The sequence below is a fragment of the Chryseobacterium sp. 'Rf worker isolate 10' genome, assembly GCF_050753305.1.
Taxonomy (GTDB): Bacteria; Bacteroidota; Bacteroidia; order Flavobacteriales; family Weeksellaceae; genus Chryseobacterium.
In genome coordinates this window covers 2,065,366-2,180,708 of record NZ_JBOZOF010000001.1, presented here as the reverse complement: position 1 = coordinate 2,180,708, position 115,343 = coordinate 2,065,366, and the positions used below count along the sequence as shown (strand labels likewise).

The window sequence follows — 115,343 nt, the reverse complement described above, 5'->3', positions numbered from 1 at the left end:
CCTCCGTAGCAGCATCAGCTAGATACACAAGAATATTAGCGTTTTCTACCTTTTCTTTAGCTTTTTTTACCCCGATTGCTTCAATTTCATCCACCGTTTCACGAAGTCCTGCAGTGTCAATCAATCGGAAGGCGTGACCTTTAATATGAAGAACTTCCTCAATCGTATCTCTCGTTGTTCCTGCAATATTACTTACAATCGCTCTTTCCTCTTTTAGAAGAGAGTTTAGTAGTGTAGATTTTCCTGCATTCGGTTTTCCGATGATAGCAACAGCGGTTCCGTTTTTAATGGCATTTCCGTATTGGAAACTTTCAATCAGAGAATTTAATTTTAATTCAATTTTATCTAATAATCCGCTCAGCGCAGTTCTGTCTGCAAACTCTACATCCTCTTCGGCAAAATCAAGTTCCAGCTCAATAAGGGAAACGAAATTCAGAAGATCAGTTCTTAATAAGGAAATTTCATTGGTAATTCCCCCTTTTAACTGATTGATGGCAACCTTTCTTGAAGCTTCATTTTCAGAAGCAATCACGTCAGCAATTGCCTCTGCCTGAGAAAGATCGATTCTTCCATTGATAAAAGCACGGAGGGTGAATTCTCCTGCTTTGGCCATTCTTGCCCCATTTTTGATCAGGGTTTCAAGAATACGTTTTCCGATATGCGGAGAGCCGTGAAAAGCAATTTCCACAGAATTTTCAGTGGTGAAGCTTTTCGGAGCCAGGAAAATTGAAAGCATTACTTCATCAATAGCTTCCTCCTCATCCATAAAATAACCGTAATGAATGGTGTGGGATTTCTGTTTTTCCAGCTTTTTTGCCGGAAAACTTTTCTGAACTACAGATAAAGCCTCATTTCCTGAAACTCGGATGATGCCTAAAGCACCTATTCCATTGGCGGTAGCCAGCGCACAGATCGTATCGTTATTCATGCTGCAAATTTACGTTTTTTAATGCAAATTTTCGATGAGGTCTGCTATTCAGATTATCTATCATTTTATTCAGATAGAAAATCTGAAAAAAGCAGATTGTGATAAAATTTGTCGTTGTTTTGGTCATTCTGGATTTTAAATAAGAAAGAAATACATAAGAACATGGCATTTTTTTCTATTAAACTGAGATCACATGATGCAGGAAAAATATTATTTAACCTATGCATATTTTCATCAATGCATAGTGTTTTTTAAAAGGTCTAATGCTTTGTAATATAGTATTTTTTAGTTGTTTTTAATAGAGTTGTAAAAATTACATTCTGATGAAGTGTTTGATAATGATAGAAAAATTAAACACGTGTTTGGTATGTTAATTGTTTAATAGTCCGTCGATGATGTTGAAAATTTAAATATTTTTCATTAAAACGATGATAATCTGTTAAAATATTATAAATATACATGAATAACTTATTTTTTTTAAGTATTGATAAAAAAATAACATTTTTATTAATGCTTGTTTTCAGTGCTTTAGCATACGCTCAATGCATTCCCTATACCGGGCAGACAATGATAAGTGGAAATACTTATTGCCTTAACGGAACCCTTAATATAAGTACAAATATCAGTATTCCGAACGGAGCTGCACTTATCATTCAATCCGGACAGCTGCAGTCTAATAGCATTCAGGTTGACGGAGTTCTGGAGATTGGGGACGGAGCAAGTGTGCAATCTACAGGAACAGTGAAAGTGGGAACTTTCGGATCACAGAAAAATTCAAAAATTACATTAGGAACCAAATCCTTTTTATCTCTTGTAGGATCAGTGATTCAGGAAGATCCTACCTTTGGAGGCTTTTATCCCGGAACAACTTCTGTTATTGAGTTGGGAACCAATAGTGTTGTAGAAATATGTGGAACATTTACCCAGCAGTCTACCACTTATCCATCAGTTGAATATATCGGAATTCCTACCGGAAAAGCATATTGTATTGCAAAAGCAGACGTAAGTGGAGGTGGAGGAGCTTCTATCATCAGTGACGACAGTCAGATTGTAGCCATTGCTATGGGATCTGTAACAGGATTAGGAATGGGAAATTCCAGTTTCTGTGGTCCGAATGCAACAAAAACGATGTGTCCAACCTTATGGCCTGAAGGATTATCCGAAGATAAAACAAGTTGTGGAAATGCTCCTGTGATTATTGATGATATCGATGGGTTCTGTACAAAACCGGGACTTTCCGGAACACCCGATGGATTTACCAAATTTGGAATTACCATTCAGCAGAAAAGCAATTCTTGGCCGGAAAATATCCCTAACGGATTTTTAGCTATGGAATCGAAAAATAAAGGTTTTGTCATTACCAGAGTTCAGCATGTAAGTCAGACACCGCAATCCGGAGATGCCATCGCAGAGCCAAAAGAAGGAATGCTTCTTTACGATATTCAGGATAAGTGTGTGAAACTTTATAACGGAACCGAATGGAAATGTGTGCAAAGAAGCTGTAATGATTAATCTAGCTGTAAATAGTATGAAAAATATAAGAAACATAAGTATAATAGCTGCTCTGATAGTTTTTAACTCATCCTTCGCTCAAATAGCCATTGGCAAGCAAATTATAGATGGAGGGAGTACGGTATTGGATTTTGATAATGTATCCGGAAACACAAAAGGCTTAATTCTTCCTGCTACATCCGGATTTTCCACGGGATCTTTAGCGAATGGAACATTTATTTTTGATGTTACAGATAACAAAGTAAAAGTGTACGAAAATGATGTTTGGAAATCTTTATCGGATGCCGGAAATTCAAGTGCAGTTGTTGTTAATAATTCTGCAGAGACAGGTAAAGGAGTTATTATGGGAGATAGTACAAGCCCTGCTGATGGTGTGTTGGTTCTGGAATCTCAGAATAAAGCAATGATTCTTCCTAAAATAGCAGCACCTCATCTTAATGTAAAAAATCCTTATCCGGGCATGATCTGCTATGATACCACCAGCAAAACACTGGCGGTATTTGACGGTTCAGTCTGGAATTACTGGAAATAAGTAATGACAAAATAATTCAGAAAATTCTGGTTTAAGCTAAAAAGCAGCTGTGTATTTTACATAGCTGCTTTTTTAGTTTAAACAATCTGTGCACTTTCCTTAATGCTGTTCATCACAAAAATACTCTTCGTCTGTCCAATCCCCTGAATTTCTGATAATTTATTCACAAAAAACTCATGGAATTCATCCATATTGGGAGCGAGAATCTTCAGCATAAAATCAAAATCTCCGCTGATATTGTAAAACTCAACTACTTCCTTCAGTTTGCTGACTTCCTCAATGAATTTTCCTGCTGTTTTTTTATTGTGAACATTTAAAGCGATCATACAGATCACCATCATTCCTTTATTGACTTTTTTACGGTCTACCACAGCAGTATACTCTTTAATAATTCCCTGCTTTTCCATACGTTTGATACGTTCGTGAGTAGGAGTGGGACTTAAGTTGATTCTTGCCGAAATATCACGGACACTCATCTTCGCATCTTTCTGAAGCAAACGGAGGATGGATAAGTCTTTTTCATCAGGAATATAATTTTCAGTTGCCATTTTGTTCTGTTTTTATAGGTTTTTTTTAATGTATCAGGTGTTTTGTTCTTTTAAATATTTATTATTTTTAATATCGTTCCAAATTTAAGGTTAAATTTTTATATATGTTCTGTTAATTTTAATTTTGCAGGAAATTTGAATATATGGATACAAGGAAGAATTTGATATTAATTTTAGCATCGATAGGAACATTTGTGGAGGCTTTGGATATTGCCATTATTAATTTAACAATTCCTTCTATTCAGCAGCAGTTTCAAATCGGAGCGGAAACTGTTCAGTGGTTACAGACACTTTATGTACTGTTCTTTGGTGGATTTCTGATCATTGGAGGAAAACTTTCAGATCAGATCGGGAGAAAGAAAATGTTTTTATGGGGAGCGCTGATTTTTATGCTCACTTCATTAGGAGCAGGATTATCCCAAAACTTTGAGGTGCTGGCAATATTCCGTGCTTTACAGGGGTTAGGAGCTGCATTAGTAATGCCGTCAGCTTTATCCATTGTGACCAATACCTTCAGAGAAGAGCAGGAGCGAAACCGTGCTATCGGAATTTTCAGTTCATTTGCTGCCATTGGTTCCGGAAGTGGTCTTTCCGTAGGAGGAATTATCAGTACTTACCTGAGCTGGCATTGGGTTTTCCTGATCAATGTTCCTATTCTTTTAATAACACTTGTACTGTCTTATTATTATCTGCCCACAGATGAGAAAAATGAAGCCGCTCAGAAAACAGATCTGGTTTCAGGAATATTGATGGTGCTTGGATTATTAAGCCTCACGTACGGAACCCATGAATTGGTTCATATTAAAGAACAGCCTTTCCTGGTAACAGGTTCTTTGGTTTTAGCATTAGTCCTTCTTGTTATGGTCTATTACCGACTAAAATCTGTTGCTGAACCATTAGTAGATTTGAAATTATTTAAGCACAAATCTTTGGTGGTTTCCAATGCGGTATTCTTTACTTTGGGCGCATTTTTTATAGGATTTTTATTCCTGATTTCATTGATGCTTCAGAAAGATATGGGTTACAGCGCCGCTTCAGCAGGATTAATGCTTGTTCCGTTCAGTATCATATCGGCTTTAACGGCTAAATTTATTCTGCCCCATGTATCAAAACGTCTGAGCTCTTCTCAAATGGGTGTTTTAGGATGGTCTTTTATGTTGGCTGGAGGATTGTTGCTGTTGATTTCAGTTTATGCCGGGCATCCGTTGACAATGGTTTTACTGGGAGCTGCATGCATATCCGGCGTAGGAATGACATTTTGTTTTACCGCACTTTCGGTAATGGGAATTCAGGATGTTGAACCTTCAAACTATGGATTGGCATCAAGTTTGAGCTCTACAAGTTACTTTCTGGGAGCTGGGATCGGGCTGTCATTCATGACGTTAATGAGCCAGATCTTTCCATCAGAATTATCAGTGGGAAGCCTGAATCTGATTATTTTAATCGGTTACGCTCTATTAGCCCTCGGAATGTTATTCTATTTTATAGTAAAAAGCTTAAAAGTAAAGGAGGCGGAAGTTGCTGTTTCATGACAAGTGGTCTAAAAATATACAAACTATATGACGAAAGAATCGGTGCTTGGGTGCCGGTTCTTTTTTGTCTTCTTGTCATTCTATTTTCCCTTTATTACCTTTGTATTTTTACGATACATCATGAAAATACAGGTTATCAGCGATATTCATCGGGAATTTGGAAGTACGGAATTATGTTTTGATCACGCGGATATTGTAGTATTGGCAGGTGATGTCAACGTGGGAACCAAAGGAATTGAATGGATTAAAGAAGCAATACCCAATAAACCTGTAATCTATATTTTGGGAAATCATGAATACTACAAAGGTTCATATCCGAAAACACTCAATAAAATTAAGGAAGCATCGCTGGATACCAACGTTCATGTACTGGAAAATGCATTTATAGATATTGATGGAATTCGTTTTCATGGGGCTACCTTATGGACAGATTTTTCAATCTTTGGAAATCCTGTTCAATACGGAATGCTTTGTCAGCCTAAAATGAATGACTATAAAATGATCCGTCGGGATCCTTCCTATTCAAAAATGAGAACTTTGGATACCTTCAAAATCCATCAGCTTTCAAAACAATGGCTGTTAGAAAGCCTTGAAGATTCCAAAGGGCTTAAAAATATAGTCGTTACCCATCATGCACCCAGTATACAATCTGTTCCCGATCATTACAAAGAAGATCCTTTAACGGCTGCTTATGCTTCTGATCTGGAAGATGTAATCAAAGAATACCAGCCATTGTATTGGATTCATGGGCATATCCATACGCCGTGCAGGTATAAGATTGAAAAAACAGAAATCATCTGTAATCCTCATGGCTATATTGATGAAAAATATAATGGCTACGATAAAGAATTGATGATCGTTGTTTAATAAACAATAAAAAGTAAAATGAGATTATTTACCTTCTCGGCTCTCTTTACTTCTTGGCTCTTTTTTCTTTTTCCACTACCTTCGTATTTAATTTTTTTCCAATGCCTAAAAAATCCCAGCCAAAACCTGATTTTGTTTCGCAGCTAGCTTTTGATGAAGTGCTTCAGCAAGTGGAGTTCGATCTAAGAATCAAGGAATTTGTTGTGATGGAAATTGATAAGGTTAATTATATCATACAGCCGAACATTCCTTACCGTTCAGATTATTTCTGCATTTTTATGGTACAGAAAGGAGCAGTCACATTCAGATTGGATGACAAGAGTTATGAAGTTTCCAGGGGCGATATTGTTTTTTGTCCGATGTTAGAAACTTTTTGGGTGGATGAAATTTCTGAAGATTACAATGCTAAATATATTTTCTTTTCATTGAATTTTATTTCTGATGCAGGATTTAATTATAAATCAAACAATGTTCTGAAAAGCCTTTCGTCAGATCCTACCCACATCATAAGAAATGAACCGGATGTATACAGAAAAATAAATTTCCATCTCGATGAGCTTAAGGTTTTGAACGATAAGGAAAAAGATAACTATTATTTCAATGAAATGATCTGGCATCACTTTTCGCTGGTGATCTACGAAATTGATAATTATTTTAAGAAAATAGAAAAACCTCATGTTGTAACCAACAGAGAAGATGAGCTGACGACCAGTTTCTTTAAGCTGGTTCAGGATCATTTTAAAGAAGAACATAATGTTCAGTTCTATGCAGATAAACTTTTTATCAGCCGCAAATACCTTACGAAAGTAATCAATAAAACAGTCTTTAAATCTCCGAGAGATATTATACATCAGGTTTTAGCTGTAGAAGCCAGATTACTGCTAAGAAATCCCAACCTGAATATTGGTGAAGTGGCATCACAATTGAAGTTTTCAGATCAGGCGTCTTTCAGTAAGTTTTTTAAAAAACACGTAGGGAGATCTCCCCTGGAATATAGAAAAGATGATTTGTATTGATAATCAGTGATTTATAAATTTAAGACGTCTTTTTACCAAATTTCAACTATTATTTTGATTTAAAATACTGAATGTTATCATTTATGTTGTCTATAAGTGATATTTATCATGATTTTGAAAATAAGGTGTCTTTTTGACAAAACAAGGAGTTTTTCGAATAATCCTATTGAATTTTTTTCGTTCGAATTTTGTGCGGAAATTTAAAAGGACTATTGTTATGCAAAGATTTTTTATTCAAAAATCAACTCTACTTTTCCTCTCGCTGATCGTGTTGGCGGGGTGCAGGAAAAATAATCAAAACCAAGGCTATCAGCAGCAGGCTCCGGAATTACCAGTGGCAAAAGTGACACAGGGAGACGCTTCTGTTTCCAGAGAATATGCAGCATCTATCGAGGGCGTTTCCAATGTAGAAATCAGACCTCAGGTAACAGGATATTTAAGCAAAATTTTTGTAGATGAAGGTGATTTTGTGAGAGCAGGCCAGCCTTTATTCAAAATTGAAGATCAGGTTTTTCGTGAACAGCTGAAAAGTGCTCAGGCAGCTCTGATTACCGCTCAGGCCAACCTTTCAACCTCTAAAATTGATCTGGACAGAAAAAAAGAACTATTCAGAAACAAAATGGTTTCCGAAATTCAGGTAAAAGAAGCTGAAGCATCTTATAATGCGGCACGTGGGGCAGTAAGCCAATCTACTTCTACTATTGAATCTGCAAAAATCAATTTAAACTTTTCTACTATTAAAGCTCCGGTGAGCGGATTTATTGGGAGATTCAATTATCGTCTGGGAAGTTTGATGACGCCGGGTAATCAGGATCCGATTACGCTGTTATCAGACATTCATCAGGTGTATACCTATTTCAGTTTGAGCGAAAATGATTTTAATAACTTTCAGAAACAATACACGGGTAGCAATATTGATGAGGTGATCAAAAATACACCGGCAGTATCATTATTGCTTTCAGGAGGTGAAAAATATGCTGAGACAGGAAAGATTGATGCGGTGGAAGGTCAGTTTAATAAAACAACCGGATCAATCACGCTAAGAGCGAAATTCAACAATCCCAACAATCTTTTGAGAAGTGGAAACACTGGTAAAATTGTACTGGATCAGTTCTACAGCAATGTTGTTTTACTCCCGATTGCTTCTACCAGAACTATTCAGGATAAAGTCTTTGTGTTCACGATTCAGGGGGGAAAAGCGGCAATGCTTCCGGTTGAAGTAAACGGAAAGGCCGGGGATAATTTCATTGTAGCCAAAGGACTTAAGGCAGGAGATGAGTATATCACCAGCGGTTTTGACCGTCTACAGCCGGGAACTCCTGTAGTGGCACAAAAGAAAAATGCTCAACAGAAAAAATCCTAAGAAGAAATCATGTTAAAGAAAATTATAAAAAGACCCGTACTGGCAACGGTTATCTCCGTATTGCTTGTTATTTTGGGTATAGTCGGGATGGTAAGCCTTCCGATTACCAAATTTCCGGACATTGCACCTCCTACCGTCATGGTGACAGCTGCTTATCCGGGAGCCAACGCTGAGACGATTGCAAGATCCGTAGCGCCACCATTGGAAAACGCCATCAATGGAGTGGAAAATATGGACTATATTACTTCTACAGCCAGTAATGACGGTACATTGAGTATCACTGTTATTTTCAAATTAGGAACAGATCCTGATCAGGCTGCCATTAACGTTCAGAACAGAGTAGCGCAGGTTACCAATCAGCTTCCTGCAGAGGTAATTCAGGCAGGAATTACGACAGTGAAAAGACAGAACAGTATGATTGCGATGGTCTCTCTGACCAGTAAAGACGGTACAATGAGTGATCTTTTCCTTGAAAATTATGCGAAAATCAATATCGTTCCGGAACTGAAAAGGGTAAAAGGAGTAGGAGATGCTATGGTATACGGAAATAAAGATTATTCTATGCGTATCTGGCTGGATCCGAATAAACTGACTTCTTACAATCTTACTCCATCCGATGTTTCCCGTGCTATTCAGACCCAAAACCTTGAAGCAGCACCCGGAAGATTAGGAGAAAGAAGTAAAGAGGTCATGGAATATGTTCTTCGCTACAAAGGAAAATTTACAGAGCCTGAACAATATGAAAACATTACGATTAAAGCATTGAACGATGGTTCTGTTTTAAAGTTAAAAGATATTGCTAAAGTGGAATTCGGAGCGTACAGTTATACGGTTTCTTCCAATTACAATAAAAAAGCATCTGTAACGATGGCGATCTTCCAGATGGCAGGATCCAATGCCAATGAAGTACAGATTGCCCTTCAGGAAAGAATGAAAGAACTGGAAAAATCCTTTCCTGCAGGAATGGATTATGAAATTCCTTATGCTACAAAAGACGCGCTGGATCAATCCATAGAACAGGTTATTCATACCCTGATAGAAGCATTTATTCTGGTTTTTATTGTGGTGTATATCTTCCTTCAGGATTTCCGTTCTACTTTAATTCCGGCGATTGCAGTTCCGGTATCTATTGTGGGAACATTCTTCTTTATGAAGGTTTTCGGATTCTCTATTAATATTCTGACATTGTTTGCTCTGGTGCTGGCGATTGGTATCGTGGTTGATGATGCGATCGTTGTCGTAGAGGCTGTTCACGCTAAAATGGAACATAAAAAACTGAATCCTAGAGCAGCAACCATGTCGGCCATGAGTGAGATCACAGGAGCTATTGTTTCGATTACATTGATCATGTCAGCGGTATTCGTTCCGGTGGCTTTTATGAGTGGTTCCACAGGATTATTCTATCAGCAGTTTGCATTGACGCTGGCGATTGCTATTGTTATTTCAGCAGTAAATGCATTGACATTAAGTCCGGCTTTATGTGCTTTATTCTTAAAACAACACCATCCGGGAACTCATGAAAAAATGAATTTCAAAGACCGGTTCTTTGCAGGATTCAATGCGAGCTTCAATAAACTGACTTTCCGCTATGGAAAAGCTGTGCTGTTCCTTTTAAAAAGAAAATGGGTGGCTTTGATTATTATTGTGGCTTTCGGAGGATTGTTCGCATGGATGTCTATGACAACACCTAAAGGATTTATTCCGGATGAAGATCAAAGTTTTATTATCGTAACTGCTAATCTTGCTCCCGGAGCATCAAAGGACAGAACATCAAAAGTAGTTTCCGATACGGAAGATCTTTTAATGAAAAATCCGGCAGTGGACAAAGTAATTTCAGTAGACGGGTTGAACCTATTCAGTGGTTCTATGTCATCTTCTGCAGCTTCTATTTTCGTTAAATTAAAAAAAGGAGGTGAGAGAGGGCCTGTTAATAATATCAATGACATTATAGGACAAACTCAGGGAATGCTTTCTCAGGATAAAAGAGCTAATTTCCTTGTGATCAACACCCCAACGGTAGATGGTTTCGGTAATACCAGCGGGATGGAACTGGTGCTTCAAGACCGTACTAACGGAGAACTTCAGAATTTAGGAAATATCTCCTACGGAATGATGGGAGCTTTGATGCAGAGACCGGAAGTTGCAGTAGCATTTACTACGTTTGATGTTACCTATCCACAATTTGAGGTGCTTGTAGATGAAGTAAAATCTGCTCAGTTGGGAGTAAATGTTTCTGATGTGTTAGGAGTGATGCAGGGGTATTATGGAAGTATTCAGGCTTCTGATTTTAACCGATTCGGGAAATATTACAGAGTACTGGTACAGTCTACGCCGGAAACAAGACAGGATAAAGAATCTCTGAACGGAATTTTCGTTAAAAATAATCTTGGGCAAATGGTTCCTGTCAATACTTTGGTAAGCCTGAAACAAGTCACAGGTGCTGAAGTAGTGGATCGTTTCAATCTTTTTAACTCATCTAATTTAACGGTAATGGCGGCTCCGGGATACAGTACCGGACAGGCTATGGCGGCCATTGATGAGGTGAGCAAGCAGGTACTTCCTCCGGGATATACTTACGATTATAAAGGAATGAGCCGTGAAGAAGCAGGTTCAAGCTCGCAATCTGTCATGATTTTCGGATTATGTATCGTGTTTGTGTTCTTCCTTTTATCAGCGCAGTATGAAAGTTATATTCTTCCATTAGCAGTATTGATTGCTATTCCGGTAGGGCTTTCAGGCGTATTTGTAGGAATTACATTTGCGGAGCTTTCCAATAATATTTATGTACAGATTGCTTTGGTAATGCTGATCGGATTATTGGCTAAAAATGGTATCCTGATCGTAGAATTTGCCATTCAGAGACGTAGAGCAGGAAAAAGTCTTATTGCTTCTGCTGTGGAAGGTGCCAAAGCCCGTCTGCGTCCTATTCTGATGACTTCCCTTGCATTTATAACAGGATTACTTCCATTGTTATTTGTGATAGGTCCTTCAGCGATGGGGAATCATTCTATCGGATATGCAGCCATTTCAGGGATGCTTTTCGGAACCATTTTAGGGATTTTTGTAGTTCCTGTTCTTTTTGTGGTATTCCAGGCATTGCATGAAAGAATCAATGGTAGGGTAGTAACCGATGCGGATTGGGAATATTAATTCAAATGATTTTAAAAATGAAAATTAAAAATATAGCATATATCGCATTCATTTCGGGAACAGCAATCTCCTGTAAAGTTCAGAAATACGAACAGCCTGAAATCAAAATGCCCGAAACTTTCAGAAGTGACAGTATTGTGACAGATTCTCAAGAAAATATTGCTAAAATCAGCTACAAAGATTTTTTTAAAGATCCCGTTCTGGTAGGACTGATTGATAAAGCGGTGGTGCAGAATAATGATCTTCAGGTGGCTTTAAAACAGATAGAGTTTGCTTCGTTGGCCTATAATCAAAGTAAATGGGGAAATATTCCTACAGTAAGTGCTTCTGCCAATGCCAATATCAACCGTCCTTCAGATAACAGTATGAACGGAATGATGGCCGGACAGTTCATGGGAAAAAGATATATGGAAGATTATACAACGTCTCTTAGCTTTTCATGGGAAGCGGATATTTGGGGGAAGATCAAAGGCAGAAAAGAACAGGCTTTAGCGGAATATCTTAAAACACAGGAAGCGGCAAAAGCGGTAAAAACTCAGGTTGTATCTGCGGTTGTACAGGGATATTACAACTTGTTAATGCTGGATACTCAGCTGGAAATTACAAAATCCAATCTGGCGTATGCGGATAATACCCTGAAGTTTCTGACCAAGCAGCAGGAGCTTGGTTTGACAACAGCTTTGGCAGTACAGCAGCAGGAAATTGTGAAGGATCAGATTCTGAAATCAATTCCCGATATTGAAAGCTCTGTGACCACTCAGGAAAATGCTTTGAGTTTGTTGACAGGTTCTATGCCGGGAAAAATTGAAAGAAGTGCAAGCCTGAATAATGTGCAGTCTCCGGATCATCTTGCAGCAGGAGTTCCTTCAGAATTATTAAGCTACAGACCTGATATTAAAACAGCAGAACTTGAGGTCAGAAAAAGTGCCGCTGCGATTCATGTGGCAAAAATGAGTATGTATCCTTCTTTGAATATTACAGCGCAGGGAGGAGTAAATGCCTTCCAGATCAGCAAATGGTTCAGTGTTCCGGGATCACTTTTCGGAATGGTGGCGGGAGCTGTCGCGCAACCTATTTTGAATGGAAAACAGCTGAAAACACAATATGAGCAGTCTAAAGTACTGGCTGATCAGGCAGAAATCAACTTTAAGCAGTCTGTTTTAAAAGCGGTAGGAGAAGTTTCTGATGCATTGGTACAAATTCAAAAGCTGGAAGAACAACAGAAAATTGCGGAAGGACTGGCAGTAAAATCCGGTGAGGCAGTGAAGAAGGCTGATTTGTTATTTAAATATAATTCAGCGACTTATGTAGAGGTGATCATCGCACAGACGAATAAACTTCAGGCAGAACTGGAACTTGCTTCTCTGAAAACCCAGAGACTGAATGCCATTACAGCGCTTTACCGTTCTGTAGGTGGCGGATGGCAATAAAGTAAAATTGAATCTGCTTCGTCTCTAATGATGAAGCAGGTTTTTAATCCATAATCATTATGAAGACAAATATACAAGAGGGGATCATTCTTATTCCGGATTTCAGCGGATTTACCGAATTTGTGTTCAATACAAAATTGTATACAGGCGAGTATATTGTGAGACAATTATTGTCTACATTGATTGATGTAAACGATCAGTATTTTGAAATTTCTGAGATTGAGGGGGATGCCATTTTATTTTACCGTTATGATGAAAATCCGTCTTACCAGAGTATTTCAACAATGCTTTGGAAGATGAGAAGTGCCTTCAACAGGAAGATAGATGAATTGAGTAAAAGTTTAAGCACGAAAATAGATTTGGCTCTCAAATTTATTGTTCATTATGGGTCTTTTTCACAATATAATATTGGAAACTTCAGAAAACTCTATGGAAAAACAATTGTGGAAGCCCATCAGCTTTTGAAAAACGGATTGGCAGAGCAGCCTTCATATGCACTTTTCAGCAATTCTTTTCTGGAAAGCAGTAAAAATAAAGAATCTGATTTTAATAAAGATCCGCTTCGTCTGCCTGAAGTAGGTGTTATCCATTATTTTGAAAATTTAAACTAGCATATATTTTTTAATATTAATCCTTGTAAATTTGCTATTGCTAGCGGCCCGGGTGAGATCCGGGCTTTTTTTATTCATGTCTCTTTTGAAATCTGATGATGATCTCCTTGTTTTTATGTACTGATCATAAAAGATTCATCTATTAATGATAAATTTTAAAACTTTTTTCAATAAAATTTAAATTACAGATAAAAAGTCCTTTTAAGAATAATTATTATGGAAGTGATTTATATTGACCTTCTTTATTGAAAAATTTGTACTATTTTTCAATTTATGTTTAAATTAATTATTGATATCTTATTGGAAATTAGATAATTATTTTATTTTTTTTAATTTTTGATGTAACAAACCTGTGAATATAATGGTCTTATAGAAAAACTATAATTTCACATGAAAGTAATTATATTTCCAATAGCGATATTAGCAGGTTCATTAGCAGTGGCTCAGCAAGCTCCGGCTCCGGCTGCAAAGGATACTGTAAAAGGAAATGCAAAAGAAATAGAAGCGGTTACTCTGGTTGCCAGAAAACCGACCGTAGAATCGAAAATAGACAGAACTGTATTCAATGTAGCGAACAGTGCAATTCTGGCCGGAAATACAACATGGGATGTCCTGAGAATGACTCCTTTGGTAAGTATTGATAACAATGATGATGTAAAAGCCGAAGGACAAATGGTTACGGTATACATCAACGACAGAAAATCTGTTTTTACAGGGAAAGAATTGAAGGAATATCTTAAAACGATTCCGGCTGACAACCTGATGAAAATTGAAGTGATTACCAGCCCTTCCTCCCGTTATGAAACTTCAGGATCTGTAATCAATATTGTTCTGAAAAAAAGAGATGACGAAGGAATAAAAGGAAGCATCTCTCTCAACAACAGACAAAGCACGAAAAACTCTCAATACACAAATTTCAACCTGAACTACCATAAGAAAAAGTTTACCCAAACTTTTATAGGAGGTTACAATAGCGGAAATTATGTACAAAAGACTCAAACTTGGGATAACCGTTATGCTACTAATAAACTGACTCAGTTCAATTTGGAGAACGTGATGAGAAACGAGAGTCCGTCACTTTCTTCCACTTCAGAATTTGAACTGAATGATAAAAATAATATCGGATTTGTAGCAGAATATTCACAGAGTAGAAATCTGTCTCTGGCAGAATCTAATGGGATGATCTTCAATAATGGAGAGCCTGGTGACTCTTTTCTTCAGACTCAGAATACATGGGGATTCAACCGTAATCTGGGAACCAATGCTTTCTACAAATATTATGATAAAGAAAAGAACAGAATTTTAGATATCAATTTAGGAACCAATTACTCCAGCAATGACAATGATAATTTAATTGATAAACAAATTAATAATCAGACAGGGAGCAAAGCTCAGCAGCTAGGAGTTATCAGTTCAAATCAGATGCGTAATTATTATCTGAAAGTAGATTATACACAGCCTTTAGGTAAATCCGGCGGTACGATAGAAGTAGGAGGGAAAACGGAAATTAACAATCATATTATTCCAAACAGTTTGTATGGTTTCAGTATGACTGACGTTAACTCAGAATATTATAATCTTGCCAGAAATGATACCTTCCATTATGAGGACAATTTAAGCTCTTTGTATGCTAACTACAGCAAAACATTCTTCAAAAAATTAGAAACAAGAATCGGAGTTCGTTATGAATATATTGATTATAAGGTAAGACAGGATGTTGCCGGTACGGAGAGAAAAGATTCATACGGAACTTTTCTTCCCAATCTATTGCTGAAGTATAGTTTTTCAGAGAAGTTTGACTTAAGTCTTACCTATAACCGAACCATCTGGAGACCCTGGTATTCGGAATTCAATCCTTTTCTGGTGCCTGAAATTAACGGAACCTATTCAAGAGGGAACCTTTATCTGAATCCCAACCCGAATGACCGGCTTTATTTGAAATTAGGAATTCTGAAAAAGTACTTTATTTCAGCAAGATATATGCACACGAATCAGGATTACTGGACGACTTACGTGACGGAAAATGGAAGAACGGTTTCATTGCCTGGGAACTTCGATGGAAAAGTTGAGAAATATTATCTCTTTGCCAACACGAATCAGAACTTCCTGAAAAATAAACTGAATGTAAATGCCGGATTTGGATGGTATTACATTAATAATAAGGACTTTAATGAGAAGAATAAGTTGGGAGGCAAAGATTATATCAGTTATTGGGGAGCTTCCGCGAATGTATCTTACACGAATCTTTTCAATAAAAATATAAACTTAAGTGCATGGGTAGAATTGGCCAACCAGAATAACGGGAACTCTTATGCGAATAATACCAACGTATTCCATAATATTTCAGTGACCAAAATATTCCCGAAAACACAGATGGAGCTGAGTATGCAGTTAATGAATATTTTTAAAAGACCTTATGGTGATAACACCACTTATAGCCCGGACGGAACTTTCAGAGAGTATTCAAAATGGGACTGGTATGGTGTTTCCCTTACTTTTGTAAAACGTTTCGGAAATCAGAAGGTAAAAGAAAATACAAAAACCGACGTAGAGAAAAACGGCGGCGGTGGAAAATAACTCAAGATTTGTTAGATAAAATGAAAGCAGGTTTCAAATTGAAATCTGCTTTTTATTTTGGGCTGGAATCCGGAAGTGAAAAGATCCCTCTTTAATATTTGTCTTAAAAAATCTGTGAAATCTCTATGATCTGAGGGAAAAATAAAAACAGACCCCAAATCCGGGATCTGTTTAATTCAACCAAATAAATTATTAAAATGTGAGATATTCTTTTTTTGAGTGGATACTCTCAAATTGAATTTCCCATTTATTTAAGGGTAAACTTCACTTTTGTTTTAATAGCATAGGAAGAATTTCCAATCAACGCTTCAAAGTCTCCCGGTTCAGCAACCCAGTCGTGTTTTCCGGCATCAAAATAACTTAAAGCCGTTTTATCAATGGTGAAACTTACCTCCTTCTGTTCTCCCGGATTCAGATACACTTTTTCAAAACCTTTCAACTCTTTTGTTGGACGCGGAACAGATGATTTTAAATCACTGATGTAAAGCTGGGCAACTTCAGCACCTACTTTTTTACCTGTATTTTTAACTGTTACGGTAAATGTAATTTTACCATCCTGTGAAATCGTGGTCTGGTCTGCTTTCGCTTTTCCGAATTCAAAAGTGGTATAGCTCAACCCATGTCCGAAACTGAACAGAGGTTTTATATTTTTAGTATCATGCCAACGGTAACCTACAAAAATGCCTTCGTTGTACGTAATATTGATAGGGTTTTTCTGGTCTTTACCTTTTCCTGCTGCCAACTCGTCTTTCTGCCCGGGATATTCTCCAAGCTGGTGCGCTGAATTGTCGTCAAGTTTTACAGGGAATGTAAAAGGTAGCTTTCCTGATGGATTGGCGTCTCCTGCTAAAATGGCAGCAATAGAATTTCCGGCTTCAGAACCAAGGTACCAAGCTTGTACAACAGTTGGAACGTCTTTGATCCATGGCATTGCCACAGCATTTCCGGAAACTAAAACTACGGCAAGATTTTTATTGGCTTTTGCAAGAGCGGATATCACGTGATCCTGACTGTAAGGCAACCCGTAGCTCTTTCTGTCGTTTCCTTCACTGTCCTGGAAGTCTGCTTTATTCAGTCCGCCTACAAAAATTACATAATCTGATTTTTTAGCCAATTCTACAGCTTCATTCAATAATTCAGCTTCAGAGCGGGTATCTTTTAAATCCTGTCCGGATTTTACTCCGTTGTATTCACCTCCGATATCACCTACATAACCTCTCGCATACTGTACGTCTGCCTGTTTTCCAAATCTGGATTTGATTCCATCTAAAGGAAGGGTTTCATATTTTACTTTTAATGATGAAGAACCTCCGCCTACAGTCATTATTTTAATAGCATTTTCTCCGATAACGGCTATTTTTTTAGCCTTATTAATATCAATTGGAAGAACATTTCCCTGATTTTTTAATAAAACGATCCCTTCTTCTCCAATTTCTTTGGCTATAGCTTTATGCTCTTCAGAAGCAATATTTCCAAAAGGCTTGTTACGGTTCATCGTAGTTTTATAAGCAAGACGAAGCAACCTTGTTACTTTGTCATCCAATTCTTTGGTACCTACTTTTCCTGCTTTAATCAAATCAAGGTAAGGCTTTGCTAAGTAATAATTATCATAGGCATTTTTAGTTCCTGCAGAAAGTCCGTTGGTCCATGATCCGAATTCAAGGTCAAGTCCATTGTGGATGGCCTGTTCAGTATTGTTGACAGCACCCCAGTCGGATACTACCACGCCTTTATAGTTCCATTCTTTCTTTAAAATATCATTTAACAGATACTGATTCTGGCTGGCATACTGACCTTTGTACATGTCATAAGCTCCCATGATGGTCCATGAATCTCCCTCTGTTACCGCTGCTTTGAAAGGTGGAAGATAAATTTCATAAAGAGCTCTGTCATCTACATTCACATTACTCGTATGACGGAACATTTCCTGATTGTTCAGAGCATAATGTTTCACAGAAGTTGCCACGCCATTAGACTGCACTCCTTTAATATAAGGAACCACCATTTTTGAGGTCAGATAAGGGTCTTCACCCATGTATTCAAAGTTTCTTCCATTCAGCGGTGTTCTGTAAATATTGACTCCAGGTCCCAGAAGGATATCTTTTTTTCTGTAACGGGCTTCTTCCCCCAACGCTTTCCCATAGTTCCATGACATTTTTTTGTTCCATGTTGCGGATAAAGCAGTCAGAGCAGGGTAGGCGATAATAGAGTCGTTCGTCCATCCGGCCTGATCCCATTCGTCCCACATTACTTCAGGGCGTACCCCGTGCGGGCCATCTGTGGTCCAGAATTCAGGAATTCCCAATCTTGGAACACCCGGTGAACTGAATTTCGACTGTGCATGAAGCATTGCTACTTTTTCTTCCAGTGTCATTCTTGATAATGCATCCTGAATACGCTGTTCTACAGGTTTGGATTCATCTAAATAAACGGGTATGGTAGTATTGGTCTGAGCCATATAAGAAGCAGAAATAAAGGTGAATAAACTGATAATGACGGTTTTCTTTAACATAATGCCTTTCATTTTGATTGAAAACAAAAATAAAGAAAATTTCTTTATTATCTCAAATTGAGAAAATAAAATTTTAGCGAATAAAAAACTGCCTGCTTATTTACAGACAGCCTATTATTAAATATTGTATTTGTAATGGCGAAAAAAATGAAGTGAAACTATTAGGCGAAATATCAAAAGTCCCGAACCCGAAACTCAAATTCTTTCACTCTAAAACTTTCCACCCTTCAACTTATCAATCCCATCCTTTCACAGCACCTCCTTTGAAGATTTCCTTGGCTTTCTTTTCAACTTCCGGAGACTCATATGCTTTTACAAAGTTTTTTACTTTTTGGCTGTTTTTATTGTCTTGTCTTGCAACGATTACATTGACATAAGGTGAGTCTTTATCTTCAACAAGAATGCCTTGTTTTTCCTGATCCAAACCTGCCTGAGCTGCAAAGTTGTTATTGATGATGCCTACAACAACATCTCTATCTTCCAAAACCCTTGGAATCTGAGCGCCTTCAATTTCCATAATTTTCAGCTGTTTCGGATTTTCTGTAATATCCGTTACTTTGGGTAGAAGTCCGACACCGTCTTTCAATTTTAAAAGACCACTTTTCTGCAGAAGCAGTAGAGACCGCCCACCGTTGGTAGGGTCATTGGGAATAACAATCGTATTGCCTTCTTTTAATTCACTGATATTTTTAATCTTTTTTGAATAGGCTACGATTGGGTAAACAAATGTATTTCCTACCGGTACAAGATTGTAGCCTCTTTGCTTGGACTGCTCCGTTAAATAAGGAATATGTTGAAAAGCATTGGCATCAATATCGCCGTTAGTCAATGCTTCATTGGGAACTACATAATCATTGAAAGGGATCAATTCCACTTCCAGATTGTATTTTTCCTTCGCTACTTTTTTTGCTACTTCGGCAATTTCCTGTTCCGGACCGTAAGTAATTCCTACACGGATAAAATTCGGATCATCTTTTCTTCCTGAACAGGCACTGAAAAGCAATATTCCTGCAGCCAATAAACCAAAAATCTTTATTTTTTTCATTCTATTTTTTATTTTAAATGGTATTAAGGTAAAAGATAAATGAACTCTCATACGCTCAAACCCTCAAACTCTTCAACTCAACTACCTGTGATCAAATCTTTTTGACAACCTGTCGCCCATAAACTGGATAATGAAAACCAAAAGAACAAGTAAAATTAAAACGGTATTCATAATGACAATATCATATCCGATATATCCGTATTGGTAACCTACCTGTCCAAGTCCTCCTGCTCCTACAGCACCACCCATTGCAGAGTAGCCTACAAGTGTAATCAAAGTGATAGTAGCGTTGTTAATTAATGAAGGAAGTGCTTCAGGCAGCAATACTTTTCTGATAATCTGCAATGGAGAGGCTCCCAGCGCTCTTGCCGTTTCTATAAGACCATGAGGAACCTCAATAAGACTGTTCTCCACAAGTCTTGCAATAAACGGAGCAGCTCCCACACTTAGCGGGACTAAAGCAGCATTCACTCCAATAGAAGTTCCTGCTAAAACTCTTGTGAAAGGAATCATCCATACAATCAGAATAATAAAAGGAATTGCACGGAAAATATTAACCAAAATAGAAAGTCCTCTATGATAGAAAGCATTTTCCAACAGCTGGTCTTTTCTGGTTAAAAACAGCATAATCCCAACCGGAAGTCCCAATACAAATCCAAAAAATCCGGATAAAAATGTCATGTAAACCGTTTCCCAGGTTCCTTTTGCCAAAAGGGCAATTACCGTATCACTAAGCATATCCTTTTACTGTATTTTGAATTTTATTTTGATTGAAATAATAGATCGCCTGTTGGTTTTCCTCGGCTTCACCCTGAAGCTGCAGCAGAAGTTTACCGAAATTGGAATCTCCAAAATACTCTACGTCTGCCTTTAACAATTTATAAGGGATTTTATATTGGTTGTAAAGTGCTGAAAGAATTTGTTCAACACTTATGTTTTCGTTAAGTTCTATTTCGACAAGCGGAAATAAACCGTCTTTGGGTTCTTTCTGCAGTCTGCTAATGAATTCCTGTGGCAGGGTCATGATGTCTGAATTTATAAATTGGCGGATGATCGGGTTTTCTTTGTCCGAAATAATCTCGCTTACAGTTCCTTTTGTTAATAATTTTCCTTTGTCGATCACAGCAACATGGTTGCAGACCGCTTTAATGACTTCCATTTCGTGGGTAATTAAAAGGATAGTAATTCCCAGTCTCTGATTGATATCTCTTAAAAGCTGTAGAATAGACTGCGTGGTAGCCGGATCCAGTGCGCTGGTGGCTTCATCACAAAGCAGAAGGTGAGGATCATTGGCCAGAGCCCTTGCAATAGCTACTCTTTGTTTCTGTCCTCCTGAAAGGCTTTTAGGATAATCGTTGGCTTTGTCTTCAAGGCCTACGATCTTTAGTAATTCGTTTACTTTTCTGTTGATTTCATCTTTACTGGTACTGTCCAGTTCCAGAGGAAGCGCTACATTATCAAAAACAGTTCTTGAAGAAAGAAGATTGAAATGCTGGAAGATCATTCCTATTTTTTTACGCTCGTCAGCCAGTTGTTTGGAGCTAAGCTTAGTAAAATCTTTTCCATTAATAATAATCTGTCCTTCATCCGGTCTTTCCAATAGATTTACTGTACGAATCAGGGTACTTTTTCCTGCACCCGAAAATCCTATAATTCCTACGATATCTCCTTTATCTATGGTAAGGCTCACCTTATCCAGTGCTTTGAAGGACTGTTTTTTCTGGTGAAACGTTTTTGATATGTTTCTGATTTCTATCATTGTGATATTATATATACTTTTTTTAAATAGGCTGATATCGTCTGCCTGCTCTGTTAAAAAATCTTCTTACTCTTCTGATTTTGACCTTGGACCGTTTTGAAAGTCTGAAATACTTGGTGACATTTGTTAGAAGTACTCCCAGCAATATGATGAATAAACCATATAGCTGACCTCCATTGATGCTTTGGTTGGCAATAATCCAGCCTGCAATCACTGTTACAATAGGATTGATGTAGGTATGGGTGCTTACCAAGGCAGCGGGTTTTACGGACAGAAGCCAAATGTACGACAAATAAGCGACTATCGATCCAAAGAAGATCAAAAATAGAACCCCAAACCATGCCGATAACGGAACAGCAGAAACTGAGAAATCAGTCCATTCTTTTCTGAAAAAAGCAATGATAAAAGAGGTTAATCCCGCTACTATAAGCTGCTGCGCAATATTCATAAACGTAGATTGGGAAGCCGGATTTTTCTTTGAATATAGAGAACCGAGTACCCATGCAATAGAACTTAATCCCAAAACTATAAATGCTGTAATACGTAGGTTTCCGTCTGCCAATGCATGAGCATTCGAATGTACACTTCCTTTTAGAAACATCACCAATCCTACAAAACCAATAACCAATCCTATCGGAATGAATTTATCCGAAAAATAATATTTCCAGTTCTTTTTGTCAATAGCAATGAACCAGAACGGTCCGGTTGCAATCGAAATGGCTGCCTCAGAAGCCGTTACATATTGTTCTCCCCAGGCTACAAGCCCGGTTCCTCCGGTAAGAATCAGAATACCGGTAATGGCATTTTTCTTCCAGTTGATCAGAGAATTTGCTTTTTCTCCTTTAGACAGAAGATACCCGATCATCAGAATTCCGGCAACCAGAAATCTTAACCCCGAAAGAATGAATGGCGGAAAACCTTTTAAGCCAAATGAAATAGCTAAAAACGTAATTCCCCATATCACATAGATGTTTGTAAACGCCAATGGAATCAACCATTTGTTTTTAGAATTGCTCATTTTTATTTTTTTAATGTTGTTGTGTTCAATGAAAAAAGGCTCTACCACGTGGTAAAGCCTTTGAAAATATATCTAAATAAAAGTAAGGTCAACCACAGTATTCTTGATGTATAGGCATACAGATATCCTTCATCATATTTTTGATGGTGTGTTTCTTTATTGAATTATTTATTAATTCTGCCTTCATTTTGTCTTATTTCCTGAATACGTTTGCAAATATATAATATAATTTTTATTAGTCCACTAAAAAAGTAGACTTTTTAAATATTAAATTATTGTTAATGGGTTAATTGGTTTTATTCCAGTGTTTTATCTATTTTTATTTTTGCCTGTTTAAAACTGTTTATCAATATTTTATACTTTTAAATTCAAATATTATAGAAATTGACTGGTAATTGGGGTTATGGAAAACATAAAATAAATTGAATTTTTTGAGAATTGTGTAAAGGTTGGTTGTGGTCTGTTTAAAAAAGATTTAAAATGTGTTTCCGGAAAGGGAGTTTTGCATTTATTAAACTAGTTAAATGCACAGGATTTCTGTTCACTGTAATTTAGCATCAAAATTAAAAGACATGGACAATAGAATTTTAGGTCTGCATCATATCACTGCTATTGCAGACAACGCGAAAAGAAATTTAGATTTTTATACCAAAGTTTTAGGAGTAAGACTGGTAAAGAAAACTGTAAATTTTGATGATCCGGGAACGTATCACTTCTATTTTGGAAATGAAAATGGAACTCCGGGAACCATTCTTACGTTCTTTCCATGGGAAGGAATAGGAAAAGGTACCAATGGAAGCGGAATGGCTACTCACATAGGGTATTCTGTTCCCAAAGGAAGCTTTGAGTTCTGGAAAAATCATTTGCAGAGTTTGAATGTTGCTACAGAAGAAGGTGAGATATTTGGAGAAAAAATGATTTCTTTTAAAGATCCGGACGGGCTTCAGTTACAGTTAATAGAACCATCCACTCAAGACAACAGAAAAGTATGGACAACAGATGATATCAAGAATGAGAATGCGTTGAAAGGTTTCCATAATGTCACTTTAACCTTAAAAAAAGCAGATCCCACCATCAAAGTTTTAACCGATATTTTAGGATATAATTTGCAGAAACAGGATGGAGAAAGATACAGATTGGCAACAAATGCGATTGATACGGCTAATCTTGTTGATATTATTGAAAACAATGCAGTTCCTGCCGGAAGAAATGCAGCGGGAACCAATCACCACATTGCATTCAGAGTGAAAGATGACAATGTTTTGATGGAATATCGTGAGAAAGCTTTATCCGCAGGGCTGAGCATTACTCCGAAAATCAACAGAGATTATTTCTACTCACTGTATTTCCGTGAACCGGGAGGAGTTTTGTTTGAAATTGCAACCGATAATCCGGGATTCACTGTGGATGAACCTTTAAATGAATTGGGAACCCACCTGAAACTTCCCGTTCAATACGAAGGAATGCGTGAGAAAATAGAAGGTGTACTTCCGAACTTATCATAGATCATCGGCGATATCTTATAAAGATGCTAATTTTGAATAAAGATTTAAAAATAAGAAAAATGGAAAGAACAGAAATAGTTTTAGAAGGAAGAAAAGGAGAGATACAGCTTTTCTCAGACGATCATAAAGCAGGTAAAATGGATATTTCAGTGATTGGACAAAAGCTGACCGTTTACCATACCGAAGTGAATACAGAATATGAAGGAAAAGGTTTTGCCAAAATTTTACTGGAAAGACTGGTTTCCTACGCAAGAGAAAATGATTTGAAAATTGTTCCGTTGTGTCCGTATGTTCACGCACAGTTCAAACGTCACCCGGAAGAATATAATGATGTATGGTTAAAGGAGGTGCTGTAGGGAGTTTGAGAGCCTCGAACGTATCAACTCGTCTCCCGAATCTCGAAATCTCGCACGCTATCATAATAACCAATTAACAATTTCAACACAATGAAACTTATCACAGGATTGCATCATGTTACGGCAATTACCGGCAATGCACAGGAAAATATAGACTTTTATACCGGTGTTTTAGGACTTCGGTTAGTCAAAAAAACGGTCAATTTTGATTACTCAGATGTTTATCATTTTTATTTCGGTGACGAATACGGGACACCGGGGACAATTATGACTACTTTTCCCTATGGTAAAGATTTGATCAATGGCAGACATGGTAAAGGAATGCTCAATACCACTGCTTTTTCAGTTTCTTTAGATGCCCTGGATTATTGGATGAACCGTCTGGAACAGTTTAATATTCCTTTTAAGCAGCCACAGCAAAGACTTTCTGATGAAGTTTTCATTTATCTTGAAGATTTTGATGGTTTGGGACTGGAATTGGTTTTTAATGATAAAGACGAAAGAAAAGGATATTATAACGGTTTTATTCCTGAAGATTATGCCATTAAAGGAATCCATCACGTTGAAATCTGGCAGGATGCTTATGAAAGAACAGCCGCACTTCTGACCACTCAGATGGATCATAAAGTCATCAAAGAAAGTCCGGACAGACTGAGATTGGGAACAGAAAATATGCCCGGGAAATATGTAGATCTGCTATCTACCCCAAATGCTTTGAAAGGATTAGCCGGAAGAGGAACCGTTCATCATGTAGCTTTTGCTACTCCCGATGCAGAAACCCAGCTCGAAATGGTAAAGAGATTAAATGCATACGGACTGGAACATACAGAAGTGAAAGACAGAAAATATTTTACTTCCGTATATTTTAAGGAGCCTGGAGGTGTTTTGTTTGAAATTGCAACTTCCGGTCCCGGGTTCGATGTAGACGAAGAAGCCGCATTTTTAGGAGAAGATCTGCAATTGCCCCAACAGTTTGAAAAAAGAAGAGAACGGTTGAAAGAAGTTCTTCCCAAAATCGATTATCCAACAGAAAAATTCAGATAAAAATAATGAGTCATATTTTAAATATAAAAACAGCAGGAATACTATTGAATCAGGCAGAGAAAGCTTTGATCATGATTCATGGACGTGGAGGAAGTGCTCAGGATATTTTAAGTTTATCCCAGCATCTGAATGTAAAAGATTATGCACTGCTAGCCCCGCAAGCTTTGAATCACACATGGTATCCTTTTTCATTTATAGCTCCGGTAGAACAAAACGAACCATGGTTATCATCAGCCCTTGAAATGGTTGAAGAAACAGTGAAAGCTGCTGTAAAAGCCGGAATTAAACCTGAAAATATATACTTTTTCGGATTTTCTCAGGGTGCTTGTCTTACCCTTGAATTTTTAGCACGAAATGCTCAGAAGTTTGGTGGAGCAGCGGCCATTATTGGCGGAGTGATAGGAGATAAGATCAACCGTGAAAATTATAAAGGTGATTTTGCCGGAACCCCGGTTTTTCTGGGAACCAGTAACCCCGATTTTCATGTTCCTATAGAAAGAGTATATGCTACAGCTAATATTTTAAGAGAAATGAATGCAGATGTAACAGAAAAAGTATATGCCAATTTCGGACATTCTATTAACGAGGACGAAATTGGAATAGCTAATTCATTGATATTTAAATAAGTATTTTTTAAGATTGAATATATTTATAATTTTAATGACCATTTAAGTGTTTAAGTAAAATGGAGACTCCTACGGAGTGACAAAGTATGAGCATTATCTATCCGTTCACATTGTCACTCCGTAGGAAGTCTAACCCAATCATAAATTAGCATTCAATAACGGTGGGCTTTAGCCCGCCAAACAAAAAAACAAAAAATCACTGGCTTTAGCCGAAACCTAAATAACCAGAATATGAAAACTAACTTCTAACCTCTAATTTCTAACTACTAAAAACGAATGCACGAACAACTCCTTTTAATCCTGGGACTTTTATTACTCGTTATGCTGCTGGTCATGCTGGCACAGCGGATCAAAATTGCTTATCCTATTTTTCTGGTTCTTGCCGGATTGGGAATCAGCTTTATTCCCGGAGTCCCCGTTCTAAAGCTGGATCCGGAGATTATATTTCTGATTTTCTTACCCCCTCTTTTATACGAAGCGGCCTGGTATACCTCATGGAATGATTTCTGGAAATGGAAACGTCCCATCAGTCTCTTGGCTTTTGGATTGGTATTTCTGACTTCTCTGGTAGTGGCTTATACTTCACAAATGTTGATTCCGGGGTTTACCTTGGCACTGGGATTTTTATTGGGAGGAATTGTTTCGCCTCCGGATGCAGTGGCAGCCACAACGGTTTTAAAAGGATTAAAAGTTCCCAAACGTACGATTGCCATTCTGGAAGGAGAAAGTTTGATTAATGATGCCTCTTCACTGATTGTTTTCAGATTTGCTCTGGCAGCTGTAATGACAGGAGCTTTCTCAATGCATGAAGCGACAGGACAGTTTTTTCTGGTAGCAGGAATGGGCGTTGTTGTAGGAATTGCAGGAGCTCATGTTTTTTATGCGATTCACCGTTTTTTACCTACTACACCCGCTATTGATGCAGCACTCACCGTAATGACACCTTATATTTTGTTTCTTTCCGCGGAGCATTTTCATTTTTCAGGAGTGATGGCTGTAGTAAGCGGAGGATTGTTTATGTCTTTCCGTGCTCATGAAATTTTTAAAACAGGAACCACAAGAATCAATATGACGGGAGTCTGGAATACGCTGATTTTTGTGATGAATGCTTTGGTTTTTGTATTAATAGGTCTTGAACTTCCTGATATAATCAATGGACTAGGTGAAATTTCTGTAATGGAAGGAATCAAATATGGTTTAATTATAAGCCTGATCGTCATTGTAGTGCGTCTTTTATGGATTTATCCTGTGGCCCATCTTCCAAGATGGTTCAGTGAAAAAGCACGTCGTGATCCAAGTCCGGGATGGAAAAATCCCCTGATTATCGGTTGGGCAGGAATGAGAGGAGTGGTTTCCCTGGCAACAGCCTTGTCTATTCCGGTTATGATGAATTCACAAGCAGAATTTCCAATGAGAAACCTGATCATTTTTATCACATTCGTCGTCATTTTTGTAACATTGGTTTTTCAGGGGCTGACCTTACCTTTAATTATTAAATTAACCAAAATAGGTGAAATTGATGCTATTCTTCCTTCCCATGAACAACAGGCAGGAATTCAGATGAGACTGGATAGACTTGCTGTTCATAAACTCGATAACGAATACAATGAAGCCGTAAACAGTAATGGCTTGCTTGAAAATCTTAAAAAAGCTCTGGAAAGTGATATTAAACTTCATCAAAATCATTTAAGCTCTATTGAAATGTGTACCAACAGGCAAAATGATATGGCGGAATATCATAAAGTGATGCTGGATATATTTGCTTTACAGCGAAAAGAACTATTTAAAATGAAACGTGAAAAACTCTTCAGTGATGATGAGATCCGAAAAGCAGAATCACAACTGGACTTAAACGAATTGAAAATTACGGGGAATAAACATTTGTAGAAGGTTTCGGGATGCGGGTTTCGAGTTTGTTTGAGAGTCTGAGGGCTTGAGAGTATTAGAGTTGTTAGTGTGGAGGCAGGCTTCGAGACTCGGGTTATTGAGTGGGAGCATTTGGGAGTAAAAGTGTTCAGATTTCTACGGAATGGACAAATTATATGTTTTTATTTATGCACCCACATTGTCATTCCGCAGGAATCTAAATCATCATTTTACCCTTTACATAAAAATATAAACATTAAACTCTGAACCTTGAATTTTGAATTTTAAACATTGAACAACATGAAAACATTACATTTTTTAGTGATTGGAAAAAACCAGGAAATTCTGGATACTTTAAAAAGAATTATAGAAAATAATGAAGGCTGGACGGCAGAAATACAAAGTGATGAAGATTTCTGCTATGAATATATTAGAGAAAATAAGGTGGATATTGTCCTTTTAAGTTCCGGTCTTGAAGATGATTTTGAAAAAGAGATCAAAGAATTTTATGCAGAATTAGATAAAGAGGTTAAAGTGATTGATCATTATGGAGGAGGAAGTGGCCTTTTAAAGAATGAAGTTTACAGTCTTTTTCCTAATTTGCAGGGATAAACCTGACATTATGTTCGAAAATATCATCAAAAACATTACACGATTTATCTCAATCACTCCTGATGAAGAAAAATTTTTCACAGACCTGCTTGCCTGCCAGTCGTTTCCAAAGAAAACGGTTTTGCTCAGAGAAGGAGAGATCTGCCAGTTTGAAGGGTATATTCACAAAGGATGTGTGAGAATGTATTGTTTGGATGATAACGGTTCTGAAGTAACGCTGCTGTTTGCCATAGAAGACTGGTGGATCAGTGATATTGCATCATTTCAGGAACAGAAACCTTCTAAAGTGTATATTGAAACCCTGGAAGATTCGGAAATCTATATGCTGAATCCTTCAACGAAAGAAAAATTACTGCAGGAGATTCCTAAATTCGAAAGAGTTTTCAGAATGCTGGTTCAGAGGAATCTGGCAACTTTGCAGAGCCGACTGGTAAACACCATTTCCAAAACCGCCTCAGACAGATACCTTGAATTTATTAAAGTATATCCCTCAATACCACAAAGAGTAGCACAGTACTACATCGCTTCTTACCTTGGTGTTTCAAAAGAATTTGTAAGTACCATCAGAAAGCGACTTGCTTCAAAAGAAAAATAAATCTTAATTTTTTATACCCGCAGATTGCAGAGATCTGCATCAATGACTAGGCAAATTTTTTGCTCTTGATGACTTTGCGTGTAAGACCACCCCGTCAAAAATTCTTTGAATTTTCGCCACCCCTCCGGAAGAAGGGAATTTTTGTTGATACTTTTCTTATTTGAATAATATGTGCTAGATTATTACGGAATAACACAATTGCAATAATGGCCTTACCCACGCAGTTTGTCATTCTGTAGGAATCTAAATAAAGTTATTCTTTACAATATTAATAGAATTAAGTAGGTTTTAATAGTAAAAAAGACTCTTGTGTTTTCCGAAAAACAACAACCCAATATACTCATACTGCCGGATACTTTTGTATCCGGCATTTTTTTTTGCTTCGAAGTCATTTATTAAACTAGTTAAATGTGCAGGGTTTCCGGTCTCTCTAAATTTGTCCTATCAAACAAGAACAAATAACAATCTGATATGGACAGAAAAGATTTTTTAAAGAAAGGATTATTGGGAACAGGAATGTTTGTAGCATCTGCTTCTTTAGCAAGTGCTATGAAAAATGACATTGATGAGATCGAACCATTAGAACCGATCGGATACAATCATCTACCCAATACAGAATCAAAAATAGAAGAAAACTCTGTTATTCACAGAGCAGGCTCAAGAGGGAAAGCAGATCACGGATGGCTGTTGAGTCAGCACACTTTCAGTTTTGCCAATTATTATAATCCTGAAAGAATGCACTTCGGAGTATTAAGAGTCCTGAATGATGATAAAGTGGAAGCAGGAAGGGGTTTCGGAACACACCCTCACGACAATATGGAAATTATCAGTATTCCTTTGGAAGGTGACCTCGAACACAAAGACAGCATGGGACATACAGCAGTGATCAGAAGCGGAGATATTCAGGTGATGAGCGCAGGAACTGGAATCATGCACAGCGAATTCAATAAAAACAGTGATAAGCTTGTGAAATTCCTTCAAATCTGGATTTATCCGAAAAAAAGAAATGTTACTCCGAGATATGATCAGATTACTTTAGACAAAACAAAAAGTTACAATCAATTTCAACAGATTCTTTCTCCTAATGCAGATGACGAAGGTGTATGGATCCATCAGGACGCATGGTTTCATCTGGGAACTTTTGATCAGAATAAAGAAACTCATTACCAGATCAGAAAAAAAGGAAACGGAATCTATGCTTTTATTCTTAAAGGAAGTGCGCAAATAGGTAATGAAACGATAGAAGAACGTGATGGATTCGGAATCTGGGATATTCAGGAAATTACCATCAAAGCCCTTAAAGAAGGTACAGAAATCCTTTTGATGGAAGTACCCATGACATTATAAATAAAAAATTCAACATAAATAACAACCCTTAAATTTTAAATTATTATGAAAAAATTAATCCTATCCTTTGCAGCTGGTTTATTATCATTAACAGCATCAGCTCAAAACCCTGGGAAATCATTATTAAATCCTACCAATCATGCAGTAGTACTCATAGACCATGAAGGTCAGATGGCTTTTGCAACAAAAAGCATCAGCATGGAAGAATTAAGAAATAATGTGGCACTGATAGCAGGTGGATCAAAAATATTTAATGTTTCTACAGTGGTAACGACGGTGGCAGAAAAATCATTCAGCGGACCTGTTTTCCCGGAAATTTCAGAAGTATATCCAGAAGCAACAAGCGGATATGTAGACAGAACTACCATGAATACATGGGAAGACGTCAACGCTCACAAAGCTATTACAGGAAAGAATAAGAAGAAACTGGTTTTTGCCGGATTATGGACAAGCGTATGTATTGTAGGACCTGTGTTATCAGCGATTGACGAAGGTTATGATGTATATGTAGTAACAGATGCTTCAGGTGATATTTCTAAAGAAGCTCACGACCAGTCAATCACGCGTATGGTTCAGGCAGGGGCACATCCCATCACTTCTGTTCAGTATGTATTGGAATTGCAGAGAGACTGGGCAAGAAAAGAAACATACAAACCAGTTAATGATTTGATGAAAAAGCATGGCGGAGCTTACGGGATTGGAATTCAGTATGCTCAGGAAATGTTGAAACATTAATGGGACTGTTTCGGCAGGCTGAAAGCCTGCCGAAACCTTCAATCTTAAATATTGAAATTATGAAACTACTGAATATACTTACACTTTCCGCTGTTTTGGCTGCAGGAATCCTGAACGCTCAGAAAGCAGACATGATCATCACCAACGGAAAGATCACCACAATGGATGATAAAAATCCCGAAGCACAGGCTGTTGCTATCAAGGATCATAAAATCTTACAGGTGGGAACCAACGCCCAGATTTTAAAATTAAAAAACGGCAATACAAAAGTCATTGATGCCAGAGGAAACAGAGTGATTCCCGGCTTGTTTGACAGCCATTTGCATGTAATCCGAGGAGGAAGATTTTACAATACCGAACTACGCTGGGATGGAGTGAAATCTTTGAAAAGAGCGCTGGAAATGTTGAAAGAACAGGCTCAGAGAACTCCCAAAGGACAATGGGTAAGAGTGATCGGAGGCTGGAATGAATATCAGTTTGAAGAGAAACGACTTCCCACACTGGCTGAAATTAATGAAGCTACAGGAAATGTTCCCACTTTCATCATGTATCTCTACGGAAAAGCCTGGTTAAACAAAGCCGGATTAAAAGAACTGAACATCAACGGAGATTCTCCCAATCCTGCACAGGGACTGATCGAAAAAGACAATAATGGAGATCCTACAGGATTATTGGTGGCAGAACCCAATGCTTTTATCCTTTATTCAACATTGGCAAAACTGCCGGAGCTGAAAGAAGAAGAAAAAGTAAACTCTACCCTCCAGTATATGACCGAACTGAACAGATTAGGCGTGACTGCGGTAATGGATGCAGGAGGTGGATTCCAGAATTTTCCGGATGACTATGGAACAACAGATCAGCTGAATAAACAGGGGAAAATTACCGTTCGACTTCCTTATTATTTATTTGCCCAGAAAAAAGGTTCTGAACTTGCCGATTATACTAAATGGATCGGAATGGTAGAAATTGATGACCATGGTCACAATGATTTTAATGAAATCGATTATCATGTCAACGGTGGCGGTGAAAACCTGGTATCAGACGGAGCCGATTTTGAAAACTTTCTTTTCCCAAGACCGGAACTTCCAGCTACCATGGAAAAGAATATGAAAGAGGTAGTTCGTCTTCTGGTAAAAAATAAATGGCCTTTCAGAATTCACGCGACGTATAATGAAAGTATCACCAGATTTTTAAATGTTATTGAAGAAGTCAACAAAGAAACTCCTTTGAATGGATTAGTATGGTTTATTGATCATGCAGAAACCGTGACCGAAGATAATATGAAAAGAATTAAAGCTTTGGGCGGAGGAATTGCAGTACAGCACAGAATGGCGTATCAGGGAGAAAGTTTCATCCACAGATATGGCAAAAAGCCGGCTTTAGCTTCTCCTCCAGTGAAAAAAATGCTTGAAATGGGAATTCCCGTAGGATTGGGAACAGACGGAACAAGAGTGGCAAGTTATAATCCATGGATTGCTTTATACTGGATCACCACAGGGAAAACAATAGGAGGAACTCAGGTGATGGGCAAAGAAAATACATTGGATAGAAAAACAGCTTTATCACTTTCTACCTACGGAGGATACAAACTGATCAAAGACTACCAGAAAGGAAAAATACAAAAAGGATATTTTGCAGATCTTACTATTTTGGATAAAGATTACTTTACAGTCAATGATGAAGAAATCAAAAATATCACTTCAAAACTGACTATCGTGGATGGAAAAGTAGTGTATGGCGATGAAACTTACAAAACAGCTGCACCTGCACCACTTCCAGTTATTCCAGACTGGTCACCCGTAAAATATTACGGTGGCTATCAGACAAAATAATTTTTTAAACCACAAAAGGTACAAACATTTCAACTGAAGGTGTAAAAATTCCCCTCCTCTTGAGGGGTGGCGAAAATTCAAAGAATTTTTGACGGGGTGGTCTTACACGCAAAGCCATCAAAAGGATTAAATACCGCCAATGATCCGTGGCAATCCCTGCAATCTGCGGTTAAAAAAACAAAAATCATCATTAAAAATTGATTCCAATCATGAAAAAAATAATCCATATCATCACCAATACCAATCCGGAAAGGAAATTAACTGATGTAGCACTTTTAATTTTCAGAATCTTACTTTCCGTAGAATTAATCGTAGCCCACGGACTAAAAAAAATAGGAGTAGGGGTTTCAGAAGCCGAGCAGGTTCCGAACCCGCTGCACCTTCCGGAAGCATTCAACAGTCTTTTTGCTGATGCTGCCAATCTGGTATTTCCGGTATTTGTGATCTTTGGATTTTTTACAAGAATTGCTGTGTTACCAATCTTAGCAGTGACCCTTACAGGATATTTTATTCTTCATTGGAATGATGCATTGCTGGTAAAAGATACTCCTTTTATGTACAGTTTATGTTATCTGTTTTTACTGTTTATGGGTGCAGGGAAATATTCTGTGGATCATTATTTAACAAAGAAATCATTATGAAAAAACTGATTGCCATTGTACTGTTTCTGCAGATTTTTATTCCGGCTCAGCTTTCTGCTCAGTTCAAACTGATGAGGTTTGATGAAGATTATGCTTCCTATAAAGACTCTGCAAAAACTTTTTACAACTCCATCAAATACATACCGATTTCAGAAAACAACAACAATTATTTGTCATTGGGAGGAGAAGCAAGACTGGAATTTGTAGACTTTAATAATGAAGATTGGGGAAGAATTGACATTGGAAGCAATCCTTTTCTAATTCAACGATACAATGTGCATGCAGATCTGCATCTGGGCTCACGGGTAAGAATTTTCGGACAGGTGAGAAGTGCGTGGGAAAATGGAAGAAAAAACGGACCAAGACCTATTGACGAAGACCATTTGAATATTCAGAATCTCTTCATTGATGTTGATATTTTGAAAAATGACAAAGAAAAACTTACGGTGCGTGCAGGAAGACAGGAACTTGATTATGGAAGCGGAAGACTGATCTCGGTAAGAGAAGGTCCGAATTTAAGACTCTATTTTGATGGATTAAAATTCATGTACAAAAGAGGAAATTTCAAATCTGATGCCTTTATGATGGCGGCCACTGAAATAAGTCCGGGAGCATTCGATAACAAATCTTCAAAATCAATCAACCTTTGGGGAAGCTACAATACATGGATTATTCCCAGAAGCGGAAACCTGGAATTCTATTATTTAGGAATTCACAGAAAAGATGTACGCTTTGAGGACGGACTTTCCGATGAGAACAGGCATACTTTCGGCGGAAGATTCTGGAAATATGGAGGAGGGCTTATTTATAATTTTGAAGCAGCCTATCAATTTGGTAACTTTAATAAAGGAAATATCAGCGCATGGACGGCTTCTGCAGATGTTGGATATATGTTTGAAAATGTAAAGGGAAAACCGACCATCAACCTTAGAAATGATTACATCTCAGGGGACCGCAATAAAGGAGACGGAACATTAGGAACATTTAATCCCCTATATCCGAAAGGAGGGTATTTTGGATTTAATCCTCAGATCGGCCCCGTGAATTTAATTGATATTCATCCTTATGCAACCATTGATTTGGGTGAAAAAATAACAGTGCAGGCAGACGTAGTTTTCAACTGGAGATATTCTACTCAGGATGGAATTTACAGACCCAGCGGAACATTGAATTTACCATCTTCAAACTCAAAAAAGAGATACATTGGAACAGCTTTCTTAGGAAGTTTTAATTATAAGATCAATCCATTTTTAACCTTTAATACCGGAATACAATATTTCAACACCGGAGCCTTCATCAATGAGGTAATCGACAACCACAAAGACGGACTGTTCATCAACTCCAGACTCGTATTTAAGTTTTAAAAAACACACATGGAATCTGAAAATGAGATAATTTGAAAATAAATTGAACAATTATCCCACATCAATGTCCATCTTCACTACAGAAACTACCTTTGAAAAAGAAATAAAAATAGCTGGAGCGAAGCGACTTGCGCCTTAAAAACATAACCTTTAAAAAAGCTTAGCGCCCTTGCGTTACCCAATAACAATCAACAAAAATAACCAGCAACCATCAACAATAAACAACAAAAAATAAATCACATGAAAAATACACTAAAACAATCACTGGTAATTGCAACTTTAGCATTATCTACATTAAACTTTGCACAAACCACAACTACAACTCCTGCAAAAACAACAGCCATCGGAACTTCCAAAAACTGGGGAACCGTAGACGGAATCTCCATGGTAGGATTGGTTCAGGGACCTTCTTCAGCTGACGCCCAGCTTCAGGTAGCCTGTGTTTTCGAATATACAGAAGGAGACATCTTCAGTGCTCAGGCATTACCGGCAAAATTGAACGGATTGGTTCATCTTGATGAAGCTTTAAAAGGAGAACTGACCAATCTTAGAAAAACAGGACAATTTCAGGGACATTCTTTGGAAACCATTTTAATTACGCCTCCTGCAGGATCGATGTCTGCAAAGAAATTATTATTGATCGGTTTGGGTGACCGTAACAAATTCACACCCGGCTTAATGACTTCCGTAGGAGAAGTGGCCGCTCGTGAAGCTATGAGGTTAGGCGTTACCAATTTTGCCTTTGCCAGCGATTTGAAAGATGCCGGAATAGATTCTCCAACTGCTTTGGTAGCAGGAAATGTAGTAAGAGGAATTGTACATGCCAACCGTTCTGAAAATTACCTGAAAGAACACAAACTTTCCACCACAAAAAAAATAGAAAAAGTATACCTTCTGGCTGGTCCTGCCTTCTTTGAAACTGCAGGTGGAGGAATTGCCGATGCCATTTCAGAAGTAAAAAAGAAATAATGAACCTAGTTTCATTACATTGTTGATCCGGCCTCCTTTTTATAAGGGGGCTTTTTGCTATTTATTCTTCAAATAATTTAGTTCCATCTTTTATTTCTACAACTTTAGATATTTTGTCTATATTAAAATGACGTATATGCCCATTTCGGAGGGTACAATTTGCAATAATGAAAATAAAATCTTGTCCATCAGAATCCGTATAATGATCTATACCGATTACTTTTATAACTCTTTTTGTGACTTTATCTACCTTGTCAGTATAATTTATTAAGAAATATTCATTAGGGGTAAAAATTTTTTCATCAATTCCAGTGAAAACTTTTTTATAACTAGGATAACTTTTACCAAAGATTTTCTCAATATTGAAACAAAATTCTGAATTATCAACGTCTTGCATTATAGAATTAATTTCGTAAATAGGTTTTACTATTCTTTTTTGAGATAAAAGATCAAAATATTCAAAATTATAATAATAATGGTTAAATACAATTTCATTAACCGTCAATAAAGATTTTTTTAGTTTTGAAGAAGAATCTTCAAACTCAATTTCTTCATCTTTATTTAATGAGTATTGATAGTATATGTCTTTGACTTTTAGATCTTTTAATTTGGCTAGTGAATTTATGTCAATAGTTACTAAACCTAAGATTTTTGAAGGTAAAAATTCTTCTGAATAAGTGATCGTTTGAGGATTATACCATCTACATTTAAATAAGTATTTAGAGCAATCTTTTTCAAGTAATTCTGGATCTTTTGTTGAAAATTTTTTTTCTTCTTTGTTTTTAACAATGTCAATAATTGTCATTACTGGAGGTAAAAAATCTAGATGATTTTGTTCTTTATTAGCTCTTAATCCATTAGAGTTTTCTATAAATACTTTTTTTTTGTTAAGTTCAAAATCAACATTTTTTAGGCAAACAAGATTATTTAAATAAGTTTTCTTTAAATAATCTATTTCGTAATCTTCAATTGAAACTAACTTTTCTAAATTTAAGTATGTACTTATTGAGTCTAGTTTTTTTATCTGATCCTCCTTAAACCAAGTATTATGAAATTTCCCCTCTTTGTGGGAGTAATAATAGCATTTGAATTGTTTTTCAATCGCTTTGCCGGTTAAGCTATTGTATTCATTTTTGTTTAATATTTCTCCAATGACCATGATTGGAGGAGTCATATTAGCATTAGATGCTATCTTAATGAAGTTATTATCTTCAAAGTATGGATGATTTTTAAGACATATAAAATCTCCAATGGAAAGATTTTCCATGTTTATTGATATTTTCAAAGTTATTGAGCAAATATACTAATAAATGACTATTTTTGAGTTGCTTGTAAAAAGAAGTTTAATTACAACTAGAATTAAGATAAAAGATCTTTTAGAGTTAAAAGATTTACTTATAATAATTGGATTATAAGGATTAATAATTTCATCAGTGCTGATATCCCCATACATGGGAGGCCTGACAGTATTAGTAGCAATATACAAATTATATATGAAACTACCAAAAGGATAAATTTATATCTTATCTTTGCTTTCATGTTGTATTATAATGTTAGTTATTAGCTCTAAACACACAGTTTGGACTATGCCTAATAGTGCTTCTATTAATAATTACGAAATTTTCAATGACTCAGTAATTGGGTACTTATCTGGGCGTAAGCTGTATGTAATTATAAAATGTTATTGTCTTTTTGCAAGCATTTTTTTATAATGGAAAAACCTGATTGGATAAAAGAAAAAGGCTATTTGCATTTATCTCCTTCCCTTAAAATAGGTGAGGACTGGGTAAAATATTATCAAAACATTACGAATAAGGAGTACACAGAAAGATATGCATTTTATCCACTTATACATACGATCTTAAAAGATAGAAAATATAAGAAAGGGGACTCTGAAAAGCATAAACATAATGATAATCGTAGACATTGTCATTTTCATAAAGAAACCAACAAACCTGAAAAAACACATAAGCTTCGTCCTTTGCATTATGCCAGTCACATGGATGCACTCATATATGGATACTACAAAGATCTTCTTAATGAGCTTTACGAAAAAAAATTAAAGGAAAATCCTGTATTAGATGCTTCTGTAAATGCATATCGTAAAATTCCAATTTCTAAAGAAAATGAAAAGGGTAAAAGTACAATTCACTTTGCAAAAGAAGCTTTTGACGAAATAAAAAAAAGAGGAGAAAATAAAGATGTCTGTGTAATGACATTTGATTTAAAAAGCTTCTTCTCTAGTTTGGATCATCAATTTTTAAAACAAAAGTGGAAATGGCTTTTAGAAGTTGATGAATTGCCAAAAGATCATTACAATGTTTTTAAGGCTTGTACAAGATTTAGATACGTACTTCTTGATGATTTAAGAATACAAAAGAGAAATAGAAAAGGACGAAGGCTAGGGTTTGATGAGTCAAAGCTTGCTAAAATTAGAAAAGAAAAAGGTTTCAAATGTTTCTTTGAAAGTAATGAAGAATTTAGGAAAACGATTAAAGAGGGAAAACTTAGAATTTATAATAATCCGTTTTTTTCTAAAGAAAAGATAAATATCGGAATCCCACAAGGGCTCCCTATTAGTGCGCTTCTTGCAAATCTATATTTATACGATTTTGATTTAAAAATTGTCAATGATATAGTTACAGAAAGAAAGGCTTACTATCGAAGATATTCTGATGATATTATTGTAGTTTGTACACCTGATCAATCAGAATTTATTGAAAAATATATTTATGATCTTGTAGAAGAAAGTAAAGTTCAAATCAGTAAAAATAAAACTGAAAAATTTATTTTCAGAAATATTAATTATTCTCCGAAACATAATCAGAAAAGATTGACTTGTTTTAAAGTCAATAAAACAACACAGGAAGAAAAAGAAACTCCATTATTATATCTAGGATTTGAATTTAGAGGATATAAGACAGTGATAAAATCGGCTAACCTATCTTCCTATTATAGGAAAATCATTTCAATAACAAAGAGAAGATGTAAAAGAGCACGGACTTTAGTGGATAAGAATCCAGAAGCAAAGAAGGCGATCTATATTAATCAAATAAAAAAGTTATATAATAGACCTTTAAAGGTTAAAGATTCTGAGAGTACTGAACTTAAAATACTGGATAGAAAACGTTATTCCTTAGTTAAGAATGATAGAGGATTTTATGAATTTTCACACTATTCTTCTAATGGTAAAAAAGAATCTAATTATTATTCTTATGTAAAACGTTGCTGTTCAATATTTGAAGAGGATCATTTTATGAATCAAATTAGAAAAAGAAAGCATGTAGTATTTACTGCTATTAATAGACATTTACACAAAAAATGAAGTGAATATTAATATATCTCTACATAAACGATCTCTTATATTAAAGTTGATATATATCCCAATTTGCAATGTCAAAAAAAATCCCGATTTTTGCACTCCTTCAATAAACCCGAGTTCATGAAATTATGTATTGCCGAGAAACCCAGTGTTGCCAGAGATATCGCCAAAGTATTGGGCGCTACCACGCCTAAACAAGGCTATATGGAAGGAAACGGCTATTGCGTAACATGGACGTTCGGACACCTTTGTACCCTTAAAGAACCTCACGATTACGGTCCACAGTTCAAATCCTGGAATCTTTTTTCACTACCCATTATTCCCAGCAGTTTTGGAATCAAGCTGATCCCGAATAAAGGTGTTGAAAATCAGTTTAAAGTCATTGAAAGATTGGTGGAAGAATGTGATGAGGTCATTAACTGCGGGGATGCCGGGCAGGAGGGAGAACTCATTCAGCGTTGGGTGTTGCAGAAAGCAAAATGCAACAAACCGATTCAGCGTTTATGGATTTCTTCATTGACGGAAGATGCCATTAAAGAAGGTTTTGCAAGCTTAAAACCTGCAGAAGATTACAAGAATCTTTATCTGGCCGGAAATGCGAGAGCCATAGGAGATTGGTTATTGGGAATCAATGCTACGAGGCTTTTTACCAAGAAATTTGGAGGAAATAAAGCAGTTCTTTCCATTGGAAGAGTGCAAACTCCTACATTGGCGATGCTGGTGCAGCGTCAGAAAGAAATAGATGCCTTTACCACAGAAGAATATTGGGAACTGAAAACCAAATATCGTGATGTGATTTTCAATGCGGCGATCGATCGTTTAAAAACGTTAGAACGTGCAGAAAAAGGACTGGAATACCTTAAAGTCAATCCATTTGAGATCGTTTCTTTCGAAATTAAAGAAGGAAAAGAAAAAAATCCACGACTTTTCGATTTGACCGGACTTCAGGTAGAAGCCAATAAAAAATACGGATATTCAGCAGAAAATACACTGAATTATATCCAAAGTCTTTACGAAAAGAAACACGTGACTTACCCTCGTGTTGATACCACTTATCTATCCGAGAGTTTATATCCGAAAATAACGGGTATTCTTCAGAAAATGTACCCTTATCAGGATTTGATTGCTCCATTACTGGAAGCTCCGATTCCAAAATCAAAAGCTGTTTTCGACGATGCAAAAGTAACGGATCACCATGCCATCATTCCTACAGAAATTCCACCTTCTCAGAATTTGAGCAGGGAAGAAAAACTGATTTATGACCTGATTGCAAAACGTTTTATTGCCGTATTCTATCCGGAATGTAAAATTTCCAATACTTTGGTAGAAGGAAAAGTAGGAACCATTCCTTTCAAAACCAGTGGAAGACAGGTTCTTGAAGCAGGATGGAGAGCCGTTTATGCCAAAGAACCCAAAGAAGAAACCACCGATAAGGAAAAAGAAAAGGAGGAAGAACAAACCATCCCTGAATTTGTTGTAGGAGAAACCGGACCACACGATCCGATGATCCACCAGGGAAAAACAACACCTCCAAAACCATATACCGAAGCAACATTGCTGAGAGCCATGGAAACGGCCGGAAAACAGGTAGAAGATGAAGAACTGCGTGAAATGTTGAAGAACAACGGCATCGGAAGACCATCTACCCGTGCGAACATCATCGAAACCCTTTTCAAAAGAAAATACATCGAGAAGAAAAGAAAAAACCTGATTGCTACCCAAACCGGAATCCAGCTGATTGATACCATCGAAGACGAGCTGTTAAAAAGCCCGGAGCTTACCGGAGAATGGGAATCCAAGCTTCGTAAAATTGAAAAAGGGGAGTATGAAGCCAATCTTTTCAAAGAAGAACTGATTCAGATGGTGACAGAACTCACTGAAAAAGTGGTGTACGGAAAAGGAAAAGTCATTACCCTTCAGGACGAAGAAAAAGAAGAAGTAAAGGAGAAGAAAAAAAGAGAACCTGCACAGAAAAAAGAACTTCAGTCCTGGGAAGAAACGAAATGCCCTAAATGTAAAGAACACAATCTGATCAAAGGGAAAACGGCAGTAGGTTGCTCCGATTTCAAAAATTGCGGTTTTAAAATTACCTTTGAAATTTTCGGTAAAAAATTATCAGATAAACAGCTTTTAGACCTTATGTTAAAAGGAAAAACATCAAAGTTGAAGGGTTTCACCACACACCCGAAAGCCATTGCAGAAGGTGTTTTGACTTTGAGCGATGACTTTCAGATCCAGCTAAGCTAAACCAATTTTGACATTACCTATTTTATCGGAGATAAAATCTTTGCGCCTTAAAAACATACAGCTTAGGAAACAATTTGCGTCTTTGCGTTTTCCAACCCATCTATCCTTACCCTATTTACCAATACCACAACTGAAGACGTAAAAATTCCCCTCCTCCGGAGGGGTGGCAAAAATTCTTTGAATTTTTGACGGGGTGGTTTTACAATTTTTTGAACGCCTTATTATCGTGAAATTTCAACATTCTCTCTTTTCTGCTTCATAAACTGAAAAACAGATCCAATAATAAAAAGAAGGAAAATAATCAGAAGGGTCTGGCCAATAATCGGATCTTTGATATCTTTAGCCAAAGGATGCCCTATTGGAACCCTTGTGAAAGTCTCATTAACAGTCGGAACAAGCGACAGAAAAAAGCTGAATGACAGCAGGAAGTTCTCAAAATACCGGGCTTTTCTGACTTCCTTTTTTTTAGCAAAAAGAAAATAGGAAATGGAGATTAGCACTATGATAAATAATGAAAACACATGTCCTGCATTAAAACCTCCATGTTTTGAGATGCCCAATGCGGTAAGCGACGTAACAGCTGTTGCATAAAAATATACTTTTCCTGACGGCTGAGCCAGATTGATTTTACCATATTTGATAAATCCTATAATGGCACCCACAAGTGCTGTGATACCAATAATAGTATGAAAAATTCCTAAACTTGATAGATTCATATTGATATTATTTTAAATGTATACTTATTCAGTTAGGCGGGCAGGTATATTTTTGTTCCCTGAAACTGATGGTACAAATTTGCAATAGAAATACAGAAATGACTTTGTGATTTAGTTCAAGAATTTGAGATTTTGGTCCAAAAAAAGCATCCCTTATTGAAATAAGAAATGCCTGTATCATTACATAAAAAGCGTTTTAGTTATCTTTCCTTCTGCTGCTGGCGATAACTGGAAGGTGTGACAAGATATTTATCACTGAAGTTTTTTGTAAAAGTAGCCAGATCATTGAAACCGCAGTCCAATGCGATATCCGTAATGCGTTCGTCTGAAATCGACAGCAATTCGGCCGCTTTTTCCAGCTTTTTGTTTCTTATATAGTTGGCAGGCGTGTCATTATATAGTTTTGCAAATTCCCTTTTGAAGGATGATATACTTAAATTACTTTGCTCTGCAAGCTGTTCAATGGTTAACTGTGAAAATAAATTAGCTTCAATGATCTGCTTGAAAGAATAGGTAGTGGGAGAGAAAAGCTGTGACAGAATCAACTGAACGGCTTTAGCATTCTGTGACTGAGCCAGCAATAAAATAATTTCCTTTAATTTAAGAACTAATATATCTTCATTAACGAGAGATGGATTTTCAAAATAAAAAAGCAACCCTTCTACATACTTTTGAATGAGAAAATCATTATTTATTTTTTCATTGGATTTGTTTGAAACCATATTTGCAGGCTTCTGCAGCAATGAAGGCAGTTCTCTGTCATAGATTTTTTTCAGGATCTCAGGATAGAAAGTAACAATGACAATTTCACAATGATCCTCAGATTCAGAATTTTGAATATGCTTTCCCGAGCTGATACAATTGAGAAAAAGAGAATAATTTGTGGGAATATTAAACTCCTGTTCATCCGTTTTATATTGAAATTCACCTTTAAGAACATACAAAAAACAGGCTTGCTCCGAAACTGGGAAATCGTATCTGAATGGACCTTTCAGATCAATTTTCTGTATCAGAGTTTTTCCGAACAATTCATGTTTTTTGTAATCATTCAACATAATGGAGGAGTTTCGTTTTTGAATTCAATAATAGGAAAAGTTAAATAAATTTTCACTGTAAATACAAAGTAATAATCCATTGTATCGGAGACGAAATCTTTGCGCCTTACAACCAATTAATCTTTATACTTTTCCATATACCCACAACAGTTGCCCTATTCACAAATACCACAACTGAAGATTTTTTGACAGGATGGTTTACCGAAATAACCGCTCATACCAACCCCCAACATCACTTTTAATTTCTTCATGATGTTTACATAAAATCAAAGCCAGCTCCAGCTCAGACCTGTCAGATTTATAAGGGTTCAATGTAAGAAATCCAAAGAAATTTCCATCCTGATCCAGGATCGCCGGAGGATAAGAAGTATAAGAATTCCATGGTGAATAGGGACCGTATGTACTTCCATAATTTCCATAGGCATTCCAGATGGATTTTGAACTGAAGACATTTCCGTAATCACTGAACTTATTCCATATTGAATTCTTATCAAAATTGTCACAGTTTAAGCATCCCAGGTATTCTTTTTGATCCACACCGCCATACAAATGAAGAGTCTGTGCATGAAAAATACAGCATAAGAAAAGACTTAAAACAATGAATATCTTTTTATAATACATAAGACGATTAACTTTATTTAATAATGATAATTATCGGAAATAAAAAGAATGGTACTAACCTCCTTCCATCTTCCAGCCCTTATCAATCTATTTTAAACTTCTTCGGAGACTTTCCGGTGATCTGGGTGAATTTTCTATAAAAATATTCCAGCGTATTAAAACCGGATTCGAAACATATATTTTTAATTCCAATTTCAGGATTACTGATCAAAAGCTGTTTTGCATGTTCTATTCTCAGCTGGATAATATATTCTACCGGAGTGCAGTTGTACGAATGCTTGAACTTTTTAAACAGATTGGCTTCACTCATTCCTGCAATTACAGCCAGTTTCTTAATGGTAATCGGTTCTCTGTAATTGTTTTTGATAAAATGAACGACTTCCTGCAGCCCATTCTGCGCATTTCCTGTCTTGTCAGAATACAAAAGGATATGTTTTGCATTGGTTTTCATCAGCTCATAAATCAGTTCCTTCAGGCTTAAGCTTAAAAGAAAATCTGAGGTTCCATGAAGATTTCCATCAATTCTTCTGTTGTAAAGATTAGTAAGGCTTCTCCACAAAGATTCATCCGAACTTACAAACTTTTTCACCGCATTTTCTTTCATCATAATTCCCGTTCTGTCCCAATCCGGATGCCAGTTTTCAATTACTTCAGCGAATACACTGTCAATATATTCCTGCTCAATATTTAATACAAGACACTTGGTAGGTTCTTTGAAAACAGGGTGAATATCTATGCTCAATTCCTTGTTACAGGGCGGAATAAATACACTTCTTTCATTAAACTCAAAAGTCTCATCCTCGCTGCGAATGATCTTATTGCCACTCAGCATAAGCGTGATGACAGGCTTTTCAAAAAAGAAAGGAAAATCATGACAAACTACATTCGTTTCAAATACATTCAATTCACCAAAAGGAATGCTGAAAACAGTTCTTTCTTCGATCTTTTCCATGATAGGTAGAGTTTAGGTTAAAAAAAATAGAGAATAGGTAAATGATTTATATCATGTTATTGCCATTTTCGAACTACGTAAAATACAAAATAATTTAAAACAATGGAAAATACATCAATAGCCAAAGAAACGCATGCTCCAGATACCCGGTTTTTATCCTTAAATCCTTCTACCTTAGAGGTTATAGGTGAAGTTGCCAATACTTCCAGAGAAGAAATTGATGCTAAAATTGAGAAAGCAAAAAAAGCCCAAAAATTATGGTCAGTGAGGCCAGACGCAGAAAGAAAAGAGATTTTAGTAAAAGTTGCGGAAGCTTTGCAGCAAAATTCAAAATACCTGGCAGAGTGGATTACCCGCGAGCAGGGAAAACCGCTTAATGGTCCTGGAGCCAATTTTGAAATGCAGGCATGTGTAGGCTGGACGCAGGTTCCTGCATCACTGGATTTACCCGAAGAAATTGTTTTTGAAGACGAAACCAGAAAAGATGTTTTATACAGAAACCCGATTGGAATAGTGGCTGCTATTGCTCCCTGGAACTGGCCGTTGATGATTGCCATCTGGCAGATTATTCCTTCACTCAGAATGGGAAATGCGGTGATCATCAAGCCTTCGGAATATACTACCTATTGTAGTTTAGAATTGATAAAAGTGATCAATAGTGTGCTTCCTGAGGATATTTTACAGGTAATTACCGGCAGAGGAGAAGTAGGAGGTTATCTTACATCACATCCCGAAATTGGAAAAATTATGTTTACCGGATCCATTGCCACAGGGAAAAAGGTCATTGAAGCTTCTGTTAAAAATATGGCTCGATTAACTCTTGAATGCGGAGGGAATGATGCCGGAATTATCTTACCGGGGCTTGATGTCTCCAAACATATTGATAGTATTTTCTGGGGTGCTTTCCTGAATATGGGCCAAACCTGTGCCTGTTTAAAGAGGTTATACGTTCATGAAAACGATTATGAAAAAGTCGTAAATGCTTTGGCAGACTATTCTTCCAATATTCCGATGGGGAACGGAGCTGATGAAACCAGCGTTCTTGGACCTATTCAGAATAAAATGCAGTACGATAAAATTCAGGATCTGATCCGTGATTCTGAAAGTATTGGGGCAGACTTTATATTCACAGGGCAAAAACCTGATCTGGAAGGGTATTTCATTCCGGTAACCCTTGTAGGAAATGTAGATAACGGAGACAGAATTGTAGACGAAGAACAGTTCGGTCCGGTGTTACCAATTATTAAATACAAAACATTGGAAGAAGCCATCAGCAAGGCCAATGATTCAGAAAACGGACTCGGAGCTTCAGTTTGGAGTGATAATATTGGCGAGGCTCAGAAAGTGGCAGCACAACTGGAAGCAGGAACAGTCTGGATCAATCAGCACGGGGCTATTCATCCATTCGTTCCATTTGGAGGCGCGAAACAATCCGGTTATGGAGTAGAATTCGGAATTGAAGGATTGAAAGCAGTCACAGTTCCCAAAGTAATCAGCATCAAAAAATAAAACAAATAAAAAACACATGAAATACGATTTTATAATTGTCGGATCCGGTTCGGCAGGAGCTGTAATAGCGAACAGATTAAGTGAAAACGAAAATATTAATGTACTCCTTTTGGAAGCTGGTCCTGATGATAAAGTTGCTGAAGTACAGGAGCAGGCAGGATGGCCCGCTGTATGGAATACAGAAAGAGATTGGGCGTATCATACCGTAGCACAGGAACATGCAGGAGGAAATGCAAAATACTGGCCTCGCGGTAAAACGTTGGGCGGCTCAAGTTCTATTAATGGATTGATTTATATCAGAGGACATCAGCAGGATTATGATCACTGGGCTTATAACGGATGTGTGGGCTGGGACTGGAATAGTGTTTTGCCTTACTTCAAAAAATCAGAAACCCATGAAGAAGGGGAGGATGAAGTTCACGGAGGTGAAGGACCACTTTTTGTAAGCCGTATCAAACGTCCGAATGCCATTTCTATAAGTGCTATTGAAGCCTGTAAAGAATTGGGCTATCCTTTAACAGATGATTTTAATAAAGAAATCTGGGGAGCAGGTCTTAATCACTTGACTGCAGGAGAGGACGGGAAGCGATGCTCAACAGCAAAAGCATTCTTAGATCCTGTGAAATCACGTACTAACCTGCATATTCATATCAATGCTCTGGCACAAAAATTAATTTTTGAAGGAAATGAATGTATAGGAGTCCAGTATTTGAAAGACGGTGAATTAGTTGAAGTGGAAGCAGAAAAAGAAGTTATTGTATCCTGTGGTACCATAGAATCTGCCAAACTTCTGATGCTTTCCGGAATTGGGGATAAAGAAGAATTGGAATCATTAGGAATTTCAGTGGTAAAAGACCTGAAAGGAGTTGGGAAAAACCTTCAGGATCACCTCTTGACCAGTGTTATTTTTAAAGCTAAAAAAGAGATCCCTGCTCCGGAAGCCAATCTGCTGGAAGCTCAGCTATTCTGGAAAAGTAAAGAAGAAATGGTGTTCCCGGATCTACAGCCTTTGTTCATGGGACTTCCTTACTACAGCCCGGGATTCACGGGGCCGGAAAATGCTTTCACATTCTGTGCAGGATTTATCAGACCTGCGAGTAAAGGTTATATTAAACTGACTTCCTCTGATCCTTCCGTATCACCGGAAATCAATCCGATGTATCTTTCTGAAGAATCTGATCTGGAAGCCCTTTATACATGCGTTGAAATATGCCGTGAAATGGGAAGAACAGAAGCCATGAAAGAATGGAATGACGGTGAAATCTATCCCGGAGAAGGAAAAACGAAAGAAGAAGTAATTGATTACATCAAAAAATCATGCTCCACCTACCATCATATGACAGGAACCTGCAAAATGGGAACCGACAGCCATTCTGTAGTAGATCCGAGACTGAAAGTATATGGAATAAAAGGATTAAGAGTTGCAGATGCATCCATTATGCCGGATGTGGTTTCCGGAAATACCAATGCACCTACCATCATGATTGGTGAAAAAGCAGCCGATATGATCAAGGAAGATCATCATCTGAAAGCATCAGACTCATCAGAAAAGTTATCGTTTGTTGTGTAAGAGGGTTTAGAATCCTGAAAGAAACCGTTTCACTAGTGGTGAGACGGTTTTTTAATGAAAATTTCAAGATCATTGAAATAAAAAACCTCGTAGCACTTACCTTTGTGTAAAATGAAATTCATGACACCAGAAAAAAAGAAACTCATTACAGACAGCTTCGGCCGTTCGGAAACCCTACAGTTTTATAAAGCGGAACTGCTGGAAGTAGAAACCGATTTTATATCCATGAAGATCCCTAAAATGGAAATGATGACCAGAAAAGCAGGAATGTTCAACGGAGCAATGATAGCTTCTTTGGTGGATGTTTCTTCGGGATATGCTGCCGTGAGCCATTATCCGGAAGACTGTTATGTTGTAACAGTTGAATTGAAGGTGAATTATCTGCGTCCTGCGATGGGAGATGCTTTGGTTTCAAAATCATATGTCATTAAAGGCGGAGGAAAGATCATCGTGGTAAGAACAGAAATCTATGTTCAGACTGAAGGCTCTGACTCAGAAAGTCATGTAGCTACTTCATTAGTAACCATGATGAAAATAAAATAAGTAATTAAGGGAAATAATTGACAAAATATTCCTAGAATAAAGGGTTTCAAAGAATTCTTTTTTTTAAAATGGAATGGCTTTTGCTCCTTATACACCATAAACATTAAAAAATAACTCAATGAACTTAATTATCCGATTATTGATAACAGCAATTGTTGCTTATCTTTTAACTAAAATTTTACCGGGAGTACGTTTTGAAGAATTTTCTTCAGCTATTATTTTTGCTATTGTACTTGGGGTTCTTAACATATTTGTAAAACCTGTTTTAAGTCTGTTTGGTCTTCCGTTGACCATTCTTACCTTAGGATTCTTTGCTTTGGTAATCAACGCGGGAATTATCCTGATTGCAGACTATTTCATAGATAGTATGGTTGTAGACGGTTTCTGGTGGGCATTTATCTTCAGTATATTATTGTCAATCGTAACCTCCCTTGCGAACTCGATGTTCTCAGATGGAGATTAATTAAAATCATACAGGATCAAAATAAAAAATCCGCTCAACGAGCGGATTTTTTATTTTTTAATGAACTTCAGTAAAACCAGATCTCCTTGTTTATCTTTCAGTTTTAGAAAATAATTTCCTGAAATAAGTTGATTAATGATAATTTCTTTCACAAATTGATCTTTTAAGACAACCCTTCCATTCACATCCAGGATCTCATATTCCTGAAAATTCCTGTCAGTATTTACCTTTAAAATATCCGAAACAGGATTAGGGTAAACCTTGATTAAAACAGCATTATTTTTGGGCTGGGATTCATTAGTCGCTAAAAATAAACATGAAGGCGGAGTTGTTATTACTCCGTCTGTAAAATCATAATACAAAGTACTTCCCATCGGGATCAAACTTGTACTGATGGTTGCAGGAATATTTTCAAAAGGAGTACAGTTATTAAAACGTACATTGGCATTTTCAAAATTTCTGGTGATCTTATACCACGATTCACATCCTGCAGGCTGCATTACAACTCCCGGCCAGAATGTATCCATTGCAAACCCATCAATTGAATTGGGATTTACCATATCAATCATTACACAGCTTCCATTAGTCCAGGCAGAAGGAATTTTAAAATAAACAGTAGCAGTAGGAATACTCCCGGTATAATACTTTTTACTGATTACAGCTGATGAACTTCCTTGTCCGCTCACAAGAAATGCCTTGATTTCTTTATTCTGATCAATCGTAATCTGAACGTTATTGACTGCTGAGGGCGAGCTTAGTGTAGGTGTACTTCCATCAGTCGTATAATAAATAGTGCCATTTCCATTAATAGTGGCCTGATATGTATTATAATAATGATTAGCGAAAGGATTAATTGTTAGCTGGGAAAAAAAGAATGAGGATATAAAAAGTGAGGAAAAAAGTAGTAATTTTTTCATATAAAATGGGTATTAGTTTATTTTTTATAAAATTAATAAAATTCATCTATAAATAAATTATTTATTTTTCAATTTTAGGAAACTTAAATGTTAATTCTTTCGTCCGTTTTTATTTTAAATATTAACTTTGGCAATCTTTGAATTTAATAAAAGGATCGTATGAAATCACCAGGATTCCGTACATCCGTTAAAAAATGAATATCAACATATGAAACTTAAGTACAGTCTGCTGGCTTTGGCAGCTCCGCTTTTAATGAATGCACAACAAGTAATGACGCCTGAAATTCTTTGGACTTTGAAAAAGGTAGGAGTTCAGGCAGTTTCACCAGATCAGGGTTCCCTTATCTATAAAGTAGGACAGGTAGATCTGAAAACAGAGAAAACAAAAAATGAGAACTATTTTCTGAATGTTCTTAATAATCAGTCTTTCAAAATCGATTTCGGTAAAAAAGCACTTATTCAATGGGATAAAAACGGAATTTATGCTCAGGAAGGAGACAAAATCTACCTTTCTAAAGATGCCGGAAAAACCTGGACAGAATTTTATACCATCGGTGAAGCTGATAATATTGTAATTTCTCCGGACGGGAAGAAAATTGCTTTCAGTAAGCAGGTGCTGGTAGAGAAAGTAATGGGGAAAGATAAATTCAGTGATACTCCTAAAACTACTGCTCAGGTATACACAGACTTGAACCACAGACACTGGGATTACTTCAATGAAGGAAAATACAACCATGTATTTGTAGTGAATACTTCTGATAAAGCAGAAGGAGCCAAAGATCTTCTGGAAGGTAAAACATGGGATTCTCCTCAAAGACCTTTCGGGGGTGCTGAAGACTTTATCTGGAGCCCGGATTCTGCACAGCTTTTATATGTTACAAAACCCAAAAGCGGTAAAGAGTACGCTACAAGTACCAATACAGATATCTTTGCTTACGATCTGGCATCAGGTACAACCAAAAACCTTACAGAATCCAACAAAGGATATGATGTAAACCCAAAATTCAGCCCGGACGGAAAATCTTTAATCTGGCAGAGTATGGCCAGAGATGGGTATGAAGCAGATAAAAATGACGTGAAAATCCTGGACTGGAAGTCAGGGAAGACCACAAATCTTACATCAGGATGGGACGAAAGTGTTTCGGGAGATGTACTTTGGGGAGCAGATTCAAAAACAATTTACTTCACAGCAGCATTCAGAGGTACAAAACAACTTTTTGCCTTGGATTCAAAATCAGCAAAAGTACAGCAGATTACCAAAGGAGATTTTGACGTTAACGAAATCTTTACAGACAATAAATCTTCACTTTTAGTAGGAAGAACAGACGTAAACCATGCAACAGAATTATTCTCTGTAAACGTTAAAAACGGAGAAATGAAGCAGGTGACTGAAGCGAACAAAGAAGCTTATGCTAAGTTAGCTCAGGGGAAATCTGAACTTAAAATGGTAAAAACTTCTGATGGTAAAGAAATGGGAGTTTGGTTCCACTATCCACCAAACTTTGACCCGAATAAAAAATATCCTACTTTGGTATACTGTCAGGGAGGACCACAATCTGCTCTTACTCAGTTTTTCAGCGTAAGATGGAATTTTGCCCTAATGACAGCCAATGATTATATTGTGGTAGCACCCAACAGAAGAGGTATGCCGGGCTGGGGAACAAAATGGAATGAAGAAATTTCAAGAGACTGGGGCGGACAGCCAATGAGAGATTATCTGGCTGCAACAGACTTTGCAAAGACTTTACCATACGTAGATGGTGACAGAGTAGCAGCTGTAGGAGCTAGTTATGGAGGATACAGCGTATTTATGCTGGCAGGAATTCATGAGAACAGATTCAAGACTTTCATCGCGCATGATGGATTATTTGATATGAAATCCTGGTATCTGACGACTGAAGAACTTTGGTTTGCCAACTGGGATCTTGGCTCTCCATGGGAGAAACCACAGCCAAAAGCGTACACAGAATTCAACCCAAGCAACTTTGTAGATAAATGGAACAAGCCAATCATGATTGTTCAGGGGGGAATTGATTTCCGTGTTCCTTACGAGCAAGGGCAGGAAGCTTTTCAGGCTGCAAAATTAAGAGGATTAAAATCTAAACTGGTTTACTTCCCGAACGAAAACCACTGGGTACTTCATCCACAAAACGGATTGGTATGGCAGAGAGAATTCTTCGATTGGCTGAAGGAAACTTTATAAGATAAACAATATAAAATATTAATAGAAGCGGACTTTAGTCCGCTTTTTTTATAATAAATAACCTGACTAACTTCCAGCCTCCCTCTTCCAGCTTCCTAATCTGCAAGTAATAAAATCTCTATATTTGAATATGCAAAACCGTATTTCTTCATTTTTACCCATTATTGATGCTCAATCTGAAATTTTAATTTTAGGATCAATTCCCGGAGTAAAATCATTGGAAAAACAACAGTATTATGGGCATCCGCAAAACAAATTCTGGAAAATCATTTTTGAATTGCTGAACGAAGAATTTACAGATGATTATACTCAAAGAATTGCAACCATAACCAAACATCATATCGCCCTTTGGGATGTCATCGATTCCTGTGAGAGAAAAGGCAGCCTGGATTCTGAAATCAGAAATGAAGAAGCCAATCAGATTGCTGAACTGTTGGAAGAATATCCGAATGTAAAAGCTATTTTTTGTAATGGCGGAAAATCTTACAAAAACCTACAAAAACTACTAGGAAAAAATTATAAGCTACCCATTTTTCTATTGCCATCTACAAGTCCGCTTCATACCGTTTCTTTTGAAAAAAAGCTGGAAGAATGGAAGAGAATTCTTGAATTTTTGGTTTGAGAGTGAGAGGATAAAGCTAGATTCCTACAGAATGACAAACAAAGCGCTTTATTTATCCGTACACTTTGTCATTCCGTAGGAATCTAAATATCGTATGTAATCTTGGTACAAATGATAAGAGTTTAAAAATCATTCACTTCCCAGGTATTCTCTTAGTCCTTTCAACAGCTCCAGCTGGTTTTTTGTCCTATCCAGATTGTGCTCAGGATGTGTAATAGAATAATAAGTACTTCCGTTCAGATAATCCGTTAAAAAGCGAAGTTCCTGAATATAAATAGCGACTTGTGCTGCATAATCAAGATTCTCAGATTCTGTCGGAGTCAGTTTTTCCTTTAGATAAAATAAAAATCCTTCTTTTACAACTTTATACATTTCAGGATTGAAATTGTTTTGAGCACTTCCGTCATCTTCCTGTGTTGTATTGGTATAAGACTGAATCATCGTTCCAAAATCATATAAAATAGTAGAAATCATCATGGTATCCAGATCAATCACAGCTAATGGGTTATGATTTTGATCAAAGAGAATATTGCTGATTTTTACATCGGCATGAATAATTCTTTTAGGAATCTGATTGGTTTTTTCCATTTCGATCCATTGATCAGGCAAGGATAGAAGCTGGTTGGTGATTTCTATTTCAGTCTTTGCATTTTCTTTTAAATGAGGAGCAGCATCTTTTAATGCGTTTTTATAATCTGCAACCCTTTTCTCAAAATTAAGGAAATTAGGAAGAGAATCTTCTATGTCAGGCAGTTTTTCAGTATTGATGGTGGTAAGGAAATAACTGAAGGTTTTAGCCGCCTCAAAAGCCACCTGTAAAGATGGAGCGGAAAGAAAGGTCATACTGTTTTCTACGAAACTCAGCATGCGCCACGGCTGTCCATTTGCATCTTCTACCAAAAGCCTATTGTTTAGAGAAAGGATAGGCTCAATAATTTGGAACTGGTAATCATTTGCCTTGAGAATTTCATTAATCATCAAATGATTATTGACAATCACTTCCGGCTGTGTGAAAACATGATTATTAATTTTCTGCAGAATGAACTTTTTTCTCTGATCTTTATCTTCCAAAAGATAGGTTGTATTGATCAATCCGTCAGTAATAGAAGTAAGTTCATAATTATCTGTACCGATAAACTCATTAATAATGTCGTTTAATTCCATAAATCTTCCGGGTATCTGTTGTTTTTAATCTCTAAAGTCAGAAAATCTATAATTTCCTTTTTATCATCGGCATAAGTAACTCCCATCCATTGGGAAGGAGAGGTCTTTACCTTTACTTTTACTTTGTTTTCGTCCATCATTTTTTGTACTGCAGTAGGAATGTAAAATTCCTGATTGGGCAGCGGGTCAGATTCGATGAAATCATAAAAATAGGCTTCCAGATAACAGAAAATATGAGGATGGAAAATAAAAAAGTTCATAGATACCGGTGTTTCGGGATCCAGTTTTATATTTTCCCCATTTTCAATATAAATGATGGAGTTATTTATTCTTTGAATAGACGTTTGCTCTTCTACCTTGATCAGATAATTTTCAGCATCCAGCGTACATATTCCTCTTGCTACGGCTCCGTTACCACTCAATGTTGTCCCTACAGGATAGGCAACCATTCCTAATTGGGTATCTGAAATATAATGGTGGTCAATCTCATGCGCAGCCAGCTGATAGGCTTCTTTTCCATAAAAATCATCTGCATTGATCATAATAAATGGCTCCTGTATCGAGTATTTGGCACAAAGAACAGCATGAGCAGTTCCCCATGGCTTTTCACGATCAGGATAATCAAAACCCTCCAATGAAATAGGAATACTGTCGATTTCCTGATATACCCAATGAAGTTCAAAGTTTTTAGCCTTTGAAATGGTATTGAGTCTCTCAATATAATTTTCAGGGATCAGTTTGTTGACAATAATAACTACTTTTTGAAAACCTGCTTCCAGAGCGTCAAAGATAGAATACTCCAGAATCGGCGAACCGTTATTGAGTATTCCGTCTATTTGTTTTAGTCCTTTGTATCGGCTGCCTAATCCGCCTGCTAATATGAGTAATGTCTTCTTAGAACTCATCAGTCATTCCAAATACGGGTTTACGGGTTTTCCATTTTCCATTGGTGAAATCAGGAATATCAACTGCCTGACCGCCTTTGGCAATAGATTCTTCACTCAATGGCGTAATCGAATACCATAATGCAAGATCATACACATCCATTGGGAATTCTATATTTCTTTTAATACATTCAATAAAGGTATTCATTACAAAGAAATCCATTCCACCATGTCCAGCTCCTGCAGCAGTGTTTTCAAACTTCTTCCACATCGGATGGTCGTGTTCCTGCATCCATTTTTCAGTATTATCCCAACGGTGGGTATGGTTCATTGTTTTTTCAAAATAGATATGACCCTGATTGAAATCTCCCCATCCGAAATCCTGCCACAATCCTTCAGTCCCCTGAACTCTGAAGCCCAGATCATAAGGTCTCTGTAAACTTGTATCATGAGTCAGAAGAATAGTTTCCCCGTTAGCACAAGCAATTTGCGTGGTTACCACATCTCCCTGATTGAATTTTACTTTGGCACTTGGATGGTTTTCTCCACCTTTTGGATGTTCAACAATATATTTATGAAGCCCTACAGATTTTGATGAGAATGAAGACAGTCTCGTTAATCGGTTTCCTCTGTTGATATCCATCATCATCGCAACAGGGCCTAATCCATGAGTCGGATAAAGCTCTCCGTTACGTTTTACATAATGTTCTGTTCTCCATTTTGCCTCACTGAATCCTTTTTCTCCGAATTCAGCACCGGAATTGTAAGGAGTAACCCCGTCATTGAAAAGGACACCTCTCAGATCATGCTGATAGCCGCCTCTTCCGTGTACCAATTCTCCAAACATTCCTTTACGAACCATATTCAGAATAGCCATGATATCTCTGCGGTAGCAAACATTTTCCATCATAAAGATAGGAACTTTGGTTTCCTCATATACCTTTACAAATTCCCAACAGTCCTGAAGTTTTATGGCTCCGGCAACTTCCATGCCCACAATTTTTTTAGCGCGCATAGCTTCTACCCCTTGTGTAAGGTGCCATTCCCATGGAGTAGCGATGACAACAGCATCTATTGTTTTTAATTTTAAAAGATTTCGATAGTCATATTCCCCGTTGGAAAATTCCTGGGCAGCCGGTTTATTATTGTCTTTTAAGATTTTTTGAGACGCGGCAAGCATTCTTTTCTCCGGATCTGCAAACGCAACAATCTCTACATCATTACGTTTTGCCAGTAATTTCACATGCTCCTGACCACGAAGACCTACACCGATAAAACCGACGCGGACTTTTTTATCTGTTTTAAAATCATTGGAATAAGCAAATAAAGAATTGGGTAAAACCAATGCCCCAAAGCTTGCTAAAGCTGCTGTCTTAAGAAAGTTTCTGCGGGAGTTACTATTGTCCATCTATTTTTTTTATTAAATATATAAAAACTTTTGTAAATCCCGACAAAGTGATGGATAATCGGATAATGAAGTGAGGGTGCCCGTTTGTAAGAATTTGAGGGTTGTTGGATTTTAAAGTTGATTGGTTTTGGAGTTATTGAATTATAGATTACTAATTTTCACTTTTTTCCTGTTTTTCTCAATTTATTTTTTTTATAATCTGTTTGTTATCTGCATAAAAAATTATTGATTGATCCATGCTTTTCTTAAAGCTATTTGTTTTGAATTGAGATTGGATAGGGAAGTTACTTTTCCAGTCGCTTCATCATAGTTGAAACCTGCTTTTTCCAGATATTCTTTCAAAGGAATAGGCTGAGTGCCTTCTATAAAATTGCTGAAAAATGTACGTATTTCAGGATAAGTCATTTTGGTAATTTCATCAAACAGATCATCATCATTGAAATATTTGCCTTCTCCGTATTTTTTCATAAGCTGGAGCATGAGATCCTGAGTCCCCATTTTCCCGTTAGAAAGTTCTCTTAATCTTATATCCAGGCATAATCCGAGTAATGCTCCTTTCATATAAAAATTCATATACTGATCCTGTCTTTCCATTGCATTTTTACTTATTTCTGTAAAAGACAGTTTATTATCAAACTCTTTCATGCCATTTATTTTTTCTTCCAGACTTTTTTCAAAATCTTCCAGACTGATCATTTTTTGTTTGATAGGCATATGAATGGTAGCATACTCTGTCATACCTTCATACAGCCATAGATGTTTAGACATGACAGGGTTCAGAAAATCATAATGCTGAATTTCTCCTGAATGAATGTTGAGAGGAGTAACGATATGAAAAAATTCATGAGAAGCCACTCTGTTTAAAGCATGTGGAAGAAATTTCATATTTCCGGAACGGTACAGGCAGACTGTAGAGTGGGAGTGTTCCAGGCCATCTCCGAGATATCCATTTTCATTGGAAGATTCATAATAAATCAGAAAAGCATATTTGTTGACGGGTAATGTTCCACCAAGATATGCCTGCTGATTTTTCAGAATGTTCTCTATCTCGCGAGCTATTGTTTTGGAATAGTGTCTTTCCTTCTTGTTGTAGAATGATACAAGCACTTTGGTATGACCTATTTTCAGCCATGTTGTATCAGGAATAGAATATAAAACCGGAGAATCTACCAGTTCCCGGTAGTCTTTTGCCCAAACTATATCTGTATTTTTATTTTTCTGCTTATAATCCAAAGCAGAGGAAGCATAGAAACCTTTGTTTTTTGTGATGGAAATTTGATAAGGAATATCTTTCATTTCTTCAAAATACCCCACTAAAGAATTATAATTGATGACGAAAACACTGTCTTTTATAAACATGCTTCCGGCGGATCTGGCCTCATGAGATTCCTTTTCCAAAGAGTCCCATCCATCAGCTACCTGATAGGATATTTTCTTTACACGTTTCAGGTCATGCACCATCCAGCTGTTTTTATCCAGCCGTTCAGTTAATACCTTTTTACCGTTTTTATCAGTGGCCGTGAAATCAGAAACATATTGTCCGAAGTTCATAGCCTGATAAAATCCGGGTACCAGTTTGGGAATAATAAATTTGCCCTGTTTAAGATTATTCTTTGGGGGCGAAAAAGATACCCGGACTTCATCATTAGACATATGAAGAAGATCTATAGTATATTCGTAATTTTTCTTTGACGTTTGGGCAATCATTACACTGGGTAATATAATGATCACGAAAAATAGTTTTATAAGAGTATTCATGGGCTGCAATTTTAATTATTACGAATATTTTAAATCATTTCTAAGTTTTGTCTGCTTTATTTTTCCGTATAGTACACCTCTTCATAAGGCTGAATCAATACCCATCCATGTCCTGAGAATTTCATCTGAAACTCTTCACCGCTTCCTCTGCCGATAAGGCTTTTGAAAGAAACATTGGTTTTGAGTTCCGGGCTTAGATTTCCGGACCATGCAACTGTGGCATTAGGATCTGTGAAAACAGGAGCATCAGGAGTTACCAGCAGGGTAAGCGGATCTCCGTGAGTGGTAATAGCAATATGTCCTGTTCCTGAAAGTTTTACCTGAAAAAGTCCTCCGGACATCATTCCGGCAATACTTTTCAGCATCGTAATATCACTTTTTATGCTTTGTTCGTGAGCAAGAACGTCATTCCCGTTCACACATACTGATTCGTTATTCAGATATAAAATACGGACTTTCTTTCCGGAGTCTGCCACATATAGCTTTCCTGTTCCTTCTGCTTTCATTAACTTGGCTCCTTCTCCGCTGATTGCTTTTTTCAAAAGATTTCCAATACCTCCGGACAGCATTCCCTGTCTTTCAAAATTGATATTACCCACATAACTTACCATACTTCCTCTTTTCGTCCATACTGCCTGATTATTAAGATTGATTTCCAGAAGATGTTTCGTTTCCAGTTCAAAATAATCCCTTTGCTGCGGGTTTTCTTTTGTTTCGTTGATAAATGCTTCAATTGAATATTTACTCATACTTATAATTTTTTAATTTGTTGTTTTTATAGAGTTATTATCTTAGTTTGTCGAGTTTATACTCCCGTTTGTTACTTTTAGGATTCAGATCTACAAATTCGTATTCTTCAAAATGGGCAAGTTTTGCTTTAAACATTTCAGTTGCTTTTTCTACCGACCAGGTTTTAGGATAATGAAAGCCTTCAAACTCAGCATTGAAGATCTGTGCTTTGAATTCATGTGAAAATTCATCATCACCCGCATAGCTCAATGCTATTTTACCGGTCCATGTAATATCATATTGATTGTTATCTGTTTTTGAAAATCGGATCTGATGGTCTGCACAGCTGTCATGCCCCAACAGATAAATATTGAAAGCAAGATCATCATCATCGAAATGTTGTTCAGAGGGAAGATCATTGCTGAAAAGATCATTTTTAATTACAGCTTCGAAATCCAGTTTTTCATCAAGGTTGTTGATCCTGATTCCTCTTTGTTCACCCCAATAATTTGAGGATAACGTACAGGCATGATAGTTTCCCCATACGATTTTGGAGTCCCAGTCAGGCAGGTCTTCATCTTCTTCCTCATTGTTTTCATCATCATTGGCGTAATAATTTTCTGTTTTTAAATGAAAATCAAACCAGATAAATCCATATTCGTCTATTCGTCCACTCCAGCTGAATGTTTCAATGGCATGACCGTTAGGGTACGGATTATCAAGGAAGTATATTTTACTTACAGATTTCATATTGAATTTAAATTTTTCCAAAAATACTCTTTTTATACCTTGGGGATCCCCGTAAAATCACGGTTTTATATTTGATTGTAAATAATACTTGACAAAGGGGTATTCAATGTTGTATATTTGCACTCCGAAAATTACACCTTGTAATTTCAATAATTTTTAAACCGTAATTTAAAAAATGAAAACATCAGATTTTAATTTTGATCTTCCTGCGGAATTATTAGCAGAACACCCATCAGAGCACAGAGACGAAGCTAGATTAATGGTACTTGATAGAAAAACACAAACTATCGAGCATAAATTATTCAAAGATGTAGTGGATTATTTTGATGAAAATGATTTGTTTATTTTCAACAATACTAAAGTTTTCCCTGCACGTCTTTACGGAAATAAAGAAAAAACAGGTGCTAAAATTGAAGTTTTCTTATTAAGAGAGCTTGATAAAGAAACAAGAGTTTGGGACGTTTTGGTAGATCCGGCAAGAAAAATCAGAATTGGTAACAAATTATTCTTCACAGAAGATGAGTCTTTGGTAGCTGAAGTTATTGATAACACTACTTCAAGAGGAAGAACATTAAGATTCTTATTCGACGGTTCTTATGATGAATTCAGAACGAAATTAAAAGAACTGGGAGAAACTCCGCTTCCAAAATATATCAAAAGAGCAGTAGAACCAGAAGATGCAGAAAGATATCAGACGATCTATGCTAAAATAGAAGGAGCAGTAGCTGCACCTACAGCAGGTCTTCACTTCTCTAAGCATTTGATGAAGAGATTAGAGATCAAAGGGATCAATTTTGCTGAAGTAACTCTTCACGTAGGATTGGGAACATTCAACCCAATTGAGGTAGAGGATCTTTCTAAACACAAAATGGAATCTGAAGAGATCATCATCGATGAGAAAAATGCAGACCTTATCAATAGAGCTGTAGAATCTCACAGAAGAGTTTGTGCGGTAGGTACTACAACAATGAGAGCATTGGAAACTTCTGTTTCTTCGAACAAGAAGATCTCTGCTTTCAACGGATGGACAAACAAGTTCATTTATCCACCTCACGATTTTGGAGTTGCTACTTCAATGATCACGAACTTCCACACACCGAAGTCTACATTGCTTATGATGATTGCAGCATTTGCTGGAAGAGATTTCGTAATGCATGCTTATGAAGAAGCCGTAAAAGAAAAGTATAAATTCTATTCTTACGGTGACGCAATGTTAATTCTATAAAAAAGATAATAGGTAAAAGGTGGCAGGTAGTAGTTATCCGCCACCTGTCACCTATAATCTACAACCTTACAATGAAAGATATCCGCATATTATCACTAGACCAGCTTAAAGACTACTTTGTATCTTTAGGAGAAAAACCGTTTCGTGCGAAACAGGTCTATGACTGGTTATGGAGTAAAAACCTCCATTCGATTGACGAAATGACGAATCTTTCCAAATCACTTCGTGAGAAAATTTCGGAAGAATATACCATTAATCCTGTTTCCGTAGATCTTCTTCAAAAAAGCTCTGACGGAACCATCAAAAACGGAGTGAAACTTCATGACGGACTGATGGTGGAATCTGTTCTTATTCCTACAGAAACAAGAACAACAGCCTGTGTATCTTCGCAGGTAGGATGCTCATTGAACTGCGAATTCTGCGCTACAGCCAAACTGAAAAGGATGAGAAACCTTGAAGTTGCTGAGATTGTGGATCAGGTAGCCCTGATTGACAGCCAGAGTAAAATGTATTTCGACAGACCGCTTACCAATATCGTATTTATGGGTATGGGAGAGCCGATGATGAATTACAAAAATGTAGTGGAAGCCATCAAAAAAATTACCCAGCCGGAAGGTTTGGGGATGTCTCCAAGAAGAATTACCGTTTCTACATCCGGTATTCCTAAGATGATCAAAATGCTTGCAGATGATGAACTGCGTGTGAAGCTGGCTTTATCACTTCATTCCGCAATCGAATCGAAGCGTAATGAAATCATGCCTTTTTCTGATAAATTCCCGTTGACGGATATTATGGAGTCTCTTCAGTACTGGTACCAAAAAACAGGTTCTGTCATTACTTTTGAATACTGCGTATGGAAAGGAATTAATGACGGAGATGAAGATATCAAAGCTTTAATAAAATACTGCAAACAGGTTCCTTCAAAAGTAAACCTTATTCAATACAATCCTATCGGAGATGGTAAATATGACCAATGCAACAAACAGGCGGAAGAAAACTATATTCGTCAGCTTGAAAATGCAGGCATTACTGTAATGGTCAGAAGAAGCCGTGGAGGTGATATTGATGCTGCCTGCGGGCAATTAGCGAACAAAGCAACAGATTAAAATTTCCTTAAAAAAAAACTAACGGTTTCTTAAAACATAGGTTAAAACCCTACCTTTGCACAAATTATTTTGTGATGATGGATTTTCTGATGAGCGAGGACGGGCTGGAAAATGTGTATGCATGGTCTATTCCATTGCATGCCACTGTTATTTTAGCTGAAATGATTTACAGCCACGTTTCAGAAGCTAAGCTATATAGTGGAAAAGATCTTGCTACTAACGTTTATCTGGCATTGATGAACTTTGGTCTTGACCTTATCATGAAGGCATTTGCCATGGGCGTAATGTTTTTCTTTTACAATCACAGGCTTTTTTCATGGGATTTGAGTGTATGGTATCTGCTGGCTTGTTTTATCATCACAGATTTTGCCTATTATGTACTGCATTATGTAGACCACCGTTCCAGAGCATTCTGGGCAGTTCATATCACACACCACAGTTCGGAATATTTTAACCTTACAACAGGTTTCAGAAGCCCTGTATTACAGCCGCTTTACCGATACTTGTATTTTTCACCGCTTGCATTTTTAGGATTCAACCCCTGGCATATTATGGTGGCATATGCGATCGGGCAGGTGTATGGAACATGGGTGCATACTCAGACAGTGAAAAGTATGGGATTTTTGGAATATATTCTGGTAACTCCTTCTCATCACCGTGTACATCATGCATGTAATGTGAAATATCTTGATAAAAATATGGGAATGTGTCTTATTATCTGGGATAAAATATTCGGAACCTTTCAGAAAGAAGATCCCAATATTCCTGTTAAATACGGAATTTATCCTAAAATGCCGGATAACAGGCCAGATACTGTTCTTTTTTATGAATGGAGAAAAATCTGGAAAGATCTGAAGCAACCAGGATTAAAATTCACAGACAGGATCAATTATATTTTCAATTCACCTGGATGGAGACATGACGGAACCGGAAAAACGGTAAGACAATACCAGAAAGAGTATTTTGCGAAACAAGCGAAAAAGAAAGAACAACAGCAAAATCAGAAACAGCAGAAAACTGCTTAACTTCTGATTTAAAATCAATAGAAATCTAAGGAAAAGCGGGCTATTTTAGCTCGTTTTTCTGTTATAAGAAGATGAATGAATGGCAGAAGTTGAAAGTAAAAAGGTAATAGATCCAGGTAATTTATAAATAAAAGCTCTCACCCTCAAACTCGCCCAACTCATTATAAAACCCTATTTTTGTATTATGAAAAAATTCCTTCTGATTGTTTCTCTTATCGCCGTTCAATCTGCATTTTCACAGCAGGCCGACTTTCTGAAAATAAAAAAATACAGAGTTAATTATCTGAATGATAAAATTGAAGAAACTTCAGGGCTGAATATTTTAAACGGAAAACTGTATACATTCAATGATAGCGGAAACCCGGCTGAGCTTTTTGAAATTGATAAAAAGAATGGGGAAATTATCAGAATACTGAAAACCAATTTAATCAATACAGATTGGGAAGCTTTGACCAATGATGGCGAAAATTTTTATATCGGAGATTTTGGAAACAATGCCGGAACAAGAAAGGATCTCATGATTTACAAAGTTCCTTATGGACGTCTTGATATGTCTAATGTAACTAAGATTCCTGGTTCAGAAAGAGCTTTAGATGGGACAAAAATTCTTTTTTATTATCCCGAGCAGACTGAATTCATTTCTAAAAATACAAAGAATGACTTCGATGCAGAAGCCATGATTTATTTAAATGGAAAGCTGCATATATTTACCAAAGAATGGGCATCAAAAGCAACCTCCCATTATATCGTAGATCCTGAAATTTCAGAACTGCAAAAGGCAGAAAAAACAGAAACCTATAAAACAGGTTTTGTGGTAACGGATGCTTCTTACTTTGATAAAAAACTTTATTTGATAGGATATACCAAGAAAACAGAAGTTTTTTTAGATGTTTTTACAGAAACTGAGCCCGGAATATTTTTTAAACAAAAACCTAAACATTATTACCTGGGAACCGCTCTTTCATTATCACAGATTGAAGGTATAAGTGTAGACGAAACCGGAATTTATATCTCCGGTGAAAAGTTCAGGTCTCCACTAGGAACTACAAAACCCTCATTTTATTTTATCCCGAAAGATGAACTGAAAGATTAATTTTATCTTAAAATTGAGCGAAAAAAATTATCTTTGTGAGAATTAATAATTATTCACCCAGCATTCGCAGATTGTGGCAAATACAGTAGAAGAGATTAAACGACCGATCAATGATGAAATGAAACTTTTTGAACAGAAGTTTTATGAATCAATGCAAAGTAAAGTAGCTTTATTAGATAAAGTAACCCGTTTTATTGTTACCACAAAAGGTAAGCAGATGCGTCCTATGTTTGTATTTCTTTGTGCTAAACTGGTAGGGGAGGTGACGGAAAAAACGTATCGTGGTGCTTCCATGATCGAGCTGATCCATACTGCTACTCTGGTGCATGATGATGTGGTAGATGAAAGTTTTAAACGTCGTAATTTCTTTTCAATCAATGCTTTGTGGAAGAATAAAATTGCGGTTTTGGTAGGGGATTATCTTTTGTCAAAATCTGTTTTACTTTCTACAGACCATAAAGATTATGACCTGCTTGGAGTAATTTCCAGAACAATCCGTGAAATGTCCGAAGGAGAGCTTCTTCAGCTCGAAAAAGCCAGAAAGCTTGATATTACTGAAGATGTTTATTATGAAATTATCCGCCAGAAAACGGCGACTCTGATTGCTGCGTGTTGTGAAATAGGAGTTCTTTCCAATAATGCAGACGAAGCCCTTGCCAAGAAGATGATGGATTTCGGAACCTTTACAGGAATGGCATTCCAGATCAAAGACGACCTTTTCGATTATTTAAGTTCAAACGTGATCGGTAAGCCTGTAGGAATTGATATTAAGGAACAGAAAATGACTCTGCCTTTGATTCATACCCTGAAGACTGCCAGCGAAAAAGACAGAAAATATTATTTCGAAACTATAAAACGTTATAATAATAATCCCAAACGCGTAAAAGAGCTTATAGAATTTGTTAAAAGCTCTGGTGGGCTGGAATATTCCATTACAGTGATGAAAGACTTCCTGCAGAAAGCGAAAAATATTCTGAACGAGTTTCCGGATTCTGAAGCAAGAAAATCGTTACATATTATGCTCGATTATGTAATTGAACGAAAATTTTAATTATCTTTCTTTCATGCTCAAATGTTTTTACTATCACCTGATATGCTTCATTTAATGATGAAAATTTAAGGAGCATAAAAAACAATATACCTATAATAATTCAAATTATTGGGATAAAAAAATCGCTTTTTTAAGTACTTGTAAACTAATATGTTAAATAATTTAATAAAAATTTAAGTTTATAATCCATTGATTTCCAGTGTTGTTTTTATATATTTGTGGTCATAAAAAAACAACAAATAATGAAAAAAATGCAAATAATGATGATAGCATGTGCTATCAGTTCAAGCTTTCTTACGTACGCACAAGTGGGTATAGGTACTCAAAATCCCCAGGCAAGTTTTCATATTGACGGTTCCAAAGATAATCCTGCTACAGGAATTCCTTCTGCAGCTCAACAGGATAATGATTTTAGTGTGACTTCAACTGCTAAAGTAGGGATAGGGACAACTTCTCCAACTGAAAAGTTAGACGTAGCGTCCGGAAATGCCCGTATCCGTAATATTAATTCGAATGTAGGTATTGGAGGAACTGACAGAATTGTTGTGGCTGATGCTACTGGAGTACTGAAGACTATGGATTTTACTGCTTATTCATTGTTTCATGCACGTTTAGCTGCTAATCAGAACATCAGTTCTTCAACAATTACTACTTTATTATTCGCTACACCGATAGCAACTTCTCCTTTCTTTTCTTATAATACCGGAACTGGCGTAATGACATTTAATCAGCCCGGGAATTATCTGGTAACGTTACAGGCAAGTTTTACCAATATGCCTGCAGATACTCAGCTGCTCATTGGTATTAGACCTGTACCGGATGCGAATTATCTGGGAAGAGGAAGCCATTATAATGCGGTTGCAGCTTCAGGAACGGTAGGTGAGCTGATGAACTATACAACCGTAGTTGTTGCTCCCACAGCGGGGTATCAGATACGTTTTACAGCAGCTCCCAATCAAAATGCTACAATTATTGCAACAGAAACAGGATCTACGGGAAGTGGAAATGTTACCAATGTAACTGTTCAGAAGATATAATTCGATCTTTACAGTACAATTAAAACTATAAAGTGTTTTGTATATGTTTTCGGGAAACTGAAAACGTATGCAGAACACTTTCTCTTTTATATTGAACCAGTTCAAAAATAAAAATAAATCTGAACAGAATTATAAAAGTTCAGAGAATACATATATAAGGATATGGAATTAACATGATAAGATTCCCGGATTACGATGTCGGAAAATCATTATGTATTACCATGGATTATGTAATTGAGCGAAAATTTTAAGTTAAATAATTTTCAGGGTTACAATAATAACTGCTAGGACTATACAAAATAAAGCGATTAAAAATAAATAATCCGCAATACCCTCAAAGGTGGATTCGCGCTTTTCAATTTTAGTTCTGATGGCCAGAAAAGAAAAGAAACAGCTGCATGCGAAAAGAATACAGGCAAATCCGGCAAATTCGTCCAAATACGTACTCTGACTGATCTTAGAAATTTTCAATGAGGTAATAATAATCAAGGAAAATCCTAAAAGATTGCTCGAAGCGTTCAAAATGTGAGGTGACTTTTTTTCCATCATTTACAATTTTTATCAAAATAAAGCACAATTTTTTTTATTATCAAATTTTTAAAAAAGATTATTAAAAATTAAAATTAATTTAAAAAGTGTATATTAGCAAAATACTTGAAGATTAAAAAACTTTTTTACTTAGCTATGCAAACAACCTATATTGAAACACAGCAAATATCCTTTCAAGATTTTAAAAATCAAATACTTGAAGACTACAGGTTAGGAAGGATTTCTCGTGAAATGTCTTATCTCGGAAGGAGAGAAGTACTCACTGGAAAAGCTAAATTCGGAATTTTTGGGGATGGAAAAGAACTTCCTCAGCTTGCAATGGCGAAAGTTTTCAGAAATGGAGACTTCCGTTCAGGATATTACAGGGATCAGACTTTTGCATTGGCAATAGATGCCTTATCAGTAGAAAGTTTCTTTGCACAGATGTATGCAGATACAAGTGTGGAAAGAGAGCCTGCTTCAGCTGGAAGACAGATGAACGGGCATTTCGCAACAAGAAGTTTAAATGAAGACGGAAGCTGGAAAGATTTGACAGCTCAGAAAAATATTTCTTCCGATATTTCTCCTACAGCCGGACAGATGCCAAGATTATTAGGACTGGCTCAGGCTTCTACAATCTATAAAAGTGTAAAATTTGACGGGTCAGAAAAATTCTCAAGAGAAGGTAACGAAATTGCTTTCGGAACCATTGGGGATGCTTCTACAGCAGAAGGACACTTCTGGGAGACTCTGAATGCAGCTTGTGCTCTTCAGGTTCCTATGATTGTTTCTATCTGGGATGACGGATACGGAATTTCGGTTCCTACTAAAAACCAGAGAGCAAAAGGGGACATCAGTGAAATGCTGAGCGGTTTCCAGAGAAAAGAAGGCGAAAATCAGGGGTGTGAGATTATCCAGGTGAAAGCTTGGGATTATCCTGCATTATTAGATGCATATGCTAAGGCAGAACATTTTGCAAGAACAGAAAGTGTACCGGTAGTAGTGCATGTGATTGACGTTACCCAGCCTCAGGGACACTCTACATCCGGATCTCATGAAAGATATAAAAACGAAGAGCGTCTGGCTTGGGAAGCCGAGTATGACGGACTTGCAAAATTCAAAGAGTGGATTCTGAACTATTCTATTGAAATTGAAGGAAAAGAAGAAGTCATTGCTACTACTGAAGAGCTGGAAGCAATAGATGATGAAGCCAAAAAGATTGCAAAAGCAGGACAGAAAACGGCTTGGGAAAACTATCAAAAAGCTATTTCAGAACTTATTCAGTCTATTTTACCTTTAGTAGAAAATCTTAAAGGTCAGAATGCTGAAGTGGAAACGTATATTGCTAACTTCAACAAATTGGTTTCAAAAGCTAAGAAAGATATCTTCCATTTGGTAAGAAAAGCTTTACTGGCTACAAGAGGTACAAACTCAGCAGAAAGAACTCAACTAATGCAGAAATACAATGAAGTGGCTGCTGTTGAAAAAGACAATTATTCTTCTCACTTATACTCTCAGTCTGAATGGAAAGCTGAAAATATTCAGGAAATCAAGCCTGTTTATTCTGACAGTTCAGAAGATGTAGACGGAAGAGTAGTGATCAGAAACAATTTTGACAAAATTTTTGAAAAATATCCTGAAACCCTAATCTTTGGAGAAGATACCGGAAATATCGGTGACGTAAACCAGGGATTGGAAGGAATGCAGGAAAAATACGGTGCTTTACGTATCGCTGATACAGGAATCCGTGAAGCAACGATCCTTGGACAGGGAATTGGTATGGCAATGAGAGGTTTGAGACCAATCGCTGAAATCCAATACTTAGACTATGTTCTTTACTGTTTACAGGGAATGAGTGATGATCTGGCAACAGTACATTACAGAACCAAGGGAGGCCAAAAAGCTCCATTGATCATCAGAACAAGAGGCCACAGATTAGAAGGAATCTGGCACTCAGGTTCTCCAATGGCAGGTATTCTGAACCTTTCAAAAGGGATTTTAGTATTGGTGCCTAGAAACCTTACAAAAGCAGCAGGATTCTACAACACAATGCTTCAGACGGACGAACCTGCAATCATCGTAGAATGTCTGAACGGATACAGATTAAAAGAGAAACAACCGGATAACTTAGGAGAATTCACTGTTCCTGTAGGGAAAATTGAAGTAACTAAAGAAGGAAAAGATGTTACTTTGGTAACGTACGGTTCTACATGGAGAATTGTAACGGAAGCAGCTAACGAATTGGAAAAATTAGGAATTTCTGCAGAAGTGATTGATATCCAATCATTGATTCCTTTCGATTTATCTCATGAAATTGCTGAAAGTGTTAAGAAAACCAACAGATTAGTCGTAATTGACGAAGATGTGGAAGGTGGAACTACTGGATTCATCTTACAGCAGATCCTTGAAAAACAGAAAGCATTCAGATATCTGGATTCAGATCCGTTGACAATCTCTGCCAATGATCACAGACCTGCTTACGCAAGTGATGGTGACTACTTCAGTAAGCCGTCCACAGACGATATGGTAGAAAAGATCTACGCAATGTTTAATGAAACAAATCCTCAGAAATATCCAGCGATATTCTAATTGGGATTACAATAAAAACATCGGGCTTTCAGATTTCTGAAAGCCCGATGTTTTTTAATCTTCTTCCGCCAAAGTAATTCTCAGCTTATTCAAAGTATTCATTAAGGTAATACTTGCCGTGAGTTCTACAATTTCCCGTTCGCTAAAATAGAGCTTAAGTTGTTCTTTGATTTTATTCCAATGATCATTTCCACCTGTTACTGCTTCAGCCCAGCTTAAAGCCAGCTTTTGCTGATCATTAAAGACATTGGTATGTTTCCAGCCCGGAAGTCTGTTGATGATATCCTGCTCAAAGCCAAAATCAGATAATTCTTTAGCATGATAGCTGCAGCAATACGCACATCCATTGATTTGAGAGACGCGCAGCTCCACAAGGGCTATCAATTTTTCATCAATACCGGATTTTCTAATGCTGTGGTGAGCTCTATACAGATTTCCAATAGTTTCTTTTGCAATTTCTTTGTAATTCATAATGAATATTTTTCTGCAAATTTGCAACAGAAATGGTTTTGAACCTATATACTTACTTTTTCGTTCTATACTTACCTTTTGGAAAGTAACTTTATATGATATTTTATTTTAAAATAAAAAAGCCATTAAACATTGACAGCCTTTTTCGTTTTTTTATCTACCAGACTACAATCTTCATTGTATTGTCCTTTCACCTGATATTTAGCTTCCCATTCTTCCAGTAAATATAAAATCGGTAATAAAGCCAATCCCTTTTCTGTAAGAGAATATTCTACTCTTGGAGGAAGTTCTTTAAACTCTTCACGGACAACCAGTCCATCAGCTTCCATTTCCCTCAGTTGATCAGTCAATACCTTTCTGGAAATGACATTAATGCGTACTGCCAGTTCCCCGAAACGTAATTTCCTGTCTTTAATAACAAGAACAATAATAGGCTTCCATTTGCTTCCCAAAGCGGCCATTGCCTTGCCCAGAGGACAACTGTATTGCATTAATTCATTCTTTTTCATAAGGAGAAATTTATTTTAAATAAGGGTACGGAACCTAGGTTTCATAAGTTACTTTGATGTTACTAATGTAAGTTACTGCGAAGTTACCACTATTTTTTTAATGAAAGATACAAAAATAAACTATTATTAGTTACTTTGTGTAACAATTATAAAATATAAATTTAAATATGAGCACATCATCATTATTTAAACCGTTTCAATACAAGAATTTACAGCTTAAAAATAGAATTGTAATGGCTCCAATGACCAGAGCGCAATCTGATAATGGAGTACCTACACAGAATATCGCAGATTATTATGGAAGAAGAGCTGCTTCAGAAGTAGGATTGATTCTTTCTGAAGGAACTGTGATCAACAGACCGGGATCAAAAAATATGCAGAACATTCCTGATTTTTATGGAACTGAAGCTTTAAACGGATGGAAAAACGTCATTGATACCGTTCATCAGAATGGTGGTAAAATGGGTCCTCAGATCTGGCATGTAGGAGATACAAGAATGTCTGAAGACTATCCGTTGGTTCCAATGGAAAAGGCTTCCACGATGACGATTGAAGATATTCAGGATACTATTGCACAGTTTGCAGCCTCTGCAAAATCAGCGAAAGATCTTGGTTTCGACTGTATTGAAATTCATGGCGCTCACGGATATCTTATCGATCAGTTTTTCTGGGAAGTAACCAATACAAGAACTGACGAATACGGAGGTAAAACACTAAAAGAAAGAAGCAGATTTGCTGTAGAAGTAGTAAAAGCGATCAGAGCAGCAGTAGGAGAGGATTTCACTATCATTATCCGTCTTTCACAATGGAAACAGCAGGATTATAAAACCAGACTGGCATTCACTCCAAATGAAATGGAAGAATGGTTATTGCCATTAAAAGAAGCTGGAGTAGATATTTTCCACTGTTCACAACGTCGTTTCTGGGAACCGGAATTTGAAGGTTCTGACATAAACTTTGCAGGATGGGCTAAAAAAATTACCGGACAGCCAACCATTACAGTAGGTTCTGTAGGCTTAAACGGAGATTTCCTGAATGCTTTTGCAGGACAGGGAACAGAAAAAACTGATCTTACGGAACTGATCAGAAGACTTGACAATGAAGAATTTGATCTTGTTGCAGTAGGAAGAGCTATCTTACAGGACCACCAGTGGGTACAGAAGATCAAAGAAGGGAATACTGAAAGCCTTCTTGACTTTTCGGCAGAAAGTATGGGCGTTTTATTTTAATATCAATAATGAATCGAAATTCGCTTCGTAGTTAATTTTTTTACAGCATAATTTAATCACTGCGAAGTAAAATTGACGATGCAACCAGATATTAAATCAGCATAATTCACTTTATTTTATATTTAATTTTCACCTATTTATTAAAGAACCCGATTTCAGACATTCTGAAATCGGGTTTTTATTGGCTTTTTATAAACAATTTCTAAAAGCTTTGAATTCCTTTTTATAAGAATCTGCATCCTGTTGCAGCAGGTTCACATGACCAATAGGCAGGAACTCCATTTTCAGCTTTATGTCGGCATGCAACAGTATCGCCTTCGCATTGTGGAGCATTTCCTCCGATGATGTTCTTTAATGTTGATTTTGTTAATTTCTTTAGATTTTTCATGTTAATTAGTTTGTTGATTCATACAAATATAATATTTTTTGTGAATCAAACAATACTTTGCACCAAAATGGGAAATATATTCTTTCAAATTGCATATTCTAAAAATAAACCCGCTTACAGAATTTCCGGAAGCGGGTTTTAACAGATTTAAATATCTAAAACTGCCATTAAACCGGCAGAAATGATTTCTTTATCTTATAAACCAATATTTTTAGTTGGTTTTAATTGCTTTAAGATGCTTTTCGGGATGGCATTTTTGTGAACAAGAATTGCTGTTGATTTGTATTCAACATAAGGTCTTGTTACATAAAGATATCCGGCAAAATCATTGGTTACTCCCCATGAGTTTTTCACCATATAATATTCTTTACCAGTTTGGTCCTTTGCCAAACCTACAATATGCATACCGTGATCATCCGTTGTAGAAAGGTTGTTCAATGCTTTCTGACGCATGTCTTCAGTGATGGTTTTATCTTTTTTAGGCTCTGTAAACAAAGTCTGCTTGTTTTCTGCAGTAATCTGATCAAGCTCCATATCCGGAACGTAAGCTACCCCGTTTTTATAAGAAAAATAAGGCTCAGAAACGTCAGTTGCCCAACCTACAGAATATCCTTTAGTTACAGCATTGTCAATGATTGCAGTAAGATCTTTCATCGGGACATTCCAGTCAGAATCGTGGCTCCAGTTATCAGGAATCGGAACTACAAATTTCTCATAATAAGCATAATCTTTATAAGAAGATAATTCTACATAATCTTCAGGATTGATTCCTACTACTTCCTTAGCAAATGTTTTCGGAGTGTAATTTTTCCCTTCATAGGTGAAGTTAGCAGGTACTTTTCCTAAATATTCATCAAGAATAGCATCTACAGAATCCATCCAGTTATCTGTCAGTTTTCCTTTCGAAGAAGCCTGAACAAGACTGTCAAGAACTGGCTTTAGTTTCCCCTGCATTTCCTTGAAGTTGTTTGTAGTCTGTCCGGATTTTAACCCAGTATAAACATCCTGAGGAACCGCACCGTACTTTTTGTACATATTGATTACATCGTGAAGTTCTCCTCCGTCACCCCAGCTGATAGCACCATTATTCAAAACGTATAATTTTGCTTTATCGTGGTAAGAGTTTCTTGCTGTAAAGATTTCGGCAATATCTACAGGTTTTTTGCCCATTCTCTGCATTTCAGATTCAAGGAAAGAGTTTCCTGAGTAGCTCCAGCAAGTTCCTGATGAACCCTGGTTCTTTACAGAAGTTGCTCCAACGTCTTTTAACGTTGTGAACTGAAAATTAGCATTTTGTGATTGGTTGTTTTTTAACTTGTTGATTAAGTCATCTTGGGCAAACATCATACTTCCTGCAGACAAAACAAAAAGTAATGATGCAATTTTGGCATTTTTCATTACTATAAAAAGATTATTTATATTAATAGTCGTTGATAATAGAGATTTGTTACACAGGGAAAAGTTAAATTTGAAATTAAAAAAAATACTAAAAAACTGATTTTTAAATTTATTTTTTCTCCATTTTACTAAAAAAGTTGATCATGTTTCCAACCCTTTTAAAAGTTTCTGCATCTATAATAGTATAACTCCTGACTATGGAACAAGAATTATTATTGGAATGCCAGCGTAGCGACCGTAATGCCCAGCGGAAAGTTTACGAGAAAATGGCGGGCAGGCTCTACTCAGTCTGCAGACGCTATTTGAAAAACGATGAAGATATAGAAGAAGTATTAGCCGATACATTCTATAAAATCTTTACGAAAATTAGCCAGCTTCAGAATGCTGAAACCTTTGAAGCATGGGCTAGAAAAATTGCGGTAAACGAGTGCCTGCAGAAATTAAGAACCAGTAAAGGGCTGTTTATTTCCCTGGAAGAAAACTTCATTGATCATTCTGAAGGAACTACAGAAAGTCTTTCCCTGGAAAAAGATATTTTGAGTTTACTGAACTTTCTCCCGGAAGGCTGCAGAGCAATCTTTAATCTTTTCGCTATTGAAGGATATCCTCATAAGGAAATAGCTGCCATGCTTTCCATCAGTGAAGGAACTTCAAAATCCCAGCTCAATTTTGCAAGAAAGAAGCTGCAGGAACTTTTAGTGAATCAAAACATTTAAACTTTTACAACAATGGAAAATAATCATATAGACCAACAATTCAATGAAGCTTCTAAGCTTTCAGAAGAACCAACAGTTTTTCCTGGTTTTGAAAAAGTATGGGAAAAAGTTGAAGAGAAACTAGATAAAAAAGAAGATAAAAAGAGAATAATTCCTTTTTGGCTGCCGTATGGTATTGCTGCAAGTCTGGTGATTGGCCTAGGGGCTTTTTATTTTATGAATAAAAAAGAAACTGCAGAACCTTTAAAACCAATAATAGCAGAGAATACAACGTCAAGAGGACCTATTAGCAAAACGGATATTGCAAAAATAGACCGTACCATAAAAGAGAATATCAGAAAAGAAGAATTGCCTGGATCTGTACCTCTTCCTTTACCAAATCAACCTTCATCTATTGTAGGAATAGATGTATACAAGTCTCCACCTACCTGCAATCTACCGCCAGTGGCAGCTCCCGATAGAATAGTTTCCTCTTTACCGAAAGTATATAGTGATACTTTAAAAACACAAAGTATTGATGAAGTTGTTGTCACTGCATTAGGGATTAAAAAGAGTTATAAATCCGTTGCTGCATCTTCAACGGTTATGATTGCTTCTACAGATAAATCTTCTGTGCGTCCTCCGGCTGCAGTATCTTCATTGTCAGGAAGTGTTGCTGGGTTAGAAGTAGTAACTGGGACTAAACGACCTGGTGAAATACTGATTAGAGGAGCTAAGAGTATAGACGGTCATTCAGTGAGTCCTTTATATGTAGTTGACGGAGTTATAATAGGCAGAAAATCTGATTTTTTTAATACACTTGATCCTAAAAAGATTAAAGAAGTAAAAGTCATAAAAGATGCAGAAGCTACAGCCTTATATGGAAGTAAAGCAACTAATGGCGTGGTTGTGATCACAACAAAAGGACTGTCCAGAGCTGAAATAGAAAACTTAAAAAAAATATCGTCAGATAGTATAAAAGAACCCTCAAAAGAAGATGAAGAACCGGAAAAGATACTTCCTAAAGCAGGTCAGCTGACAGCCGGAGAAGTAAATGATTTTTCTAAATGGGAGTATTGGACAGATATTGCAGTTCCAACCCTTGATCAATATAAAAATACCTGGAAGTTTTTTCCTGATAACAGGGTTTCTGTTCAATTGGTAAACCGGGATAAAAAACCAGTGGTAGGTGAAAAAGTAAAATTGTTGGATGATAAGAAAAATGTTATTTGGGAAGCCGTTTCAGATAACCTGGGCAATGTAGAACTATGGATATCACAAATGACGGATGAAAGCACAGACTCAGGGAAATATTATTTATCTGATGGTTCAGGACAGGTAATCAGTAGTAACCTCAGAACATTTAAAAATGGACAAAACCTGATAATAGTAGATAAGCAATGTCTGCAAAAACGTGTACTGGATCTTGCTTTTGTGGTGGATGCAACAGGCTCTATGGGTGATGAAATTTCTTATCTTCAATCTGAGCTTTTGGATGTGTTAAAAAAGATCGAAGGAAAACTTAAGAATACTACAGTAAGATATGGTTCTGTTTTCTACAGAGACCAAGGGGATGAATATGTAACCCGGAAATTTGATTTTTCAGATAAAGCAGAAGATCTCGTTGGATTTATAAAAAAACAGAATGCCGGAGGTGGTGGAGATACCCCTGAAGCTGTTGTGGAAGCTTTGAAAGTTTCTGTTGACGAGTTGAAATGGAGTAATGAAAATTCAACCAAAATTATGTTTTTAATTCTGGACGCGCCGCCACACCATTCAGAACAGAATATAAAGGAACTTTATAGTAAAATAAAAGCTGCAGCAAAAAAAGGTATTACAATTATTCCACTGGCTGCCAGTGATACAGATAAACAAACGGAATACCTTATGCGGACATTTGCATTACTTACAAATGGCACATATACATTCCTTACAGATGACAGTGGAATAGGGAACAGCCATATAAAACCCACCATAGATTCTTATGAGGTTGAAAAACTGAATGATTTATTATTAAGATTAATCCTTCAAAGAGCCGTTTTGCCAGAATGCAGCACAGGAATTTCAAATGATAATATTAATAAAAAAATGCAGACAGAAATTGACAGTCAGACGGATAGTAAAACTGTTATATTTCCAAATCCTACAAAAGGTTTGCTACAGATAAAGACGACAAAAGAAATTGATGAATTATTTCTCTATGATCTTGCAGGGAAAATTATTATGAGAAAAGAAAAATTGCCAGAAGGTAAAAACACGATTGATTTAACTTATTATCCCCAAGGAATTTATCTTGTACGTATTCATACCAATGACCAATGGGAAACGTTTAAGGTCATTAAAAATTAACTGTCATGAAAAAAGAAATTTCCCCGGAAATTTCTTTTTTGCTATTTTTAAGCATACTAATAACTGATGAAAAAGAATTATTTGCTGTTATTGCCATTTACCATTACCATTTTACAGGCACAGAATTCACAATTATATTATTCCGGAAAATTTTTAACATCTAAAAATAAGGCACAGAATTTTTTAAAAATTCATAATAAAAACAGTGGGGTCTATGAACTTACTGATGAGAAAGGATTTGCTATCATTGCAGCCCAACCGTATGATACACTGGTGTGGAATCAAGGGAAGAATACCCATGTTATTGCTTCGTACGAGCTCAGGGAATTAAAATCAATTCTGGAAAATCAGACGGCAAAGAAAAGTGTAGACAATATCTACAGTAAAGATTATGACAGTCTGGTTTCAAAAGAAGTTAAAGATGAATTCAGTATTGAAAAGGCGAAGACATATTTAAGTAAAAATTCCTATCCTTATTTTAGTGAAATAAGAAAATTAAGGCAAAAAAATGATAGTATTTATGTTTTAAAAAACCTCAGTCAGAGAACATTCGTGTTGAATGGGAACTTTACCACTTCTGTTGATATTAAAAGCAGGAATGCCATTCCCGGAACTCAAAATAGGTATGTACAGGGAAGATCTGAAAATGGAAATCTTATCTGGAAAGGCCCTGAAACCAATGAAATGTACAGTTTCGGCCCTGATATTTCTACGTTGGGATTTAATGGATTGCCTTATGAATACGATCTGAATGGAAAATTAACACCCTGGATCGGCGGACTTCAGCGTGCCCAAAAATATAATAACAATCTTTTTAAAACAACTGTTGGTTATAATAATCAGCTGAATGTAAGTGCTTTTATAAAAGAAGGAAGTGATGAAAAAATTCGTCTTTCTTTTAATTTGGGGCAGCAAAAGAACCAGACCTATTTCATCGATCAGTTTGATATTGCCAATACCTTTAAAACAAAGCTGAATACAAATTTTGGCGGATATTTTATCAATCTTATTTTTAATTACCAAGAAGATAAAGCTACAAATACCAACAGAATAGGACTGTTCAACAGAGCCTATCAGAATTCATTGCTAACTCCTATTTCTTTTTCGAATGAACAGAATGCTTTCCTAAATAATGGTTTACAGAGAAGTTACAGTAAATATGCAGACAACCCTTCATTTCTTTTTGAACTGGACAGCAAATACCGATATCAGAACAGACAAAGACAGTTTAGTCTTAATCTTGTTAAAGCATGGGGAGATTTTAGATTGAATCTCAATCAATCTTATGAAAATGACAATATTGGGAACTGGGATCAGTATAAACCTTCTACGTATGGCTTCAGCAGCGGAATTTTTAATGAAAGGATTCAAAATAACAGCCTGTACCACTCTAATGTATTGGGAACTTATACATTGGGAGATTATAATTTTAGAAATATATTCAGCCTGAATTTTATTTTAAACGATAGGAAATCAGATGTTTATAATAGCCTTGTTAATCAAAAGTATCTCTACCAGAGAACTTCACAGGATCACATTTTTAATTATAATATGGACATCCAGGATTATGACTTTGAAGCAGGTTTTAACCTTGGAAATTCATTTTACATTTCCAATACCTCCCTTAAAAACAGCTACTGGCTGCCAAGAACTAATTTCTATGTAAAATTTAAAGATATCTTTTGGAATAATTACAATTTTAAGCTGCTTGGAAGTTATACCCAATTAAGCTCCGAACCGGATATTACAAGGTCATATGCGTCATATGCCACAACATTATTGAACGCAGAAAACTATAATCAATATTTTCCGGTACAGGAAGTGGAAAATTTCAGAGGGTTATCCAATATCAATACTAAAGAATGGAAAATAGGAGCGAAACTCAACCTTGGCTATAACATAAGCGTAGATGGAGAGTATTTCAATAAAAAGAATACAGACGATATATTTCCTGTTTTTGAAAACAATCAGTTAAAACTAAAAAACATTGCCGATCATACTTACAGTGGGTATGAATTCAATTTTACCTATGAAGGGTTACGTCTTGGATATGATGTAAATACAACCCACAAAGTCTCCTTTTTCAAGTATAAAGATATCGTAGACAGGATAGCTTCCGGATATCAGAATCTGGCAGTTTCAGGGTTCAAAGATATTTACAAAACATTGTCGGAAGGACAGGTTTTGGGTGCTGTGATGGGAAGTTATTTTGAAAGGAATGCTGCCGGACAATTGATTATTGATGAGTTTGGATTCCCCAAAAAGGCAGACGGGATGAAAATAATTGCAGATCCTACACCGGATTTTGTAATGAAGTTCAATCACAATTTTGTTTATAAAAACTTTTCTCTGGATATCAATTGGGAATGGAAAAAAGGCGGCCAGCTCTGGAACGGGACACAGGCAGTTCTTGATTATTATGGACGTTCTGAGAACTCTGGCGAAGAAAGAAGTATTAAAAACTATGTTTTCGAAGGTGTGCAGGCGAATGGAACGGTTAATCAGATTCCTGTAGATTTTTATGATCCCAATCGCAATGTTCAGGAAAACAGATGGTCAAGGTATGGTTATCTTGGTGTGGCGGAAAACTATGTTCAAAAGGCTGATTATATAAGAATCAACAATATTTCATTGTCTTCAGATTTTCCGATTAACAATAGAAAACAGAATCTAAGACTCACTTTTTATGTGAATAATATAATGCTTTGGCAAGCCAGTAAAGGCGTAGATCCTAATCAGAATTTTTATGATATGGACAACGGAAGAGGACTGGATTTTTTCAACCTTCCGTCTTTTAAAACATTCGGATGTATTGTTTCACTTAGATTTTAACTTATGAATTTCAAATTTATATCACCCTATATCATCCTCTTGAGCTTATTATTATCAACGATTTCTCTAAAAGCTCAGCAATCATTTCAGGATTTTGAAAAAGAGAAAACTTATATTCAGACCAATCACGTTTTTTATAAACCCGGAGAGGAAATGTATTTTAAAATATACGTGGTAAAAGGAAATAATAACCTTCCGGCAGAAGACAGCAGAGTTGTTAATTTTGAAATCATTGATCCGTCAGGAAGTGTTGTGAAAAAATTAAAATATGAAATTACCAATGGCTATGCCCAGGGCTATTTCTATTTTGATGAAGACATGAAAGGCGGAATTTATAAAGTCAGAGCCTATACCAACTGGATGCAGAATGAAGAAGGGAAAAATATTTTCGAAAAAGAAATTACCCTCCAGAAAATAGTATCACCAAGGATTCTCATGAAACTGGATTTTCCTAAAAAAGGATATGGTCCGGGAGATGAGGTGACCGCTGACTTTTCCATGAGAAGTCTTAGCAGTCTTCCAATTCCTTTTTACGAAGCAGATTATACGGTAATGCATAATGGAGAGAGCATTTCTGCAGGAAAACTGATTACCGATAAAGATGGGAAAAAACTTTTGACTTTTAAGCTTCCTGAAGTTTTGAAATCTTCAGATGCCCTTTTAAATATCAAAGTGAATTTTGACGGATTTACAGAATCTATTTCCAGAAATATCCCAATTGTTCTGAATAATCTGGATGTGAAATTCTTACCAGAAGGAGGAACTTTTATTAATGGAATAGAACAGAATATAGCTTTTAAAATTCTTGATGAGTTTGAAAAACCTGTAGATGCTGTTTTAGTTGTTTACAATCAGAATCATGAAAAAATAAAAGAAATTTCAGCCTACAATTTCGGCATGGGAAGCTTCCGTTTTACCCCTAAAAGAGGAGAAACTTATTATGCTAAAGTTATAAAACCAGACAATATAGCCCAGATTTTTAACTTACCAGTAGCAAAAAATGAAGGATTGGTGTTGAATGTTCAAAATGAGAACACAAAACTGAGTTTCACCATCATTTCAACAGAGGAAAAAACGATTACCCTGAAAGGAAGTTTCCGTGGAAAAGAAGTGTACGGCAAAGAAATTCTGTTAAAAAAAGGAATGAATTCTTTGGAAATTGAAGCAAAAGACTTCCCGAAAGGAATTTGCAGATTTACTGTTCTGGAAAACAATATTCCAGTTGCAGAACGTATTGTTTTCACCAATAAAAAGAACCAGCTCAATATAAAGGTTACTCCGGTGAAAAAACATTATCAGCCAAGAGAAAAAGTTATTCTGAATATTGAAACTACCGATGAAAATAATAAACCCGTTCCTGCCAACCTCGGAATGAGCGTGGTAGATGATAAGCTTTGGACATATGCAGACGATAAGCAGAATCATCTCATCTCATGGCTTTTGATGGACTCTGAACTGAAAGGGAAAATTGAAAAACCTCAGTTTTACTTCGATAAAAAAGAAGAAAAAGCTGATAAAAGCCTTGATCTTGTTATGCTGACGAATGGTTACAGATATTTCGAATTGATCCCCGAAATACTGAAGACCAACAAATACAAATACCTTCCCGAAAAGAAAAATACTATTTACGGTATAGTGGAAGATGAGAACACGAAAACAGTAAAAGCTGATGTTTTTCTTGTAGGCACTAATGATAAAAAGATTCTTAAGCAGACCATTGCGGAAAATGGGAAGTTTTATTTTTCAGATTTAAATGCAGGAAATTCATACAAAATTATTGCAAAATCTTATCAGCCTAAGCAGAAACTGAAAATCAGAATTTTATCTTATAATCTGGATATTAATCCTTTAGAAAAACAAAAACTATCCAATATAGATGTTGAAGAAATTATAAAGGAAGCCGAAAAAAAGGAAGAAACAAAAACAGAAAACAGAAACAACACCAGTCAGGTAAATCGTCCGGGAAGATCAAAAACTGATACAATCAGTAGAAATAAGAGTATTGAAGAAGTCGTAGTATTAGGATATAGTTCAATAGCTAAGAGCAAAAGTATTGTGGCATCCAATACCATAACATCTTCTTTAGAAATTCAAAATCCTAATGTGGCTTCATTACTAAGTGGAAAAGCTGCCGGAATAACCATAACCCCTGTTGGACAGGCTGGAGCGAATGCACAAATAAGAATAAGAGGAGAAGCCTCCGTTAGCAACAAATATCCATTATTTGTCGTTGATGGAACACCCGTCGAAAATTTTAATACAACTATCAACCCCAATGATATCAACAGTATCACCGTCCTGAAAGACGCTGCCGCTACCGCTATTTACGGAAGCAGAGCTTCAAATGGAGTGGTGATTATTAACTCTTATAAAAATGGAAGTTCGCAAATCAAATGGGATATCACTCCGAAATCTTATATTGCTGTAGAAACTGTGCCATATGGAAGACTCATATCATACGCTGGCACAAGAGAATTTGCTTATCCGGAATATGAAACCACCAACACTTCCTACCGTTTTGATTACAGAGAAGCGCTTTACTGGAATCCAGTGTTAGAAACCGATAAAAAAGGGAAGGCAAAAGTAGAGTTTTATAATTCAGATGCCAATTCTACTTTTAGAGTGATGACAGAAGGTATTTCTGCAACAGGGCTTTTAGGTAGAAATGAAACCACTTATGCTGCACAGAGCCTTATTTCACTGGATGCTAAAATTCCACAATATCTAACGAGAACGGATCAGATGGTGATTCCTGTAGTGATTAAAAATAATTCTTCCGAAACACGTAAAATGACCATGGAGGTGATTGTTCCCAATCATGTCAAATTGATCAGTTCTGACAGTCTGATTACTCTGAAACCATTAGAATCAGGAAAGTTATTTGTCAAAATGCAGGCCGATGAGATTATCAATTCTGATATTCAGTTTTCAGTAAGATCCGGAGATTTCAGAGAAACAATGATTCTTCCGTTTAAAGCAGAAGAAAAGGGATTCCCACATCGGTTTTCCATCATCAATAATAAAACAGAAGATCTGAAAATCAATATTCCGGAGCATATCAACGGAAGTTTCTATTCATCTTATTATGTATTTGAAAACGCTGCTTTACAGATGTTTGCAGATATTGAGCAGCTGAAGAAAGAACCTTACGGATGTTTTGAACAGCTTTCTTCAACAGTGTATCCTACTATTTTTATTCTGGATTATTTAAAATCGGCTAAAAAAATAGATACAGCAACGGAAAATCTGGTGATTAAAAACCTTAAAAAAGGTTTCCAGAAAATGCTGAGCTATAAAAATAAAGATGGAGGGATCGGATATTTCAGTTCTGAAGAATCAGACGTGGCACTTTCTGCATTTGCATTATTGGAATTTACAGAATTAAAGAAATATGTAAACCCGGATGCTAAAATTATTCAGGGACTTTCTTCATTTATTTTATCCAGAAAAAGCGGAAACGGATTATTTGAAGTCAGAAGACCCTATGAATCCAAAAAAACGTATTCCGAATATTCCTGGTCGAGAAATATGTACGTTGTTTATGCTTTATCCAAACTGGGCTTCAAAAATGAAATAGAAGATACCTTTCAGGTCACGCTAAAAAGAGCTATGACTACAAAAGATACGTATCAGCTGGCTTTACTTGCCAATGCGGCTGCAGATCTTGGAAAACAACAGGAATATGACGATCTGATGAAAATTCTGGACAAGCAGTATGAAGCGAAGAATATAAAATCTGAAATCACTTTTACAGGTTCATGGGGAAGGTCTGCAGAGGCGGAAGCCCTTTCATTGTATATTATGGCACTTCAGAAAGATGAAAAACTAAACCAGTTGAAAATTGCAGAAGCAGTAGATATGTTGATTGCTTTCGATGGGTATTTTGGATTCGGTTCTACCCAGGCAACTACACTGGCAATACAGGCGCTGTCTGAGTTTTTCTCTAAAAATGAAAAAATATATGGAACTGAAAAGCCTGTTATCAAGATTAATCAGGCACAAATTTCTCCTATGATCAGTTTTTCGTCAGCATTTAAAGCTGGAGGAAATGATATCAGTATTCATTATCCGTCACAAAAAGGACTGCCTTATAAACTGGGATACCAGTATTATACCCTGCAGGCTCCGGAAAGCAAAGATATTCCTCTTACTATGGAAACAAAACTGAAATCCGGGATATCAAAAGTAGGGGAGACCAACAGAATGACTGTTACCATTAAAAACAAAATCAATGGCCAGCTGCCCATGACAATAGCCAAAATAGGTATTCCGGCGGGACTTACCCTTCAAAATGCATTATTGAAAGATCTTATTGATAAAAAACAAGTCTCTTACTATGAAATTTTTGACAACTATCTTGTTTTGTACTGGGAGCATTTCGATGCTGAGGAAATAAAAACCATTAACCTTGATCTTAAAGTAGAATTTGCAGGAACTTATACCGGAAAATCGAGCAATGTATATCTGTATTACATGCCGGAAGCTAAGTATTGGAATCAGGGAATAACTACGGAAATAGAACCTTAATTTTAAATTTTATTAACCCCAAACAGACATTCTCAGGGATGTCTGTTTTATTTTAAAAATTAATTTTCAAAAATTATTGAAAATTCAAAAAATATAATTACATTTGTTACAGAAATTAAAAAAGGAAACAAAATGCAACTTTCAGAAGCAAAAGAAAAATATATTCAAACCTGGGGAACCTTTGCTACCAATTGGGGAATCAACCGTACGATGGCACAGGTGCATGCGCTGCTTCTGGCAAGTGGAAGGCCTCTTTCTACCGATGAGGTAATGGAACAGCTGGAGATTTCAAGAGGAAATGCCAATATGAATCTTCGTGCCCTGATAGATTGGGGAATCGTGAAAAAAGAATTTGTGAAAGGCGACCGTAAAGAATACTTCGTAGCAGAAAAAGATGTCTGGTACCTGTTCAAACAAATTACAAAAGAACGCAGAAAAAGAGAAATAGAACCCGTGATTTCCTTTCTAGAAGAGTTAAAAAATATTGAGGATAAAGATTCGGAAGAAGCTCAGGAGTTTATCAAGCTAATGAACGATTTCAGCTCTGTAACCGGGAAAATCAATAATATCATGGATCTGGCGATAAAAAGTGATGATCATTGGCTGGTAGGAAAGATTACCAATCTGTTGAAATAAAGAACAAAAGAGGGTGAAAATCCTTTTTTATTTCAATTTAATTTTCAAAAATTACTGAAAATATAAAACTTATAATATCATGAAGAATTTTTTCAAAAAATACCTTTATTTAAGCCTGTTTCTAACAGTTGTTTTAATTGCTGGTATATGGTTTTTTCTGGTTACTGAAGGCGAGTACGGTGTAACTCTATTTTTTACCATTCCGGTTTCTATAGGATTTATCATTGGATATGTAAAGTATTTTAAAAGAATCGGGTTGGCGAATATTCTGAAGACCATCTTTAAAATAGTATTAGGATTAGTTATTTTCTCTGTGATCTTAATAGCAGCCGGAACAGAAGGAGCTATTTGCATTATTATGGCTATTCCATTTATCGGCTTTGCCATGTTCGTGGGTTTTACGATTGGTTTTATTATTGGGGTTCTTGATGAGAAAAGAAATACGGGAAGTGTTATAGTATTCATTCTTTTTATTAATCCGGCATCTTATATTTTTGATACCTATACAAAACCCATTGAGGAGACTATTACAACAGAAATGATTGTAAACTCTTCAAATGATAAAGTCTGGAAACTTTTAAATACACAAATCAATTTCAATACCCCTGATTTTATTCTGTTTGAAAAAGGAGTTAGCTATCCAAAGAATATAAAACTGGTAGATGAAAACGGAAAATTAGGCTATAGCTGCAAGACCAATAATGATGAATTACAACTTAATATTGATGAGTTTATAGAAAATAAAAAAGTAAAATTCTCTTTGGAAAATCAAACCGTTCCAATGAAAGAGATAACACCTTATGAAGATATTGATGCCAAGCATTTACGTGATTATTTTATCGTGAATTATGGCGAAATTACTTTAGATAAACTGTCAGAAAATAAAACAAAAATAATAGCAAAAACAAAATACAGTTACAAAATAGCACCCACATGGTACTGGAAAAAATGGTCCGGCTATATCATTGATAAAATGCAAACCCATGTATTACAATCTATAAAAACACAATCTGAAAATGAATGATCTGCAACAATATTTTGACCGCCTGCAACCCAGATATTATATTAACGAAATTGCATCTCTAGGGTTTACCAGACTGTTCAGAAAGATGGCCGTTCAAAAGGTAAAAAGCTATGGAGACAAAAGAGTGTTGGATCTGATGAGCGGACAGGGAGAAAATCTGGAATTTATCCAATCTCACAATAAAAATACCGCCATTGTAGCACTGGATTATTCTTCAGCAATGCATATGAAACTGGCTGCAACATTTGGAAATAAGCTATCAATACAACAGATCCAGAAAGATTTTTTTGAAAGCCAGATTCCGGATCATTCTATGGACATCATACTTTGCTCTTACGGAACAAAGACAATAGAAGAAGATCAGAAACCAATTTTTGCCGACAGACTGTCAAGAATCATTGATGAAAAAGGAGAAATCATCATTGTAGAATTTGTAAAACCGAAAACAAAGTGGAGATTCAGCTGTGTGAAATGGTATATCGAAGTACTTGTTTCAAAGCTTTTTGGAAACGAATTTGGAAAACTGTTTCACTATATCAACAAAAATGAAAGCCTTGAAGATCTTAAAAATCAATTTATCAAAAACAGACTTTCTATCCTATCTCACAAAAGATATCTGGATCTGGTTGAAATTCTTCATGTGAGAAGAAACTAGTTTTTTATTTGAATTTATATTTCAAAAATTACTGAATATTTTAAATGAATAATAATTATGAAAAATTTAATCATTCACTTATTCCTGATTATTTATTTCAGAAGAAAAGGATCACTTTAAATGATAACGACCATGAAAACATTTACAAAATATGATTACTACACTCAGTTGTTCTTCATCATAGTAGGACCCCAGGCTTTTATATTTGGTGGTTTGTCGGGATTTGTTCTGTTTTATTTTATAGTAGGAATTCCACAATTGATAAGCTTTCTGATCAAGCTATTTCTTGGAACAAAAAAATCAGTGTTATATGTAGCCTATGGGATTGTAATAGTGCCGATTTGGATTATTATAACAGTGTTGCTTATAGAGAAAAATATCAATGATTTTTTTGGATATGTTTTAATGATCTCCCTTCTATATAGTCCAGTGATGGCAGCTGCATATGTGTATGATTGTTATAAGATGTATGAGCCATACAAACATCATTCTGAAAACCATTTAAAAAATTAAAAACATGAATCATCTTGAAATTATCAGAGCAATAGAGTGGAAAGACCTAAAGAAACTCTCTCTAAAGGAAATGCTGATTGAAAACAACATCAGCCTGCCATGGTTTTTTATTTCTATATTTTTAGCCCATAAAGGATATTATGCATTAGCGCTGCCATTTTCAGGGTTTTACTTTCTTACAGCATTGAGACAGGTGCATAACGGCTTTCATAATTCTTTAGGAACAGGAAAAAGATTAACATGGCTGTCTTTATATCTTAACAGTCTTACCATGATCGCTTCCATCCATGCTGTAAAATTCAATCATATAAGACATCATAAATTCTGTCTTTCGGAAGAAGATTACGAAGGCAAATCAGCTTCTATGAAATGGTATCAGGCCATTATGTATGGACCTAAACATATGTTTCTCATTCATTGGATTACTTTTAAAAAAGCGAATAAGACATATCAGAAAAATATGCTTCTGGAACTGGCATCTATAGCCATCATTATAACCATTGTCTTTTATTTTCAGGTTCATTTTCTGATGTATCATGTATTGATCATGGTTTTTGGAGAATTTCTGATGGCATTCTTTGCTGTATGGACGGTTCATCATGATACTCAGGGTCACCCGGATATGGCAAGGACACAACGTGGATTCTGGAAGAATAAATTGAGCTTCAGTATGTTTTATCACATGGAACATCACCTTTTTCCGGCAGTGCCCACCATAAAACTTCCGAAGCTTGCGGAGAGAATAGATAATGCTTTACCGGAATTAAATAAAAAACAAACCTTTTAAAAAATGTCAACAATCTATTTAAACACAGTCATCAAAGCAGATATTCACTATGTCTTTGATCTGGCAAGGAATATTGATCTGCATCAGCAGTCTACCTCAAAATCCCATGAAAAAGCAATTGCAGGACGCACCTCAGGACTGATTGAAGAAAATGAAACCGTGACCTGGCGTGCAAAACATCTGGGAGTCTACCAAAACCTCACTACAAAAATTGTCAGCATGGAAAAACCGCTTCAGTTCATTGATGTGATGCAGAAAGGAGCTTTCAAATCTATGCGTCACAGGCATATTTTCAAAACGGTAAACGGGAAAACACTCATGACCGATATTTTTGAATTCGAATCTCCGCTGGGCATCATTGGAAAATTATTTAATGTCATTTTTCTTACCGGATATCTCAGAAAGTTTCTGCTCAAAAGAAACGAAATGATCAAAACGATTGCAGAATCTTCTACCCATGACGGAATAGCCATTTTTTAATCCAAAAAATACACAATTATGAATTTTGTACAAGCAGAATGGCGAAAACTGGCCATCATCAATTACGAAATCAATCCTGATATTTTACTGCCATACCTGCCAAAAGGGACAGAACTTGATTTTTACGAAGGCAAATGCTATGTAAGTCTGGTCGGGTTTATGTTTTTAAATACTAAATTATTAGGACTGCCAATCCCTTTTCACCGGAATTTCGAAGAAGTAAATCTAAGATTTTATGTAAAGAAAAAAGAAAACGGAATCTGGAAAAGAGGAGTGGTATTCATCAAAGAGATTGTTCCCAAGCCTGCATTAAGCCTGGTAGCAAATTCCATATACAAGGAAAACTATCATACTATGCCGATGAAAAATCAGATTCATGAAAAAGAAGATGAACTGCTGATCCGGTATTCCTGGAAAGATAAAAGCTGGCATTCCATTCAGGTTACGGCAGAAAATACACCAAAACCAATGGAGGACAACTCAGAATTTGAATTTATTACGGAACACTATTTTGGCTTTACAAAAAAAGAAAATACAACCTCCGAATACGAAGTATGCCACCCAAAATGGGACTGTTACCCTGTAAAAGAGCACTATTTGGAAATTGATTTTCAAAAGATCTATGGAAATGATTTCGAATGCCTGAATCACCAGCAACCCATTTCTGTAATGTTGGCCGAAGGTTCAGAAATTCAGGTCAAAACCAAGAAATACATCAGCTGAAAAGTGAAGAGATTAAAAAACATCTTGCTCTATTCATAAACATCTGTAAAAATCTGTGTCATCTGTGGTTAAACCTTAAACCTTGAACTCAAAACTTTAAACTTCAAAACAATGAAAATAATCATAGCCGGAGGTTCCGGATTTCTCGGCGAAAACTTAGAAAAATATTTTACAGAAAAAGGAAATCAAGTCTACATCCTTACCCGTAATCCTCAACGTAAAAACGAAATCTATTGGGATGCCCAAACTATAGGCGAATGGAAAAGCAGTCTTGAAAAAGCAGATGTTCTCATCAACCTTACAGGAAAATCTGTCGATTGCCGCTATCATGAGAAAAATAAAAATGAAATCTACTCCTCAAGAATCGACAGCACAAGAATATTACAGAAAGCGGTAGATCTTTGTTCTGAAAAACCAAAAGTTTGGCTGAATGCCAGCTCCGCAACTATTTATGTTCATTCTGAAAAACATCTCAATACAGAAGAAAACGGAGTTATCGGAGATGACTTTTCTATGAATATCTGTAAGAGCTGGGAAAAAGAATTTTTTAAAGTTAAAAATGAAAAAATACGAAAAGTTGCTCTTCGAACTTCTATTGTTTTAGGGAAAAATGGAGGAGCTTTTCCAAAGCTGAAAATGATTACAAAACTAGGCTTAGGAGGAAAGCAAGGAAGAGGAAATCAGATGGTAAGCTGGATTCATATTGATGATTTCTGCAAAGCAGTAGAATGGATTATTCAGAATGAAACTATTTCAGGAACTATTAATATAACTGCTCCAGAGCCTGTTTCCAATGAAAATATGATGAAAAAACTTCGAAAGAAACTGAAAATTCCATTTGGATTGAATGCTCCTGTGTGGCAGCTGGAAGTTGCATCAGTATTCCTGAATACAGAAACGGAATTACTCTTAAAAAGCAGAAACGTTTATCCTGAAAAACTCATTAAAAACGAATTTCAGTTTACCTATCCAGAATTTGATGACGCAATTCTTAATCTCTTGGAAGCCTAATGTTTGCGGGTTTCCCAAAGGATAATTAAATTAGCGGAAAACTATTCCATATGCCGGTTACATCCAAAGTAAAACCCCTTTTTCTTTCATACTTTTTGATAAGTTCAATAGCATTTTCGCAGGCTCATAATGTGTCTGACGGCTATCAGAAGCCTACAGATCCCTTGGTTACCCAAAATCTGGAGCAGTGGCAGGATATGAAATTCGGGCTGTTTATGCATTGGGGAACCTACAGCCAATGGGGAATTGTAGAAAGCTGGAGTTTATGTCCTGAAGACGAATCATGGACGCAGAGAAAACCTGAGCACGGAAAATCTTACTACGAATATGTGAAAAACTATGAAAATCTTCAGACTACTTTCAATCCGACACAGTTCAATCCGCAAAAATGGGCTGATGCCGTAAAAAAAGCCGGAATGAAGTATGTTGTTTTTACGACCAAACATCATGATGGTTTTGCTATGTTTAATACCCAACAGTCGGATTATAAAATCACTTCTCCCAAAACACCATTTTCAAAAAATCCAAAATCCGACGTGACGAAAGAAATTTTCAATACATTCAGAAAAGAAGGATTTAAAATAGGAGCTTACTTTTCAAAACCTGACTGGCATTCTGATAACTATTGGTGGCCTTACTTTCCACCCAAAGACAGAAATGTAAACTATGATCCGAAGAAATATCCGGAAAGATGGGAGAACTTTAAAAAATTCACTTTCAATCAGCTGAATGAGATTACTTCCAATTATGGGAAAATTGATATTCTTTGGCTAGATGGAGGATGGGTGCGTCCTTTTCACACCATAGATCCTAAAGTTGAATGGCAGCGTACCATCAAAGTAGAACAGGATATCGATATGGACAAGATTGGAACGATGGCCAGAAAAAATCAGCCCGGAATTATCATTGTAGACCGTACTGTTCCTGGCAAGTGGGAAAACTATGTTACTCCTGAGCAGGCAGTTCCGGAACACGCACTTTCCATCCCTTGGGAAAGCTGCATCACGATGGGAGATTCCTTTTCCTATGTTCCGAATGACAACTACAAAACTTCTCAAAAGATCATTGAAACATTGGTCAAAATCATTTCAAGAGGTGGAAATTATCTTATGAATATTGCTCCCGGACCTAATGGAGATTATGATCCAATAGTCTATGAAAGATTACAGCAGATTTCCGGCTGGATGGATAAAAATCAGTCAGGTGTTTTTGCAACCAGAAGTATTGCTCCCTACCACGAAGGAAATTTTTATTATACGCAAAGCAAAGATGGAAAAACAGTGAATATTTTTCATTTAAATGAAAAAACAAATTATGAGTCTCCATCAACATTAAGTTTTACAATTCCTGATAATTTTAAACCAAGATCTTTGAAAATTTTAGGGTTATCAAACAAAATTCAATGGAAGAAATCAGGGGAAAATACACTTGAAATCAAATTACCTGAAGAAAGGAAAAACCTGAAATATGCTACCGTAATTCAAATCGTTCAATAATGAGATCTATTAGCTTTAAACTTACTGGAGTCGCATTACTGTTGAATGTTGGGATTACTTTTGCTCAAAAACCTTTATATAAAGACCCCAAACAACCCATTGAAACGAGAGTTCAGGATCTGTTGAAGAGAATGACTCCGGAAGAAAAATTCTGGCAGTGTTTCATGATTCCCGGAGATTTGGATAACGTTCCGAAAGACCAATATTCCCATGGGATTTTTGGATTACAGGTAAGCGCAGTAAATCAGGGAGGTGGAGCAGCAGGACAATTATTGAAATATAATGCCAATGAAGATGCGGAAAGACTGGTGAAGAAAATCAATGACATTCAAAAATATTTCATAGAAGAATCAAGATTGGGAATTCCCATTATTCCTTTTGATGAAGCCTTGCACGGATTGGTTCGGGAGGGAGCTACGGCCTTTCCTCAGGCAATTGGTCTGGCCGCCACTTTTAATCCGGAATTGATGACAAAAGTTTCAGCGGCGATTGCAACAGAGTCAAAACTGAGAGGAATTCGCCAGATTCTGACACCAGTGGTCAATCTTGCAAACGACGTGAGATGGGGAAGAACAGAAGAAACCTATGGTGAAGATCGCTTTTTGACATCCGTAATGGGAGTCAGCTTTGTCAGTTCATTTGAAAATTTGGGGATTATTACCACCCCTAAACACTTTTTAGCGAATGTGGGTGAGGGAGGAAGAGATTCGTATCCGATTCATTGGAGTAAAAGATACCTTGAGGAAACTCATTTAATTCCTTTTCACAATGCTTTTACAAAAGGAAAAAGCCGATCGGTGATGACTTCCTATAACTTACTCGATGGAAGACCTTCAACTGCAAACCATTGGCTGTTAACAGAAAAATTAAAAAATGACTGGAACTTCAAAGGCTTCGTGATCAGCGATGCAAGTGCAGTTGGTGGAGCGAATGTGCTTCATTTCACAGCAAAAGATTATGATGATGCCTCTGCACAAGCAATCAATGCCGGGCTTGACGTGATTTTTCAGACAGAATACAAACATTATGAGCTTTTTATACCACCATTTTTGGATGGAAGAATATCGAAAGAAAGAATTGATGATGCCGTTTCAAGAGTATTGAGAGCCAAATTTGAGCTCGGATTATTTGAAAATCCTTATGTTTCGGCTAAGGAAATTGAAGAATTAAAGAAATTGAATCATAAATCTTTAGCAGAAAAAGCAGCTTCAGAATCTTTCGTTTTGCTGCAGAACAATAATAACACACTTCCTGTTTCTGAGAATATAAAAAAGATTCTGGTAGTGGGTACAGATGCTGCAGACGCCAGATTAGGCGGCTATTCCGGGCCTGGAAATAAGAAAATAAATATTATTGATGGACTTAAAAATTATGCCAGGAATAAAGGAGTTGAAATCATGTACTCAAAAGGTATTGACTGGAATGTAAAAGATTTTACCACCATTCCAAATGAATATTTGTCCTCAGACAACAAAAATGGATTAAAAGGAAGCTATTTTTCTAATACAGATTTAAAAGGAAACCCAGCCTTCGAAAGACAGGATGAACAGCTTAATTTCAAATGGACCTTATATTCTCCCGATCCTGAAAAACTTCAGCCCGATCAATACAGTGTCCGCTGGACAGGGAAATTAGAAGCGCCGGAATCAGGGAAATACCAATTGGGGTTACGAGGAAATGATGGTTTCAGATTATATCTCGACGGGAAATTAGTCATTGATCAATGGGAAAAACTGAGCTATTCCACAAAAACGGTTGCTGTAGATTTCGTAAAAGGAAAAAAATATGATCTTAAGATTGAATTTCATGAAAACCGCGGTGAAGCCAATCTGGAACTGATCTGGAACTATGGTTTGCATGATTATCAGAAAGATTTTAAAGAAGCTTTAGATCTTGCTCAAAAAGCAGACTATATCATTATTGCAGCCGGAATTCATGAAGGAGAATTTCAGGATCGTTCATCTCTCAGCCTGCCAGGAAATCAGGAATCATTTATTCATGAAGTTTCAACATTGAATAAACCCACAGCAGTTGTTTTGGTTGGAGGTTCAGCTATAAAAACAACAGCCTGGAAAGATAAAGTTGGAGCCATCTTAGACATCTGGTATCCTGGTGAAGAAGGCGGAAATGCGGTTGCAAAAACACTCTTTGGTACTGAAAATCCATCTGGAAAATTACCCATCACCTTTCCTGTTGAAGAAGGCCAGTTACCTTTAATTTATAATCACCATCCAACGGGCAGAGGAAACGATTACCATGACTTGAGTGGTGAACCACTGTATCCGTTTGGTTTCGGATTAAGTTACACTACCTTTGAAATTTCAGATTTACAGTTGAATAAAGCTCAATATTCCGAACATGACACCATTATTGCCAAAGTAAATATAAAAAATACAGGTTCAAGGGCAGGAAGTGAAGTGGTTCAACTCTACGTGAAAGACCTGTTAGCCTCTGTTTCAAGACCCATTATTGAGCTTAAAGGATTTCAGAAAATAGAATTACAGCCTGGAGAATCAAGATCAGTCATCATCGAAGTTCCAGTAAAACAATTACAGTTTTTAAATGAAAAAATGAAATGGGTAGTTGAAAAAGGAACATACAGAATCATGGTCGGAAATTCATCAAAAAACCTTTCTTTAAAACAAAATATTGAAATATTATAACAATAAAAAGAGCAGAAAAATCTGCTCTTTTTTGTATATGTTGTAAGAATCTGTAGTATTTTCTGGCCAAAAGAACATTCAGTAAGAAAGTTCCTGTCCAGTTACTGTTATTGGATCCGTTATTTCCCATAAAATCAACACGTGCTACAGACACTGTAAGTCTGGTTCTTCCGGCAGTACCATTATTGGCAAGACTTACAAACGAAGCAGTAAATACATCCGGGAAACTGGAGTTGTTTCCTGCGGTAAGAATTGGATACATATTAGTAACATTAAACGGCGTACCCTGATATTCATAAACAAGGGTCATTCTACTGGCATTGGTATAGAGCGAAGTATGAGCATTGTCTACAGATGCTTTACTTACAATCCACCATCTGTCAGTCGCAGAACCAGAGTCATAGGCAGGATTAAAATGGTTAGTCCAGTCTGCAATAGCTGTAGTTCCTAAGGCGTGTGGAGGAATAAAAAGCTGTGTACCATAAATCTCTACGTTGCTGGGTTTAGGAAGAACCGTAAAAGATAAATCCCATGTTCCTCCCGTGGTATTACTATTATTTACCACTTCTGCATAAGCTCCTGTAGGAATTACAAAAGAAGCAACCGGAGTATTATCAATCCTTAATGTATTACCACTGGAAGCCTGTAATGTAATTGCATTCGGAGATATATTTTTGATTTTATAAATTCTACCAGTGAAGCTTGTTGTTCCCGTTCCAATGACAGGAAGGGTGAATGTGGCATCAGCTGTTCCGTTATAAGTAATATAATGATCAGTTGACAAAATGTTATATGCAGTGGCAGTGATTTGAGTGTATCCAGCCCTTAATGAACCATTGATGGCAAGAGTACTGTTTGGAGTTAGGGTATTAATACCTACTTGTGCAGATAAGGGTAAAGCTCCAAATAAAAGAATTGAGATGTATTTTTTCATATTTAATAAAATTGGTTTCAAGCAAAAATAAAAAAAATATGATGCAAAATTCACCTATTGAAGAATAATTTATATGTTTTTAATACTAATAATACAATATGTTGTCAAATAATTAAATGAATTTTTAAACTAATCTGCAAGGGACTTCCAGATCTTCAGTAAGATAGTAGCTGCAACATAGTCTGTGATACCCATCTGCAATAATGAGCTCATGCTCACCTCTTACCAGCAGGATAGGAGAAAGTTTCTTGTTTTTTTCTACTTTTTTCAGGTTTTCTTTTACATGAATATTGGTTTCCGGAAGCAAAGCAAGCTTACTGGCTCTTAAGATGTCTTTTGACTTTTTGGTAATAGTAGGAGCGGTCTTAAGTTTTTCAACCATTTTTTTGGCTTCATCCGGTTCGAAAAGGAGTTCCAGATAATCCTGTGCTGCGGGAAAATCGTGATCTTCCGGTTCTTTCATCCAGATGCTGTCTTTAGTTTGATTGTTTTTTTTCGTGGAAGTCTTCATAAACGCTTATTTAAAGGATAAATAAATGTATGAAAAATAGAGCATCTTTTAATATTACATTGTGTTTTTTACGGGTTATAAAAAAATATTGGTATGATATATGCAAGATTGATAATGAACCGGAATGAATTTAATTAAATGATATTGAATTAATTGAAATCATTCAAAAATATGAACATTATGAAAAAGTTATTAATTTCAACAGTACTGTTACTAGGTTTATCCATGAATGTTTCTGCACAGAAACATCCACCCGTTCCTCCACATCCTTCAAAAAGTGAGTTGGTGAATATTAAAATGCAGGAGCTCACCAAAAAATACAATACAGAAAAAAAATTGATCCTTAATCACCCTCTTGCTACCAAACAGATGAAGAGAGATCAGATGAAAGCCTTAAATCAAAGATATGCGACTGAAAAACGATTACTTAGACAGGCAAAATAATACAGAATTTTTGCGGTAATTAAAACAGGAAATGCCGTTTTTCACCTATTGAACTTTGAGAAGTTTTCAATGTAAAAGAAAATTTATTGAAAGAGAATGCGTTTTGTGTTCTCTTTCTTTGTTTAAAATTTAATGAAAATAGCTTTATTGATGCATTTTAAGATCAGTTTGCAGAAACATGAAACATCCAATATTTTTCCTTAAATTCGCATAAAAATTTTTAAAGTAATGAATTACGATATTATTGTCATTGGAAGTGGTCCTGGTGGATATGTTACTGCGATCAGAGCAGCGCAATTAGGTTTCAAAACCGCAATTATCGAGAAAGAAAATTTAGGGGGAATCTGCCTTAACTGGGGATGTATTCCAACTAAAGCTTTATTGAAATCTGCTCAGGTTTTTCATTATATCAACCATGCTGAAGATTATGGTTTGAATAAAGTGGAGGCAAGCTTTGAATTCCCGAATGTAATTCAGAGAAGCCGTGGTGTTGCCAGCAAAATGAGCAAAGGAATCGAATTCTTGATGAAAAAGAATAAGATTGACGTAATTCTTGGTACTGCAAAAGTACAGAAAGGTAAAAAAGTTTCTGTTACAGATAAAGAAGGTAAAGTAACTGAATATACAGGTACTCACATCATTATTGCAACTGGAGCTCGTTCAAGAGAATTACCAAACTTGCCACAGGATGGTAAAAAAGTAATCGGATACAGACAGGCATTATCTCTTCCTGAGCAGCCAAAATCTATGATCGTTGTAGGTTCTGGAGCTATTGGGGTAGAATTTGCTGACTTCTATAACACAATGGGAACTAAAGTAACTGTTGTTGAATTTATGCCAAACATCGTACCTGTAGAAGACGAAGAAATCTCTAAACACTTAGAGAAATCTCTGAAAAAGACAGGAATTGAGATCATGACCAACGCTTCTGTAGAAAGTGTTGATACAAGCGGTGAAGGAGTAAAAGCTACCGTAAAAACAGCTAACGGAAACATCACTCTTGAAGCTGATATCTTATTATCTGCTGTAGGTATTGCTGCTAATATCGAGAACATCGGATTAGAAGAAGTAGGAATCCAGACAGATAAAGGAAGAGTATTGGTCAACGAATGGTACGAAACTTCAGTACCTGGTTACTATGCCATCGGAGATATTATCCCAACTCAGGCATTGGCTCACGTTGCTTCTGCAGAAGGAATCACTTGCGTTGAGAAAATCAAAGGAATGCACGTTGAAAAAATCGACTATGGCAATATCCCTGGATGTACTTACTGCCACCCTGAAGTTGCTTCTGTAGGTCTTACTGAAAAGCAGGCTAAAGAAAAAGGATACGAAATCAAAGTGGGTAAATTCCCTCTTTCTGCAAGTGGTAAAGCTACTGCAAACGGAAATACAGACGGATTTATCAAAGTAATCTTTGATGCTAAATACGGTGAGTGGTTAGGATGCCACATGATTGGTGAAGGAGTAACAGATATGGTTGCTGAAGCTGTTGTTGCCAGAAAATTAGAAACTACTGGTCACGAGATCATCAAATCTATCCACCCGCACCCAACAGTTTCTGAAGCGATTATGGAAGCTGCTGCTGCTGCTTACGGTGAAGTGATTCACATCTAATCTGAAATACAGAAATCTATATAAAAAAAGCCTGGAGAAATCCAGGCTTTTTTTTGATGTAGAGTATAAATATGCGTAAATTAAACCTAACAGGTTTCAAAAACCTGTTAGGTTTATTGCTTATGATCTGTTTTCCTTAAAAGGTTTCTGATTAAATTTTAGCTTGTATACAATGGATTTTCTTAAAATAATTTTAAAATTAGCATATTTATAAAAATTAACTTAATTATTTCAGGCTGTTTCCTTACATTTATTCAATGAATTTTGAGAGAGTAGGACTTGTTTTATCAGGAGGCGGTACCAAAGGAATCGCTCATGCAGGAGTATTAAAATTCTTACAGGAAAAAGGTATTGAAATTGATATCCTTTCCTGCTGCAGCGCCGGATCTATTGTAGGCTGTCTTCATGCCATAGGAAAAACTCCTGAAGAAATCCTGGAATTTTTCAATTCTGTGTATTTTTTCAATTGGAAACACTTTACGTTCAATCAACCGGGGCTTGTTTCTTCGGTAATTTTCAGGAACTATCTGAAACCTATTTTTCATGAAATGAAATTAGGTGATCTGGATATAGAAGTGAAAATTGTAGCCACAGAGCTTGTTGCCGGAACCCAGAAAATTTTTGATAAAGATTTTGAAATTGTGGATGCCATTATCGCATCATGCTCCATTCCCGGAATCACCACACCTTATATCATGGGTGATGAAATGTATTGTGATGGAGGGGTACTGAATAATTTCCCGGCAGATATCATTAGGGAGGATTGTGATAAGCTGATCGGTGTATTTGTCTCTCCGCCCAACGAAGCGAAGATTAAAGATCTGAATTCCATTAAAGCAATTGTTTCCCGTTCTTACGATCTGCTTTCCTACAGGATAGAAAAAGTAAAATTTGAGTACTGCGACTGGTTTATTTCTTCCCAAAAACTATCTTCCTACGGAACTTTTGAACGTAGAAAAGACAGATTGGAAGAGATCTTTAATATCGGTTACAAAGCAGCAAAAGAAAGCTATGAAGAAAGCTCTTTTTTTACAGAATTAAAACAATCCGGAACATAAAAAATCCCGCATCAGAATGCAGGATTTTTATTTTATAAGAAAGGAAAGTAATTTTGAGTTCTTAAATGGTAGTTATAGAAAGGCAATAACAACTTCCGTCTCAATCCTCCATCTTCCCGCCTTTATACTTAATTTTTAACAACATATCCGTCCTGACGAACGATTTCTTGGTCATTAACATCATTTACAACCAGTGTATAAGGTGCTTTTTTCGCAGAATCTGTAAGGTAATTTCTCCAGATCTGGTAGCTGTGTCCCTCATTGTTGAAATTAATATAATAGTTTCCTCCTGAACCATCAGGAATCAGTTCACCATCACTGATGATCATGCTTGGTTTTGCTGTAATCTTTGCATTGGCATTCCAGGACTGGTAAAGATATTTGCCATTCGGCTGTTTATCGATTCTGATCTTAAACTTCTTCGTTTTAATAATAACCGTTTTGGGTACCTGCTGAAGGGCAGAAGAGGTTATAAAACGGTCTGTTTTGGGATTGGGAACTTCTTTGGCGTAAACGAAAGAAAACTGAGCTAAGCAGAAAGTTCCTAATAAAATATGCTTTATCATATTAAATATTTATGGGTTGATATTTTAGATTCTATCAAATATAACGCCATTTTTCAATTTAAAATATGAATATACTATACAAAAAATGGAATTTTCGAAACTGCTTGATATTTGATTTTAGAAAATAATAATATTGATTTTCAGTTGATTATTGTTTTTTTCTGTAAAAAATTGCCAGTTTCTGAAACAACTGAATACTTTTCTTATGTACATTTGTACCATCAAAGGATCTCGTTCCTTTATTATCAAAATGAAACTAATTAACTTTAAGTTTTTTCTATTAAAAGTATCAGAAATCATCTTCACGATTTTTAATACATCTCCTCCGGCAACTTCTTAATTTTTTCGAAAGAATTATCATATAATTCGTACTCTGGTTTCTCATATTCAGAAGAACCAGAGCACAATCCCTGTTTTCAAATTTAATCAAAAAACAAAAAAACAAATTATGGAATTAGCTTTTCATGGCTGGATGGTTCCGGCCGTAATTGCGCTTTTGTGCGTGATTTTTTACAAATTCATTTTAAGAATTTTCTTTGGATTGATCATTGTTCCCCAGGACAAAATAGGATTGGTTACCAAAAAATTCGTGTTGGTAGGCAAGCAGGAACTTCCGGAAGGAAGGATCATTGCAACCAACGGAGAAGCGGGCTTTCAGGCTCAGACATTAGCTCCGGGAGTCTATTTTGGAAAATGGATATGGCAGTATTCTATCGATTTTCAACCTTTTATAGTGATTCCGACTGGTCAAATAGGTCTGTTATTGGCAAAAGATGGTGTAGAACTGGAAACCGGAAGGATTTTAGCGAGAAAAGTGGACTGTGATTCTTTTCAGGATGCTGAAGCTTTCTTAAAAAACGGAGGAAGAAAGGGCCGCCAGACAGCAATTATTGCACCTGGATCGTATAGGATCAATACGTTGTTGTTTGAAATAGAATTAACGGATATGACCCAGATTCCTGATAATGCAGTGGGTATTATCACAACAATGGAGGGAAGTCCTTTAGAAGAAGGTCAGATTGCGGGTAAAATTATCAATGATCATAATAAGTTTCAGGATGTTGATACTTTTTTAAATAGCGGGGGATATAAAGGTCTTCAGGAGCAGGTAATCCTTGCGGGTTCTTATTTTCTGAATCCCTGGTTCACGAAAGTTGAAATGGTGAAAATGACGGAAATCCCGATAGGTCATGTTGGAGTCATTATCAGCTATGTAGGAGAAGAAGGAAAAGATTTGAGTGGTGTTGATTTTAAACATGGAAATATTGTTGAGAAAGGGCATAAAGGAGTTTGGTCTGAGCCTATTGGTCCCGGAAAATATCCGATTAATCCTTACATTATGAAGGTTGAGCTTGTTCCTACCACCAATTTAGTATTGAACTGGGCTTATGAAAGAAGCGAATCTCACCAACTCGATAAAAATCTTTCAACCATTACGGTACGAAGTAAAGATGGTTTCCCTTTCAACCTTGATGTTTCGCAAATCATTCATATTCCTACTTATGAAGCTCCAAAAGTGATAGCGCGTTTTGGAAATATGATTAATCTTGTGAGTCAGGTTTTAGAGCCAACCATTGGAAATTATTTCAGAAACTCGGCACAGGACAGTGATGTGATTGCATTTTTAGGAACCCGAAAAGAAAGACAGCAATCGGCAAAAGACCATATCAGCAGTGTTTTGGAACAATATAATGTCAACGCTGTTGATACTTTGATTGGAGCGATTGTTCCTCCGGAAAGTTTAATGAAAACTTTAACGGACAGAAAATTGGCCGAAGAACAGAAAATTACTTATGAAACTGAAATGCTGGCTCAGGAAACACGTCAGGCTTTGGAAAAAGAAACGGCTGTTGCAGATATGCAGAAAGAAATTGTAAAAGCGGATCAGGGCGTTATTATTGCGGAAAGAATTGCTGATGCATCAGTGAAAAAGGCAACCGGAGACGCCAACTCTGTAAGGCTGCAGGCGAATGCGGAAGGAGACCGATTGAAACTTCTGGCAACAGGTGAAGCAGAGAAAACAAGACTTCTTGCAAAAGCTGAATCAGAAAAGATCGAATTACTGGCAAAAGCAAGTGCTGAACAAATTTCATTAACGGGTAATGCTGAAGCGGAAAAGATTCTGGCCATCGGTAAATCTAATGCAGAATCCTACAAACTCTCCGTAGAAGCAATGGGTGGAAATAACTTTACTCAACTGAAAATCATGGAAAATATAGCAAGTCAGAATGTAAGAATAATGCCTGAAGTATTAATCGGGGGAAGCGGAGATTCGGCCAATGGAGGAATCAGTGGACTTTTAGGACTTCAGCTGTTGGAACAGATTCAGAAGAAAAATGTGGAAACGGTTTCTATAATTGAAGAAAAACCGGATAACAATTCTTAAACTACAGCACCTGTAGGATATATAATTAAAAACTAAAAAAATCGCCCGAAAGTTCTTCGGGCGATTTTTTTGTTTTTATGCGGTATAACTTGCAAAAGCATCTTCCAGGCTTTCAAATTTGCCTTTAAATTCATCAATAGGGCAGTCCTGAAGAATGTTCCCTTTATGAATAAGAATTACTCTTGAGCAAAGCGCTTCTACTTCCTGCATGATGTGGGTAGATAGTAAAACGGTCTTTTGCTGCCCGATTTCTTTTACGACGTTACGGATTTCTATGATTTGGTTAGGATCCAGACCATTGGTAGGTTCATCCAGAATCAGTAAATCTGGCTGATGAATAATAGCCTGTGCCAATCCTACACGCTGTTTGTAACCTTTAGACAGCTGCCCGATTTTTTTTGATTTTTCGGGAGTAATTCCCACCAGTTCAATAACCTCATCTACTCTGGATTCAGAGATCTTATGGATATTGGCTACAAACTGAAGGTATTCTTTCACATACATTTCCAGATAAAGCGGGTTGTTTTCAGGAAGAAAACCTATTTTCTTTTTGCTTTCAATCTCACGGTCAGAGATATTCATCCCATTGAAAATAATTTCACCCTGGTCAATTTTCAGTGCTCCGACAATAGATTTCATCAGGGTGGATTTTCCGGCACCATTTGGGCCAAGAAGACCGATGATCTCATTTTTATCAATAGAAATGTTGATATTGTCAAGGGCAGTCTGTTCACCAAATTTTTTGGTTAAATTGATTATCTGAAGCGGCATAAGTTTTAATGTCTTTTTGCAAAAATAAAATAAAAAAACTCATCCGATAGAATGAGTTTCGCAATATTTATAAAATATAATTATTTTCTTGATTTTTTCTTAGCTCCACCTGTTGCAGGAACAGCATTAGAGGCTGTATTTCCTTTATTTGCAGCAGGATTTACAGACGTAGGCTTGTCATACATCGTATATTTTCCATTGGTTCTTCCGAAAATTTTCTCTACCTGTTTTTGGTTTAGAAACTGTGATTTTCCAATATATTTTCGGTTTTTGTTGATGATCTGGATAAACTGCATGGTTTGTTGGCCATAATTCTTTTCATAATGAAGTTCGATAATATCATTAGGTAATTCCAACACAACATTCTCTTCAGGAGTGGAGATAAAACCATCCATAATAAGTTTGTATAGTCCGGCAACATCACCATTAAGGTTCTGGAAAGAAAAAGATCGGATTGTATTCAGGTTGCTGGTGTTCAGATCCTGGTAGTTGAATGTAAATTTATCTTCCTTTTTATATAGACCAACGGAATTATCTTTACCAATTTCCACCAAACTTTCATTCTTCAACACCTTAATCTGTGAGAAAACTGAAATACCGAACATACATGTAATAAGTAGAATTATTTTTCTCATAAAATGAATTTTAATGTTTTATTACTTGGTGTACATAAATTTACTAATAAAAAAGCAAAAAAGCAACTTTATTAATTCAAGCAAAAGTAACATTTTTTTTTAATATCAATACGAGATGGTCTGCTGATACTATGGATTTCATTGTTTTTGTAATGTGTTGATAATTATTAAATTAGTTGTTTTTAGTGTATAGGTGTTGATTTTAATTGAAGGCAGATTTACAATAGTTAATATGATGTAATGTGCTGATAAACAGATTGAATATTACTCAGGATAGCTTGAATTTAAAATTAATTTAAAATAAATGTTAAAAATGAGGTTTTATAGATTAAATTCTAAATAATAAGTAGAAAATCCAATGCTGAAATTATTATAAACAGTTTTATAACAGCTTATTTCTGGAAACTGAAAATATGAAGGCATCAAATTCCTTTTTATAACTTCTTCCAACGGGAATCTGATGGCTGCAGACTACAACGTCATTACTGCTGAAAGCTGTCACAAAATCAGAATTGATGATAAAAGACCTGTGAATTCTTACAAAACCTTTACCGGATAAAGTTTTTTCCAGATCAGCAATCTTACTTTTTGAAATGAAACTTTCCTGAGTGGCAAGTACTATTTTGATATCATTTCCCTGACTTTCAAAATAAGCAATCTCCGAAAGGGAAAGTTTACGGTGCATTCCTTCAGTTTTGATGAGGATAAAGTCTTCCCTGCCTTCAGATGAAGTTCTCAATATACGTTCCACAGATTTGAAAAACCGTTCAAAAGTAATGGGTTTCAGAAGATAATCTACTGCTTCCAGCTCGAAACCTTCTATAGCAAATTCCCGATAAGCTGTAGTAAAAATGGTTTTGGGTTTCTGAGGCAGCGATTTCAAAAAATCTATTCCATTGAGGTGGGGCATCTGTATATCCAGAAACATCAGATCCACAGTCTGATTCTGCAGTGTTTTATAAGCCTGCATGGCATTTTGAGCCTTTCCTACCAGCCTTAGATCGTCGATTTTGGAGATATGATTTTCCAATAATGACGCTGCCAAAGGTTCGTCATCTACAATAATGCAGTTAATCATAATGTGAAGGAGTGATTATTTCAACTTTAAAAATATTGTTTTTATTTGAAACCCGGAAGGTGAAATTACCCTGGTAATGATATTGTAATTGCCTTTCTATATTTTGAAGACCAATTCCTTTTTCGTTATCAGCCGGGTTTTCAAAAAAAGTATTTTCAATTTTAAAAACAGAAAACTGCTTGCTCGTTTCTATTTCAATCTTTATTTCTGTTGTTTCTGAATTTTTTCCTGCTCCGTGTTTAAAAGCATTTTCTACTAAAGTGAGATACAGCAGTGGTGGAATTGTGTTCTGGGAGCCTAATAGAACATGTTTCTCAATTTTTAATCTTTCATCATGATAGCGGAGACTTTCCAGAGCTATATAATGATCGATAATATTCAGTTCATCAGAGACTGCTACCCATTTTTTTTGCCCTTTGTACAGAATATAATCCAGAATATCAGAAAGCTGGCTGATAGATTGAGGGGTTTTATCAGAATGATTAACAGACAGGGAATAAATATTATTCAGAGTATTAAAAAGAAAATGAGGATTGAGCTGGGATTTGAGTGATTGGAGTTCCAGTTCGGTTTTTTCCTTCTGCAGTTTGATAGTACGTTCCTTTTCATCCTTATACCGTATGATAAACATAATTGAGATAAAGATAAAGGCACCGCTGATAATCGGAAAAGTATAATGAATAAGCAGGTAAGGAATATCTGTGAAAATTTCAAAAGGGGTATCTTTCAATAATTCATTAATGAATAGAGGTTCTGCAATATAAACGATAAAAAACCGATTAATGACAGAAATAATATAAAGGCTGAGAAGAATAGACAGTATTAATTCAGCATACTTTTTCTGATCAAAGAAATGACGGATCAGAACAAAATAAATAAAATTGGCTCCCGCAATCTGGAAAATCCAGTGGCAAAAATTATAAATAATCAATCCTTTGGTAGCTTCACTATCATATTCTCCAGACATTCTTACCGTTCCGAATAAAAATAAAGCCGTCCAGAAAAGCAGCTGGAAGTATAGTGTTTGCCTGATCTGAGTTTCTGATTGGGTTTTCATTATTTTCAAAAATATAAAATCTTAAGCAACCTCAGAGAAATCTTATACTAAAGCCTTTAAAGTAATGACGAATAACTTTATTTATAATGTAAACTACCTATTTTGCTGTTGGTACTGAATAGTCTGTTATCCGGATTCTATGTCAGAAAGAAGTTTGAAATTTGTCAACATTTGCATAAAAAAATAATGATGGAAAGTTCTGAAAGGCTTTACGGATTGGATCATCTGAGAGCTGTTGCTATTCTACTCGTGTTAATGTTTCATTATCGGGCTTTTAAGCATCCCGACTGGATTGACAGTGTTGGAAGGTTTGGCTGGACGGGAGTGGATCTCTTTTTTGTTTTAAGTGGTTTTCTGATTTCCAGTCAGCTGTTTAAAGAAATAGAAAATAAAAGAAAAATCAATCTGAAAACATTCTATATAAAACGTTTTTTCAGGATTATTCCATCGTACTTTTTTACACTTTTTCTGTATTTTTCATTTCCTTTTTTCAGAGAACGGGAAGCTTTATCTCCTTTATGGAAGTTTGTTACTTTTACTCAAAATTATGGTCTGGATGTGATCAACCGCGGAACATTTTCCCATGCATGGTCATTATGTATCGAAGAGCAGTTTTATCTTATTCTTCCTCTATTGCTTTTAATAGTAATGCCATCAAAATTATTCAGATATCTTGCGGTTTTGATGATTGCGGTCATAGGATTTTCTGTTGCAGCCAGGCTGATAGCATGGAATGAATTTATTATAGGAACAGATACTGCTTCTTCAGATTTCTGGAAATTATGGTACATGAAAATATATTATCCTACTCACACAAGGCTGGACGGACTTGCAACAGGGGTGTTGACGGGATATTTAATGCAGTATTCGGTAATATTCAAAAAAATGGTGAATAGCAACGGAAACGGGCTTTTCTTTTTGGGAATTATACTTCTTGGAGTTTCGTTCTGGGTTTGTAATGAGCAGGCTTCAAAAATAGCTTCTATATTCGGATTTACTTTAGTAGCATTGAGCTATGGAATTATCCTTATGGCAGCAGTTTCCCAATCTTCTTTCCTGTATCAGACGAAATCTTATATTACTGCTCAGCTGGCTGCTTTATCGTATGCAGTTTATCTTTCACATAAAGGAATTATTCATATCGTACAAGGAGGACTTGATTATTGTAAGCTGGAAGCTTCAGATAATATAAGTCTTTTTGTATGCTTTTTTGCCTGTCTTCTTGGAGGATTATTCTATAGATTTTTGATAGAAAAACCTTTTTCTATGATTAAAACTAAAGTTTTGAAAAGAATTGTATAATATCCACCCTCTTCAGGATAGATGTTCAAAACTTGAAAAAGTATTATCCTTGCTAAAAATCTTTGACAGATACTTAGTTAGCCGTAATTGCTTTCAAAACTACATTTTTTATAGCGGCTTCTTTAAAGCTCCAGTATTCACGGTTTTCAGGCATTTGATTTTCAAGGATAACCAAGGTAGTATCAGTGGATGGGAAGTACACATTAAGGCAGGTAAAGCCATCACCAAGCCCTGTCACTGCAAAATAATCCTGGCCTGCTTCTTTGATAAATCTCACATTATACCCGAATCCCATGCTTTCTGTTCCAAATACATTATGCTGAGAGCTTGTGGAAGGAGTCATCATCTGTTTTTGAAACTCAGGGGAAAGCAGTTTTCCTTTAAACAACGCCTGATCCCACTTTGCAAGATCCTGTACTGTAGAAATAATTCCTGCAGCGGGAGCAATATCGTCATTCAGAAAAGACTCTTTTACTTTTTCAAACTGATTATTCTCATTCATATAACCCGGAACAAGAGATTGATTATTCTTTGTATTATAAACAAAAGTGTGATCCATTTTCAGCTTTTTGAAAAGAGAATTGGCCAGTTCTGTGAAGCTTTTTCCGGTTGTGTTTTTTAAGATTTCCCCAAGCATCATATAAGAAAGGTTGCCATATTTGAACTGGGAACCGGCTTTGAAGACCGTGGGTTTTTCCTTATTTGTAATACCGTGGGTATGGTTCAGAAGGTGATGTATTGTAACTGTATCTGCCCAGGTTTGAGTAAGAGAAGGAAGATATTTTTTGATAGGAGTATGAAGGTTCAGTTTTCCCTGTTCAGCAGCCTGTAAAATCAAAATGGCGGTTACCTGCTTGGAATTTGACATGATTTCAAACTGATCATCTGTTTTCAAAGGAACTTTCTTTTCAAAATCTTTGTATCCATTAGATTTCAAATAGTGTGTTTTTCCTTTTTGCGCTATCAAAACAACTCCGTTGAATTGTATTGGGCTGGAAGCAGTAATAATACTGTCAATTTTATGAGTATAAGTATCTTTTTTCTGAGCTGTTGTGGTAATAGATAGCAGGGTGGAAAATACACCAGTGAAGAGTAATTTTTTTATGGTCATTATATATTTTTATTATTGAAAAAAGTAAGGGATGTAAGAAATGAAAATGATTTTCAAATATAGGTAATTCCAGTTTCTTTTATTTCAAATATTTTAATAATTTAGTTTTCATGAACATTAAAACTATTAGCCTTTCTATCATTTTCTTCGTTATTATTTCCTGTAAAAAAGATAAAGAATATCCAAAATATGTTGAGCTGGAATCGGGGAACGGAACCTATTCACTTTATGTAAAAGACGGAACTTTTGAATTTTTAAAAACGGAACATATAAGTTATGATCAGATCGTAACAGCACCTTTTTCAGAAGGAAAATATAAAATATCGGGTGATGAGCTGATTTTAAAGAGTAATCAAGGAAAAAAATATATTTTCAAGATTGGAAATGAATCTGAACTGATCCCGGGAAAAATGGATTCTTTAAAAGATTTGAAAGGATTGTATCCTGTTCAAATTCTTCATAACAATAAAATGCCGAGAGAAATTGGACGTCTGGATTCTTTAGGGAGAAAAAATGCTTTGTGGCTTTACTTTAATGAAAAAGGGAAGGTGATTAACCAGAGGTTGTATAAAAATGGCGAGCTGGTGAAAGATCATTATAAATCTGATATTGTTATAAAATAAAGAATCTGTAAGAAACCTGGAAATAAACAGTATTCAATTTTATCGCAGATAAAATCCTTGCGCCTTATAGCAACCTTCTTAATAATATTTTGCGTCTTTGCGTTTTCCAATTATACCTTTCTTGTTTGTGCTTTTTTGAAAACGCAAAGACGCAAAGCTTTTTTAATTCTATGTACAATTTTAAGGCGCGAAAAAATCAAAGATTTTTAGCAAGTGAAAGTTGAAAAATATCAGTACATTATCTTAGTCAATAAAAAAGGCACCATTTACTTGTAAATGGCACCTCGTCACTGAATATATTTGAATGTAAAATTGTTTTTGGTTTATCTATTCATTCTGTTTGATTTGTGGGTTATTATTAATCTCTTTATTAGGAATCTGGAATCTGAATTTATCTGGTGTCAGGTTGAATCTTCCAAAAGTATGATTCGTTCCTGGGTATACTCTTTCTAAAGGAGTATTTAATCTCTTCATATCAAACCAGGCGTAGCCTTCACCCCAAAGTTCTATTCTCTTTTGCAGTACAATCTCATTGATCAGCTCATTGCCTGACTTTGTAGACAGTGTATATGCTTTATCTCTTTTTGATGTAATGTCGAATAATACCTGTCTGGCTTCTGTTTCTCTTCCTTGTCTGGCAAGGGCTTCAGCCTGAATATAATACAGTGAGGAAGCTCTGATATAAATATAATCTCCTTCAAAAAGGGTAGGATCTTTAAACTTCCAGCTTACGTAAGGTGGATAATTTTTTGTTTTTCCATTAAAAGTATATGGCGCACTTTGGCTTCCATTGAATATTTTTTTACGGTAATCCGTTGCCGGAATAGCTTCATAAAGACGCTTGTCTATCAGCTTACGGATCTGTGCAGCTCCTGCATATCCTTCATTGGTATTATCAAACATCGAAAAGAAAGAAGCATAATAATTCCCGATACTCATAGTGGAAATCGTATTATGAAAACCCCATATTACCTCAGGATTATTGATGTTGGAAAATCCGGTATTCGTATAATCATCTTCAGTCATAAGAGCTACTCCCTGCTTGCTTTCTTCAGCATATTTGGCCGCTTTGATATAATCTCCTGTTTCCAGAAATATTTCTGCAGCAATAGCTTTAGCAGTTCTTTGGTCGATCTGAGCTCTGGATGGACGGGCATACGTGTCCAAAAGCGTAACGGATTCTTCTATGTCTTTCTTGATTTGTGTATACACTTCAGCAACCGTTGATCTCGGAAGTCCCTGGCTTGGGTTATTGGCAGTAAGAACCAATGGAAGCCCGGGCTCTCCCTGGTGTCCGTTATAATCATTAGCATAGAAACGAACCAGATAAAAGTAAGAATAAGCTCTTAAAGCGAGAAGCTGTCCTGCTATAGCTCTATTTTTTGCGTTTGCATTTTTATCCAGGTTATCAAGAAGCTTGTTGATAATAAATATTCTAGCATAAAAAGTGGTCCATACAATCTCAGAGGCAATATTGCTGGCATTGGTTGCCTCATAATTATAAAACATACCCAAATGCTGGTTGGTAGACTGGATGACATCATTAGACATCAGATCGGCTCCTGCTTTGATTCCCATGATTCCGAAATCTGAGTGAACGGTAGTACCGCCTGCGCCATTGCTGCGAAGGTCAAGATAGATTCCGCCCAGTATTTTTTCCGGACTGTTGGCGTCGTTATTCAGCTGTTCACCGGAAATATCTCCATCCGGTAATGTATTGAGATCATTGGAACAGCTGGTAGCAATAAAACTTATGGTTACAGCTGTTATAATGTATTGTATTTTTTTCATTCCTGTTCTTTTAAAAATTAAGTTTAAAGCCTAAAGAGACACTTGATAACAGAGAATAACGGTAGGCGTCAGAAACTCCCGTCAGTGAAGCTCTTGGATCATATCCTTTTCTCTTTGACCATAAGTATAAGTTGTTTCCTGTCACATAAACTTTCAGACCTGATAAGCCTGCCTGCTGTGCAAAACCTTCAGGAAGCTGATAGGAGAGGGTGACGTCCTGAAGACTGATATAATCTGATTTGATCAGATAAAGCGTTGAATTTCCGTTCTGATTCGTAGCGGTAAGATCTACTCTTGGTAATGCAGCAGTAGGATTTTCCGGGGTCCATGTTTTATCCAGATCCGTTGAATAGTTAGATCCATAGCTGTCAGAATGGAATAAGCTTCTGTAAATATCATCATATCCATATCCTCCGAACTGATAGGCAAAATTCACTGCCAGGTTAAATCTTTTATAGCTGAAATCTGTTCCGAATCCACCATATACCTTTGGAATTGCTGATTTTCCGGTGTTATAATCAGTGGCATCCTTATAATTGCTGGTAACTGTTCTTTCTTCCTTTTGAGTGGTAGGATTTATGGATGTACGGTACCACAAAGCATCTCCATTCTCGGGATTAACTCCGGCAAATTCTTTCAGGAAATAAGTGTAACGGTCTCCGCCTTCTGCAAGAATAAACAAGCCGCTAACCAGCCCTGTATTCCTTTGTTCAGCCGGTAATCTGGTAATCTTATTTTTATAATGAGTGGCATTGGCATAAAAGCTCCACTGGAACTCATCCCCGCGAAGAATATCTACACTAAGATTGGCCTGAACACCTCTGTTGGTCATATCTCCAATGTTGCCATATTTTACATAAGATCCTGCATTGGATGGAGGAAGAGGAAGAGCGTAGATCATATCCGATACTTTCCTTTCAAAATAATCTGCATTCAGGGTGATTCTGTTTTTTAAAAGTGAAATCTCAAAACCGGCATTCAGGTTTTTGGAAGTTTCCCATTTTAAGTCTTTATTTCCCTGTTTCTTTAGAGAAAGAACAGGTTTGTCATTTCCGAAGTTATTGATTCCGTAGATATCCTGATAAGCATAATAATCTCTTGTGGAGCCGCTTAAAAGGATGTTGTCATTTCCTTGCTGGCCATAAGAAGCTTTTAACTTTAAAGAATTAATCACGCTGTTGTCTTTAAGGAAATCTTCTTTTGCAATATTCCAGGCCAGTCCCAGCCCATAGAAATTTCCCCATCTGCTTTCAGGTGAAAAAACTGAAGAACCATCTCTACGTATATTGGCATTGAAGAAATATTTACCGTCATAATTATACAATAACCTTGTGAAATACCCTTCTACAGCATATTCATAACCGCTTCCTGATAAACCCGTGATTTTCACGGCATTGTCAAAAGCTTGAGAGTCAGGTAGTAAAAGCTGTTGTTTTGATCCTGAAAGACCATCATCTTTGATCTTATTCAATTCATGTCCTACAAGAAGGTTGAAGCTGTGATTTCCCAGTTTTTTCTGATAGGTAAGCAATTGCTGATGGTTCAGCGTGTATTTAAAGTTAGAACTCTGCGAAATAGTTCCCCCTACAGAAGAAGAAGTTCCTCCTTCTGTATTTCCGAACTGCAGATTTCTTGTATTTTCAAGATAAGCTCCGAAATTATAGGTAAAATCCAGCCCTTTGATAATTTCGTAATTTAAGCCAAGATTAAGATTGGTAGCATTACTTACGATCTGTGATTTATTCTTCTGAAGGTTACCCACAGGGTTTTCAAAAACAGCATAAGATCTTGTGGCTCCGTTTGGTCCCTGGCCGTCTCCATAGTCATATAAAGCATTACCATAGCTGTCATAAAGCCTTTGGTAATTATTATCTCTCAGGAAAACAGGATAGAAAGGAGCGATATTTCTGGCAAATTGAAAAGGGTTGGAAAAACCGCCAGTCTCACCAAAATCCTGCTTGCTGTAGGTATAAGACAAAGCACTGGTTAATTTCAGTTTTGAGGTAATAGAGTAGTCTACATTAGATCTGATCCCGAATCTTTCAAAACCTGAAGAGATTAAGTATCCTTTATCATCCAGATAATTAAGGGAAGTATAAGATTTTATCTGATCACCATTGGCATTGATTCCTACTGTGGCTTCCCTTCTCAAAGCAGGTCTGAAAAGCAGTTTTTTCCAGTCATCCTGATATAACAATTTCGCATCCGGATTAAAAGAGCCATCCTTTGATATCAGTTGATTAAAAGGAACGTTATAAGCATCATATCCCAGTTTTGTTAAAGCTGAAAGTCCTACATCATGCGGAGAATTACCGGAAGGAACCGCTCCCGGTTGTTTCAGTCTCGCAATTTCACCAATTCTGGCTCTGTTATAATAAGCTGTATAATAATCCTGCGGAGAAGTATAGACGGAATAATCTTCAATAGATCGGAAGTTGACACCCGTTTTTACATCGGCTTCAATACTTATCCCTTTACTTTTTCCTCTTTTTGTATTCACAATAATAACTCCATTGGCTCCTCTGGAACCATATAAAGCATTCGAAGAAGCATCTTCAAGAAAAGAAATACTTTCAATATCCGATGAGGCAATACTGTTCAGGTTTCCACTGTACGGAATACCATCCAGTACAATTAACGGATCACTGGAAGCATTAATGGAACCTATTCCTCTCATTCTGATCGTTGGCTGGGAACCAGGTTGTCCCGATGAAATCACCTGTACCCCAGCTACTTTTCCTCCAATTCCCTGAAGAATATTTCCGTTTTGAAGATTAGAAAGGTCCTTGGCCTTCAAGGACTGTACAGATCCTGTGATCTCTTCTTTTTTCTGTTTTCCAAAGGCCACTACTACCACTTCTTTGATGGAAGTTTCGTTGGAAAGGCTGTCTTTACTTTGTGCAAAACCATATTCCGCGAACAGGAGTAAGGCCAATACACCAAGCTTGCATTGTTTCTTTTTCATTATATTAATCTAGGTTTAAAACTGAACTGTGTATTACTGCTGATCTCTCTGTAAGAAATAATAATTCCCTGCCTCCTTTTTCAGGGAGGATATAAGAAATAGAAAATTAAATTTACTGGAGATGTACCCGGATGAAAGAAGCCTTGAACTCTTTGGCTTTAATTCCTACAGTAATGAATGTATCTCTTAAAAAGTTAGCACATCATCATTTTGCACATCATATCAAAACACATGTCTTGGGAAGTAAGATGGTGCTGTGAAAGGGCAGGCATTCCACAACATGTATGCTGTGCAGGAGCTGTCGCCATAATGGTGCATAGGTAAGAATTAAAGGTATTCTTATTCATGAGAATAAAGTTTAAGTTTTTTTTAACTGGGTCAAAATTATTTAATAATTGGTGAACCCCCATAAAATGGAGATATGAGATAAATCATATTAGTCTACTAAATTAGTGTACTAATAAAATTAAATGAGTTGCAATTAATGTAATTTATTGATAATTAATGATTTGTTACATACTATGAAAATGTTAAAAAATAATAAAAAAGTATAATTTTAACTGTAAACTAAAATTAATATTATAACTCTACTTGTTTTGTAGACTTTTTATTTATTTTATAGCTTCATAATGTTCAGAAGAGGAATGGTGGTTATGAAAAACGCTATTGGCAGAGTTTGGTTTTGGCTAAGAAGAAGATAGATCCGGCGAAGTATTCCCGATAGGCATTTCAGAATTTTACATCAACAAAAAAATAAAAAAATGAATATTGTTTTAACAGGTTCCATCGGGAACATCGGAAAACCGCTTACAAAAGAATTAGTAGACAAAGGACACTCGGTAACAGTGATCAGCAGTAATGAAAAAAGAAGGGAAGCTATTGAAGCTTTGGGTGCAAAATCGGCAATAGGCAGTATGTTTGATGCAGATTTTCTCACCGAAACATTTACAGGGGCAGATATTGTTTATCTCATGGAAACTATGGAAGCAGCGGGAGACCTGTTTGATAAAAGCATTGATTTTATCGGAAAGATCAGTGAAATTGGTCTGCAATACAAAACGGCCGTGGAACGTTCCGGAGTGAAGAAGATTGTCCATCTCAGCAGTATTGGAGCTCATACAGATAAAGGAACAGGGATCATCGTATTTCATTACCATGTGGAGCAACTCTTAAAGCAATTGCCGGATGATGTTGCCATCAAATTCATTCGTCCTGTAGGTATTTACTTCAACATGTTTTCATTCATCAATACAATAAAAAATAAAGGGGCTATTATCTCCAACTGGGGAGGAGACCGGAAAGAACCCTGGGTTTCTCCACTGGATATTGCAGCGGTTGTAGCGGAAGAAACAGAAAAACCATTTGAGGGAAGAACTGTTCGTTATGTAGCCAGTGATGAGGTTTCTCCTAATGAAATTGCCAAAGCTTTGGGTGAAGCAATCGGGAAGCCGGATCTTCAGTGGAAATTAATCTCAGATGAAGAATTATTGAAAAGCTGGCTGGATATCGGTTTCAATGAACAGGTGGCTAAAGGTTTTGTAGAAACACAGGCAAGCCAGGGAAGCGGAGTTGTGTATGAAGATTATTATCAAAATCAGCCTGTTTTAGGAAAAGTAAAGTTGACAGATTTTGCAAAGGAATTTGCTGCTGCGTATCACAATGGATAGGTATAAATAGTAAACCACAAAAGTTACAAAGAAGTAGATGCCTAAGTAAATGAAAATAATAGTATTAACGTAAATTTCTGTAAAAATCTTGGTCATCTGTTGGAAAAAACTCTACAACAAAAGTTCACTGGAAAAACAATTCGTAATTTTATAGATATGGAAAAAAGAGCTGTAAAAAGAATAAAATCCATCACAGAATTTCACCGTTCAAGAGGGCTTCCTCCTCCTGAGCATCCTCTGATCAGTGTGATCGATTATAAAGATGTAAAACGGCCTGCCGATATTGGAGAAGTCAATTGGATGTTGGATTTTTATCAGATTTCTTTAAAAATAGGGATGAATGGAAAGTTGAAGTATGGCCAGCAGGAATATGATTTTGATGAAGGAACGCTGTTTTTTATCTCTCCAAACCAGGTTTTCAGAATTGAATCAGATCCTGGCGTACAGGAAAAACAATCCGGCTGGATGCTGTTGATTCATCCTGATTTTCTATGGCATACTTCTCTTGCTAAGACTATAAAACAGTATGACTTTTTTGACTACTCTGTGAATGAAGCTTTGTTTCTTTCAAAAAAAGAAGAACTTACCATTAATGGAATTATAGAAAATATTGAACAGGAATATCATTCGGTTATTGATAAATTCAGCCAGAATATTATCATTTCTCATATTGAAACACTGCTCAATTATTCCGAAAGGTTCTATGAAAGACAGTTTATCACAAGAAAATTAACCAATCATACCATTCTCAACCGTTTGGAAGTCTTATTGGATGATTATTTTAAAGATGATGATCTGATATCAAAAGGACTGCCTACAGTACAGCTTGCTGCAGATGAACTTGGGGTTTCTCCCAATTATCTCAGCAGGTTATTAAGAACAATTACCGGACAGAGTACTCAGCAGTTTATTCATGATAAACTGATTGAAAAAGCAAAAGAAAAGCTTTCTACAACAGATTTATCTGTGAGTGAGATTGCTTATGAATTAGGTTTCGAACATCCACAATCCTTTACAAAACTATTTAAAAATAAAACCCATCTTTCTCCATTGGAGTTCAGAACTTCTTTTCAATAAAGATTTTGGAAAAATTTGACAAATAAAAGTCCATAACGTCCATGTTATGGACTTTGTCATTGATGAAAGGTAAAATCAATAAAGTGAATAGAGAAAAGCTAAAAAAATAAATAGACAAACTTGTCTATTTATTATCTATCTTTGTTTCATGAAACAGAGAGGTCAGGTTGTCATTGACAAAATTTTAGATACCGCAGAAAAATTATTCTACGAACAGGGGTATAGTAATACCGGAATTAATCAGATTATCAGTGAATCTGATATCGCAAAAGCTTCATTATATAAACATTTTGAAACAAAAACTGATTTATTGATTGCTTATATACAGCGAATGCATCAGCTTTGGTTCAGCAGGCTGGAAGCTACTGTAAACGAAGTAAATGAT

The 115,343-nt window shown here is 36.3% G+C and carries 97 protein-coding genes (2 of these 97 only partly in view); 62 read left to right on the top strand and 35 right to left on the bottom strand.

Features of this window, described 5'->3' with window-relative positions; all coding sequences use genetic code 11:
- A protein-coding gene (mnmE, locus tag LKL37_RS09880; RefSeq protein WP_431610389.1) for a tRNA uridine-5-carboxymethylaminomethyl(34) synthesis GTPase MnmE crosses the window boundary here: on the bottom strand, positions 1 to 928 show its 5' portion. 458 nt of this gene lie to the left of the window's left edge; 928 of the gene's 1,386 nt are visible here — the first part of the coding sequence; it begins with the start codon at positions 926 to 928; the stop codon falls past the left edge of the window.
- Between the two features lie 459 nt (positions 929 to 1,387).
- On the opposite strand from mnmE, the gene LKL37_RS09875 reads away from it, so the two are divergent.
- Positions 1,388 to 2,440 carry a hypothetical protein gene (locus LKL37_RS09875; RefSeq protein ID WP_431610388.1) on the top strand — a complete coding sequence of 351 codons (1,053 nt, stop codon included), beginning with the start codon at positions 1,388 to 1,390 and terminating at the stop codon, positions 2,438 to 2,440.
- Between the two features lie 16 nt (positions 2,441 to 2,456).
- Positions 2,457 to 2,972 (top strand): hypothetical protein, encoded by a 516-nt coding sequence (locus LKL37_RS09870; protein WP_431610387.1) that lies wholly within the window; start codon positions 2,457 to 2,459, stop codon positions 2,970 to 2,972.
- 77 nt (positions 2,973 to 3,049) lie between these two features.
- Here the strand turns inward: LKL37_RS09870 and LKL37_RS09865 are convergent, their stop codons facing one another.
- The gene (locus LKL37_RS09865; RefSeq protein WP_431610386.1) at positions 3,050 to 3,520 is read right to left on the bottom strand and encodes an Lrp/AsnC family transcriptional regulator; all 471 of its coding nucleotides are present in this window, start codon (positions 3,518 to 3,520) and stop codon (positions 3,050 to 3,052) included.
- A 143-nt stretch (positions 3,521 to 3,663) separates the two neighbouring features.
- Between LKL37_RS09865 and LKL37_RS09860 the strand changes: the two genes are divergently transcribed.
- The 8 genes from LKL37_RS09860 (at position 3,664) to LKL37_RS09825 (ending at position 16,066) form a co-directional block, all read left to right on the top strand.
- The gene (locus LKL37_RS09860; protein ID WP_431610385.1) at positions 3,664 to 5,052 is read left to right on the top strand and encodes an MFS transporter; all 1,389 of its coding nucleotides are present in this window, start codon (positions 3,664 to 3,666) and stop codon (positions 5,050 to 5,052) included.
- Between the two features lie 120 nt (positions 5,053 to 5,172).
- A complete protein-coding gene (locus LKL37_RS09855) occupies positions 5,173 to 5,919 on the top strand; it encodes a metallophosphoesterase (RefSeq protein WP_431610384.1) in 747 nt (248 codons plus the stop codon).
- A 101-nt stretch (positions 5,920 to 6,020) separates the two neighbouring features.
- Positions 6,021 to 6,935, top strand: coding sequence for a helix-turn-helix domain-containing protein (locus tag LKL37_RS09850; protein ID WP_431610383.1), 915 nt, complete (start codon positions 6,021 to 6,023; stop codon positions 6,933 to 6,935).
- A 217-nt stretch (positions 6,936 to 7,152) separates the two neighbouring features.
- Positions 7,153 to 8,298 carry an efflux RND transporter periplasmic adaptor subunit gene (locus tag LKL37_RS09845; protein WP_431610382.1) on the top strand — a complete coding sequence of 382 codons (1,146 nt, stop codon included), beginning with the start codon at positions 7,153 to 7,155 and terminating at the stop codon, positions 8,296 to 8,298.
- 9 nt (positions 8,299 to 8,307) lie between these two features.
- Positions 8,308 to 11,448: an efflux RND transporter permease subunit gene (locus LKL37_RS09840; RefSeq protein WP_431610381.1), complete on the top strand. Its 3,141-nt coding sequence runs from the start codon at positions 8,308 to 8,310 to the stop codon at positions 11,446 to 11,448.
- Between the two features lie 17 nt (positions 11,449 to 11,465).
- Positions 11,466 to 12,878, top strand: coding sequence for an efflux transporter outer membrane subunit (locus tag LKL37_RS09835; RefSeq protein WP_431610380.1), 1,413 nt, complete (start codon positions 11,466 to 11,468; stop codon positions 12,876 to 12,878).
- Positions 12,879 to 12,937: 59 nt separating this feature from the next.
- Positions 12,938 to 13,489 (top strand): DUF2652 domain-containing protein, encoded by a 552-nt coding sequence (locus LKL37_RS09830; RefSeq protein ID WP_431610379.1) that lies wholly within the window; start codon positions 12,938 to 12,940, stop codon positions 13,487 to 13,489.
- 390 nt (positions 13,490 to 13,879) lie between these two features.
- Positions 13,880 to 16,066 carry an outer membrane beta-barrel protein gene (locus tag LKL37_RS09825; RefSeq protein ID WP_431610378.1) on the top strand — a complete coding sequence of 729 codons (2,187 nt, stop codon included), beginning with the start codon at positions 13,880 to 13,882 and terminating at the stop codon, positions 16,064 to 16,066.
- 247 nt (positions 16,067 to 16,313) lie between these two features.
- On the opposite strand, the gene LKL37_RS09820 is transcribed toward LKL37_RS09825, so the two are convergent.
- The 5 genes from LKL37_RS09820 to LKL37_RS09800 all read right to left on the bottom strand — a co-directional run bounded on the left by LKL37_RS09820 (position 16,314) and on the right by LKL37_RS09800 (position 22,400).
- Positions 16,314 to 18,524: a glycoside hydrolase family 3 C-terminal domain-containing protein gene (locus tag LKL37_RS09820; protein WP_431610448.1), complete on the bottom strand. Its 2,211-nt coding sequence runs from the start codon at positions 18,522 to 18,524 to the stop codon at positions 16,314 to 16,316.
- A 289-nt stretch (positions 18,525 to 18,813) separates the two neighbouring features.
- Positions 18,814 to 19,623, bottom strand: a complete 810-nt coding sequence (gene metQ / locus LKL37_RS09815; protein WP_431610377.1) for a methionine ABC transporter substrate-binding lipoprotein MetQ — start codon at positions 19,621 to 19,623, stop codon at positions 18,814 to 18,816.
- An 81-nt stretch (positions 19,624 to 19,704) separates the two neighbouring features.
- Complete coding sequence (gene metI / locus LKL37_RS09810; protein ID WP_431610376.1) at positions 19,705 to 20,361, bottom strand: methionine ABC transporter permease MetI; 657 nt, start codon at positions 20,359 to 20,361, stop codon at positions 19,705 to 19,707.
- Positions 20,354 to 21,382: a methionine ABC transporter ATP-binding protein gene (locus tag LKL37_RS09805; protein ID WP_431610375.1), complete on the bottom strand. Its 1,029-nt coding sequence runs from the start codon at positions 21,380 to 21,382 to the stop codon at positions 20,354 to 20,356. Before LKL37_RS09805 ends, metI begins: the two co-directional genes overlap by 8 nt.
- Before the next feature lie 22 nt (positions 21,383 to 21,404).
- Entirely contained in the window at positions 21,405 to 22,400 is a 996-nt protein-coding gene (locus tag LKL37_RS09800; RefSeq protein WP_431610374.1) for an EamA family transporter, read from the bottom strand.
- Between the two features lie 572 nt (positions 22,401 to 22,972).
- Between LKL37_RS09800 and LKL37_RS09795 the strand changes: the two genes are divergently transcribed.
- From LKL37_RS09795 to LKL37_RS09735, 13 genes are all read left to right on the top strand, one after another.
- Entirely contained in the window at positions 22,973 to 23,905 is a 933-nt protein-coding gene (locus tag LKL37_RS09795; RefSeq protein ID WP_431610373.1) for a ring-cleaving dioxygenase, read from the top strand.
- 59 nt (positions 23,906 to 23,964) lie between these two features.
- The gene (locus LKL37_RS09790) at positions 23,965 to 24,261 is read left to right on the top strand and encodes a GNAT family N-acetyltransferase (protein WP_431610372.1); all 297 of its coding nucleotides are present in this window, start codon (positions 23,965 to 23,967) and stop codon (positions 24,259 to 24,261) included.
- A gap of 90 nt (positions 24,262 to 24,351) precedes the next feature.
- Entirely contained in the window at positions 24,352 to 25,305 is a 954-nt protein-coding gene (locus tag LKL37_RS09785) for a ring-cleaving dioxygenase (RefSeq protein ID WP_431610371.1), read from the top strand.
- Positions 25,306 to 25,310: 5 nt separating this feature from the next.
- The gene (locus LKL37_RS09780; protein WP_431610370.1) at positions 25,311 to 25,931 is read left to right on the top strand and encodes an alpha/beta hydrolase; all 621 of its coding nucleotides are present in this window, start codon (positions 25,311 to 25,313) and stop codon (positions 25,929 to 25,931) included.
- 276 nt (positions 25,932 to 26,207) lie between these two features.
- Positions 26,208 to 27,818: a Na+/H+ antiporter gene (locus tag LKL37_RS09775; protein ID WP_431610368.1), complete on the top strand. Its 1,611-nt coding sequence runs from the start codon at positions 26,208 to 26,210 to the stop codon at positions 27,816 to 27,818.
- Positions 27,819 to 28,097: 279 nt separating this feature from the next.
- Positions 28,098 to 28,409 carry a hypothetical protein gene (locus LKL37_RS09770; RefSeq protein ID WP_431610367.1) on the top strand — a complete coding sequence of 104 codons (312 nt, stop codon included), beginning with the start codon at positions 28,098 to 28,100 and terminating at the stop codon, positions 28,407 to 28,409.
- Between the two features lie 10 nt (positions 28,410 to 28,419).
- Positions 28,420 to 29,004 (top strand): Crp/Fnr family transcriptional regulator, encoded by a 585-nt coding sequence (locus LKL37_RS09765; protein WP_431610366.1) that lies wholly within the window; start codon positions 28,420 to 28,422, stop codon positions 29,002 to 29,004.
- Between the two features lie 471 nt (positions 29,005 to 29,475).
- On the top strand, positions 29,476 to 30,351 hold the full coding sequence (locus tag LKL37_RS09760) for a pirin family protein (protein WP_431610365.1): 876 nt from the start codon (positions 29,476 to 29,478) through the stop codon (positions 30,349 to 30,351).
- A 45-nt stretch (positions 30,352 to 30,396) separates the two neighbouring features.
- On the top strand, positions 30,397 to 31,086 hold the full coding sequence (locus tag LKL37_RS09755; RefSeq protein ID WP_431610364.1) for a hydrolase: 690 nt from the start codon (positions 30,397 to 30,399) through the stop codon (positions 31,084 to 31,086).
- Positions 31,087 to 31,145: 59 nt separating this feature from the next.
- The gene (locus tag LKL37_RS09750; protein ID WP_431610363.1) at positions 31,146 to 32,918 is read left to right on the top strand and encodes an amidohydrolase; all 1,773 of its coding nucleotides are present in this window, start codon (positions 31,146 to 31,148) and stop codon (positions 32,916 to 32,918) included.
- Positions 32,919 to 33,127: 209 nt separating this feature from the next.
- A complete protein-coding gene (locus LKL37_RS09745) occupies positions 33,128 to 33,559 on the top strand; it encodes a DoxX family protein (protein ID WP_431610362.1) in 432 nt (143 codons plus the stop codon).
- The gene (locus LKL37_RS09740; protein WP_431610361.1) at positions 33,556 to 34,923 is read left to right on the top strand and encodes an alginate export family protein; all 1,368 of its coding nucleotides are present in this window, start codon (positions 33,556 to 33,558) and stop codon (positions 34,921 to 34,923) included. The genes LKL37_RS09745 and LKL37_RS09740 overlap by 4 nt, the downstream gene beginning before the upstream one ends.
- Before the next feature lie 240 nt (positions 34,924 to 35,163).
- Positions 35,164 to 35,892 carry a M17 family peptidase N-terminal domain-containing protein gene (locus tag LKL37_RS09735; RefSeq protein ID WP_431610360.1) on the top strand — a complete coding sequence of 243 codons (729 nt, stop codon included), beginning with the start codon at positions 35,164 to 35,166 and terminating at the stop codon, positions 35,890 to 35,892.
- 61 nt (positions 35,893 to 35,953) lie between these two features.
- Here LKL37_RS09735 and LKL37_RS09730 read toward each other — a convergent pair whose 3' ends face one another.
- The gene (locus tag LKL37_RS09730; protein ID WP_431610359.1) at positions 35,954 to 37,159 is read right to left on the bottom strand and encodes a hypothetical protein; all 1,206 of its coding nucleotides are present in this window, start codon (positions 37,157 to 37,159) and stop codon (positions 35,954 to 35,956) included.
- Between the two features lie 444 nt (positions 37,160 to 37,603).
- Here LKL37_RS09730 and LKL37_RS09725 point away from each other — a divergent pair, with 444 nt between their 5' ends.
- Both LKL37_RS09725 and LKL37_RS09720 read left to right on the top strand, forming a co-directional pair.
- Positions 37,604 to 39,217: a reverse transcriptase domain-containing protein gene (locus LKL37_RS09725; protein WP_431610358.1), complete on the top strand. Its 1,614-nt coding sequence runs from the start codon at positions 37,604 to 37,606 to the stop codon at positions 39,215 to 39,217.
- A gap of 117 nt (positions 39,218 to 39,334) precedes the next feature.
- On the top strand, positions 39,335 to 41,461 hold the full coding sequence (locus tag LKL37_RS09720) for a DNA topoisomerase 3 (RefSeq protein WP_431610357.1): 2,127 nt from the start codon (positions 39,335 to 39,337) through the stop codon (positions 41,459 to 41,461).
- A 221-nt stretch (positions 41,462 to 41,682) separates the two neighbouring features.
- Here the strand turns inward: LKL37_RS09720 and LKL37_RS09715 are convergent, their stop codons facing one another.
- From LKL37_RS09715 to LKL37_RS09700, 4 genes are all read right to left on the bottom strand, one after another.
- Complete coding sequence (locus tag LKL37_RS09715; protein ID WP_431610356.1) at positions 41,683 to 42,177, bottom strand: hypothetical protein; 495 nt, start codon at positions 42,175 to 42,177, stop codon at positions 41,683 to 41,685.
- A gap of 200 nt (positions 42,178 to 42,377) precedes the next feature.
- Entirely contained in the window at positions 42,378 to 43,232 is an 855-nt protein-coding gene (locus tag LKL37_RS09710; RefSeq protein WP_431610354.1) for a helix-turn-helix domain-containing protein, read from the bottom strand.
- Between the two features lie 198 nt (positions 43,233 to 43,430).
- Positions 43,431 to 43,853: a hypothetical protein gene (locus LKL37_RS09705; protein WP_431610353.1), complete on the bottom strand. Its 423-nt coding sequence runs from the start codon at positions 43,851 to 43,853 to the stop codon at positions 43,431 to 43,433.
- A gap of 82 nt (positions 43,854 to 43,935) precedes the next feature.
- Positions 43,936 to 44,805, bottom strand: a complete 870-nt coding sequence (locus LKL37_RS09700; RefSeq protein ID WP_431610352.1) for a helix-turn-helix domain-containing protein — start codon at positions 44,803 to 44,805, stop codon at positions 43,936 to 43,938.
- A 102-nt stretch (positions 44,806 to 44,907) separates the two neighbouring features.
- Here LKL37_RS09700 and LKL37_RS09695 point away from each other — a divergent pair, with 102 nt between their 5' ends.
- From LKL37_RS09695 to LKL37_RS09680, 4 genes are all read left to right on the top strand, one after another.
- Positions 44,908 to 46,314, top strand: a complete 1,407-nt coding sequence (locus tag LKL37_RS09695; protein WP_431610351.1) for an aldehyde dehydrogenase family protein — start codon at positions 44,908 to 44,910, stop codon at positions 46,312 to 46,314.
- A gap of 16 nt (positions 46,315 to 46,330) precedes the next feature.
- Positions 46,331 to 47,884, top strand: coding sequence for a GMC family oxidoreductase (locus tag LKL37_RS09690; protein ID WP_431610350.1), 1,554 nt, complete (start codon positions 46,331 to 46,333; stop codon positions 47,882 to 47,884).
- Between the two features lie 120 nt (positions 47,885 to 48,004).
- Entirely contained in the window at positions 48,005 to 48,427 is a 423-nt protein-coding gene (locus LKL37_RS09685; protein WP_047433747.1) for a PaaI family thioesterase, read from the top strand.
- 118 nt (positions 48,428 to 48,545) lie between these two features.
- Positions 48,546 to 48,890, top strand: a complete 345-nt coding sequence (locus LKL37_RS09680) for a phage holin family protein (protein ID WP_431610349.1) — start codon at positions 48,546 to 48,548, stop codon at positions 48,888 to 48,890.
- A 50-nt stretch (positions 48,891 to 48,940) separates the two neighbouring features.
- Here LKL37_RS09680 and LKL37_RS09675 read toward each other — a convergent pair whose 3' ends face one another.
- Positions 48,941 to 49,807 carry a chitobiase/beta-hexosaminidase C-terminal domain-containing protein gene (locus tag LKL37_RS09675; protein WP_431610348.1) on the bottom strand — a complete coding sequence of 289 codons (867 nt, stop codon included), beginning with the start codon at positions 49,805 to 49,807 and terminating at the stop codon, positions 48,941 to 48,943.
- A gap of 208 nt (positions 49,808 to 50,015) precedes the next feature.
- Here LKL37_RS09675 and LKL37_RS09670 point away from each other — a divergent pair, with 208 nt between their 5' ends.
- Positions 50,016 to 52,010, top strand: a complete 1,995-nt coding sequence (locus LKL37_RS09670) for a prolyl oligopeptidase family serine peptidase (protein WP_431610347.1) — start codon at positions 50,016 to 50,018, stop codon at positions 52,008 to 52,010.
- 130 nt (positions 52,011 to 52,140) lie between these two features.
- Complete coding sequence (locus LKL37_RS09665) at positions 52,141 to 52,632, top strand: DNA-deoxyinosine glycosylase (protein WP_431610346.1); 492 nt, start codon at positions 52,141 to 52,143, stop codon at positions 52,630 to 52,632.
- 129 nt (positions 52,633 to 52,761) lie between these two features.
- On the opposite strand, the gene LKL37_RS09660 is transcribed toward LKL37_RS09665, so the two are convergent.
- From LKL37_RS09660 to LKL37_RS09635, 6 genes are all read right to left on the bottom strand, one after another.
- Positions 52,762 to 53,796 (bottom strand): phosphotransferase enzyme family protein, encoded by a 1,035-nt coding sequence (locus tag LKL37_RS09660; protein ID WP_431610344.1) that lies wholly within the window; start codon positions 53,794 to 53,796, stop codon positions 52,762 to 52,764.
- Positions 53,787 to 54,701: a sugar phosphate nucleotidyltransferase gene (locus tag LKL37_RS09655; protein WP_431610343.1), complete on the bottom strand. Its 915-nt coding sequence runs from the start codon at positions 54,699 to 54,701 to the stop codon at positions 53,787 to 53,789. Before LKL37_RS09655 ends, LKL37_RS09660 begins: the two co-directional genes overlap by 10 nt.
- On the bottom strand, positions 54,691 to 56,088 hold the full coding sequence (locus LKL37_RS09650; RefSeq protein ID WP_431610342.1) for a Gfo/Idh/MocA family oxidoreductase: 1,398 nt from the start codon (positions 56,086 to 56,088) through the stop codon (positions 54,691 to 54,693). Before LKL37_RS09650 ends, LKL37_RS09655 begins: the two co-directional genes overlap by 11 nt.
- A gap of 222 nt (positions 56,089 to 56,310) precedes the next feature.
- Positions 56,311 to 57,846: a peptidase M61 gene (locus tag LKL37_RS09645; RefSeq protein WP_431610341.1), complete on the bottom strand. Its 1,536-nt coding sequence runs from the start codon at positions 57,844 to 57,846 to the stop codon at positions 56,311 to 56,313.
- Between the two features lie 56 nt (positions 57,847 to 57,902).
- The gene (locus tag LKL37_RS09640) at positions 57,903 to 58,595 is read right to left on the bottom strand and encodes an AIM24 family protein (protein WP_431610340.1); all 693 of its coding nucleotides are present in this window, start codon (positions 58,593 to 58,595) and stop codon (positions 57,903 to 57,905) included.
- Positions 58,596 to 58,632: 37 nt separating this feature from the next.
- A complete protein-coding gene (locus LKL37_RS09635; RefSeq protein ID WP_431610339.1) occupies positions 58,633 to 59,346 on the bottom strand; it encodes a hypothetical protein in 714 nt (237 codons plus the stop codon).
- A gap of 154 nt (positions 59,347 to 59,500) precedes the next feature.
- Between LKL37_RS09635 and queA the strand changes: the two genes are divergently transcribed.
- The 6 genes from queA to LKL37_RS09605 all read left to right on the top strand — a co-directional run bounded on the left by queA (position 59,501) and on the right by LKL37_RS09605 (position 65,862).
- Complete coding sequence (gene queA, locus LKL37_RS09630; RefSeq protein ID WP_431610338.1) at positions 59,501 to 60,550, top strand: tRNA preQ1(34) S-adenosylmethionine ribosyltransferase-isomerase QueA; 1,050 nt, start codon at positions 59,501 to 59,503, stop codon at positions 60,548 to 60,550.
- 71 nt (positions 60,551 to 60,621) lie between these two features.
- Positions 60,622 to 61,656 carry a 23S rRNA (adenine(2503)-C(2))-methyltransferase RlmN gene (rlmN, locus tag LKL37_RS09625; RefSeq protein WP_431610337.1) on the top strand — a complete coding sequence of 345 codons (1,035 nt, stop codon included), beginning with the start codon at positions 60,622 to 60,624 and terminating at the stop codon, positions 61,654 to 61,656.
- 74 nt (positions 61,657 to 61,730) lie between these two features.
- Positions 61,731 to 62,681, top strand: coding sequence for a sterol desaturase family protein (locus tag LKL37_RS09620; RefSeq protein WP_431610336.1), 951 nt, complete (start codon positions 61,731 to 61,733; stop codon positions 62,679 to 62,681).
- A 184-nt stretch (positions 62,682 to 62,865) separates the two neighbouring features.
- Positions 62,866 to 63,774, top strand: coding sequence for a hypothetical protein (locus LKL37_RS09615; RefSeq protein ID WP_431610335.1), 909 nt, complete (start codon positions 62,866 to 62,868; stop codon positions 63,772 to 63,774).
- 73 nt (positions 63,775 to 63,847) lie between these two features.
- Positions 63,848 to 64,825: a polyprenyl synthetase family protein gene (locus LKL37_RS09610; protein ID WP_431610334.1), complete on the top strand. Its 978-nt coding sequence runs from the start codon at positions 63,848 to 63,850 to the stop codon at positions 64,823 to 64,825.
- 242 nt (positions 64,826 to 65,067) lie between these two features.
- Positions 65,068 to 65,862, top strand: coding sequence for a hypothetical protein (locus LKL37_RS09605; protein WP_431610332.1), 795 nt, complete (start codon positions 65,068 to 65,070; stop codon positions 65,860 to 65,862).
- Positions 65,863 to 66,114: 252 nt separating this feature from the next.
- Here LKL37_RS09605 and LKL37_RS09600 read toward each other — a convergent pair whose 3' ends face one another.
- Positions 66,115 to 66,408 (bottom strand): hypothetical protein, encoded by a 294-nt coding sequence (locus tag LKL37_RS09600; RefSeq protein WP_047421833.1) that lies wholly within the window; start codon positions 66,406 to 66,408, stop codon positions 66,115 to 66,117.
- A gap of 138 nt (positions 66,409 to 66,546) precedes the next feature.
- Between LKL37_RS09600 and LKL37_RS09595 the strand changes: the two genes are divergently transcribed.
- Positions 66,547 to 68,979 carry an alpha-ketoacid dehydrogenase subunit alpha/beta gene (locus LKL37_RS09595; RefSeq protein WP_431610330.1) on the top strand — a complete coding sequence of 811 codons (2,433 nt, stop codon included), beginning with the start codon at positions 66,547 to 66,549 and terminating at the stop codon, positions 68,977 to 68,979.
- Positions 68,980 to 69,033: 54 nt separating this feature from the next.
- On the opposite strand, the gene LKL37_RS09590 is transcribed toward LKL37_RS09595, so the two are convergent.
- Both LKL37_RS09590 and LKL37_RS09585 read right to left on the bottom strand, forming a co-directional pair.
- Positions 69,034 to 69,450, bottom strand: coding sequence for a carboxymuconolactone decarboxylase family protein (locus LKL37_RS09590; RefSeq protein WP_431610328.1), 417 nt, complete (start codon positions 69,448 to 69,450; stop codon positions 69,034 to 69,036).
- 125 nt (positions 69,451 to 69,575) lie between these two features.
- Positions 69,576 to 69,959: a winged helix-turn-helix transcriptional regulator gene (locus LKL37_RS09585; protein WP_431610327.1), complete on the bottom strand. Its 384-nt coding sequence runs from the start codon at positions 69,957 to 69,959 to the stop codon at positions 69,576 to 69,578.
- Between the two features lie 167 nt (positions 69,960 to 70,126).
- Here LKL37_RS09585 and LKL37_RS09580 point away from each other — a divergent pair, with 167 nt between their 5' ends.
- On the top strand, positions 70,127 to 71,188 hold the full coding sequence (locus LKL37_RS09580) for an NADH:flavin oxidoreductase (RefSeq protein WP_431610326.1): 1,062 nt from the start codon (positions 70,127 to 70,129) through the stop codon (positions 71,186 to 71,188).
- 223 nt (positions 71,189 to 71,411) lie between these two features.
- On the opposite strand, the gene LKL37_RS09575 is transcribed toward LKL37_RS09580, so the two are convergent.
- Both LKL37_RS09575 and LKL37_RS09570 read right to left on the bottom strand, forming a co-directional pair.
- The gene (locus LKL37_RS09575; RefSeq protein WP_157885757.1) at positions 71,412 to 71,576 is read right to left on the bottom strand and encodes a bacteriocin-like protein; all 165 of its coding nucleotides are present in this window, start codon (positions 71,574 to 71,576) and stop codon (positions 71,412 to 71,414) included.
- A gap of 195 nt (positions 71,577 to 71,771) precedes the next feature.
- Positions 71,772 to 72,974 carry an aminopeptidase C gene (locus LKL37_RS09570; protein ID WP_431610325.1) on the bottom strand — a complete coding sequence of 401 codons (1,203 nt, stop codon included), beginning with the start codon at positions 72,972 to 72,974 and terminating at the stop codon, positions 71,772 to 71,774.
- A gap of 197 nt (positions 72,975 to 73,171) precedes the next feature.
- Between LKL37_RS09570 and LKL37_RS09565 the strand changes: the two genes are divergently transcribed.
- The 14 genes from LKL37_RS09565 to LKL37_RS09500 all read left to right on the top strand — a co-directional run bounded on the left by LKL37_RS09565 (position 73,172) and on the right by LKL37_RS09500 (position 93,365).
- Positions 73,172 to 73,690 carry an RNA polymerase sigma factor gene (locus LKL37_RS09565; protein WP_431610324.1) on the top strand — a complete coding sequence of 173 codons (519 nt, stop codon included), beginning with the start codon at positions 73,172 to 73,174 and terminating at the stop codon, positions 73,688 to 73,690.
- A 12-nt stretch (positions 73,691 to 73,702) separates the two neighbouring features.
- Positions 73,703 to 76,018, top strand: coding sequence for a T9SS type A sorting domain-containing protein (locus LKL37_RS09560; RefSeq protein WP_431610323.1), 2,316 nt, complete (start codon positions 73,703 to 73,705; stop codon positions 76,016 to 76,018).
- 66 nt (positions 76,019 to 76,084) lie between these two features.
- Positions 76,085 to 78,850, top strand: coding sequence for a hypothetical protein (locus LKL37_RS09555; protein WP_431610322.1), 2,766 nt, complete (start codon positions 76,085 to 76,087; stop codon positions 78,848 to 78,850).
- A gap of 3 nt (positions 78,851 to 78,853) precedes the next feature.
- Entirely contained in the window at positions 78,854 to 83,377 is a 4,524-nt protein-coding gene (locus tag LKL37_RS09550) for a TonB-dependent receptor plug domain-containing protein (protein ID WP_431610321.1), read from the top strand.
- A 132-nt stretch (positions 83,378 to 83,509) separates the two neighbouring features.
- The gene (locus LKL37_RS09545) at positions 83,510 to 84,013 is read left to right on the top strand and encodes a GbsR/MarR family transcriptional regulator (RefSeq protein WP_047388136.1); all 504 of its coding nucleotides are present in this window, start codon (positions 83,510 to 83,512) and stop codon (positions 84,011 to 84,013) included.
- Between the two features lie 79 nt (positions 84,014 to 84,092).
- Complete coding sequence (locus LKL37_RS09540) at positions 84,093 to 85,037, top strand: hypothetical protein (protein ID WP_431610320.1); 945 nt, start codon at positions 84,093 to 84,095, stop codon at positions 85,035 to 85,037.
- Positions 85,030 to 85,692, top strand: a complete 663-nt coding sequence (locus LKL37_RS09535) for a class I SAM-dependent methyltransferase (protein ID WP_431610319.1) — start codon at positions 85,030 to 85,032, stop codon at positions 85,690 to 85,692. Before LKL37_RS09540 ends, LKL37_RS09535 begins: the two co-directional genes overlap by 8 nt.
- Before the next feature lie 132 nt (positions 85,693 to 85,824).
- On the top strand, positions 85,825 to 86,205 hold the full coding sequence (locus tag LKL37_RS09530; RefSeq protein ID WP_431610318.1) for a hypothetical protein: 381 nt from the start codon (positions 85,825 to 85,827) through the stop codon (positions 86,203 to 86,205).
- Positions 86,206 to 86,209: 4 nt separating this feature from the next.
- Positions 86,210 to 86,992: a fatty acid desaturase gene (locus LKL37_RS09525; RefSeq protein ID WP_431610317.1), complete on the top strand. Its 783-nt coding sequence runs from the start codon at positions 86,210 to 86,212 to the stop codon at positions 86,990 to 86,992.
- Positions 86,993 to 86,995: 3 nt separating this feature from the next.
- Complete coding sequence (locus LKL37_RS09520; protein ID WP_431610316.1) at positions 86,996 to 87,472, top strand: SRPBCC family protein; 477 nt, start codon at positions 86,996 to 86,998, stop codon at positions 87,470 to 87,472.
- Between the two features lie 18 nt (positions 87,473 to 87,490).
- Positions 87,491 to 88,195, top strand: a complete 705-nt coding sequence (locus LKL37_RS09515; protein WP_431610315.1) for a YqjF family protein — start codon at positions 87,491 to 87,493, stop codon at positions 88,193 to 88,195.
- A 111-nt stretch (positions 88,196 to 88,306) separates the two neighbouring features.
- Positions 88,307 to 89,206, top strand: a complete 900-nt coding sequence (locus tag LKL37_RS09510) for a TIGR01777 family oxidoreductase (protein WP_431610314.1) — start codon at positions 88,307 to 88,309, stop codon at positions 89,204 to 89,206.
- Positions 89,207 to 89,256: 50 nt separating this feature from the next.
- On the top strand, positions 89,257 to 90,702 hold the full coding sequence (locus LKL37_RS09505; RefSeq protein WP_431610313.1) for an alpha-L-fucosidase: 1,446 nt from the start codon (positions 89,257 to 89,259) through the stop codon (positions 90,700 to 90,702).
- Positions 90,702 to 93,365 carry a glycoside hydrolase family 3 N-terminal domain-containing protein gene (locus tag LKL37_RS09500; protein ID WP_431610312.1) on the top strand — a complete coding sequence of 888 codons (2,664 nt, stop codon included), beginning with the start codon at positions 90,702 to 90,704 and terminating at the stop codon, positions 93,363 to 93,365. The genes LKL37_RS09505 and LKL37_RS09500 overlap by 1 nt, the downstream gene beginning before the upstream one ends.
- Here LKL37_RS09500 and LKL37_RS09495 read toward each other — a convergent pair.
- Both LKL37_RS09495 and LKL37_RS09490 read right to left on the bottom strand, forming a co-directional pair.
- Positions 93,307 to 94,299, bottom strand: a complete 993-nt coding sequence (locus LKL37_RS09495; RefSeq protein WP_431610311.1) for a hypothetical protein — start codon at positions 94,297 to 94,299, stop codon at positions 93,307 to 93,309. The genes LKL37_RS09500 and LKL37_RS09495 overlap by 59 nt on opposite strands.
- A gap of 124 nt (positions 94,300 to 94,423) precedes the next feature.
- Positions 94,424 to 94,810, bottom strand: coding sequence for a hypothetical protein (locus LKL37_RS09490; protein ID WP_431610310.1), 387 nt, complete (start codon positions 94,808 to 94,810; stop codon positions 94,424 to 94,426).
- 180 nt (positions 94,811 to 94,990) lie between these two features.
- Here LKL37_RS09490 and LKL37_RS09485 point away from each other — a divergent pair, with 180 nt between their 5' ends.
- From LKL37_RS09485 to LKL37_RS09475, 3 genes are all read left to right on the top strand, one after another.
- A complete protein-coding gene (locus LKL37_RS09485; protein WP_105680809.1) occupies positions 94,991 to 95,254 on the top strand; it encodes a hypothetical protein in 264 nt (87 codons plus the stop codon).
- 228 nt (positions 95,255 to 95,482) lie between these two features.
- Positions 95,483 to 96,871 carry a dihydrolipoyl dehydrogenase gene (lpdA, locus tag LKL37_RS09480; protein ID WP_047378183.1) on the top strand — a complete coding sequence of 463 codons (1,389 nt, stop codon included), beginning with the start codon at positions 95,483 to 95,485 and terminating at the stop codon, positions 96,869 to 96,871.
- A 257-nt stretch (positions 96,872 to 97,128) separates the two neighbouring features.
- Positions 97,129 to 97,929 carry a patatin-like phospholipase family protein gene (locus LKL37_RS09475; protein WP_431610309.1) on the top strand — a complete coding sequence of 267 codons (801 nt, stop codon included), beginning with the start codon at positions 97,129 to 97,131 and terminating at the stop codon, positions 97,927 to 97,929.
- Between the two features lie 128 nt (positions 97,930 to 98,057).
- Here the strand turns inward: LKL37_RS09475 and LKL37_RS09470 are convergent, their stop codons facing one another.
- On the bottom strand, positions 98,058 to 98,495 hold the full coding sequence (locus LKL37_RS09470) for a hypothetical protein (RefSeq protein WP_431610308.1): 438 nt from the start codon (positions 98,493 to 98,495) through the stop codon (positions 98,058 to 98,060).
- Positions 98,496 to 98,943: 448 nt separating this feature from the next.
- On the opposite strand from LKL37_RS09470, the gene LKL37_RS09465 reads away from it, so the two are divergent.
- On the top strand, positions 98,944 to 100,881 hold the full coding sequence (locus LKL37_RS09465) for an SPFH domain-containing protein (RefSeq protein ID WP_431610307.1): 1,938 nt from the start codon (positions 98,944 to 98,946) through the stop codon (positions 100,879 to 100,881).
- 75 nt (positions 100,882 to 100,956) lie between these two features.
- On the opposite strand, the gene LKL37_RS09460 is transcribed toward LKL37_RS09465, so the two are convergent.
- The 4 genes from LKL37_RS09460 to LKL37_RS09445 all read right to left on the bottom strand — a co-directional run bounded on the left by LKL37_RS09460 (position 100,957) and on the right by LKL37_RS09445 (position 104,422).
- The gene (locus tag LKL37_RS09460; RefSeq protein ID WP_431610306.1) at positions 100,957 to 101,652 is read right to left on the bottom strand and encodes an ABC transporter ATP-binding protein; all 696 of its coding nucleotides are present in this window, start codon (positions 101,650 to 101,652) and stop codon (positions 100,957 to 100,959) included.
- A gap of 80 nt (positions 101,653 to 101,732) precedes the next feature.
- On the bottom strand, positions 101,733 to 102,287 hold the full coding sequence (locus tag LKL37_RS09455; protein WP_431610305.1) for a hypothetical protein: 555 nt from the start codon (positions 102,285 to 102,287) through the stop codon (positions 101,733 to 101,735).
- A 382-nt stretch (positions 102,288 to 102,669) separates the two neighbouring features.
- Positions 102,670 to 103,365, bottom strand: coding sequence for a LytR/AlgR family response regulator transcription factor (locus LKL37_RS09450; protein WP_431610304.1), 696 nt, complete (start codon positions 103,363 to 103,365; stop codon positions 102,670 to 102,672).
- Positions 103,358 to 104,422 (bottom strand): sensor histidine kinase, encoded by a 1,065-nt coding sequence (locus LKL37_RS09445; protein ID WP_431610303.1) that lies wholly within the window; start codon positions 104,420 to 104,422, stop codon positions 103,358 to 103,360. Before LKL37_RS09445 ends, LKL37_RS09450 begins: the two co-directional genes overlap by 8 nt.
- A gap of 189 nt (positions 104,423 to 104,611) precedes the next feature.
- Here LKL37_RS09445 and LKL37_RS09440 point away from each other — a divergent pair, with 189 nt between their 5' ends.
- Positions 104,612 to 105,724, top strand: a complete 1,113-nt coding sequence (locus LKL37_RS09440; protein WP_431610302.1) for an acyltransferase family protein — start codon at positions 104,612 to 104,614, stop codon at positions 105,722 to 105,724.
- 73 nt (positions 105,725 to 105,797) lie between these two features.
- On the opposite strand, the gene LKL37_RS09435 is transcribed toward LKL37_RS09440, so the two are convergent.
- A complete protein-coding gene (locus tag LKL37_RS09435; protein WP_431610301.1) occupies positions 105,798 to 106,835 on the bottom strand; it encodes a serine hydrolase domain-containing protein in 1,038 nt (345 codons plus the stop codon).
- A 110-nt stretch (positions 106,836 to 106,945) separates the two neighbouring features.
- Between LKL37_RS09435 and LKL37_RS09430 the strand changes: the two genes are divergently transcribed.
- Positions 106,946 to 107,458: a hypothetical protein gene (locus LKL37_RS09430; protein WP_431610300.1), complete on the top strand. Its 513-nt coding sequence runs from the start codon at positions 106,946 to 106,948 to the stop codon at positions 107,456 to 107,458.
- 327 nt (positions 107,459 to 107,785) lie between these two features.
- Here the strand turns inward: LKL37_RS09430 and LKL37_RS09425 are convergent, their stop codons facing one another.
- The 3 genes from LKL37_RS09425 to LKL37_RS09415 all read right to left on the bottom strand — a co-directional run bounded on the left by LKL37_RS09425 (position 107,786) and on the right by LKL37_RS09415 (position 112,561).
- Positions 107,786 to 109,249 (bottom strand): RagB/SusD family nutrient uptake outer membrane protein, encoded by a 1,464-nt coding sequence (locus LKL37_RS09425; RefSeq protein WP_431610299.1) that lies wholly within the window; start codon positions 109,247 to 109,249, stop codon positions 107,786 to 107,788.
- 10 nt (positions 109,250 to 109,259) lie between these two features.
- Positions 109,260 to 112,214: a SusC/RagA family TonB-linked outer membrane protein gene (locus LKL37_RS09420; RefSeq protein WP_431610298.1), complete on the bottom strand. Its 2,955-nt coding sequence runs from the start codon at positions 112,212 to 112,214 to the stop codon at positions 109,260 to 109,262.
- 194 nt (positions 112,215 to 112,408) lie between these two features.
- Positions 112,409 to 112,561, bottom strand: a complete 153-nt coding sequence (locus tag LKL37_RS09415; protein WP_431610297.1) for a hypothetical protein — start codon at positions 112,559 to 112,561, stop codon at positions 112,409 to 112,411.
- Between the two features lie 414 nt (positions 112,562 to 112,975).
- Here LKL37_RS09415 and LKL37_RS09410 point away from each other — a divergent pair, with 414 nt between their 5' ends.
- The 3 genes from LKL37_RS09410 to LKL37_RS09400 all read left to right on the top strand — a co-directional run.
- The gene (locus LKL37_RS09410) at positions 112,976 to 113,881 is read left to right on the top strand and encodes an SDR family oxidoreductase (RefSeq protein WP_431610296.1); all 906 of its coding nucleotides are present in this window, start codon (positions 112,976 to 112,978) and stop codon (positions 113,879 to 113,881) included.
- Positions 113,882 to 114,037: 156 nt separating this feature from the next.
- Positions 114,038 to 114,958, top strand: coding sequence for an AraC family transcriptional regulator (locus LKL37_RS09405; RefSeq protein ID WP_431610295.1), 921 nt, complete (start codon positions 114,038 to 114,040; stop codon positions 114,956 to 114,958).
- Between the two features lie 148 nt (positions 114,959 to 115,106).
- A protein-coding gene (locus tag LKL37_RS09400; protein WP_431610294.1) for a TetR/AcrR family transcriptional regulator crosses the window boundary here: on the top strand, positions 115,107 to 115,343 show its beginning. 327 nt of this gene lie beyond the right edge of the window; the window shows 237 of its 564 coding nt (coding positions 1–237); it begins with the start codon at positions 115,107 to 115,109; the stop codon falls past the right edge of the window.

Coding starts and splice junctions, on each gene's coding strand:
- LKL37_RS09875 (WP_431610388.1), top strand. CDS start 1,388: ATGAATAACTTATTTTTTTTAAGTATTGATAAAAAAATAACATTTTTA.
- LKL37_RS09870 (WP_431610387.1), top strand. CDS start 2,457: ATGAAAAATATAAGAAACATAAGTATAATAGCTGCTCTGATAGTTTTT.
- LKL37_RS09865 (WP_431610386.1), bottom strand. CDS start 3,520: ATGGCAACTGAAAATTATATTCCTGATGAAAAAGACTTATCCATCCTC.
- LKL37_RS09860 (WP_431610385.1), top strand. CDS start 3,664: ATGGATACAAGGAAGAATTTGATATTAATTTTAGCATCGATAGGAACA.
- LKL37_RS09855 (WP_431610384.1), top strand. CDS start 5,173: ATGAAAATACAGGTTATCAGCGATATTCATCGGGAATTTGGAAGTACG.
- LKL37_RS09850 (WP_431610383.1), top strand. CDS start 6,021: ATGCCTAAAAAATCCCAGCCAAAACCTGATTTTGTTTCGCAGCTAGCT.
- LKL37_RS09845 (WP_431610382.1), top strand. CDS start 7,153: ATGCAAAGATTTTTTATTCAAAAATCAACTCTACTTTTCCTCTCGCTG.
- LKL37_RS09840 (WP_431610381.1), top strand. CDS start 8,308: ATGTTAAAGAAAATTATAAAAAGACCCGTACTGGCAACGGTTATCTCC.
- LKL37_RS09835 (WP_431610380.1), top strand. CDS start 11,466: ATGAAAATTAAAAATATAGCATATATCGCATTCATTTCGGGAACAGCA.
- LKL37_RS09830 (WP_431610379.1), top strand. CDS start 12,938: ATGAAGACAAATATACAAGAGGGGATCATTCTTATTCCGGATTTCAGC.
- LKL37_RS09825 (WP_431610378.1), top strand. CDS start 13,880: ATGAAAGTAATTATATTTCCAATAGCGATATTAGCAGGTTCATTAGCA.
- LKL37_RS09820 (WP_431610448.1), bottom strand. CDS start 18,524: ATGGCTCAGACCAATACTACCATACCCGTTTATTTAGATGAATCCAAA.
- metQ (WP_431610377.1), bottom strand. CDS start 19,623: ATGAAAAAAATAAAGATTTTTGGTTTATTGGCTGCAGGAATATTGCTT.
- metI (WP_431610376.1), bottom strand. CDS start 20,361: ATGCTTAGTGATACGGTAATTGCCCTTTTGGCAAAAGGAACCTGGGAA.
- LKL37_RS09805 (WP_431610375.1), bottom strand. CDS start 21,382: ATGATAGAAATCAGAAACATATCAAAAACGTTTCACCAGAAAAAACAG.
- LKL37_RS09800 (WP_431610374.1), bottom strand. CDS start 22,400: ATGAGCAATTCTAAAAACAAATGGTTGATTCCATTGGCGTTTACAAAC.
- LKL37_RS09795 (WP_431610373.1), top strand. CDS start 22,973: ATGGACAATAGAATTTTAGGTCTGCATCATATCACTGCTATTGCAGAC.
- LKL37_RS09790 (WP_431610372.1), top strand. CDS start 23,965: ATGGAAAGAACAGAAATAGTTTTAGAAGGAAGAAAAGGAGAGATACAG.
- LKL37_RS09785 (WP_431610371.1), top strand. CDS start 24,352: ATGAAACTTATCACAGGATTGCATCATGTTACGGCAATTACCGGCAAT.
- LKL37_RS09780 (WP_431610370.1), top strand. CDS start 25,311: ATGAGTCATATTTTAAATATAAAAACAGCAGGAATACTATTGAATCAG.
- LKL37_RS09775 (WP_431610368.1), top strand. CDS start 26,208: ATGCACGAACAACTCCTTTTAATCCTGGGACTTTTATTACTCGTTATG.
- LKL37_RS09770 (WP_431610367.1), top strand. CDS start 28,098: ATGAAAACATTACATTTTTTAGTGATTGGAAAAAACCAGGAAATTCTG.
- LKL37_RS09765 (WP_431610366.1), top strand. CDS start 28,420: ATGTTCGAAAATATCATCAAAAACATTACACGATTTATCTCAATCACT.
- LKL37_RS09760 (WP_431610365.1), top strand. CDS start 29,476: ATGGACAGAAAAGATTTTTTAAAGAAAGGATTATTGGGAACAGGAATG.
- LKL37_RS09755 (WP_431610364.1), top strand. CDS start 30,397: ATGAAAAAATTAATCCTATCCTTTGCAGCTGGTTTATTATCATTAACA.
- LKL37_RS09750 (WP_431610363.1), top strand. CDS start 31,146: ATGAAACTACTGAATATACTTACACTTTCCGCTGTTTTGGCTGCAGGA.
- LKL37_RS09745 (WP_431610362.1), top strand. CDS start 33,128: ATGAAAAAAATAATCCATATCATCACCAATACCAATCCGGAAAGGAAA.
- LKL37_RS09740 (WP_431610361.1), top strand. CDS start 33,556: ATGAAAAAACTGATTGCCATTGTACTGTTTCTGCAGATTTTTATTCCG.
- LKL37_RS09735 (WP_431610360.1), top strand. CDS start 35,164: ATGAAAAATACACTAAAACAATCACTGGTAATTGCAACTTTAGCATTA.
- LKL37_RS09730 (WP_431610359.1), bottom strand. CDS start 37,159: ATGGAAAATCTTTCCATTGGAGATTTTATATGTCTTAAAAATCATCCA.
- LKL37_RS09725 (WP_431610358.1), top strand. CDS start 37,604: ATGGAAAAACCTGATTGGATAAAAGAAAAAGGCTATTTGCATTTATCT.
- LKL37_RS09720 (WP_431610357.1), top strand. CDS start 39,335: ATGAAATTATGTATTGCCGAGAAACCCAGTGTTGCCAGAGATATCGCC.
- LKL37_RS09715 (WP_431610356.1), bottom strand. CDS start 42,177: ATGAATCTATCAAGTTTAGGAATTTTTCATACTATTATTGGTATCACA.
- LKL37_RS09710 (WP_431610354.1), bottom strand. CDS start 43,232: ATGTTGAATGATTACAAAAAACATGAATTGTTCGGAAAAACTCTGATA.
- LKL37_RS09705 (WP_431610353.1), bottom strand. CDS start 43,853: ATGTATTATAAAAAGATATTCATTGTTTTAAGTCTTTTCTTATGCTGT.
- LKL37_RS09700 (WP_431610352.1), bottom strand. CDS start 44,805: ATGGAAAAGATCGAAGAAAGAACTGTTTTCAGCATTCCTTTTGGTGAA.
- LKL37_RS09695 (WP_431610351.1), top strand. CDS start 44,908: ATGGAAAATACATCAATAGCCAAAGAAACGCATGCTCCAGATACCCGG.
- LKL37_RS09690 (WP_431610350.1), top strand. CDS start 46,331: ATGAAATACGATTTTATAATTGTCGGATCCGGTTCGGCAGGAGCTGTA.
- LKL37_RS09685 (WP_047433747.1), top strand. CDS start 48,005: ATGACACCAGAAAAAAAGAAACTCATTACAGACAGCTTCGGCCGTTCG.
- LKL37_RS09680 (WP_431610349.1), top strand. CDS start 48,546: ATGAACTTAATTATCCGATTATTGATAACAGCAATTGTTGCTTATCTT.
- LKL37_RS09675 (WP_431610348.1), bottom strand. CDS start 49,807: ATGAAAAAATTACTACTTTTTTCCTCACTTTTTATATCCTCATTCTTT.
- LKL37_RS09670 (WP_431610347.1), top strand. CDS start 50,016: ATGAAACTTAAGTACAGTCTGCTGGCTTTGGCAGCTCCGCTTTTAATG.
- LKL37_RS09665 (WP_431610346.1), top strand. CDS start 52,141: ATGCAAAACCGTATTTCTTCATTTTTACCCATTATTGATGCTCAATCT.
- LKL37_RS09660 (WP_431610344.1), bottom strand. CDS start 53,796: ATGGAATTAAACGACATTATTAATGAGTTTATCGGTACAGATAATTAT.
- LKL37_RS09655 (WP_431610343.1), bottom strand. CDS start 54,701: ATGAGTTCTAAGAAGACATTACTCATATTAGCAGGCGGATTAGGCAGC.
- LKL37_RS09650 (WP_431610342.1), bottom strand. CDS start 56,088: ATGGACAATAGTAACTCCCGCAGAAACTTTCTTAAGACAGCAGCTTTA.
- LKL37_RS09645 (WP_431610341.1), bottom strand. CDS start 57,846: ATGAATACTCTTATAAAACTATTTTTCGTGATCATTATATTACCCAGT.
- LKL37_RS09640 (WP_431610340.1), bottom strand. CDS start 58,595: ATGAGTAAATATTCAATTGAAGCATTTATCAACGAAACAAAAGAAAAC.
- queA (WP_431610338.1), top strand. CDS start 59,501: ATGAAAACATCAGATTTTAATTTTGATCTTCCTGCGGAATTATTAGCA.
- rlmN (WP_431610337.1), top strand. CDS start 60,622: ATGAAAGATATCCGCATATTATCACTAGACCAGCTTAAAGACTACTTT.
- LKL37_RS09620 (WP_431610336.1), top strand. CDS start 61,731: ATGATGGATTTTCTGATGAGCGAGGACGGGCTGGAAAATGTGTATGCA.
- LKL37_RS09615 (WP_431610335.1), top strand. CDS start 62,866: ATGAAAAAATTCCTTCTGATTGTTTCTCTTATCGCCGTTCAATCTGCA.
- LKL37_RS09605 (WP_431610332.1), top strand. CDS start 65,068: ATGAAAAAAATGCAAATAATGATGATAGCATGTGCTATCAGTTCAAGC.
- LKL37_RS09600 (WP_047421833.1), bottom strand. CDS start 66,408: ATGGAAAAAAAGTCACCTCACATTTTGAACGCTTCGAGCAATCTTTTA.
- LKL37_RS09595 (WP_431610330.1), top strand. CDS start 66,547: ATGCAAACAACCTATATTGAAACACAGCAAATATCCTTTCAAGATTTT.
- LKL37_RS09590 (WP_431610328.1), bottom strand. CDS start 69,450: ATGAATTACAAAGAAATTGCAAAAGAAACTATTGGAAATCTGTATAGA.
- LKL37_RS09585 (WP_431610327.1), bottom strand. CDS start 69,959: ATGAAAAAGAATGAATTAATGCAATACAGTTGTCCTCTGGGCAAGGCA.
- LKL37_RS09580 (WP_431610326.1), top strand. CDS start 70,127: ATGAGCACATCATCATTATTTAAACCGTTTCAATACAAGAATTTACAG.
- LKL37_RS09575 (WP_157885757.1), bottom strand. CDS start 71,576: ATGAAAAATCTAAAGAAATTAACAAAATCAACATTAAAGAACATCATC.
- LKL37_RS09570 (WP_431610325.1), bottom strand. CDS start 72,974: ATGAAAAATGCCAAAATTGCATCATTACTTTTTGTTTTGTCTGCAGGA.
- LKL37_RS09565 (WP_431610324.1), top strand. CDS start 73,172: ATGGAACAAGAATTATTATTGGAATGCCAGCGTAGCGACCGTAATGCC.
- LKL37_RS09560 (WP_431610323.1), top strand. CDS start 73,703: ATGGAAAATAATCATATAGACCAACAATTCAATGAAGCTTCTAAGCTT.
- LKL37_RS09555 (WP_431610322.1), top strand. CDS start 76,085: ATGAAAAAGAATTATTTGCTGTTATTGCCATTTACCATTACCATTTTA.
- LKL37_RS09550 (WP_431610321.1), top strand. CDS start 78,854: ATGAATTTCAAATTTATATCACCCTATATCATCCTCTTGAGCTTATTA.
- LKL37_RS09545 (WP_047388136.1), top strand. CDS start 83,510: ATGCAACTTTCAGAAGCAAAAGAAAAATATATTCAAACCTGGGGAACC.
- LKL37_RS09540 (WP_431610320.1), top strand. CDS start 84,093: ATGAAGAATTTTTTCAAAAAATACCTTTATTTAAGCCTGTTTCTAACA.
- LKL37_RS09535 (WP_431610319.1), top strand. CDS start 85,030: ATGAATGATCTGCAACAATATTTTGACCGCCTGCAACCCAGATATTAT.
- LKL37_RS09530 (WP_431610318.1), top strand. CDS start 85,825: ATGAAAACATTTACAAAATATGATTACTACACTCAGTTGTTCTTCATC.
- LKL37_RS09525 (WP_431610317.1), top strand. CDS start 86,210: ATGAATCATCTTGAAATTATCAGAGCAATAGAGTGGAAAGACCTAAAG.
- LKL37_RS09520 (WP_431610316.1), top strand. CDS start 86,996: ATGTCAACAATCTATTTAAACACAGTCATCAAAGCAGATATTCACTAT.
- LKL37_RS09515 (WP_431610315.1), top strand. CDS start 87,491: ATGAATTTTGTACAAGCAGAATGGCGAAAACTGGCCATCATCAATTAC.
- LKL37_RS09510 (WP_431610314.1), top strand. CDS start 88,307: ATGAAAATAATCATAGCCGGAGGTTCCGGATTTCTCGGCGAAAACTTA.
- LKL37_RS09505 (WP_431610313.1), top strand. CDS start 89,257: ATGCCGGTTACATCCAAAGTAAAACCCCTTTTTCTTTCATACTTTTTG.
- LKL37_RS09500 (WP_431610312.1), top strand. CDS start 90,702: ATGAGATCTATTAGCTTTAAACTTACTGGAGTCGCATTACTGTTGAAT.
- LKL37_RS09495 (WP_431610311.1), bottom strand. CDS start 94,299: ATGAAAAAATACATCTCAATTCTTTTATTTGGAGCTTTACCCTTATCT.
- LKL37_RS09490 (WP_431610310.1), bottom strand. CDS start 94,810: ATGAAGACTTCCACGAAAAAAAACAATCAAACTAAAGACAGCATCTGG.
- LKL37_RS09485 (WP_105680809.1), top strand. CDS start 94,991: ATGAAAAAGTTATTAATTTCAACAGTACTGTTACTAGGTTTATCCATG.
- lpdA (WP_047378183.1), top strand. CDS start 95,483: ATGAATTACGATATTATTGTCATTGGAAGTGGTCCTGGTGGATATGTT.
- LKL37_RS09475 (WP_431610309.1), top strand. CDS start 97,129: ATGAATTTTGAGAGAGTAGGACTTGTTTTATCAGGAGGCGGTACCAAA.
- LKL37_RS09470 (WP_431610308.1), bottom strand. CDS start 98,495: ATGATAAAGCATATTTTATTAGGAACTTTCTGCTTAGCTCAGTTTTCT.
- LKL37_RS09465 (WP_431610307.1), top strand. CDS start 98,944: ATGGAATTAGCTTTTCATGGCTGGATGGTTCCGGCCGTAATTGCGCTT.
- LKL37_RS09460 (WP_431610306.1), bottom strand. CDS start 101,652: ATGCCGCTTCAGATAATCAATTTAACCAAAAAATTTGGTGAACAGACT.
- LKL37_RS09455 (WP_431610305.1), bottom strand. CDS start 102,287: ATGAGAAAAATAATTCTACTTATTACATGTATGTTCGGTATTTCAGTT.
- LKL37_RS09450 (WP_431610304.1), bottom strand. CDS start 103,365: ATGATTAACTGCATTATTGTAGATGACGAACCTTTGGCAGCGTCATTA.
- LKL37_RS09445 (WP_431610303.1), bottom strand. CDS start 104,422: ATGAAAACCCAATCAGAAACTCAGATCAGGCAAACACTATACTTCCAG.
- LKL37_RS09440 (WP_431610302.1), top strand. CDS start 104,612: ATGGAAAGTTCTGAAAGGCTTTACGGATTGGATCATCTGAGAGCTGTT.
- LKL37_RS09435 (WP_431610301.1), bottom strand. CDS start 106,835: ATGACCATAAAAAAATTACTCTTCACTGGTGTATTTTCCACCCTGCTA.
- LKL37_RS09430 (WP_431610300.1), top strand. CDS start 106,946: ATGAACATTAAAACTATTAGCCTTTCTATCATTTTCTTCGTTATTATT.
- LKL37_RS09425 (WP_431610299.1), bottom strand. CDS start 109,249: ATGAAAAAAATACAATACATTATAACAGCTGTAACCATAAGTTTTATT.
- LKL37_RS09420 (WP_431610298.1), bottom strand. CDS start 112,214: ATGAAAAAGAAACAATGCAAGCTTGGTGTATTGGCCTTACTCCTGTTC.
- LKL37_RS09415 (WP_431610297.1), bottom strand. CDS start 112,561: ATGAATAAGAATACCTTTAATTCTTACCTATGCACCATTATGGCGACA.
- LKL37_RS09410 (WP_431610296.1), top strand. CDS start 112,976: ATGAATATTGTTTTAACAGGTTCCATCGGGAACATCGGAAAACCGCTT.
- LKL37_RS09405 (WP_431610295.1), top strand. CDS start 114,038: ATGGAAAAAAGAGCTGTAAAAAGAATAAAATCCATCACAGAATTTCAC.